The 109,890-nt window shown below is 62.0% G+C and carries 111 protein-coding genes and 2 tRNA genes (2 of these 113 only partly in view); 54 read left to right on the forward strand and 59 right to left on the reverse strand.

Going from position 1 to position 109,890, the window contains the following annotated elements:
• The 3 genes in view from fdhF to AC1PUL_RS20040 are tightly spaced (each overlapping or abutting the next) and all read left to right on the forward strand, a layout consistent with a single transcriptional unit that may run on beyond the window.
• Window positions 1-1,087, forward strand: the final stretch of a protein-coding gene (gene fdhF / locus AC1PUL_RS20030) for a formate dehydrogenase subunit alpha (protein ID WP_480465760.1). It extends 1,796 nt beyond the left edge of the window; 1,087 of the gene's 2,883 nt are visible here — the last part of the coding sequence; its start codon lies beyond the left edge, outside the window; it ends in the stop codon at window positions 1,085-1,087.
• Complete coding sequence (gene fdhD, locus AC1PUL_RS20035) at window positions 1,084-1,914, forward strand: formate dehydrogenase accessory sulfurtransferase FdhD (protein WP_480465761.1); 831 nt, start codon at window positions 1,084-1,086, stop codon at window positions 1,912-1,914. The genes fdhF and fdhD overlap by 4 nt, the downstream gene beginning before the upstream one ends.
• On the forward strand, window positions 1,907-2,152 hold the full coding sequence (locus AC1PUL_RS20040; RefSeq protein WP_480465762.1) for a formate dehydrogenase subunit delta: 246 nt from the start codon (window positions 1,907-1,909) through the stop codon (window positions 2,150-2,152). Before fdhD ends, AC1PUL_RS20040 begins: the two co-directional genes overlap by 8 nt.
• Before the next feature lie 8 nt (window positions 2,153-2,160).
• On the opposite strand, the gene AC1PUL_RS20045 is transcribed toward AC1PUL_RS20040, so the two are convergent.
• From AC1PUL_RS20045 to rocF, 4 genes are all read right to left on the reverse strand, one after another.
• Window positions 2,161-3,006 carry an asparaginase domain-containing protein gene (locus AC1PUL_RS20045; protein WP_480465763.1) on the reverse strand — a complete coding sequence of 282 codons (846 nt, stop codon included), beginning with the start codon at window positions 3,004-3,006 and terminating at the stop codon, window positions 2,161-2,163.
• A gap of 127 nt (window positions 3,007-3,133) precedes the next feature.
• On the reverse strand, window positions 3,134-3,610 hold the full coding sequence (locus tag AC1PUL_RS20050; RefSeq protein ID WP_185809231.1) for a chemotaxis protein CheW: 477 nt from the start codon (window positions 3,608-3,610) through the stop codon (window positions 3,134-3,136).
• Complete coding sequence (locus AC1PUL_RS20055; protein ID WP_480468645.1) at window positions 3,610-5,394, reverse strand: methyl-accepting chemotaxis protein; 1,785 nt, start codon at window positions 5,392-5,394, stop codon at window positions 3,610-3,612. Before AC1PUL_RS20055 ends, AC1PUL_RS20050 begins: the two co-directional genes overlap by 1 nt.
• A 213-nt stretch (window positions 5,395-5,607) precedes the next feature.
• Complete coding sequence (rocF, locus tag AC1PUL_RS20060; RefSeq protein ID WP_480465764.1) at window positions 5,608-6,543, reverse strand: arginase; 936 nt, start codon at window positions 6,541-6,543, stop codon at window positions 5,608-5,610.
• A 124-nt stretch (window positions 6,544-6,667) separates the two neighbouring features.
• Between rocF and AC1PUL_RS20065 the strand changes: the two genes are divergently transcribed.
• The gene (locus tag AC1PUL_RS20065) at window positions 6,668-7,093 is read left to right on the forward strand and encodes an Lrp/AsnC family transcriptional regulator (protein ID WP_185809234.1); all 426 of its coding nucleotides are present in this window, start codon (window positions 6,668-6,670) and stop codon (window positions 7,091-7,093) included.
• Between the two features lie 17 nt (window positions 7,094-7,110).
• Here the strand turns inward: AC1PUL_RS20065 and AC1PUL_RS20070 are convergent, their stop codons facing one another.
• From AC1PUL_RS20070 to AC1PUL_RS20080, 3 genes are all read right to left on the reverse strand, one after another.
• Window positions 7,111-11,274, reverse strand: coding sequence for a translocation/assembly module TamB domain-containing protein (locus AC1PUL_RS20070; RefSeq protein WP_480465765.1), 4,164 nt, complete (start codon window positions 11,272-11,274; stop codon window positions 7,111-7,113).
• Between the two features lie 24 nt (window positions 11,275-11,298).
• Window positions 11,299-13,233, reverse strand: a complete 1,935-nt coding sequence (locus tag AC1PUL_RS20075; RefSeq protein ID WP_480465766.1) for an autotransporter assembly complex protein TamA — start codon at window positions 13,231-13,233, stop codon at window positions 11,299-11,301.
• A gap of 148 nt (window positions 13,234-13,381) precedes the next feature.
• On the reverse strand, window positions 13,382-13,645 hold the full coding sequence (locus tag AC1PUL_RS20080) for a YMGG-like glycine zipper-containing protein (protein ID WP_480465767.1): 264 nt from the start codon (window positions 13,643-13,645) through the stop codon (window positions 13,382-13,384).
• A gap of 319 nt (window positions 13,646-13,964) precedes the next feature.
• Between AC1PUL_RS20080 and AC1PUL_RS20085 the strand changes: the two genes are divergently transcribed.
• From AC1PUL_RS20085 to hemA, 4 genes are all read left to right on the forward strand, one after another.
• Window positions 13,965-14,453 carry a (2Fe-2S)-binding protein gene (locus AC1PUL_RS20085; protein ID WP_054149870.1) on the forward strand — a complete coding sequence of 163 codons (489 nt, stop codon included), beginning with the start codon at window positions 13,965-13,967 and terminating at the stop codon, window positions 14,451-14,453.
• 118 nt (window positions 14,454-14,571) lie between these two features.
• On the forward strand, window positions 14,572-16,938 hold the full coding sequence (locus AC1PUL_RS20090) for a xanthine dehydrogenase family protein molybdopterin-binding subunit (RefSeq protein ID WP_480465768.1): 2,367 nt from the start codon (window positions 14,572-14,574) through the stop codon (window positions 16,936-16,938).
• 14 nt (window positions 16,939-16,952) lie between these two features.
• Complete coding sequence (locus AC1PUL_RS20095) at window positions 16,953-17,753, forward strand: FAD binding domain-containing protein (protein WP_480465769.1); 801 nt, start codon at window positions 16,953-16,955, stop codon at window positions 17,751-17,753.
• Between the two features lie 221 nt (window positions 17,754-17,974).
• On the forward strand, window positions 17,975-19,189 hold the full coding sequence (gene hemA / locus AC1PUL_RS20100; RefSeq protein ID WP_480465770.1) for a 5-aminolevulinate synthase: 1,215 nt from the start codon (window positions 17,975-17,977) through the stop codon (window positions 19,187-19,189).
• A gap of 102 nt (window positions 19,190-19,291) precedes the next feature.
• Here the strand turns inward: hemA and AC1PUL_RS20105 are convergent, their stop codons facing one another.
• A complete protein-coding gene (locus AC1PUL_RS20105; RefSeq protein ID WP_480465771.1) occupies window positions 19,292-19,858 on the reverse strand; it encodes a leucine-rich repeat domain-containing protein in 567 nt (188 codons plus the stop codon).
• A 267-nt stretch (window positions 19,859-20,125) separates the two neighbouring features.
• Entirely contained in the window at window positions 20,126-21,325 is a 1,200-nt protein-coding gene (gene dxr / locus AC1PUL_RS20110) for a 1-deoxy-D-xylulose-5-phosphate reductoisomerase (protein ID WP_480465772.1), read from the reverse strand.
• A 107-nt stretch (window positions 21,326-21,432) separates the two neighbouring features.
• Between dxr and AC1PUL_RS20115 the strand changes: the two genes are divergently transcribed.
• Window positions 21,433-23,280: a heavy metal translocating P-type ATPase gene (locus AC1PUL_RS20115; protein WP_480465773.1), complete on the forward strand. Its 1,848-nt coding sequence runs from the start codon at window positions 21,433-21,435 to the stop codon at window positions 23,278-23,280.
• Window positions 23,281-23,288: 8 nt separating this feature from the next.
• On the opposite strand, the gene AC1PUL_RS20120 is transcribed toward AC1PUL_RS20115, so the two are convergent.
• A complete protein-coding gene (locus tag AC1PUL_RS20120; protein WP_480465774.1) occupies window positions 23,289-24,032 on the reverse strand; it encodes a BON domain-containing protein in 744 nt (247 codons plus the stop codon).
• A gap of 164 nt (window positions 24,033-24,196) precedes the next feature.
• On the opposite strand from AC1PUL_RS20120, the gene AC1PUL_RS20125 reads away from it, so the two are divergent.
• Complete coding sequence (locus tag AC1PUL_RS20125; RefSeq protein WP_480465775.1) at window positions 24,197-24,697, forward strand: YciE/YciF ferroxidase family protein; 501 nt, start codon at window positions 24,197-24,199, stop codon at window positions 24,695-24,697.
• A gap of 81 nt (window positions 24,698-24,778) precedes the next feature.
• Here AC1PUL_RS20125 and AC1PUL_RS20130 read toward each other — a convergent pair whose 3' ends face one another.
• From AC1PUL_RS20130 to AC1PUL_RS20140, 3 genes are all read right to left on the reverse strand, one after another.
• Window positions 24,779-25,858 carry a DNA topoisomerase IB gene (locus AC1PUL_RS20130; protein ID WP_480465776.1) on the reverse strand — a complete coding sequence of 360 codons (1,080 nt, stop codon included), beginning with the start codon at window positions 25,856-25,858 and terminating at the stop codon, window positions 24,779-24,781.
• Complete coding sequence (locus AC1PUL_RS20135) at window positions 25,855-26,382, reverse strand: sigma-70 family RNA polymerase sigma factor (RefSeq protein ID WP_480465777.1); 528 nt, start codon at window positions 26,380-26,382, stop codon at window positions 25,855-25,857. Before AC1PUL_RS20135 ends, AC1PUL_RS20130 begins: the two co-directional genes overlap by 4 nt.
• A gap of 99 nt (window positions 26,383-26,481) precedes the next feature.
• Complete coding sequence (locus tag AC1PUL_RS20140) at window positions 26,482-26,745, reverse strand: hypothetical protein (protein WP_480465778.1); 264 nt, start codon at window positions 26,743-26,745, stop codon at window positions 26,482-26,484.
• A gap of 152 nt (window positions 26,746-26,897) precedes the next feature.
• On the opposite strand from AC1PUL_RS20140, the gene AC1PUL_RS20145 reads away from it, so the two are divergent.
• The 3 genes from AC1PUL_RS20145 (at window position 26,898) to AC1PUL_RS20155 (ending at window position 27,792) form a co-directional block, all read left to right on the forward strand.
• Complete coding sequence (locus AC1PUL_RS20145; protein ID WP_480465779.1) at window positions 26,898-27,230, forward strand: hypothetical protein; 333 nt, start codon at window positions 26,898-26,900, stop codon at window positions 27,228-27,230.
• Window positions 27,231-27,340: 110 nt separating this feature from the next.
• Window positions 27,341-27,529 (forward strand): hypothetical protein, encoded by a 189-nt coding sequence (locus AC1PUL_RS20150; RefSeq protein ID WP_480465780.1) that lies wholly within the window; start codon window positions 27,341-27,343, stop codon window positions 27,527-27,529.
• Window positions 27,530-27,603: 74 nt separating this feature from the next.
• Complete coding sequence (locus AC1PUL_RS20155; RefSeq protein ID WP_480465781.1) at window positions 27,604-27,792, forward strand: hypothetical protein; 189 nt, start codon at window positions 27,604-27,606, stop codon at window positions 27,790-27,792.
• A gap of 21 nt (window positions 27,793-27,813) precedes the next feature.
• Here AC1PUL_RS20155 and AC1PUL_RS20160 read toward each other — a convergent pair whose 3' ends face one another.
• The 3 genes from AC1PUL_RS20160 to AC1PUL_RS20170 form a co-directional block, all read right to left on the reverse strand.
• Window positions 27,814-28,041, reverse strand: a complete 228-nt coding sequence (locus AC1PUL_RS20160; RefSeq protein WP_480465782.1) for a hypothetical protein — start codon at window positions 28,039-28,041, stop codon at window positions 27,814-27,816.
• Window positions 28,042-28,173: 132 nt separating this feature from the next.
• Window positions 28,174-28,250 (reverse strand) — tRNA-Arg (locus AC1PUL_RS20165).
• 67 nt (window positions 28,251-28,317) lie between these two features.
• The gene (locus tag AC1PUL_RS20170) at window positions 28,318-29,481 is read right to left on the reverse strand and encodes a M20 aminoacylase family protein (RefSeq protein ID WP_480465783.1); all 1,164 of its coding nucleotides are present in this window, start codon (window positions 29,479-29,481) and stop codon (window positions 28,318-28,320) included.
• 189 nt (window positions 29,482-29,670) lie between these two features.
• On the opposite strand from AC1PUL_RS20170, the gene AC1PUL_RS20175 reads away from it, so the two are divergent.
• Window positions 29,671-30,759 carry a serine hydrolase gene (locus AC1PUL_RS20175; RefSeq protein ID WP_480468646.1) on the forward strand — a complete coding sequence of 363 codons (1,089 nt, stop codon included), beginning with the start codon at window positions 29,671-29,673 and terminating at the stop codon, window positions 30,757-30,759.
• Between the two features lie 8 nt (window positions 30,760-30,767).
• Entirely contained in the window at window positions 30,768-31,925 is a 1,158-nt protein-coding gene (locus AC1PUL_RS20180) for a CobW family GTP-binding protein (protein WP_480465784.1), read from the forward strand.
• Here the strand turns inward: AC1PUL_RS20180 and AC1PUL_RS20185 are convergent.
• From AC1PUL_RS20185 to AC1PUL_RS20205, 5 genes are all read right to left on the reverse strand, one after another.
• Window positions 31,922-32,164: a sulfurtransferase TusA family protein gene (locus tag AC1PUL_RS20185; RefSeq protein ID WP_480465785.1), complete on the reverse strand. Its 243-nt coding sequence runs from the start codon at window positions 32,162-32,164 to the stop codon at window positions 31,922-31,924. The genes AC1PUL_RS20180 and AC1PUL_RS20185 overlap by 4 nt on opposite strands.
• A gap of 4 nt (window positions 32,165-32,168) precedes the next feature.
• The gene (locus AC1PUL_RS20190) at window positions 32,169-33,419 is read right to left on the reverse strand and encodes a L,D-transpeptidase family protein (protein WP_480465786.1); all 1,251 of its coding nucleotides are present in this window, start codon (window positions 33,417-33,419) and stop codon (window positions 32,169-32,171) included.
• 180 nt (window positions 33,420-33,599) lie between these two features.
• Entirely contained in the window at window positions 33,600-34,553 is a 954-nt protein-coding gene (locus AC1PUL_RS20195) for an acetyl-CoA carboxylase carboxyltransferase subunit alpha (protein WP_480465787.1), read from the reverse strand.
• A 62-nt stretch (window positions 34,554-34,615) separates the two neighbouring features.
• Window positions 34,616-35,557, reverse strand: a complete 942-nt coding sequence (gene xerD, locus AC1PUL_RS20200) for a site-specific tyrosine recombinase XerD (protein ID WP_480465788.1) — start codon at window positions 35,555-35,557, stop codon at window positions 34,616-34,618.
• 13 nt (window positions 35,558-35,570) lie between these two features.
• A complete protein-coding gene (locus AC1PUL_RS20205) occupies window positions 35,571-35,723 on the reverse strand; it encodes a hypothetical protein (protein WP_480465789.1) in 153 nt (50 codons plus the stop codon).
• A gap of 144 nt (window positions 35,724-35,867) precedes the next feature.
• On the opposite strand from AC1PUL_RS20205, the gene AC1PUL_RS20210 reads away from it, so the two are divergent.
• Genes AC1PUL_RS20210 through AC1PUL_RS20220 form a run of 3 tightly spaced genes read left to right on the forward strand, consistent with a single transcriptional unit; the run spans window position 35,868 to window position 38,883 of the window.
• Window positions 35,868-36,458 (forward strand): shikimate kinase, encoded by a 591-nt coding sequence (locus AC1PUL_RS20210; RefSeq protein WP_480465790.1) that lies wholly within the window; start codon window positions 35,868-35,870, stop codon window positions 36,456-36,458.
• Complete coding sequence (gene aroB, locus AC1PUL_RS20215; protein ID WP_480465791.1) at window positions 36,455-37,582, forward strand: 3-dehydroquinate synthase; 1,128 nt, start codon at window positions 36,455-36,457, stop codon at window positions 37,580-37,582. Before AC1PUL_RS20210 ends, aroB begins: the two co-directional genes overlap by 4 nt.
• A complete protein-coding gene (locus AC1PUL_RS20220) occupies window positions 37,579-38,883 on the forward strand; it encodes an HlyC/CorC family transporter (RefSeq protein ID WP_480465792.1) in 1,305 nt (434 codons plus the stop codon). The genes aroB and AC1PUL_RS20220 overlap by 4 nt, the downstream gene beginning before the upstream one ends.
• 12 nt (window positions 38,884-38,895) lie before the next feature.
• Here AC1PUL_RS20220 and AC1PUL_RS20225 read toward each other — a convergent pair whose 3' ends face one another.
• Window positions 38,896-39,177 (reverse strand): BolA family protein, encoded by a 282-nt coding sequence (locus AC1PUL_RS20225; protein ID WP_298460679.1) that lies wholly within the window; start codon window positions 39,175-39,177, stop codon window positions 38,896-38,898.
• Between the two features lie 102 nt (window positions 39,178-39,279).
• Between AC1PUL_RS20225 and AC1PUL_RS20230 the strand changes: the two genes are divergently transcribed.
• Genes AC1PUL_RS20230 through AC1PUL_RS20245 form a run of 4 tightly spaced genes read left to right on the forward strand, consistent with a single transcriptional unit; the run spans window position 39,280 to window position 43,889 of the window.
• A complete protein-coding gene (locus tag AC1PUL_RS20230) occupies window positions 39,280-39,906 on the forward strand; it encodes a DnaJ domain-containing protein (protein ID WP_298460677.1) in 627 nt (208 codons plus the stop codon).
• 58 nt (window positions 39,907-39,964) lie between these two features.
• A complete protein-coding gene (gene cobS, locus AC1PUL_RS20235; RefSeq protein ID WP_185809266.1) occupies window positions 39,965-40,957 on the forward strand; it encodes a cobaltochelatase subunit CobS in 993 nt (330 codons plus the stop codon).
• A 12-nt stretch (window positions 40,958-40,969) separates the two neighbouring features.
• A complete protein-coding gene (gene cobT / locus AC1PUL_RS20240; RefSeq protein ID WP_480465793.1) occupies window positions 40,970-42,865 on the forward strand; it encodes a cobaltochelatase subunit CobT in 1,896 nt (631 codons plus the stop codon).
• The gene (locus AC1PUL_RS20245) at window positions 42,858-43,889 is read left to right on the forward strand and encodes an esterase-like activity of phytase family protein (RefSeq protein WP_480465794.1); all 1,032 of its coding nucleotides are present in this window, start codon (window positions 42,858-42,860) and stop codon (window positions 43,887-43,889) included. The genes cobT and AC1PUL_RS20245 overlap by 8 nt, the downstream gene beginning before the upstream one ends.
• A gap of 344 nt (window positions 43,890-44,233) precedes the next feature.
• On the opposite strand, the gene AC1PUL_RS20250 is transcribed toward AC1PUL_RS20245, so the two are convergent.
• Entirely contained in the window at window positions 44,234-44,872 is a 639-nt protein-coding gene (locus AC1PUL_RS20250) for a queuosine precursor transporter (protein WP_480465795.1), read from the reverse strand.
• A 150-nt stretch (window positions 44,873-45,022) separates the two neighbouring features.
• Window positions 45,023-45,307 carry a 50S ribosomal protein L28 gene (gene rpmB, locus AC1PUL_RS20255; RefSeq protein ID WP_480465796.1) on the reverse strand — a complete coding sequence of 95 codons (285 nt, stop codon included), beginning with the start codon at window positions 45,305-45,307 and terminating at the stop codon, window positions 45,023-45,025.
• A gap of 242 nt (window positions 45,308-45,549) precedes the next feature.
• Between rpmB and AC1PUL_RS20260 the strand changes: the two genes are divergently transcribed.
• The 3 genes from AC1PUL_RS20260 to AC1PUL_RS20270 are packed head-to-tail and all read left to right on the forward strand — an operon-like array spanning window position 45,550 to window position 47,888.
• Window positions 45,550-46,311: a DUF3108 domain-containing protein gene (locus AC1PUL_RS20260; protein ID WP_480465797.1), complete on the forward strand. Its 762-nt coding sequence runs from the start codon at window positions 45,550-45,552 to the stop codon at window positions 46,309-46,311.
• Between the two features lie 33 nt (window positions 46,312-46,344).
• Entirely contained in the window at window positions 46,345-47,223 is an 879-nt protein-coding gene (gene yddG, locus AC1PUL_RS20265; RefSeq protein WP_480465798.1) for an aromatic amino acid exporter YddG, read from the forward strand.
• A gap of 11 nt (window positions 47,224-47,234) precedes the next feature.
• Window positions 47,235-47,888, forward strand: a complete 654-nt coding sequence (locus tag AC1PUL_RS20270) for a lysoplasmalogenase family protein (protein ID WP_480465799.1) — start codon at window positions 47,235-47,237, stop codon at window positions 47,886-47,888.
• Window positions 47,889-47,895: 7 nt separating this feature from the next.
• On the opposite strand, the gene AC1PUL_RS20275 is transcribed toward AC1PUL_RS20270, so the two are convergent.
• The gene (locus AC1PUL_RS20275) at window positions 47,896-48,318 is read right to left on the reverse strand and encodes a cupin domain-containing protein (RefSeq protein ID WP_480465800.1); all 423 of its coding nucleotides are present in this window, start codon (window positions 48,316-48,318) and stop codon (window positions 47,896-47,898) included.
• Window positions 48,318-49,088, reverse strand: coding sequence for a hydroxyacylglutathione hydrolase (gene gloB / locus AC1PUL_RS20280; protein WP_480465801.1), 771 nt, complete (start codon window positions 49,086-49,088; stop codon window positions 48,318-48,320). Before gloB ends, AC1PUL_RS20275 begins: the two co-directional genes overlap by 1 nt.
• Window positions 49,089-49,178: 90 nt before the next feature.
• On the opposite strand from gloB, the gene AC1PUL_RS20285 reads away from it, so the two are divergent.
• The 3 genes from AC1PUL_RS20285 to AC1PUL_RS20295 all read left to right on the forward strand — a co-directional run bounded on the left by AC1PUL_RS20285 (window position 49,179) and on the right by AC1PUL_RS20295 (window position 52,090).
• Window positions 49,179-49,931: a class I SAM-dependent methyltransferase gene (locus AC1PUL_RS20285; RefSeq protein ID WP_298460660.1), complete on the forward strand. Its 753-nt coding sequence runs from the start codon at window positions 49,179-49,181 to the stop codon at window positions 49,929-49,931.
• Between the two features lie 132 nt (window positions 49,932-50,063).
• Entirely contained in the window at window positions 50,064-51,167 is a 1,104-nt protein-coding gene (locus AC1PUL_RS20290; RefSeq protein WP_480465802.1) for a pyridoxal phosphate-dependent aminotransferase, read from the forward strand.
• Window positions 51,167-52,090 carry a prephenate/arogenate dehydrogenase family protein gene (locus AC1PUL_RS20295; protein WP_480465803.1) on the forward strand — a complete coding sequence of 308 codons (924 nt, stop codon included), beginning with the start codon at window positions 51,167-51,169 and terminating at the stop codon, window positions 52,088-52,090. The genes AC1PUL_RS20290 and AC1PUL_RS20295 overlap by 1 nt, the downstream gene beginning before the upstream one ends.
• Window positions 52,091-52,108: 18 nt before the next feature.
• On the opposite strand, the gene AC1PUL_RS20300 is transcribed toward AC1PUL_RS20295, so the two are convergent.
• A complete protein-coding gene (locus AC1PUL_RS20300; protein WP_480465804.1) occupies window positions 52,109-53,119 on the reverse strand; it encodes a DUF2125 domain-containing protein in 1,011 nt (336 codons plus the stop codon).
• 50 nt (window positions 53,120-53,169) lie between these two features.
• Between AC1PUL_RS20300 and AC1PUL_RS20305 the strand changes: the two genes are divergently transcribed.
• Window positions 53,170-53,697 (forward strand): gamma-glutamylcyclotransferase, encoded by a 528-nt coding sequence (locus AC1PUL_RS20305; RefSeq protein ID WP_480465805.1) that lies wholly within the window; start codon window positions 53,170-53,172, stop codon window positions 53,695-53,697.
• A gap of 27 nt (window positions 53,698-53,724) precedes the next feature.
• On the opposite strand, the gene AC1PUL_RS20310 is transcribed toward AC1PUL_RS20305, so the two are convergent.
• From AC1PUL_RS20310 to ftsE, 4 genes are all read right to left on the reverse strand, one after another.
• Window positions 53,725-54,507 (reverse strand): lysophospholipid acyltransferase family protein, encoded by a 783-nt coding sequence (locus AC1PUL_RS20310; protein WP_480465806.1) that lies wholly within the window; start codon window positions 54,505-54,507, stop codon window positions 53,725-53,727.
• An 81-nt stretch (window positions 54,508-54,588) separates the two neighbouring features.
• Complete coding sequence (locus AC1PUL_RS20315) at window positions 54,589-55,314, reverse strand: YdcF family protein (RefSeq protein ID WP_480465807.1); 726 nt, start codon at window positions 55,312-55,314, stop codon at window positions 54,589-54,591.
• 76 nt (window positions 55,315-55,390) lie between these two features.
• On the reverse strand, window positions 55,391-56,401 hold the full coding sequence (locus AC1PUL_RS20320; protein ID WP_480465808.1) for a cell division protein FtsX: 1,011 nt from the start codon (window positions 56,399-56,401) through the stop codon (window positions 55,391-55,393).
• The gene (ftsE, locus tag AC1PUL_RS20325) at window positions 56,394-57,053 is read right to left on the reverse strand and encodes a cell division ATP-binding protein FtsE (protein WP_102020914.1); all 660 of its coding nucleotides are present in this window, start codon (window positions 57,051-57,053) and stop codon (window positions 56,394-56,396) included. Before ftsE ends, AC1PUL_RS20320 begins: the two co-directional genes overlap by 8 nt.
• 199 nt (window positions 57,054-57,252) lie before the next feature.
• Between ftsE and AC1PUL_RS20330 the strand changes: the two genes are divergently transcribed.
• The 3 genes from AC1PUL_RS20330 to AC1PUL_RS20340 all read left to right on the forward strand — a co-directional run bounded on the left by AC1PUL_RS20330 (window position 57,253) and on the right by AC1PUL_RS20340 (window position 59,040).
• On the forward strand, window positions 57,253-57,906 hold the full coding sequence (locus AC1PUL_RS20330) for a hypothetical protein (protein WP_480465809.1): 654 nt from the start codon (window positions 57,253-57,255) through the stop codon (window positions 57,904-57,906).
• An 82-nt stretch (window positions 57,907-57,988) separates the two neighbouring features.
• A complete protein-coding gene (gene hpt / locus AC1PUL_RS20335) occupies window positions 57,989-58,531 on the forward strand; it encodes a hypoxanthine phosphoribosyltransferase (protein WP_298460640.1) in 543 nt (180 codons plus the stop codon).
• A 149-nt stretch (window positions 58,532-58,680) separates the two neighbouring features.
• Window positions 58,681-59,040 carry a response regulator gene (locus AC1PUL_RS20340; protein ID WP_480465810.1) on the forward strand — a complete coding sequence of 120 codons (360 nt, stop codon included), beginning with the start codon at window positions 58,681-58,683 and terminating at the stop codon, window positions 59,038-59,040.
• 75 nt (window positions 59,041-59,115) lie between these two features.
• Here AC1PUL_RS20340 and AC1PUL_RS20345 read toward each other — a convergent pair whose 3' ends face one another.
• The 4 genes from AC1PUL_RS20345 to argH form a co-directional block, all read right to left on the reverse strand.
• Window positions 59,116-61,776 carry a TIGR02302 family protein gene (locus tag AC1PUL_RS20345; RefSeq protein ID WP_480465811.1) on the reverse strand — a complete coding sequence of 887 codons (2,661 nt, stop codon included), beginning with the start codon at window positions 61,774-61,776 and terminating at the stop codon, window positions 59,116-59,118.
• A 134-nt stretch (window positions 61,777-61,910) separates the two neighbouring features.
• Entirely contained in the window at window positions 61,911-63,179 is a 1,269-nt protein-coding gene (lysA, locus tag AC1PUL_RS20350) for a diaminopimelate decarboxylase (RefSeq protein WP_480465812.1), read from the reverse strand.
• A gap of 13 nt (window positions 63,180-63,192) precedes the next feature.
• The gene (gene lptM / locus AC1PUL_RS20355) at window positions 63,193-63,381 is read right to left on the reverse strand and encodes an LPS translocon maturation chaperone LptM (protein ID WP_480465813.1); all 189 of its coding nucleotides are present in this window, start codon (window positions 63,379-63,381) and stop codon (window positions 63,193-63,195) included.
• 109 nt (window positions 63,382-63,490) lie between these two features.
• Window positions 63,491-64,894: an argininosuccinate lyase gene (argH, locus tag AC1PUL_RS20360; protein WP_480465814.1), complete on the reverse strand. Its 1,404-nt coding sequence runs from the start codon at window positions 64,892-64,894 to the stop codon at window positions 63,491-63,493.
• A gap of 24 nt (window positions 64,895-64,918) precedes the next feature.
• Here argH and tlpA point away from each other — a divergent pair, with 24 nt between their 5' ends.
• Window positions 64,919-65,587, forward strand: coding sequence for a thiol:disulfide interchange protein TlpA (gene tlpA, locus AC1PUL_RS20365; protein WP_480465815.1), 669 nt, complete (start codon window positions 64,919-64,921; stop codon window positions 65,585-65,587).
• A 9-nt stretch (window positions 65,588-65,596) separates the two neighbouring features.
• Here the strand turns inward: tlpA and AC1PUL_RS20370 are convergent, their stop codons facing one another.
• From AC1PUL_RS20370 to AC1PUL_RS20425, 12 genes are all read right to left on the reverse strand, one after another.
• Window positions 65,597-67,132 (reverse strand): EAL domain-containing protein, encoded by a 1,536-nt coding sequence (locus AC1PUL_RS20370; protein WP_480465816.1) that lies wholly within the window; start codon window positions 67,130-67,132, stop codon window positions 65,597-65,599.
• Between the two features lie 138 nt (window positions 67,133-67,270).
• The gene (locus AC1PUL_RS20375) at window positions 67,271-68,293 is read right to left on the reverse strand and encodes a sulfate/molybdate ABC transporter ATP-binding protein (RefSeq protein ID WP_480465817.1); all 1,023 of its coding nucleotides are present in this window, start codon (window positions 68,291-68,293) and stop codon (window positions 67,271-67,273) included.
• Window positions 68,290-69,186 (reverse strand): sulfate ABC transporter permease subunit CysW, encoded by an 897-nt coding sequence (cysW, locus tag AC1PUL_RS20380; RefSeq protein ID WP_480465818.1) that lies wholly within the window; start codon window positions 69,184-69,186, stop codon window positions 68,290-68,292. Before cysW ends, AC1PUL_RS20375 begins: the two co-directional genes overlap by 4 nt.
• 3 nt (window positions 69,187-69,189) lie before the next feature.
• The gene (gene cysT, locus AC1PUL_RS20385) at window positions 69,190-70,011 is read right to left on the reverse strand and encodes a sulfate ABC transporter permease subunit CysT (protein ID WP_480465819.1); all 822 of its coding nucleotides are present in this window, start codon (window positions 70,009-70,011) and stop codon (window positions 69,190-69,192) included.
• A 67-nt stretch (window positions 70,012-70,078) separates the two neighbouring features.
• Window positions 70,079-71,062: a thiosulfate ABC transporter substrate-binding protein CysP gene (gene cysP / locus AC1PUL_RS20390; RefSeq protein ID WP_480465820.1), complete on the reverse strand. Its 984-nt coding sequence runs from the start codon at window positions 71,060-71,062 to the stop codon at window positions 70,079-70,081.
• A 143-nt stretch (window positions 71,063-71,205) separates the two neighbouring features.
• The gene (locus AC1PUL_RS20395; protein WP_185809295.1) at window positions 71,206-72,087 is read right to left on the reverse strand and encodes a 3-hydroxybutyryl-CoA dehydrogenase; all 882 of its coding nucleotides are present in this window, start codon (window positions 72,085-72,087) and stop codon (window positions 71,206-71,208) included.
• 140 nt (window positions 72,088-72,227) lie between these two features.
• Complete coding sequence (locus AC1PUL_RS20400; protein ID WP_480465821.1) at window positions 72,228-73,157, reverse strand: electron transfer flavoprotein subunit alpha/FixB family protein; 930 nt, start codon at window positions 73,155-73,157, stop codon at window positions 72,228-72,230.
• 25 nt (window positions 73,158-73,182) lie between these two features.
• A complete protein-coding gene (locus AC1PUL_RS20405) occupies window positions 73,183-73,932 on the reverse strand; it encodes an electron transfer flavoprotein subunit beta/FixA family protein (protein WP_480465822.1) in 750 nt (249 codons plus the stop codon).
• A 174-nt stretch (window positions 73,933-74,106) separates the two neighbouring features.
• Window positions 74,107-74,964 carry a rhomboid family intramembrane serine protease gene (locus AC1PUL_RS20410; RefSeq protein WP_480465823.1) on the reverse strand — a complete coding sequence of 286 codons (858 nt, stop codon included), beginning with the start codon at window positions 74,962-74,964 and terminating at the stop codon, window positions 74,107-74,109.
• 1,319 nt (window positions 74,965-76,283) lie between these two features.
• A complete protein-coding gene (locus AC1PUL_RS20415; RefSeq protein WP_480465824.1) occupies window positions 76,284-76,862 on the reverse strand; it encodes a cob(I)yrinic acid a,c-diamide adenosyltransferase in 579 nt (192 codons plus the stop codon).
• Between the two features lie 3 nt (window positions 76,863-76,865).
• Window positions 76,866-77,063 carry a twin transmembrane helix small protein gene (locus AC1PUL_RS20420; RefSeq protein WP_298460608.1) on the reverse strand — a complete coding sequence of 66 codons (198 nt, stop codon included), beginning with the start codon at window positions 77,061-77,063 and terminating at the stop codon, window positions 76,866-76,868.
• A gap of 30 nt (window positions 77,064-77,093) precedes the next feature.
• The gene (locus AC1PUL_RS20425; protein ID WP_480465825.1) at window positions 77,094-77,918 is read right to left on the reverse strand and encodes an SDR family oxidoreductase; all 825 of its coding nucleotides are present in this window, start codon (window positions 77,916-77,918) and stop codon (window positions 77,094-77,096) included.
• Window positions 77,919-78,010: 92 nt separating this feature from the next.
• On the opposite strand from AC1PUL_RS20425, the gene AC1PUL_RS20430 reads away from it, so the two are divergent.
• The gene (locus AC1PUL_RS20430; protein ID WP_298460604.1) at window positions 78,011-78,904 is read left to right on the forward strand and encodes a YihY/virulence factor BrkB family protein; all 894 of its coding nucleotides are present in this window, start codon (window positions 78,011-78,013) and stop codon (window positions 78,902-78,904) included.
• Here AC1PUL_RS20430 and gluQRS read toward each other — a convergent pair.
• Complete coding sequence (gluQRS, locus tag AC1PUL_RS20435) at window positions 78,875-79,771, reverse strand: tRNA glutamyl-Q(34) synthetase GluQRS (protein WP_480465826.1); 897 nt, start codon at window positions 79,769-79,771, stop codon at window positions 78,875-78,877. The genes AC1PUL_RS20430 and gluQRS overlap by 30 nt on opposite strands.
• Before the next feature lie 44 nt (window positions 79,772-79,815).
• Between gluQRS and AC1PUL_RS20440 the strand changes: the two genes are divergently transcribed.
• Both AC1PUL_RS20440 and AC1PUL_RS20445 read left to right on the forward strand, forming a co-directional pair.
• Window positions 79,816-80,460: a DNA-3-methyladenine glycosylase family protein gene (locus tag AC1PUL_RS20440; RefSeq protein ID WP_480465827.1), complete on the forward strand. Its 645-nt coding sequence runs from the start codon at window positions 79,816-79,818 to the stop codon at window positions 80,458-80,460.
• A 106-nt stretch (window positions 80,461-80,566) separates the two neighbouring features.
• Window positions 80,567-81,124: an HNH endonuclease gene (locus tag AC1PUL_RS20445; RefSeq protein ID WP_185809304.1), complete on the forward strand. Its 558-nt coding sequence runs from the start codon at window positions 80,567-80,569 to the stop codon at window positions 81,122-81,124.
• A 51-nt stretch (window positions 81,125-81,175) separates the two neighbouring features.
• Here the strand turns inward: AC1PUL_RS20445 and AC1PUL_RS20450 are convergent, their stop codons facing one another.
• The 4 genes from AC1PUL_RS20450 to AC1PUL_RS20465 all read right to left on the reverse strand — a co-directional run bounded on the left by AC1PUL_RS20450 (window position 81,176) and on the right by AC1PUL_RS20465 (window position 83,318).
• The gene (locus tag AC1PUL_RS20450) at window positions 81,176-81,688 is read right to left on the reverse strand and encodes a disulfide bond formation protein B (RefSeq protein ID WP_480465828.1); all 513 of its coding nucleotides are present in this window, start codon (window positions 81,686-81,688) and stop codon (window positions 81,176-81,178) included.
• Window positions 81,689-82,002: 314 nt separating this feature from the next.
• Entirely contained in the window at window positions 82,003-82,659 is a 657-nt protein-coding gene (locus AC1PUL_RS20455) for a nucleotidyl transferase AbiEii/AbiGii toxin family protein (RefSeq protein ID WP_480465829.1), read from the reverse strand.
• A complete protein-coding gene (locus tag AC1PUL_RS20460; RefSeq protein WP_480465830.1) occupies window positions 82,656-82,919 on the reverse strand; it encodes a hypothetical protein in 264 nt (87 codons plus the stop codon). Before AC1PUL_RS20460 ends, AC1PUL_RS20455 begins: the two co-directional genes overlap by 4 nt.
• 314 nt (window positions 82,920-83,233) lie before the next feature.
• Window positions 83,234-83,318: transfer RNA gene (locus AC1PUL_RS20465), tRNA-Leu, on the reverse strand.
• Between the two features lie 241 nt (window positions 83,319-83,559).
• Here AC1PUL_RS20465 and AC1PUL_RS20470 point away from each other — a divergent pair.
• Complete coding sequence (locus tag AC1PUL_RS20470; protein WP_480465831.1) at window positions 83,560-84,036, forward strand: hypothetical protein; 477 nt, start codon at window positions 83,560-83,562, stop codon at window positions 84,034-84,036.
• 192 nt (window positions 84,037-84,228) lie between these two features.
• Window positions 84,229-85,863, forward strand: a complete 1,635-nt coding sequence (locus tag AC1PUL_RS20475; protein ID WP_480465832.1) for an AMP-binding protein — start codon at window positions 84,229-84,231, stop codon at window positions 85,861-85,863.
• Window positions 85,864-85,892: 29 nt separating this feature from the next.
• On the opposite strand, the gene AC1PUL_RS20480 is transcribed toward AC1PUL_RS20475, so the two are convergent.
• The 4 genes from AC1PUL_RS20480 to secA all read right to left on the reverse strand — a co-directional run bounded on the left by AC1PUL_RS20480 (window position 85,893) and on the right by secA (window position 92,619).
• Window positions 85,893-87,164 (reverse strand): GNAT family N-acetyltransferase, encoded by a 1,272-nt coding sequence (locus AC1PUL_RS20480; RefSeq protein WP_480465833.1) that lies wholly within the window; start codon window positions 87,162-87,164, stop codon window positions 85,893-85,895.
• A complete protein-coding gene (locus AC1PUL_RS20485) occupies window positions 87,161-88,555 on the reverse strand; it encodes an oligosaccharide flippase family protein (protein ID WP_480465834.1) in 1,395 nt (464 codons plus the stop codon). The genes AC1PUL_RS20480 and AC1PUL_RS20485 overlap by 4 nt, the downstream gene beginning before the upstream one ends.
• Before the next feature lie 60 nt (window positions 88,556-88,615).
• Window positions 88,616-89,821: an acyltransferase family protein gene (locus tag AC1PUL_RS20490; RefSeq protein WP_480465835.1), complete on the reverse strand. Its 1,206-nt coding sequence runs from the start codon at window positions 89,819-89,821 to the stop codon at window positions 88,616-88,618.
• 101 nt (window positions 89,822-89,922) lie between these two features.
• Window positions 89,923-92,619 carry a preprotein translocase subunit SecA gene (gene secA / locus AC1PUL_RS20495; RefSeq protein ID WP_480465836.1) on the reverse strand — a complete coding sequence of 899 codons (2,697 nt, stop codon included), beginning with the start codon at window positions 92,617-92,619 and terminating at the stop codon, window positions 89,923-89,925.
• Between the two features lie 245 nt (window positions 92,620-92,864).
• On the opposite strand from secA, the gene AC1PUL_RS20500 reads away from it, so the two are divergent.
• The 6 genes from AC1PUL_RS20500 to AC1PUL_RS20525 all read left to right on the forward strand — a co-directional run bounded on the left by AC1PUL_RS20500 (window position 92,865) and on the right by AC1PUL_RS20525 (window position 96,867).
• The gene (locus tag AC1PUL_RS20500) at window positions 92,865-93,716 is read left to right on the forward strand and encodes a peptidylprolyl isomerase (protein WP_480465837.1); all 852 of its coding nucleotides are present in this window, start codon (window positions 92,865-92,867) and stop codon (window positions 93,714-93,716) included.
• Window positions 93,717-93,781: 65 nt separating this feature from the next.
• Window positions 93,782-95,023, forward strand: coding sequence for a bifunctional glutamate N-acetyltransferase/amino-acid acetyltransferase ArgJ (argJ, locus tag AC1PUL_RS20505; RefSeq protein ID WP_480465838.1), 1,242 nt, complete (start codon window positions 93,782-93,784; stop codon window positions 95,021-95,023).
• Window positions 95,004-95,804: a GNAT family N-acetyltransferase gene (locus tag AC1PUL_RS20510; protein ID WP_480465839.1), complete on the forward strand. Its 801-nt coding sequence runs from the start codon at window positions 95,004-95,006 to the stop codon at window positions 95,802-95,804. The genes argJ and AC1PUL_RS20510 overlap by 20 nt, the downstream gene beginning before the upstream one ends.
• Entirely contained in the window at window positions 95,804-96,217 is a 414-nt protein-coding gene (gene mutT / locus AC1PUL_RS20515; protein ID WP_480465840.1) for an 8-oxo-dGTP diphosphatase MutT, read from the forward strand. Before AC1PUL_RS20510 ends, mutT begins: the two co-directional genes overlap by 1 nt.
• A 98-nt stretch (window positions 96,218-96,315) precedes the next feature.
• Complete coding sequence (locus AC1PUL_RS20520; RefSeq protein ID WP_480465841.1) at window positions 96,316-96,636, forward strand: hypothetical protein; 321 nt, start codon at window positions 96,316-96,318, stop codon at window positions 96,634-96,636.
• 57 nt (window positions 96,637-96,693) lie between these two features.
• Window positions 96,694-96,867 carry a Flp family type IVb pilin gene (locus AC1PUL_RS20525; protein WP_480465842.1) on the forward strand — a complete coding sequence of 58 codons (174 nt, stop codon included), beginning with the start codon at window positions 96,694-96,696 and terminating at the stop codon, window positions 96,865-96,867.
• Window positions 96,868-96,875: 8 nt separating this feature from the next.
• Here AC1PUL_RS20525 and AC1PUL_RS20530 read toward each other — a convergent pair whose 3' ends face one another.
• Window positions 96,876-97,763 carry a methyltransferase domain-containing protein gene (locus AC1PUL_RS20530; RefSeq protein ID WP_480465843.1) on the reverse strand — a complete coding sequence of 296 codons (888 nt, stop codon included), beginning with the start codon at window positions 97,761-97,763 and terminating at the stop codon, window positions 96,876-96,878.
• 69 nt (window positions 97,764-97,832) lie between these two features.
• Here AC1PUL_RS20530 and AC1PUL_RS20535 point away from each other — a divergent pair, with 69 nt between their 5' ends.
• From AC1PUL_RS20535 to AC1PUL_RS20550, 4 genes are read left to right on the forward strand one after another with little or no spacing between them, the layout of a single operon-like run.
• Entirely contained in the window at window positions 97,833-98,609 is a 777-nt protein-coding gene (locus tag AC1PUL_RS20535) for a ComF family protein (protein ID WP_480465844.1), read from the forward strand.
• A 46-nt stretch (window positions 98,610-98,655) separates the two neighbouring features.
• The gene (gene grxC, locus AC1PUL_RS20540; protein WP_480465845.1) at window positions 98,656-98,910 is read left to right on the forward strand and encodes a glutaredoxin 3; all 255 of its coding nucleotides are present in this window, start codon (window positions 98,656-98,658) and stop codon (window positions 98,908-98,910) included.
• A gap of 13 nt (window positions 98,911-98,923) precedes the next feature.
• Entirely contained in the window at window positions 98,924-99,781 is an 858-nt protein-coding gene (locus AC1PUL_RS20545) for a carbon-nitrogen hydrolase family protein (protein ID WP_480465846.1), read from the forward strand.
• Complete coding sequence (locus tag AC1PUL_RS20550; RefSeq protein WP_480465847.1) at window positions 99,778-100,206, forward strand: DUF1178 family protein; 429 nt, start codon at window positions 99,778-99,780, stop codon at window positions 100,204-100,206. Before AC1PUL_RS20545 ends, AC1PUL_RS20550 begins: the two co-directional genes overlap by 4 nt.
• Window positions 100,207-100,229: 23 nt before the next feature.
• On the opposite strand, the gene AC1PUL_RS20555 is transcribed toward AC1PUL_RS20550, so the two are convergent.
• Window positions 100,230-100,781, reverse strand: coding sequence for a DUF924 family protein (locus tag AC1PUL_RS20555; protein ID WP_480465848.1), 552 nt, complete (start codon window positions 100,779-100,781; stop codon window positions 100,230-100,232).
• Window positions 100,778-101,533 (reverse strand): bifunctional 2-polyprenyl-6-hydroxyphenol methylase/3-demethylubiquinol 3-O-methyltransferase UbiG, encoded by a 756-nt coding sequence (gene ubiG / locus AC1PUL_RS20560; protein WP_480465849.1) that lies wholly within the window; start codon window positions 101,531-101,533, stop codon window positions 100,778-100,780. The genes AC1PUL_RS20555 and ubiG overlap by 4 nt, the downstream gene beginning before the upstream one ends.
• 560 nt (window positions 101,534-102,093) lie before the next feature.
• Here ubiG and AC1PUL_RS20565 point away from each other — a divergent pair.
• From AC1PUL_RS20565 to clpB, 6 genes are all read left to right on the forward strand, one after another.
• A complete protein-coding gene (locus tag AC1PUL_RS20565; RefSeq protein ID WP_298460541.1) occupies window positions 102,094-103,368 on the forward strand; it encodes an aspartate kinase in 1,275 nt (424 codons plus the stop codon).
• Window positions 103,369-103,454: 86 nt separating this feature from the next.
• The gene (gene ptsP / locus AC1PUL_RS20570; protein WP_480465850.1) at window positions 103,455-105,722 is read left to right on the forward strand and encodes a phosphoenolpyruvate--protein phosphotransferase; all 2,268 of its coding nucleotides are present in this window, start codon (window positions 103,455-103,457) and stop codon (window positions 105,720-105,722) included.
• Between the two features lie 40 nt (window positions 105,723-105,762).
• Window positions 105,763-106,842, forward strand: a complete 1,080-nt coding sequence (gene prfA / locus AC1PUL_RS20575) for a peptide chain release factor 1 (RefSeq protein WP_480465851.1) — start codon at window positions 105,763-105,765, stop codon at window positions 106,840-106,842.
• Entirely contained in the window at window positions 106,839-107,714 is an 876-nt protein-coding gene (prmC, locus tag AC1PUL_RS20580; RefSeq protein WP_480465852.1) for a peptide chain release factor N(5)-glutamine methyltransferase, read from the forward strand. Before prfA ends, prmC begins: the two co-directional genes overlap by 4 nt.
• A gap of 331 nt (window positions 107,715-108,045) precedes the next feature.
• Entirely contained in the window at window positions 108,046-108,798 is a 753-nt protein-coding gene (locus AC1PUL_RS20585) for a DUF4167 domain-containing protein (RefSeq protein WP_480465853.1), read from the forward strand.
• 207 nt (window positions 108,799-109,005) lie between these two features.
• Window positions 109,006-109,890 carry the beginning of an ATP-dependent chaperone ClpB gene (gene clpB / locus AC1PUL_RS20590; protein WP_480465854.1) on the forward strand. It continues 1,719 nt past the right edge of the window, so only the first 885 of its 2,604 coding nucleotides appear in the window; the start codon lies at window positions 109,006-109,008; its stop codon lies beyond the right edge, outside the window.

The raw sequence follows: 109,890 nt of genomic DNA on the forward strand, positions 1-109,890 counted from the left end.
CCCGCATGAACTGCCCGGCTATCGCCATGTGTCCGACGATGCGACGCGCGAGACCTTCGAAAAGCTCTGGGGTGTCGAACTCAGCAACGAGCCGGGCCTGCGCATCCCGAACATGCTCGATGCCGCCGTCGATGGCACGTTCAAGGGCATCTATATCCAAGGCGAAGACATCCTGCAGTCCGACCCCGATACCAAGCATGTCTCGGCTGGTCTCGCTGCCATGGAATGCGTCGTCGTGCACGACCTCTTCCTCAACGAGACGGCCAACTACGCGCATGTCTTCCTGCCGGGTTCGACCTTCTTGGAAAAGGACGGGACCTTCACCAATGCCGAGCGCCGCATCAATCGCGTGCGCAAGGTGATGAGCCCGAAGAACGGTTATGCCGACTGGGAAGTGACGCAGAAGCTCGCCCAGGCCATGGGCCTAACCTGGAACTACACGCATCCGTCTCAGATCATGGACGAGATCGCTGCGACGACCCCGAGCTTTGCCGGCGTCTCCTACGACTATCTGGAAAAGATGGGCTCGGTGCAGTGGCCCTGCAACGAGAAATTCCCGGTTGGATCGCCGATCATGCATGTCGACGGCTTCGTGCGTGGCAAGGGCAAGTTCATCCGCACGGAATATGTGCCGACGGACGAGCGCACGGGTCCACGCTTCCCGCTGCTTTTGACCACCGGTCGCGTTCTCTCGCAATACAATGTCGGGGCGCAGACGCGGCGGACGGAAAACAGTGTCTGGCATGAGGAAGACCGGCTGGAGATCCATCCGCATGATGCCGAACAGCGCGGTGTCAAGGACGGTGACTGGATCAAGCTTGCCAGCCGTTCCGGCGACACCACGCTCCGCGCCCTGATCACCGATCGTGTGGCCCCGGGCGTGGTCTATACGACCTTCCACCATCCGAACACGCAGGCTAATGTCATCACGACCGACTTCTCCGACTGGGCGACCAATTGCCCGGAATACAAGGTGACCGCCGTGCAGGTCTCGTCGTCCAACGGTCCGACCGAGTGGCAGGAGGAGTATGAGGAGCTGAGCCGCCGTTCGCGGCGCATTGCCGGAAAACTGGAAGCGGCGGAATGAGCGATCTGATCGGCGCCACGGCACGGATTGTCGGCGGGCTGAAGGCGAGCCACGGGCGCGTCTCCAGCAGCAGCCGGCTCGTGCCCGAGGAGGTGCCGATCGCCTTTTCCTATGCGGGGTCCACCCATGCTGTGATGATGGCGACCCCGGATGATCTCGAAGACTTCGCGGTGGGTTTTTCGCTCGCCGAGGGCATCATCGAGGGGGCGGAGGATGTGCTTGCCATCGACGCTATCGAGGCGGGCGCGGGCATTGATGTCCAGGTCACGCTGAGGGAGATGACGGCTGAAGCGCTGATCGCGCGACGTCGGCGCATGGCCGGGCCTGTTGGCTGCGGTCTCTGTGGCATCGAATCGATCGAGCAGGCGAACCGTGCTGTGAAGCCGGTTGATGCTGAGGGTTTCAGTCTGTCCGCCCGTGATGTTGCCCGGGCCATGGCGCAGCTGACGGCGCGGCAGGATCTGAACCGCCAGACACGCGCCGTCCATGCAGCCGGCTTCTACAGTCTAACAGACGGGCTTGTCGCGATCCGCGAAGATGTCGGCCGCCACAATGCGCTCGACAAGCTCGTTGGTGCCGTCGTCATCGGCGGTTGGGAATCAGCCCAGGGTGCGGTGGTGGTGACGAGCCGGCTTTCCGTCGAGATGGTGCAGAAGACGGCAGCGCTTGGGGCGCCTGTACTGATTGCCATTTCCGCGCCGACAGCGCTTGCCATCCGTACCGCCGCGCAGGCCGGGATCACCTTGATTGGCATTGCGCGCGACGAGGATTTCGAGATTTTCACCCGGCCCGACCGGGTGGCCGAGGGAGTACCGCTGCATGTCTGAAACCGGCACCGACGCCAAGCTGATCCGCATGGCCAATCAGATCGCCACCTTCTTTGCCTCTCAGCCGGAGGCCGAGCGGGTAGAGGGCGTTGCCGCGCATATCAACAAGTTCTGGGAGCCGCGCATGCGTCGGCGTTTCCACGAACTGGTCGAGGACGAGGCTGAAGGCTTTCTGCCGCTGGTGATTGCTGCGTCGGCGAAAATCCGCCGCCCGGAGCCGATTGCCGCCGCGACCTGAGCAGCCGGTCAGTTGAGCCAGAGATGAATGAGGGCGGCTTCCGGTGTCTCGGTGCCGCCGTTTTCTATGCCCGTGCTCCAGAGGCCTGCCCCAGCTGCATAGGCGCCGGGTGACAGGCCGCCGGCTTCACACTGGCTTACCGCCCGCAGCCGCTTTCCACTCTTCACCGCGTCGGCCAGAACCGTCAGCAGGTTCGCATCGTTCATCGCAGTCCCCGCGCCGAAGATCCGCAGCACCGCACCGTCGAGCTTTGCCAGCATGGCCTTGACGGCCTCTGCGGGAATGCCCGGCGACAGCGTGAGGATCGCAAGCTTGCGGTCCTCGAAGGTTCGATGCTTTGGCGTGCCCGGTCTCACCTGCGGTTGCGAGCGGAAGGCGTCTGCTTCGTGGCTGTGATGTTTGATGAGGCCATCGGCGGAGAGAATCTTGCCGGCAAAGGCCAGCTGGACGCCGGGCTCCGTACCCATCGCAGCCGAGATGGCGAGATCGAGATTGCCTTCGGCATCACCTTTATGCCCGAGCGGTAGCATGGAGCCGCAGAGGATGACGCGTCTGGCCTCACCCGCAAGGGGTTGGCTGAGTGCTGCGCCGGTAAAGGCCATGGTGTCGGTGCCGTGGGTGATGATGACAGCCGCGTCGGGGTGACTGCGGATCGTCGCCAGCATGCGGTTCCAGTGGGCAGGGCCGACATCGGCGCTGTCGAGGAGGGGATCGAAAACGTGGGCGATGAGTTCCGTGCCCTGCGGCAGGCGTTTGATGATCGCCTCTTCCACCAATCCCTTACGGGGTGCCAGGCCTTCCGGCGTCTCTGCCATGCCGATCGTTCCCCCCGTGTGGATCAAGAGCAGCTTCATGGTCTTCCTCCCAGACTTTTTGGGGTCTGGTAGGCCAGCTGCGCGCCAAGATCAACCATAAGCGTCAACGCGAAAGGGCAGCGCCTTGCAGCGCTGCCCTTTCGAAAGGGACAGATTTGTCGCCGGATCAGGCGGCCATGTCTTCCAGGTCGCTGCCCTTGAACATCTTGGCGAGGTTCAGGAAGCAGATCATGCCGTTCTCGTTGGCGATGATGCCCTCCGAGAAGGTCTTGTCGAAGGAGGCCGAGACTTCCGGAACCGGCTGGACCTGGCTCGACGGGATTGTCAGGATGTCCGAAACGCGGTCGACCAGCATGCCGATGACCATGTTGTGGACTTCGGCAACGACGATGGCCGAACGTTCATTGGCAACAGTGCTCTTCATGCCGAGCTTGTAGGCGAGATCGATGATCGGGATGACTGAACCACGCAGGTTCATCACGCCGATGACATCCGCCGGCGCATGCGGGATCGGCGTGGACGGAGCCCAGCCGCGGATTTCGCGGATCGTGGTGGTCTTTACGCAGAACTCCTGATCATGAAGCCGGAAGGCGATGATCTCGAGGGTCTCACTGCCGAAGCTGGTGGAGCTGATAGTTGCCATTAGAAATCTTCCCAACCTTCCTGTACCTTGGCGGCGGCTGCGCCACCTGTGGCGCGAGCGACACTCGCCATGAGTTTGCGTGCCGGTGATGCAACAGGTGAAGCATCGGGACGCGCTTCCATGACTTTATGCGAAGAGTGTTGCCCAATTCTAAACTGCGCCACCAGTTCGCGCAGAGATGCCGCCTGTTTTGCGAGGCTGTGGCTCGCCGCTGTCGATTCTTCCACCATGGCGGCGTTCTGCTGGGTGTTCTGATCCATGGCGTTGACCGCCTTGTTGATCTCATTCAGGCCCGTCGACTGTTCGCGGGACGCTTCGACGATGGCCACGACATTGGTGTTGATGTCTTTGACCTCGGCGACGATCTTCTCAAGTGCCTTGCCTGTCTCGCCCACCAGTTGAACGCCGGCCTTGACCTGATCAGAAGACGTATTGATGAGAGCCTTAATCTCCTTTGCAGCGGTCGCCGAGCGTTGCGCGAGTTCACGCACTTCCTGAGCGACCACGGCAAAGCCCTTGCCGGCTTCACCCGCGCGAGCCGCTTCGACCCCTGCGTTCAAGGCCAGCAGGTTGGTCTGGAAGGCGATGTCATCGATGACTCCGATGATATTGGAGATTTCCTTCGAGGAGTTCTCGATCTGCCCCATCGCCTCGATGGCGTTCTTGACCACGAGCCCCGAGCGCTCGGCACCGTCCTTGGTGCGGGCCACCAACTGGCCTGCCTCGTTGGCTCGCTTGGAGCTGTCGGCAACGGTCTGCGTGATCTGCTCCAGCGCTGCCGCCGTCTCCTCGACGGCTGCGGCTTGCTGTTCGGTGCGCTTGGCGAGATTGTCGGAGGCTTCGCGGATCTGCGAGGAGCCAGAGGCAATCGCGTCTGTGTTGTGGCTGACATTTTGCATGGCCGCAGCGACCCGAGCCATGGCGGCATTGAAGTCGGTCCGGATCTGTTCGAGCGACGGGATGAACGGCTTGTCGATCATCGCGGTCAGATCGCCATTGGCGAGCGCCGTCAGGCCTTTGGCGATGTCATCGACGGCGTTGACGCGTCCGGTGATGTCGGTCGCATATTTCACCACCTTGAAGACACGGCCGCTGGCATCGAAGATCGGGTTATAGGAGGCCTGGATCCAGACGACCTTGCCGCCCTTACCGATGCGCTTGAACTCTTGCGAGACGAATTGCCCGGAGGCGAGCGTTTTCCAGAAATCGCGATAGGCCTCTGTGCGCGTGTAATCAGGCTCGCAGAACATTGAATGGTGCTTGCCGGTGATTTCGCCTAGCGTATAGCCGAGGGTCGACAGGAAGTTTTCGTTGGCCGTCAGGATTTCGCCGGTCGGCGTGAATTCGATCGTCGCCTGAACGCGGGAGATCGCCTCGAGCTTGCCGTTGTCTTCGGCGGATTTGAGCTTCGCCGCCGTAATATCGGTTGCGAATTTGACGATCTTCCAGAGCTTGCCGTTCTTGAAGACCGGGTTATAGGAGGCCTGAATCCAGATTTCGCTGCCGTCCTTTCTCAAGCGCTTGTATTCGCGGCTTTCGAACTGACCGCGATTGAGCATGGCCCAGAACTCGCGATAGTCTGCGGTTGCTGTATAGGCCGGATCACAAAAGATGCGGTGATGCTTGCCCTTGATTTCCGCCAGGCTATAGCCCAACGCACGACAGAAGTTCTCGTTTGCCGTGATAATCGTGCCATCAAGATGAAACTCGATGACTGCCTGTGACTTGCTCAAGGCATCAAGAACCGACTTCGATTCAAGTCCAGGAAACGTTATTAACCCCATGTCAATGCCCCCCGCTAACTGCGCACCAGCTGATGGTGCAGGTGAGGCGAATAATAGCCTTCCGATATTAAGCAATGGTCAATGTCTAAGATAATTGACACTTAAAATAGTCCAAAAGTGTCTACTTCAGCCACTTTCTCGAGGTCGAAATTGATCAAAGACAATTTTGGCGCGGTGTATTTTTCAACAGTCTATACTTGCCTATGGTTGTGCTCAGCCTCCTCGTGTCGGCCGATCGAGGATACGCCTGCCGAAGAGGCTTGCGGCCAGTTCGACCATGACACGTGCGCTACGGCCACGGTCGTCGAGAAACGGGTTCAGTTCAACGAGGTCGAGTGAGGAGACGAGCCCGCTGTCGTGCAGCAGCTCCATGATCAGATGCGCTTCGCGGAAGGTGGCGCCTCCCGGCACGGTCGTCCCGACACCCGGTGCGACATCCGGATCGAGGAAATCGACGTCAAGGCTCACATGCAGGAGCGCATTTGCCTCGCGCACATCAGCCAGGATGCGTTTGACAATGCTGCCCATGCCCTCTTCGTCGATCGCGCGCATGTCGTAGACGTTAACGGCGTTTTCCGTAATCAGGCGGCGCTCTTCCTCGTCCACGGAGCGGATGCCGACCTGGTAGACATGGCTCGGATCAACGAAGGGGCGATCGGCAGGCAGGATCGGTGCAAACTCTGCCTTGCCGCAGAAGAAGGCGACCGGCATGCCGTGGATATTGCCCGAGGGCGATGTCTCCGGGGCATTGAAGTCGGAATGGGCGTCGAGCCAGAGAACGTAAAGCGGGCGGCCCGCTTCGGCCGCATAGCGGGCCATGCCGGAGACGCTGCCCATGGACAGACTGTGGTCGCCACCCAGCAGGATCGGCACGGCGCCACCAGCGGCGGCTCCGTAGGTCGCTGCTTCGATCGCGCGGGTGAAGGCGCCGACGACGGGCAGATGCTTGGCGCGCTCCATCTCCTGGAGATCGCTGGCAGGTGCCGGGCGCAGGTCACCACGATCTTCGACCTCATAGCCAAGCTCGCGCATGGCGGACGCAATGCCGGCGATGCGATAGGCCGCCGGTCCCATGGCGCAACCACCCCGGCCGGAACCTTCCTCGAGCGGTACGCCGATCAGTGCCACGGTCTTCTGCTGCTTGTGCATGGGTCGTCCTCGTTTAATGCCGTGTTTCCATGATCGGGCAAAGTGACGTTGTCAAAAAGATGGAACTTCGTCACAAAGCGCTATACTTTGCGCAAATCGCAACCAGCATGTGACAGTTTGCAAGATGGATGATCTCGACCGCCATATCCTGGGCGCGCTGCGCCAGAACGCGCGTCTGCCCGTGGCCTCGCTTGCTGCGATGACCGGTGCGTCGCGTGCGACGATTTCCGCGCGCATCGATCGGCTGGTGGCAAACGGGACGATCGCTGCTTTCACCATCCTGACCGGTAGCGAGATCCAGCCCACGGGTGTCCGGGCGATCATCATGATCGAGGTCGTCGGCAAGTTTGCGGATCGGGTAGCGCATCAGCTACGCGGCATGCCGCAGGTCCGCTCGCTGCACAGCACCAACGGCAAGTGGGATTTCATTGCGGAGTTGGAGGAACGGGATCTCGCAAGCTTCGACGAGACCCTGCGCCGCATCCGGTTGATCGAGGGGATCAACTTCACCGAATCCAACATCCTGCTGAAGACCAGCAAAGTCACCTGAGCCGAACTCTCTCCGGCTCAGTATTCCTTCTCGTAGAAGATGCCGCCACCGGCGCCGGAACCGCCGGCTTCGCCCTTCAGCTTCAGGCCCCGGCCGATGTCGAGGTTGATCGTCGCCTTGGCGCCGCCGCTGCCGCTTTGTTGCAACTCGATATAGGTCCGGTCGTTCAGATATTTGCCCGCGCTGATGCTCGTTCCACCGGTCTCGTCGGTCGACACGTCGAGATCGTCTATGCCGAGGGTACTGCGCAGCGACTGGAACAGCGATGAACCGCGTCCGCCGGCAAGTTGGGCTGCCGCATCAGCAAGCTGGGCGATCTGCAGGGGCGACAAACGCGACAGGGACTGCCCGAAGATCAACTGGGCAAGGATTTCATCCTGCGGCAGAGCCGGGGTCGAGGAGAAGGTCACCTCCGGATTGCTGGCGAGCCCCGTCAGGCGGATGACGATCGTGGCATCCCCGGATGTCGTGGTCGCCTCAAGATCCAACAGCGGCACGAGGTCACCGCCGAAGGTGATCGTCGCACGGGTGATGTTCAGCCGCTTGGTCAGGATCTGCATGCGGCCACGTCTCAGCTCAAAGGCGCCGGAGACAGCGGGTGCCGCGGCCGTTCCCGTCAGGGTGATCGTGCCGCCAAGCTCTGCATCGATGCCGCGGCCGCGAATGAAGGTCTGCGACGGTGAGGCGATGGTAAGGTTGAGCGCGATGGGCGCACTGGAGGCGCGTCCTTCTGCCGGCTTTTGATCGCGCTGCTGCCGCAGGATTGCGGGCGGCGCATGCTTGTGTTCGATGTCGAGTGCCTGAAGGCTGGCCGGTCGGCTCTCCTGGAGGGTAATCGAGGTGCGAGACAGGTTGATCGTGCCGCCCAGCGTCGGTCCGTTCAGCAATTGGCCTGTCAAAGTCAGCGTGCCGCTCGCCGTACTGGTAACCGTATTGCCGTCCACATAGGCGGTTTCGTCGAGATTGATCGTCAGGTCAGCCGGCAGGCCGGGATTGGCGAGGTCGATCGTACCGCGCGCGGAAACCTGGCCGCCGGTTGCCAGATTGCCGGTGAGGCTGCCGATTTCGGCGCGTGTTCCGGTCAGATTGATGGTGGTGGCGATCTGCTCGATGGCGAGATTTCTGCGGACATCGACGATGCGGGCGCCCGAGGTCGAGACGGTGCCGGTGATCCTCGGTGCGCTGCCGGTGCCGGCGATCGTCAGGTTGACGCTGGCATTGCCCTCGGCGACGAAACCCTGGGCACCCACCTGGCCATTGGCCGCCGAAAGCGGCACGTCACCCTGGACGCGGATGTCGAGGTCTGGCCCGTTCTCAAGGGAGACTCGTCCGCCCGCCGTCAGGCCGATGCCGCCACCGCTGATGCGGCTGTCGAGCGTGAGGCTCTGGTTCTCGAAACGGCCGGTTGCCGTGATGCCAAGAGGGGCAAGACCGGCGCTGCGCATCGGCGCGATCGCTGCTCCCTGCCAGTCGAGACTGTAGTCGGCCACCGGTGCAGCGGTCGTGCCGCTGATGCGCACCGTCCCGGAGATGGTACCCTCGGGTGCAATGGTCGGAGCCAAGGCTGACGCAAGCGAGGCGGGCAATTCCCTGATGTCGGCGGAGAGATCAAGCGTGTCGGCGACCGTACCGGACAAAGCCACGCGGCCCAAGCCCGCAGAGATGACGGTTTCGTCGATCGAGATTGCGCCGTTCCGCATCCGGATCGCCGTCGGTGATGCCAGAGCGAGTGCGATGCCGCGCGGGGCAGCGCTCAGTTCATCGATTGCGACGCTCAAGCCCTCTGTGCCCTCACGCAGTATGCCGCGCAAAACCACCGGGGCATTGTCGTAACGGCCGGTCAAATTGAAATTCGTGTCCGCGTCGGATCGGGTGAAGGCAAGCGCCACCGTCTCCAGCCGGTTTTCGCCAGAGGCAATGCTGGCCGCTCGCACGGTGCCTTCGGCTGCGAGAGCTGCGGCGTCGGAAATCCGCATATCGACGCTCGGTTCGGCGATCGTCAGCGCATCCCTGCTGATTGCGGAACCTGTTGCCTGGACGTCCGCAGCGATCCGGCCATCGCGCGAATTCAGCTGGATGTCCCCTCTCAGATCGCCGCTGAGCGTCTGGCCGGCAAGTGCCGCAAGCAGGCTCAGGTCCGGAAAATCGAAGGTGATATCGCCACTCGGCAGGAGGTCCTGGCCGAGATCGAGTGTGCCTTTCAGTCGGTTCGGACCGATTGCGAGATCCAGAGCATCAACCCCTGTCCGACCCCTGGCGCTCACCACTTCGGCCTTGGCATCGAGCGGCTTTCCGTCGATCTGGCCACTGGCCGTGAGATTGGCGCTGGGTGCCTCGCGGCTTGCGACGCCGTCAAGCTGCAGTTTGAAATTCTCGATCTGGTAGCCGGCTGCCTGTCCCTCCTCGACGGCCAGATTGACGGTCGCGTCGATGGCATCGAGAGGGCCGGAGGCGGAGATGTTGAAGGAGGCAGGGGCCTCGATGCGATCAACGAAAAGGCCGATATCGCGCAGTCGCCCGGTCAGATCGCTTGCGATCATGCCCTCCTGATCCAGCGCGAGGGAGCCTTCGGCCTGAGCGATGTCACTGGTCAGGATGATGTCCCGCAGCGCGACGGCGCGGGGCGCCACGAAATCCACACGAGCCGAGAGGTCGACCGGCGCTTGGAGCCGGCTAGAGAGTGCGGGCGGCAGTATCTCGGGCTCGGCCCGCACCGCCAGTTGGCCAGTGAACTCGTTGTCGGGAAGGGAGTACTGGCCAGAGCCCTGCAGATTGAGGCCGTTGCTGTCGAAGACCAGTTGCTCGAAGGTGATCGCCTGTGCCGTTAGGGTCAGGGGGGTTGTCAGCGCCAGCGGAGCTTTTAGATAGGGACGAATGGCTTCATCACGGATATCGGTGCCTTGCACCGAGACCGCGACGTTGACCGGGCCGGCCCGGTTTGTCAGGTCGAAGCCCTCACTGTCGGCGGAGAGCGACACATCGGTAAAGCTGCCCTGTGACACGCTGAGTTCAGCCAGATCGGCACGGGCCGACAGCCTTGCTGCGGCCGCCTGGCCATTGATGGCAAGCTCAAGGCTCCTAAACTTCATGCCGCCCGTGAAGTCCGGCGATTGCGAGGTCAGGCCGATCGGCTCGCCGGTCGCGCGGGCCGTCAGCCGGATATCGTTCTCACCCTTCGGATTGTAGCGGCCGGCTGCGCTGACATCGGCAGAGGCGGTCGTGAACCGGCCCCTCTCGATTTCCACCGATCCGTCCGCGCCCATCTGCGCGGCGAGGTCGATGGCAGTTTCGCCGGAAAACACATCCCGTAGTTCCGGTGGAACAAGGCCTGCAAAGGCACCGCCGCCCCTGGCCGTCAGAGCGCGAACGCCATCCGTGCCGAGCTTGTGGGTGACGTCGACGGTGATCGTTCGCTCGCCGTTCAGGGATGCCATGACCTCGCCTGCCCAATCATCGAGGGGGCCGTCACCATCCACCTTGATTGCAATCGCCGGCTGGCCGGGAATTTGCAACTGCTGCCCGAGAAGACCGGCTGGGGGCTCCTGATAATCCAGATTGATACGCAGCTGGTTGTCGTTCGGGGCGTAGAGCAGGTCGACGACCGCGTTGTTGCCGGGGTCGTCCCGTCGGCTTGCCGTCAGCCGGCTCGCGATGGTTTCGCCGACGATGGTGAGCGAGCCCTGGGCGGAGAGCGCAAGGTCGCGCTCGACAAGGGCTGCACCGATCTCGATTTGAGGCAGGTCGATGGTTGCCACGTCGATTTCGACGGGCAGCGAGAAGGGTTCGTCCGTTTCGGGCTCAGGCTCGGCGGAGGGAAGAGGGGCGCGTTCAAGGGTCACGCGTTCAGCCGAGATGCGCTCGGCGGTGAAGCGCTTGCGGATCAGGTCGCGTGGCGTCCAGTCAAGGGCGAGGTTGTCGATCGTTGCATAGATGCCCTGGCTGTCGGCCACGGTAATGCGCTCGACGGAGAAGGCGCTGCTCAGCAACGGGCCGGTGCCGCTCAGGGTGATCTGGCGGTTGTCGGTCGAGACAAGGGCTGCAATCCGGTCAGCAAGGAACTGGCTGCCGGTGCGCGAGAAGCCGCCGACGAGAATGACCACGACGAAGAGGGCGATCATCGCCGCGACCAGGCCGCCCAGCAGGCGGGCCGTCCAGGTCAGGATGCGCTTCAACCAGATCATGCTCACTGTCGTCCTGTCTTGCGGTCAGAAGCTCTGGCCGATGCCGGCATAGATGGCATAGCGGCTGCCGCCATCATAAGGATCCAGAGGGACCGCTACATCGAGCCTGAGAGGCCCAAAAGGCGTCATGTAGCGCAGGCCCAGCCCTGCACCCATCTTGATGTCATTGAAATTGGGCACAGTGGTGTCCGTGACGGTGCCGATGTCGAGAAAGGGCACGATGCCGATCGTATCCGTCACATTGATACGCGCCTCGAGATTGGCGGTCACATAGGAGCGGCCGCCGGTGCCGGCTCCCCCTGCGGTTCTCGGCGTGATCTCCTGGAACGAATAGCCACGCACCGAACCGCCGCCGCCGGCGAAGAAACGCCGTGTCGCCGGGATCGCCGAAAGATCGCCGCCACCGACAAGCGTACCGGCATTCAGCCGGCCTGCGAGCACGAAGCGGTCCTCCTCGCCGAAGCCGAGATAGGCGGAGATCGATCCTTCGAGGGAGGTGAAGAAGGTCTGGCCGAAGAAGTCGTAACTCGGCGTCAGCGCGATGGTGCCGTAATGGCCTTCGGTGGCGTTCAGGCGGTTGTCGCGGGTGTCCCTGATATAGCCGAGCGGCACACCGAAGGTCAGGTATTCGTTGCCTCTGCCGAAGGCGTCGTCGATGTTGTCGTAAGCGAGCGATGCGCCGGCGTTGACCGTGTCGGTGTCGGTCAGTTCGTAGGAATAGGCGACTTTTCCCGTCACGGTCGCCGCATCGTAATAGTCGGTCTCGAGCGTGCTGCCCTTGATACTGGCTTCCAGCGTTCCCGAGGGCACGAAGGCGCCCGGCTTGATGAAGGTCATCCCGGCCGTATAGTCGAGCGAGGAAACGTCGGAGACGTCCTTCAGTTCTCCGAGGCCGCGCACCGAGCCTTCGATCCTCAGCGATTCCGCCTCGCCGAACAGGTTGCGGTGGCCCCAGTAGCCCTCGATGCCGCCGCCGTCGAGCGAGGAATAGCTCGCGCCGATGCCGAAGTAGCGATGCTTGCCTTCCGACACGACAATGCCGATCGGCAGGGATCCCGCCGGATCGAGCTCGTCTGCCTCGTTGATGGTGACTGAAGAGAAGACGCCGAGGGTTCGCAGTCGCTCGCCGGCCTTGCGCAATTGCTCCGGCGAATAGGTCTGGCCGGGTCTGAGCCGGGAGTAATACTCGACAAAAGCCGGATCGACCGCGCGGGCGCCCTTGACGGTGACCGCACCGAGCGGTGCGACAGGGCCTGCCTCGACCGCGATGGTCAGATCGACCGTATTGGTCTCGTGGTCGGCGACGACCTCGCGGCGGGTCACTTCAGTCAGCGGCCGGCCTTCCTGCTTCAGCCGCTCGGCGATCTGTTCGGCCGCGCGCAGGATCACCAGAGATCCGGCATTTTCACCCGGTGCCAGATCGAATTCGGCGGGGTCGAGCCGTGCCGCATCGCCCTCGAGCGTCACGGCGCCGAGCGTGAAGGTTGGCCCGGGCTTGACGCTGATTGCTACAGGCACAGGTCGCGACCGGTCGAAGACCGGGTTCGGCGGCAGACTGTCGATGTCCTTTCCGTCGATGGTCACCGTGACGATGCCGCCATAGAGGGCGTTTTCGTAGAGCGTCGCAATCAGGCGATCGCGATCGTCGCGCGCCTTGATGACGAGACCGAGATCGCCGGAGACCGGCTTTTCCTCATCGGCCAGCAAAAGCGATGTGCGCTGCAGGGATTTCTTCAGGGCGCGGTCGGCGTCCCCGGTGTCGAGGGTGATGGTGTAATCAACAGGGTCAATGACATCGCGATCGGCTTCGTCACTGCCAAACAGGCGAATGCCGAACAGCTCGAAAGCATTGGCCTGCGAGGTGAAAGCGAAACATAGGGGGCTCGCGACGGTGAGGATGAGCCCGAGCCGGAACGCATGACTAAATTTCGGCAATGTCCATCCACTTGGTCTCGGCATGTCGCTATCATCGCGATCCGTTGGGCGCTCCCCCGCTTGCCCGACAACTTAGGCGGAAATGCATGAAGACGCATACCCCCTTTTTGAGCGATCACGAAAAAAGGCGGGAAGGTTGCCCTCCCGCCTGTCTTGTTTGCGGCAAATGTCCTTAGTAGCTGCGCGGGCAGGCGTCGATGTAACGGTTGCCGTAGCGGTCGCGATAGTAGCACTGGCCCGGCTGTTCCGAGACACGGCCGATCACGGCGCCCGCAACGCCACCGATGGCAGCACCGACGGCTGCACCACGGACGTTGCCGGTCGCAATGCCGCCGATGATCGCGCCGGAGGCAGCGCCGATCGATGCGCCGCGTTCGGTCTGGGTGCAGCCTGCGGCCGTAAGGCCGACCAGCATCAGCACAAGAGCTTTCTTCATCTTCATCTCTCCAAGTTCCACGCGCCCGGTCCAGCCGGTCTTGTTTTAACAGTTCGCCCCGCCGCTCGAACTCTTGCCATGCGGCTTCAGGCTTTCATGAGCATAGCCTTGACCGGCGGAAAGTCCATGGTCGCGGCTCACACCCTCACAGGTGGTTCCATTGCATGAGGCATCGAAGATGAACCCAGGATTTACAGGCGGTTCGATGCTGCAATGCGGCACACAAAATTTTCGTTTGCGACGTTCTGGACGGTTGCACATGTCACATAAAACTCCCACCATGCCTCGCGTGTCCGGGAGAGACACGAGGAGGAACAACATGGCTAAAGTGACGCTGACGGTGAATGGCCGGACAGTGAGCGGGGAGTGCGAGGATCGCACCCTGCTCGTGCATTTCATTCGCGAGAAACTTGGTCTGACGGGAACGCATGTGGGTTGCGACACCACCCAGTGCGGCACCTGCGTCGTGCATATGGACGGCAAGTCGATCAAGAGCTGTTCGATCCTGGCCGTTCAGGCCTCGGGATCGTCGATCACGACGATCGAGGGCCTCTCTTCCGGCGGCGAACTGCACCCCGTGCAGGCTGCCTTCAAGGAGCATCACGGCCTGCAATGCGGCTTCTGCACGCCGGGCATGGTGATGACCGCGCTCGACATGATCTGTCGTCACAACGGTGCGCTCGACGAGGCCACCGTCCGCCACGAGCTCGAAGGCAATATCTGCCGCTGCACGGGCTACCACAACATCGTCAAGGCCGTTCTCTCGGCCAATGAAGCGATGACCGCCGGCCGCCAGGCCGCCGAGTGACGTCCAAGCGAATAGGGAATAGCGAGTAGCGAATAGCTCGTCGCGCCGCGACGTCATGTGAACGCACTCAGCCCTCTATTCGCCATTCGCTATTCGCTCACTTCTGGAGGAGAAGACAATGGGTGTTGAAGGAATCGGCGCGCGAGTGGCGCGCAAGGAAGACAAGCGTTTCCTAACCGGCAAGGGTCGCTATACCGACGACATGGTCGTCCCCGGCATGAAATATGCCTATTTCGTCCGTTCGCCCTACGCACATGCAAAGATCAAGTCGATCGATGTCGCGGCGGCCAAGGCTATGCCTGGCGTCATCGACGTTCTCGATGGCAAGCAGCTGCTGGCCGACGGTATCGGCAATCTGATCTGCGGCTGGATGATCCATTCCAAGGACGGCACGCCGATGAAGATGGGCGCCTGGCGTCCCCTCGCGCATGAAACCGTGCGCTATGTCGGGGACGCAGTCGCAATCGTCATCGCCGACAGCATCGGCGAGGCGCGCGATGCCTCGGAGGCCGTTGTGGTCGAGTATCAAGAGCTGCCGGTCGTCACCGGCGCGGTCGATGCGCTGAAATCAGGCGCGCCGCAGCTTCATCCGGAAGCGCCCGGCAACCTGATCTTCGACTGGGAGATCGGCGACAGCGCTGCAGCAGACGCTGCGATCGCCAGTGCCGCGCATGTCACCGAGATCGAGATCTTCAACAATCGCCTGTCGCCGAACCCGATGGAACCGCGCGCCACGCTCGGCATCTACGACACGGCAGAAGATCATTTCACCTGCTATACGACGTCGCAGAACCCGCATGTTGCGCGTTTGGTGATGAGCGCCTTCTACAATGTCGCGCCCGAGCACAAGCTGCGGGTGATCGCGCCGGATGTCGGCGGTGGCTTCGGCTCGAAGATCTACATCTATCCGGAAGAGGTCGTCTGTCTCTGGGCCTCGAAGAAGACTGGCGTGCCGGTCAAATGGACCTCCGACCGCACCGAGGCCTTCCTCACCGACGCCCATGGCCGCGACCATGTGTCGAAGGTCAAGATGGCCTTCGACAAGGACCACAAGATTATCGGTCTGAAGGTCGACACCATCGCCAATCTCGGCGCCTATATGTCGCTCTTCTCGTCCTCGGTTCCGACCTATCTCTATGCGACGCTGCTGTCAGGCCAGTATGCGATCCCGGCGATCCACGCCAATGTGCGCACCGTCTATACCAACACCGTTCCGGTCGATGCCTATCGCGGGGCCGGTCGTCCTGAGGCGACATATCTCCTGGAACGCACCGTCGAAACCGCCGCCCGTGAACTCGGCATCTCGCCGGCGGAACTGCGCCGCAAGAACTTCGTGCGGACCTTCCCGTACCAGACGCCCGTGATCATGTGCTACGACGCGGGCGACTACGACGCCTCGCTGGAGGCTGCGATGTCTGCCGCCGACTGGAACGGCTTTCCTGCTCGCAAGGCAGAAGCGGCGCGTCGCGGCAAGCTGCGCGGCATCGGCATGAGCTGCTATATCGAGGCTTGCGGCATTGCGCCGTCGGCGGCGGTCGGTTCGCTTGGTGCCGGTGTCGGCTTGTGGGAATCGGCTGAAGTCCGCGTCAACGCAGTCGGCACGGTCGAGGTGCTCACTGGCTCGCACAGCCATGGCCAGGGTCACGAAACGACGTTCGCACAGCTCGTTGCCGAGCGGCTCGGCGTGCCGATCGACAATGTTTCGATCGTCCATGGCGACACCGACAAAGTGCAGATGGGCATGGGCACCTATGGCTCGCGTTCCGGAGCTGTCGGCATGTCGGCCATCGTCAAGGCGCTCGACAAGGTCGAGGCGAAAGCCAAGAAGATCGCGGCGCACCTGATGGAAGCCGACGAAAGCGACATCGTCATCGAGAATGGCGAGCTGAAGGTCGCGGGTACCGACAAGTCGGTTCCGTGGTTCCAGGTGGCACTTGCCGCCTATACCGCCCACAACCTGCCGTCCGGCATGGAGCCGGGTCTGAAGGAAGGCGCCTTCTACGACCCGTCCAACTTTACCTTCCCGGCCGGCTGCTACATCGCGGAAGTCGAGGTCGATCCGGAAACCGGCAAGACCGACATCATCCAGTTCGTGGCTGCCGACGACTTCGGCAACATCATCAATCCGATGATCGTCGAGGGTCAGGTGCATGGCGGCATCGCGCAGGGCATCGGTCAGGCACTGCTCGAGGGCGTGCATTACGATCCGCAGACCGGCCAGCTTCTGACCGCAAGCTATATGGATTATGCCATGCCGCGCGCCGACGATTTGCCGTCTTTCAACGTCTCGCACCAGAACACGCCTTGCCCGGGCAATCCGCTTGGGATCAAAGGCTGCGGCGAGGCCGGCGCCATCGGTTCGCCGCCGGCGCTGATCAATGCGATCACCGATGCGATCGGCAACAACAACCTCAACATGCCGGCGACGCCGCTTGCCGTCTGGAATGCTATCCAGGCCAATGCGACCCGTCAGGCCGCCGAATAAGGGAGGACAGGACCATGCAGCTCTATTCAACCAGCTACCATCGTGCCTCCTCCATCGAAGAGGCCGGTAAACTGCTCGGCGGCACCGAGGACGGCAAATTCATCGCCGGTGGGCAGACGCTGATTGCGGCGCTCAAGCAGCGTCTCGCCCAGCCGTCTGACCTCATCGATCTCCGGCATATCGATGCCCTCAAGGGCATCAAGGTGGAAGGGCGCCGCGTGACGATCGGTGCAGCCGTCACCCATGCGGAGGTCGCCTCTTCCTCGGCCATCCGCGCGGTCTGCCCGGCAATTTGCCATCTCGCCTCGATGATCGGCGATCCACATGTCCGCCACCTGGGCACGATCGGCGGATCGGTGGCCAATGACGATCCGGCTGCGGACTATCCGTCGGCCGTGCTCGGCCTTGGCGCAACCGTCGTCACCAATGCCCGCGAGATCGCAGCCGACGACTTCTTCGTCGGCCTCTTCGAAACGGCACTGGCCGATGACGAGATCATCACGGCAATTCGATTCGATGCGCCGGAGCGGGCGGGTTATGCCAAGTTCGCCAATCCGGCGTCGCGCTATGCCATGACCGGTGCCTTCGTCTCCAAAGGGGCGGGTGGCGTTCGTGTCGCGGTCACCGGTGCCGGTTCGTCGGGCGTCTTCCGCCATGCCGGGCTTGAGGCCGCGCTCTCGGCGAACTGGTCGCCGGATGCCGTCAGCGGGGTCGAGATTGATCCGTCGGAGCTGATGTCGGATCTGCATTGCACGGCGGAATACCGGGCCAATCTGATCCGGGTGATGGCGAAGCGGGCCGTTCAGGCTTCGTGACGCCATCCAGATCCCCAGGCTTCAGGAGAAGGGCGGCTGTGGCCGTCCTTTTTCGCTGAGTTTGACGCAGATCAAGTTTGCTCCGGCACAATCCGTTAGGATCTATGTGTAAGGGTTCTAATGTTCGCGCCATTTGTCGCAGTTTAGAATGAATTTACAAAACCGGGCTTGACCCCGGCGACGTAGAGACACAAAAGAGTGTCGTAGACTGGAGTTTAGGCATGGATTTCGAGGCGTTTTTCAAGGATCAGCTCGCGGGGCTTCACGAGGAAGGCCGGTACCGCGTCTTCGCTGATTTGGAACGCCAGCGCGGCAATTTTCCGCGTGCGACCCGCTACACCGAGAACGGCACTCAGGAAGTCACCGTCTGGTGCTCCAATGACTATCTCGGCATGGGGCAGAACCAGTTCGTCATCGATGCCATGAAACAGGCGATCGACGACTGTGGCGCCGGTGCCGGTGGCACCCGGAATATCTCCGGCACCAATCATTACCATGTCCTGCTCGAGCGCGAGCTTGCCGGCCTTCACAACAAGGAATCGGCGCTGATCTTCACCTCGGGTTATATCTCGAACTGGGCGACGCTCGGTACGCTCGGCGCCAAGATCCCGGGCCTGATCATCTTCTCCGACGCCCTGAACCACGCGTCGATGATCGAAGGCATTCGCCATTCCAAGGCAGAGCGCGTCATCTGGAAGCACAACGACGTCAAGGATCTGGAAGCGAAGCTCTCCGCTGCCGATCCGAAGGCGCCGAAGCTGATCGCGTTCGAAAGCGTCTATTCGATGGATGGCGATATCGCGCCGATCAAGGAAATCTGTGATCTCGCCGACAAGTATGGCGCGATGACCTATCTCGACGAAGTCCATGCCGTCGGCATGTATGGCGCGCATGGCGGCGGTATTGCCGAACGCGAAGGCCTGATGGATCGCCTGACGATCATCGAAGGCACGCTTGGCAAGGCCTTCGGCGTGATGGGTGGCTATATCGCTGCCTCGACCGCGCTTTGCGATTTCGTCCGCTCGTTTGCATCCGGCTTCATCTTCACGACGGCTCTGCCGCCGGCGCTCGCCGCCGGTGCGGTCGCCTCGATCCGCCATCTGAAGACCAGCCAGGTCGAGCGTTTCGCCCATCAGGAGCGCGTGCGCCGCCTGCGCTCCATGCTCGACAAGGCCGGCATTCCGCATATGCCGAACCCGAGCCATATCGTGCCAGTCATGGTCGGCGATGCCGCCAAGTGCAAGTGGATCTCCGACCTGCTTCTCGACAACTGTTCCATCTATGTGCAGCCGATCAACTATCCGACGGTACCGAAAAAGACCGAACGGCTGCGCATCACCCCGACGCCCCTGCATTCCGATGCCGATCTTGAACATCTCGTAGGCTCGCTGCACCAGCTCTGGTCGCGCTGCGCTCTGGCGCGTGCGGTGGCGTGATCGGTTCGGTGGGACACAGCTCACGGCAAATTCCGAAAATGAGGGTAAGCCCATATCGAAGAGTTGCGTCGAAGCGTTAGTATTTGTGTTCTGTCTCGATAGTTAGGATTTACGCGACAACTCGCGATAACGCTTAGTGTGAATTGATAAGCGACCACCGTCGCAATCGGGGCAGCACGGCCTCGTTCCCTTACCAGTCAACATTGCTTTTGGCTTGCCGCAGGCTTCACATGTCAATATGGCCGGGTTGGCGTCGTAGACGACGCCACCTTTCCACGGGAATTCAACGTTAGGCTGCTGCGCCTCAAAACGCGCGAACTGATCCCAAGAGAAGTTGTTCGATACGAAAAGGCGTTCGAGGTGGTCCAACCCGTACAGAGGCGTCAGCAGACCATCTTTGCTCGTACCGGCGAATACCAGATTCTCAATTGCGCGGGTGCTAGCCAGTGGTAGAAGCGTGTCGATCTTGATCGTCCCCGAAAAGGACGGCCAAATCGTCAAATTTCGTAATTCTTTGAGAGGTTGTATTCCCTCCAAGGTGCTTAGCCGATCACATGAATACATCCAGAGCGACTTTAGCTTGGGAAATCGCTCTGCGAGCCCGTAGAGAGAGGTGAGCTTGCGACACTCCACGAGGTAAATGGAAGTAACGTGGTCGACTTTGCCCATGCGGCAGAAATCCACTAGCGGTGCATCTTCGATACACCAGCTCATTTCATTTGGAGCAGGTAGGCGCTCAATCTTCTTCACTGACCGATGCAAGCCGCCCTGATCCTGACGAAGGACGTCTAGAGTCTCAAGCACTGTCTCGAAATGTTTCAATTTTTATTCAACCAGATGCCTGTGAGAGCGGCAGATACGAGTATAGTCCAATCAGATCAACGATGTGACTTTACGCTGAGTGAAGCACTATACCATATCTCCGACCATCGTCGGTTAATGTGAGGTTCCGTTGCTATCGCGCCTATCTATCACCTCAGCCGCCTTGCGCCTCGCCTCGCGATCCGCCGCATAGACGTCGGCAATCGTATCAGCGGGCACGCCCTCGACCATCGCGTCCATCACCGTCTCGACCACGTCGGCCATGTCGAGGAAGCGGATCTTGTCTTCGACGAAGGCGTTGAAGGCGGTTTCTTCGGCGGCGTTGAGGATGGCGCCCTGCAATCCGCCGCGTTCGAGCGCCGTGCGGGCAAGCCGCAGGGCCGGGAAGCGCGTTTCGTCGGGTGCCTCGAAATCGAGCCGTGCGAGCTTGGCAAAGTCGAGCCTGTCGACATTCAGCGCCGGGCGCTTCGGATAGGTCAGGGCATAGCCAATGGCGGTGCGCATATCCGGCACGCCGAGCTGGGCGATGATGGAGCCGTCGGTGTAGCCGACCATCGAATGAATGATCGATTGGGGATGGACGACGACCTCGATCTGATCAGGGCGGACATCGAAGAGGTGTTTTGCCTCGATCATCTCCAGCGCCTTGTTGAACATCGAGGCGCTGCCGACGGAGATCTTCAGGCCCATCGACCAGTTGGGATGGGTGCGGGCCGTCTGCACCGTGACATTGGCCATCTGCTCGCGTGTGTGGGTGCGGAAGGGGCCGCCGGACGCGGTGAGCACGATGCGCTCGAGCGCATGCCGCTGGTCGGCTTCCAGGCACTGGAAGATTGCCGAGTGCTCACTGTCGACGGGGATCAGCCGTCCGCCGCCCTTCCTTACAGCATCGACGAAGAGATGGCCGGCGGAGACGAGGCATTCCTTGTTGGCAAGCGCGATGTCGGCGCCGCGTGCTGCGGCTTTCAGCGTCGGAGCGAGGCCTGCTGTGCCGACAATGGCTGCCATGACCCAGCCGGCCTCCATGTCGGCGGCCTCTTCCAGCCCGCTTGCGCCGGCTGCGACATCCGTGCCGGAGCCTGCCAGCAGGTCCTTCAGCGTCCTATACTGGCTTTCGTCGGCGGTAACGGCAAGTTTCGCGCCCGTGCGGCGGGCCTGTTCGGCGAGCAGGTCGAGACTGCCGTTGCCGGTCAGCGCCATGACCTCGAAGCTGTCGCGGCCGCCGAGCTGCGCGATGACGTCGAGCGTGTTGACGCCGATCGAGCCGGTCGAGCCAAGGACTGAAAGGCGGCGGGGCCGGGCACTGTCGATCATGCTGCTTACGTCCGATTGCTTCATGCTCAGAAGGCTCTACAAGGGAAAGCGAAGAGCAGCAAGAGACGTCGCTTTCGACCTTTCGCCAGTGCCTTGGGAATGAGATGATGCCGGACTTTCTGCAGCCGACACGATTGCGTGAGAGCCTGCCCGTCCTGCTCGCGACGCTTGCCTTCCTCTGTCTTGCCGGGGGCGGGGTGCTGTTCCTCGCCGCCCGTCCCGAACAGGCCGCACTGATCTGGCTGGTCGGGGCCGGTTCCGTGCTTATCGTCCTCGTCCTCGATATCCTGCGGGCGCTCCTCAACGGCCGGATGGGCGTCGATGCCATCGCAGCTCTGTCGATTGGCGTTGGCCTGGCCCTTGGGGAAAACCTCGCTGCCGCCATCGTCGCCGTGATGTATGCCGGCGGCCAGTTGCTCGAAAGCTTCGCGGAAGGGCGGGCGCGCCGCGACATGACGGCCCTGCTCGGTCGAGTCTCGCGCACGGCCATGCGCTATCGCGGCGAGACCTTGGAAAGCGTGCCGATCGAGGCGCTCAAGCCGCAGGACCGGATCCTGGTGCGCAAGGGCGAGGTCGTGCCGGTCGACGGGCGTCTGCTGGCCGCAACGGCCGTCCTCGATCTCTCGGCGCTGACAGGGGAATCGCTGCCCGTGCCCATCCAGATGGGCCATGAAGTGCCGAGCGGCTGCAGCGTGCTGGGTGATGCCTTCGACCTTCTGGTGCTGCGCGCTTCGAAAGAAAGCACCTATGCTGGTATCGTTCGCCTCGTCGAACAGGCACAGGCCAGCCGCGCGCCGATGGCGCGTCTGGCGGATCGTTATGCCCTCGTCTTCCTCGGCATCACGCTGCTTCTGGCCGGCGGCGCCTGGTGGTGGAGCGGCGAGGCGACGCGGGCGCTGGCCGTGCTTGTTGTCGCCACCCCCTGTCCGTTGATTCTTGCCGTGCCTGTCGCCGTCATTGCCGGCATGTCGCGCGCCGCCTCGCATGGCGTGCTGGTCAAGACGGCGGGAGCGCTTGAGGCGCTGGCTGCGGTCACCACCGTGGTCGTCGACAAGACCGGGACCGTGACCTCCGCACGGCCGGAAGTGTCGGAGGTCCGGCCGCAACCGGGCTTCACCTCCGATCAGGTGCTGGCACTGGCCGCCTCGCTCGATCAGGCCTCCGGCCATGTCGCGGCAGAAGCGCTGGTGCGCGCCGCCACCGCGCGGGGCCTTGGCCTCATCCTGCCGCAGGGTGTCATCGAAGAGGCGGGGCGGGGGCTTTCCGGCCTGGTCGGCGGCGTCAAGGTGGTGCTCGGCGGCAGTGGTTATGTCCGCTCGCAGCTGCTGGCCGACGAAGACTTTGCCCGAGCCGACATCGACAACGGCACGGCGGTGGTCGCTGTCGGCATCGATGGACGGGCGGCCGGCCTCATTCTCCTGTCCGATCCGCTGCGCCAGGATGCCGGTGATACGATCAGTGCTTTTAGGGCCGGCGGGGTGCGCCGCATCGTCATGGCTTCCGGGGACCGCACCGATGTGGCGGAAAAGGCCTCGGCCAGTCTCGGCCTCGATGCCGTCGCAGGCGACCTCGCGCCGGAAGGCAAGGTTGAGCTCATCCGCCGGGAGCGCGCTTCTGGCGTGGTGATGATGGTGGGAGACGGGGTCAATGATGCCCCGGCGCTGGCGCTGGCCGATGTCGGGGTAGCGATCGGTGCGCGGGGTTCGGCGGCCTCGTCGGAAGCGGCGGATGTGGTGCTGCTGGCGGATGATCTGTCACGTCTGCCGCTTGCCTGTGGCATCGCGAGGAGGTCCCGCAATATCGCTCGGCAAAGTGCGGTTGCCGGGCTTGTGCTCTCGGGCGGCGCCATGGTGCTGGCCGCCTTCGGGTATCTCACACCGGTTCAGGGCGCCCTGTTGCAGGAGGTGATCGACGTTGCGGTCATCCTCAATGCCTTGCGCGCGCTCAGGGCTTGAAGCAGGCCTCAGGCCTGCGTCATCACGCTGCCTTCGCCAGAAATCCGGACACGCAGATTGTTCTGCACATGGGTAACACCGCTGACGCGATCGGCGCAGTCTTCCGCCCGCCGCTTTTCCCAGCGGTCGGTCACATGGCCGGACAAGGTGACCTCCGCGTCCTTCACCGTGACTTCGATATCCGAGGCATCGACTGCCGGATCATCGGCCAGCCGGTCGTTGACGTCTTCGAGGATGCGGGCGTCCGAGCGGCGGTAGCCTTTCGGACCCTTGCCACGGTGGCTGTCCATCTCGCGGCGGCGGGCAGCCTCTTCGTCGCCAAACCAGGATGCGACCTCGTCGCTTGCCCGGTCAACAAAGCCGCGCTCCTCGTCCTGGTCGCGGTGGGTGCGGCCATAACCGCCCCGGTAGGAGGGATTGTCAGAGGGGTAATAGCCGCGCCCGGCGCCACGGGCATAGCCCCTGGTCTCGTCGCCATAGCCACGATCACCGAGATCCCCGGCATAGCCGAGATCGTCGGTCGTCCAGTCGGAGCGGCCCATGCGGGGATAACGTGAGCCGCTCGCGCCATAACCGCCATCCATGCCGAAGTCTCGCTGGCGTTCGGCGGTGTAGCGGTCGGCGTCCGGCCGGTTCTCGCCATAGCCGCGCACGAAGCCGCTTTCACCCGGCGCGTAATCTCCCGTAGGACCACGGCGGGTATTGTGGTTGCGACCGAAGTCGGCATCCCAATTGTCGTTGCGATTGACCATCGTTTCCTCCTTTGGATTGGGGAGGGTGACGCGCGACGCCACCTTGGAAACTAACCGTCGGCCGCCATCGATCGTTCCGGATAAAGCGCAAAATTCCCTTCGGAACAAACCATCATCGCACCGGTTCTTCTCTGGCCATAACCGATAACCGAGGAGATACCGACATGGCCACCAAGACACTGGAAGAGCTCTTCCACGAGACCCTCAAGGACATCTATTACGCGGAGCGCAAGATCCTGAAGGCCCTGCCGAAAATGGCCCGAGGCGCCCAGGACGAGAAGCTGAAGGCCGCCTTCCTGCAGCACAAGGAAGAGACAGAGGGCCAGGTCGAGCGCCTGCAGCAGGTGTTCGAAATCATCGGCAAGCGCCCGCGGGCCAAAACCTGCCCCGCCATCGATGGCATCGTCGAAGAGGGGGAGGAGATCATGGAAGAGTTCAAGGGCTCGCCCGCGCTTGACGCCGGCCTGCTGGCAGCCGCCCAGGCCGTTGAGCACTACGAGATCAGCCGCTACGGCACGCTTCGCGCCTGGGCTCAGCAGCTCGGTTATCAGGATGCCGTCAAGCTTCTCGACGAGACGCTGGCTGAAGAGTCCAAGACCGACGAGGCGTTGACCATGCTCGCTGAAAAAGCCGTCAATGCTGCAGCCCAGAAGAAGGCAGCCTGACGCGCATCGCCGCGCACAAATGAAGGGGTCGGGATTTCCCGGCCCCTTTTCTGCGTTCGATTCTTTGCGATTTCCCCGCGCTCAGGCTTTAGTGGCGTAGTGCCCCTTCAGGAGTGCCATGAGACGGTTTTCGTCAGCGCGCAAAAGGGCGCGTTCCGGCGCGGCCAGCACGACGGCGCGCACGGCGTCGAGATCGGTGGCCTTGTCGGCCAGGTCGAGAATGGCGGGATGCACATAGCTTGACCGGCAGATCGTCGGTGTGTTGTGCAGTCGATCAGAGGCGACCTGGCACATTTGCCGGATTGTCGGACGCTCCGATGCCTCAATGCATCTCCAGGCTTCTGCGAAGGCGGCAACGGAGCCGCCCCAGGTCCGAAAGGTTTTGCCCGAGAGCCGCATCTGGGTGATTTCGCCGAGATAGGTGTTGAGCCTGCCGGAATCGATCCGATGCAGGTGCCCATCCTGGTCGCGCCAGGAAAACAGGTCCCGGCCAGGCAGGTCGGCAATCTCTTCAAGGATTTTCTGCAGTTTCGGATGGCGGAGCTTTCGCCGCACCCGCTTGCCGCCTTTGGCCAGAAAGCTCAGTCGGATGCCGTCGGGTTCGAAGGTCAGATGACGTTTCTGCAGCGTTGTTGCACCATAGGTCCTGTTTTCCTCCGCATAGGCGCGGTTGCCGACGCGCATATAGGTCACGTCGAGCAGGCTGATCAGGGCCGACAGCAGGAAGTAGCTCGAATCGGCATGCTCCGCGATATCGCGGGCGATCCGGCGGCGGATGGCGGGAAGGGCCTCACCGAAGGCGATCAGGTCGTCGAACTTGCGGGTGCTGCGCCAGGCGGCCCAGTCGTGATGATAGCGGTATTGCTTGCGACCGCGCGCGTCGTAGCCGGTGGCTTGCAGATGGCTGCGCGGCTCAAGGCTGATCCAAACCCGCTCATAAGCGGGCGGTAGTGCCAGTTTGCGGATACGGGCGAGAACCTTGGGATCGCCAACGGTCGTGCCGTCAGGAAGATGATAGGAAAAGCCCTTCCCTCGACGGCGCCGGGCAATGCCGGGTGCTGTATCCGTGCCGTAGATCAGGCCGATCTCCTCAAGTTCGGCGGCATCGTCTGGTAGGGCTGCCTGGCCAATCGGGGGATCATCCTCTGCGCTGCGTGTCATCCGACAGGACTGTCCGTTCCATTCTCACCGAGCTCGCGCCGGAGTTGCTGGCGGGCGCGGCTGAGGCGGCTTTTGACGGTGCCCACGGCGCAGCCGCAGATTTCGGCTGCGTCCTCGTAACGTTCGCCCAGCATCACGATCAGCACCAGCATTTCTCGGTGATGCTCTGGGAGACGATTGAGTGCCCGCCGCACCTCGTCAGCCTGCACCGTCCATTCCTGACTGGCTTCGGTCGTCAGCCGTGCAGTGATCGCATCCGGCAGGCCCACAGTCTCACGGCTGCTCTTCTTGAAGCGGGTGCAGAAGGTGTTGCGCATGATCGTGAACAGCCAGGACTTCAACCGCGTTCCCGGCTCGAACTTGTCGAGATTGGCGAGCGCCTTGGTCAGGGTCTCCTGCACAAGATCATCAGCCTCTTCCGGCTTCTGGCAGAAGGTCCGCGCAAAGGCACGCAATGCCGGTATCAACTCGATCACGTCAGACTGTGCGGCAAGCTCGGCTCTATGGGTCGTCAAGATCGCCATCCTCCGATGTCTGGGGTGCCAGGACACAACGACGCGAGAACGTCTGTCCTATGGCTTGGTTCCCGAAAATGTGAACGGTCGGCGAAACCGCGTTTGCTGTCAGCTTCGGCTTACGAACTTGTTGAAGCGGCTTGTCTTGCCGCCTTCGGTCATATCCTGGCAGAGGAAAGCAAGGTCACTCTTCTCGAAGATCTGAAAGAACTCCTGCCATTCGACCACCTCAAGCCTCTCGTCCGGCTCACCAAAATCGACGCGCAATATCCCGTCGGCACCGCTGTCGCGAAGGCGAGACGGGGTCCCTTTACGCTCCTCGATCCATCGGCGAATTTCCTCATGGTCGGTCGTTTGGCGCGCACTGCTCATTCTTGCCTCGCTGGTGTTCTTTCTCCTCCAGACCCGTTTGTGGAACGCCCTTCGGGCCCGCTGGTTCCGGGCGGCACGGCTTTTTCAGACGGAACCCGGAGGCCTCCCGGAGGTTTCGTTTTCCCGGACAATCGGAAAGCGAGAGCAAAATCATGACGCATGTGCAGAATGCCGACGGCCAAGGACAGCTGCTGATCGGTGGCCGCCTTTCACCCGTCGCCTATCACGTGACGGTTGATCGCAAGGGAGATCGCTTTGCCGCGAGCGTGGAAGTCCAGGCGCCGCGCGACTGGTTGATCCGGCAGGGCTTCAAGAGATCCGCTACACTTGTTCTTGCTTCCGGAGACCGCGCCGCGATCGGGCATGATGGGCAGCTCGACGTATCCGAGAGCATCAGTGTCGTGCTGCAAACCGGTCCGCTTCACTATGACGATCGTGAGACGCTGGTCCAAGCTTTCCCCGAGGTGGAAGGTGGGGCGGGCTGACCTAAAGCGCGCCGAATTCTCGGTGTGGCTGATCCGAAGTCGAATCAGGGGCGTACAGAAAACGACGCCAAGCCAAACCTGTCAGCAAAGCCCTCAAGCGGGAGGTTCCCATGGACAACGAAAATATCTCATTGCAGGAACCGCGGCGGGACAGGACGGGCGGTATAGTCCGTGACAAACTGGACTTGTTGATGATGGAGATGCGCAAGGAAGACGTACCTTCGCATCTCATCAAGCTGGCGGAAGAGCTCCAGTCCGCTCTGGATGAAAAGACAGAAAGTGCCAAGACACCGACCTGATCTGTCTCGGAACCTTCGGTGCTTCGACGGGTTCCACCATGACATCCTTGTCACGTGTCATGAAAGGGTCAGCCATGATCAATTTCTTTTGGTTATTCGTCGTCTTGGTGGGGCCGGTGTCGCTCGGCGGAGCAATATTTTTCGCCATCATGCGGCAAAGGCGTTTGAGCGGACGTGAGCGCCTCAATCAGGACGCAGCGACGCGCGAGCTCTATGAAAAGGATGAGCGGGCCGATACACGTCCTTACGGCGGACGCCGTTGATCATCAGCCCCTGCTCGCAATTTAGAGAAAACTCCCGTTGTTGGGGTCATAGCGTTTGCCGTTGGCGATGCTCGCAAGTTCCACAAGTTCGTCTTCGTCGCGAATGCCGCTCTTCACCAGATAGCTGACGAAGGCTTCCGCGTTTTCCTGAACATGCTTGTCGGCACGCGTGCGGCCGTAGAGTCGCCGCACCGTGCGTTCGACAATCGCATTTTCTTCACTGGTCTTGCCCGGGGGTCTTGGTGCCATAGCATATCCCTCCGTTTGAGGCCGACGCAAAAATTTGAGTAAACACCCGTCGGCGTGGCATGGAACCATCATGCCTTATAACAATCGGAACGCAACCCTAGATTCGCAAGGGCGAAATATAAGCGGAATGAATGGTGATCCCGACGCGATTCGAACGCGTGACCCTCAGATTAGGAATCTGATGCTCTATCCTGCTGAGCTACGGGACCACTTCCTCCTCCATACAAAAGCACAGGCTGCAAGCCAAGCGGTTTTGCATGGGGATGATGGGCTTGGTCAGCGCGGCAATCGCTGCTCCGCCAGGCGAACCCAATAGGAAATCCCGGCGGCCATCGCCTCATCGTTGAAGTCATAAGCCGGATTGTGCAGGCCGGCACTGTCGCCATTGCCGATCAGGATATAGGCGCCTGGGCGGGCCTGCAGCATGAAGGCAAAATCTTCGCCGGCCATGGTCGGATCGACCTCGGTATCGACCTTGTCCGCGCCCACCACCTCGATCGCCGCACGCGCGGCGTGATCTGTCTCTGCGGGATGATTGACGGTCACTGGGCAGGCGCGTTCGTAATCGTAGTCGATCGAGGCCCCATGGGCTGCCGCTATGCCTGCGGCCAGTTCGCCGATCCGGCGTTCTGCAAGGTCGCGCACCTGTTCGTCGAGTGACCGGACGGTTCCGGAGATGAAGGCCTCTTCCGGAATGATGTTGTGGGTCGTCCCGGCGTGAAATTGGGTGACGGACACGACGACGGAACGCAGCGGATTGGCATTGCGCGAGGCGATCGTCTGCAGGGCGTTGACGATCTGCGCTCCGATTACGATCGTGTCTGCCGTATTATGCGGCTCTGCCGCATGGCCGCCTCGACCGGTGATCTTCAGGGAAAACTTGTCGGGGGCAGCCATGATGCCGCCTTTGCGAATGGCAAAACTGCCGACCGGACTGCCCGGCATGTTGTGCATGCCGTAGATTTCCTCGATGCCGAAGCGCTCCATCAGGCCGTCTTCGACCATGGCCAGCGCTCCGCGTCCGCCTTCTTCCGCCGGCTGGAAGACCACCGCCACGCGACCAGAAAAGTTGCGCGTCTCAGCCAGGTATTTTGCCGCGCCGAGCAGCATGGCCGTGTGACCGTCATGCCCACAGGCATGCATGCGGCCCGGAATTGTCGAGGCCCAGGGTTTTCCGGTGATCTCGTCAAGCGGCAGGGCGTCCATATCGGCGCGAAGGCCGATGGTGCGACCTTCGCCGCCAGATCCCTTGATGATCCCAACGACGCCGGTGCGACCGAGCCCGGTCACGACTTCATCGACGCCGAATTCCCGCAGCTTCTCTGCTACGAAGGCTGCGGTGTTTTCGACATCATAGAGGATTTCCGGATTGGCATGCAGATGGCGGCGCCATTCGGTGGCTTCCGATTGAAGTTCGGAAGCTCTGTTTAGAAGAGGCATTCTCTCGTCCTGCGTTCATTCTTGATCACGTTCATGCGTATCACGTGATTGTCGGCATGAATGTGCGCCTTTCAATTGACGTATTCAATGGGCTTTGCCATTCCTTCGCTACATAAGAGATCGCCGTCGCTTGGCGAGAGTGACCAGCCGAACAAGAGGATCGAACTCGTGTTGACGAAGCGTCCCCCGATGTTGTCCGTAAAGCGGGCTGTCTGCCGACTGGCGGTTGCCGTGTCCTTGACGGCGCTTGTGCTGCCGGGAATGGCGGCGGCCAATCCCATGATGGTGGTTGATGTCGGCAGTGGTCGGGTGATTGCCCACCAGGAAGCTTTCCGCAAATGGTATCCGGCTTCGCTCACCAAACTGATGACCGCCTATACGACCTTCCGTTCGATGCGGGCCGGGGAGCTATCGCCCGAAACCGTCGTCGTGATGAGCAAGCATGCGGCAGACCAGCCGGCGAGCAAGATGTGGTTCAAGCCGGGCTCCAAGCTGACGCTGGACAGCGCGATCAAGCTTCTCATCATCAAGTCCGCCAATGATGTGGCTGTCGCGATGGCAGAGACCATCAGCGGCAGCGAGGCCGCTTTCGTGCAGCGCATGAACCAGGAGGCTCAGCGCCTCGGCATGACCTCGACCCGTTTCGTCAATCCGAACGGCCTGCCGGGCAAGGGCCAGTATACGACGGCGCGCGACATGGCGATCCTGGCCACCGCGATCCGTCGTGAGTTTCCGGAATATGCCGGTTACTTCGCGCTCGAAGGTGTGACGACGGGCAAGAAGGACTATCCGAACTTCAACCTTCTGGTCGGCCGTTTCCCGGGTGCCGATGGCATGAAGACGGGCTATGTCTGCGCGTCGGGCTTCAACCAGGTGTCGTCTGCCACGCGCAATGGCCGCACCGTGATCTCCGTCGTGCTTGGCTCCGACAGCCTTGGCGCCCGCGCCGATCTTTCTGCCGAGCTGCTGCAGAAGGGGCTGACGACAACGGTGGCCGGCAACCGTCTAGAACAGCTTCAGCCCTATGGCGAAGGTCAGGATCAGGTGACCGACATCAGCGCCGAGATCTGCAATCCGCAGGCCCGCAAGATCCGCAGCGAAGGCCGCGATGAAGCGGGTCGCATGAAGCTTCTCTCGCCCTATATCCGCGAGATGGGTCGTCCGCCGAAAATGAGCTTTGCCGGCCTGATCCCCGGCAGCGAACCGGTCGAAACCAAGAAGGCAGGCCCTGGCGAGATCGCCAACGTGCCGATCCCCAGGCCGCGTCCCACCTTCTGAGTTCAGCCATGACCCAAAACCGCATTCCCGTCTCCATCCTCACCGGCTTTCTCGGTGCGGGCAAATCGACGATTCTCAACCGGCTCCTCAAGGATCCGGCGATGAAGGACGCTGCCGTCATCATCAACGAGTTCGGCGAGGTCGGGATCGACCATCTCCTGGTCGAAGCTTCCAATGATGCCGTGGTCGAGCTGTCCGACGGTTGCCTCTGCTGCACCGTGCGCGGCGAGTTGGTCGATACGCTGGCCGAACTGATCGACGGCATGCAGACCGGCAAGATCAAGTCGCTGTCGCGGGTGGTTATAGAGACCACAGGGCTTGCCGATCCGGCACCCGTCATGCAGTCGGTGATGGGGCATCCGGCGATTGCCCAGCATTTCGATCTCGACGGCGTCGTGACGGTCGTCGATGCGGTCAACGGCATGTCGACCATCGATACCTATCCAGAAGCCTACAAGCAGGTTGCGGTGGCCGACCGGCTGATCCTGACCAAGAAGACGCTGGCCGATGCCACGGCGATCTTGGAACTCACCGAGCGTCTGCGGGCGCTTAATCCGCGTGCGCCGATCACCGATGGTGATGCGCCGGATGCGGGTTCGGCCGCGATGCTGGTCAACGGGCTCTACGATCCCGCAAGCAAGATTGCCGATGTCGATCGCTGGCTGAAGGACGAGATGGCGGCGGCGGACGATCATCACGACCATGGCCACGACCACCACCACGGTCATCATCACCACGCCCACTCTCATGGGCATGGCCATCATCACCACCATGATGTGAACCGGCACGGCACGTCGATCCGGTCCTATTCGATCCTGCATGACGAGCCGATCGATCCGATGGCGATCAACATGTTCGTCGATCTCCTGCGCTCGACCCATGGCGAAAAGCTCTTGAGGATGAAGGCCATCGTCGCGCTGACCGACCGTCCGGACAGGCCGCTGGTGCTGCATGGCGTGCAGTCGATCTTCCATCCGCCGGTGCGCCTGCCGGCCTGGCCCGAGGGCTCGGATCGCAAGACGCGGCTGGTGCTGATCACCCGGGATCTGTCGGAGAGCTATGTGCGGGACCTGTTTGGTGCCTTCACCGGCAAGGTCTCCATCGATCGCCCGGATCGGGCTGCCATGATGGACAACCCGCTGTCGATCCCTGGCTTCAAGTTCTAGCCGGACTGTGTTGCACCCTTGCGGATATGAAAGCGGTGCCCGTCTTCCAAACGCTCCTGCGCCAGCAATTCGTGGCCGTCTTCATGGCATAAATGCGGGATGTCGATGCCCGCAAGCGGATCTGTCGTTTCCACGATCAGTTCGTCGCCGGCCTGCATGTCGGCCATCCGCCGGCGGGTCTTCAAAACGGGAAGGGGGCATTTCAGCCCCCTCAGATCATAGGTCGGCGTTCCGGCCATGCCCTTACCAGAGCTTCCAGAAGGGCTTCTTCTCTTCTGCCGCAGGAGCGGCCTGCGCCGTCTGGGGGGCAAGCGGGTTCGGCTGCGGCACGGGAACGGCAGCGGTGGTCTGTGCCGTGGCCGGGGCTGCCGTTGTGGCTGCTGCCGTTGTGGCCGGCTGTGCAGCCTGGGTCTGCGGATCGCCGTTCGGATTGGTCGCCATCTGGTTGACGGCGGCGGTGCCGGTTGCGGCCGCAAGCTTTGCCGGATCGACTTCGTCCAGGTCGAGCAGCCTGCCCGCCTTCAGTGCCGAGCCTGTCGGCGCGAAGGCGAGGTCATGGGCGCGCGACTTGCGCAGGTCGGCGACCAGCGCCTTGCGCTCGGCTTCCGTCGGATCATACCAGATCTTGCCGTCATACTTCTTCAGCGCCTTGGCATAGGCGGCATCATAGGCTTCGTTGAAGCCATTGAGCGCGACCGAAAGGGCCGGCGGCGTGCTCATCGGCGGGCAGGCGCCCTGCGGGTTGAAGCTCGAGCCTTCCGGGATCGACTGGTTGAAGACATATTTCTTCTCGCAGACATTGACCACCGGCGGGCGCTTGGTGATCTCGAAATGATCGTAGCCGACCTTTAGCGTCTCCCAGAAATCGAAATGCGGGCTGTGGCGGTGACGCGCCATGTTTTCCGCGGTCATGCGGAAGGGGAAGGCCTGCAGCTGGATCGCCTGCTGGCCGCCCTTGAAGGCGTCGCGCGCAAAGGCGTAGATCTCCAGCATCTGGGCATCGGTCATCGAGTAGCAGCCCGAAGACGAGCAGGCGCCGTGGATCATCAGATGCGTGCCGGTGCGGCCGTTGGCGCGGTCGAACTGGTTCGGAAAACCCGTGTTGATCGCCAGGAAATACTTGGAGTTCGGGTTCAGGTGATAAGGTGTGAGCGGATAGAAGCCCTCCGGTGCCTGTCGGTCGCCCTCCTTGATCTTCGGACCCAGGCGGCCGGACCAGGCGCAGATGTCGTATTCCACGACCTTGTCGAAGCGCCCGTTGGTCTTCGCCTTCCAGACCTCCAGGATGCCCTCTTCCTTGAAGATGCGGATCATGATCGGCGAGGTGCGATCCATGCCCTTCTTCCGGATTTCGGAAAGCAGGCGGGGAGGTAGCGGCTGCTCGACCTTGTTGGCAACGCGCGGCGTATCATAGGCCGCGCTTTCCAATGTGTCATTGCAGCCGGCAAGGGCGGCGGCGAAAATCAGAACCAGGGCCGTCGATGTCAAGCGCATGCGCGAACGCTCTTTCCAGGAACACATGTTGTGGCTCAGAACGAGCCGGTCATGCGTAGTTTAGAACTGCTTTCTTCACAAATTATAAACCAATGACCGCCGAATCTGCCATTCGTACCCCGCCGCTAGCCCTGCAAAGCGGCGGAGTGATGGCAAATTGCCGCAGCAATTGCCGAAACCTCAGAGATTGCGGCCAATATCGAGGAATTTCTGACGACGGTCGGCGCGCAGCTTGTCGCCCGGCATTGGTGTCAGTTCCGCAAGCGCGCCGGCGATCATATCGCCGGTCATGCCGATGACGCGATCAGGGGCGCGGTGCGCACCGCCGACGGGTTCCGGGATGATGGCGTCGATGATGCCGAGAGCCTTAAGATCCTCCGCCGTGATCTTCATATTCGTCGCGGCTTCCTTGGCGCGGGTCGAGTCGCGCCAGAGGATGGATGCCGCGCCCTCAGGTGAGATCACCGAATAGATCGCATGTTCCAGCATGTAGACGCGGTTGCCGGTGGCAATCGCGATCGCGCCGCCGGAGCCGCCTTCGCCGATGACGACGGAGACCATCGGCACCTTCAGCGACAGGCACATCTCGGTGGAGCGGGCAATCGCTTCCGCCTGGCCGCGTTCTTCCGCACCCACGCCCGGATAGGCGCCGGCCGTGTCGATCAGCGAAATCACCGGCAGGCCGAAACGGTCGGCCATTTCCATCACGCGGATCGCCTTGCGGTAGCCTTCCGGACGCGGGCTGCCGAAGTTGTGCTTGATGCGCGACTTGGTGTCGTTGCCCTTTTCCTGGCCGATGACCGCGACCGGCTGGCCGCGGAAGCGGGCGAGGCCGGCCTGGATGGCGGCGTCTTCGCCGAACTTTCGGTCACCGGCGATCGGCGTGAATTCGGTGAAAAGCGCTTCGGCGTAATCGACAAAATGCGGACGCTGCGGATGGCGCGCGACCTGCGTCTTCTGCCAGGCGTTGAGCTTCGAATAGATCTCCACCATCGCCTCATCGACGCGGCTTTCCAGCCGACTGATCTCTTCCGAGGTGTCGATGCTCTCGTCCTCTTCCGCGATCTTCTTCAGTTCGCGGATCTTGGCCTCGAGGTCGGAGATGGGCTTTTCGAAGTCGAGATAGTTGTGCATGAACTCCGTTCCGATCGTTCGTTCCTGGCGCTCACCGCCCGCAGGAACCGGCTTAGCCGGTCCTAATCGGGGTTTTTGGCCTGTTTTGCAAGGGGGTGATGCGTATGCACCAATTGCTGCAGGCGCTCGTCGAGCACATGCGTATAGATTTGTGTCGTTGAAATGTCGCTGTGACCCAGCAGTTCCTGCACCGCGCGAAGGTCTGCCCCATTGCCCAGAAGATGGCTGGCGAAGGCGTGCCTAAGCACATGCGGAGATACGGCATTCGCGGATAAACCGGCCCTTACGGCCAAATCCTTCAGCTCGCGTGCAAAGACCTGGCGAGGGACATGACCCTCCTTGCTCGCGGCCGGAAACAGGAAAGGGCTGTCCGCCTGGGCAGGGTCCGCCCCCCGAATTTCACCGTATCGGGCCAGCGCCTCGATGGCCGTGCGTGACAACGGCACCAGCCGCTCCTTGTTGCCCTTGCCGCGCACCAGCAGGAAGCGGCCTTCCTGGGTGAGCACTTTTACGGGCAGGGAGACGAGTTCACTGACGCGCATGCCCGTCGCATAGAGAAGTTCGATAAGGGCAAGCCGGCGGATACGTGCTGGCTGCTCTGGTCCTTCGAGGTTTGCTTCCGCCTCGGCAAGCGCCAACAGTCGAGTGACATCCTCGACCGTCAGAACCTTGGGCAGAGACCGTGCTTTCTTCGGGGCGTCGAGGATCGCGGTCGGATCGTCGCCCCGCAGGCCTTCGGCGTAGAGGAACTTGTAGAACTGGCGCATGGCCGACAGTCGTCTGGCCTGGGAGGTCGGCTGGAAACCTCTGCGGGCGAGATCGGAAAGATAGGCGGCGAGATCCTCGCGTGTTGCAGCCCCAAGGTTCACCTTGCGGCCTGAGAGAAAGTCCGAGAGGTCGTCGAGGTCGCGCTCGTAGGAGGCGAGCGTATTGACGGCTGCCCCTCGCTCCGCGCTCAGCATTTCCAGAAAGGCTTCAACACGGGCCCGGCTCAGATCCGACATGTGCTCTTTCCCGCTATTCTTCGACCGGGTTGATGCGCTCTGAAGGAATGCGCACCGTCACGTCCCGTTCCCTTGGCTCGACAAACACGACGAATGACCACATCGCGGCGTAGACCATGCCGACGAGGGTCCCGCAGATGAACAGGAAGCGAAACAGAGTAGGCATGGTCGATCCTCGGCCGGTTCTGGCAATAGATAAGTCGAAACACGGAGTTTACCAAGGCCGGGAGAGGCCTTGCGGAAATGCCGCCATGGCTTGACGCTAGCCCTCTATATGTCAATAGGTCATGAAACAGTCGTGAACAGGCCGATGACCGAAACGATCCTCAACCTTGCTCCCAGTCTGGGCGAGCGCGCCAAGGTGGCGCTCGGCAAACGCAATCTCGTTCTCGTCGGTCTCATGGGCGCCGGCAAGTCGGCGATCGGTCGCATCGTCGCCCAGCAACTCGGCCTGCCTTTCATCGATACCGACACGGAAATCGAGCGCGTTTCACGCATGTCGATCTCCGAGCTTTTCGCCACCTATGGCGAGGATGAGTTTCGCGCCCTTGAAACGCGGGTGATCAAGCGCTTGTTGCGCACCGGCCCTCGTGTGGTCTCCACCGGTGGCGGCGCCTTCATCAACGAAAACACCCGCAGGCAAATCGAGCGGGGCGGTCTTTCGGTCTGGCTCAGTGCCGATCTCGACGTGCTCTGGGAACGGGTCAACAAGCGGGATCACCGGCCGCTTCTGAAGACCGAAAATCCGAAGCAGACGCTGAAGGATCTGATGGACAAGCGCTATCCGATCTATGCGCTGGCGGACATTACCGTCCGGTCCCGCGACGTGCGCAAGGAAGTGATCGCCAACGAGGTTCTGACCTCGGTGATCGAACATATCGGCAAGGACAAGACGCAATGACAAAGGTCGAGACCCTGGAACGCCTGGTGCATGTGCCGCTGGGCGAGCGCTCCTATGACATCCTCATCGGCCCCGGCCTGATGGCGCGCGCCGGCGGTGAGGTCACGAGCCGTATCAAGGGCCGTCGTGCCGCGATCGTCACCGACGAGAATGTCGGCGCGCGGTATCTCGACGGGTTGATGGACAGTCTGCAGACGGATGGCATCGAGGCAGTCTCGGTCACGCTGCCGGCCGGCGAGAAGACCAAGAGCTTCGATTATCTCACCAAGGTCTGCGACGTGCTGCTCGAAGCCCGCATCGAGCGCAACGACACGGTGATTGCGCTCGGTGGCGGGGTCATCGGCGATCTCACCGGTTTTGCGGCCGGTATCGTGCGGCGCGGTGTGCGCTTTGTGCAGATCCCGACATCGCTGCTCTCACAGGTCGATAGCTCCGTCGGCGGCAAGACCGGCATCAATGCCCGCCAGGGCAAGAACCTCGTCGGGATCTTCAATCAGCCGGATCTGGTGCTGGCCGATACCGACGTGCTCGACACGCTGTCGGAGCGAGAATTCCGCGCCGGCTATGCGGAAGTGGCAAAATACGGCCTGATCGACAAGCCAGACTTTTTTGAATGGCTGGAGACGAACTGGCGCGAGGTGTTTGCGGGCGGTGCGGCCCGTATCGAAGCGATCGCCGTCTCCTGTCAGGCTAAGGCCGACGTGGTCGTCGCCGACGAGCGGGAGAACGGCCGTCGTGCTCTGCTCAACCTCGGCCACACCTTCGGGCATGCGCTGGAAGCCGCCACCCAATATGACAGCAGCCGACTGGTTCATGGCGAGGGTGTCTCCATCGGCATGGTGCTTGCGCATCGCTTCTCGGCGCGCATGAACCTGGCAAGCCCGGATCTCGCTGATCGTGTTGAGGCGCATCTGAAGGCCGTTGGCCTGCCGACCCGCATGGATCAGATCCCCGGCGGGCTGCCGCCGACCGAGGTGCTGATGGATGCCATCGCGCAGGACAAGAAGGTGAAAAGCGGCAAGCTCACCTTCATCCTCACTCGTGGTCTCGGCCAGTCCTTCGTCGCAGACGATGTGCCGGCATCCGAAGTGCAGCGTTTCATTGAGGAGATGCGTCCATCATGATCGAGCAAATCCTGGCGAGCCTCGCGGACTACTGGCTCACTCTCCTTGCCATTCTTGGCCTGATCTGTGCCTCGGCCTTCTTCTCAGGTTCGGAAACGGCGCTGACCGCAACCTCGCGGGCACGCATGCACACGCTGGAGGTTAATGGCGACGATCGCGCTGGCATCGTCAATACGCTGATCGAACGCAGGGACCGGCTGATCGGGGCGCTGTTGATCGGCAACAACCTCGTCAACATCCTCGCATCGTCGCTGACCACCAGCCTGTTCCTCGGTCTCTTCGGCGATTCCGGTGTCGCCATCGCCACGCTGTTGATGACCGTCCTGCTCGTGATCTTCTCGGAAGTGCTGCCGAAGAGCTGGGCGATCTCCGCGCCGGAGCGTTTCGCCCTCTTCGTCGCCCCGTTAGTGCGTCCGTTCGTGGCCGTGGTCGGCCCGCTTTCCAGCCTCGTCAACTGGATCGTTCGCAAGCTGCTTGGCATTTTCGGCGTGTCGATATCGGGCGAAGCTTCGATGTTTTCGGCCCATGAGGAGCTGCGCGGCGCCGTGGCGTTGCTGCATCGAGAAGGCTCGGTGGTGAAAGCCGACCGTGACCGGCTGGGTGGTGTCCTCGACCTCGGCGAACTCGAAGTCTCCGACATCATGATCCACCGCACCGCCATGCGGGCCGTCAATGCGGACGAGCCGCCGGAAGTGGCGATCCGCAATATCCTGGAAAGCCCCTATACCCGCATGCCCGTCTGGCGGGGCGCGACCGACAACATCATCGGTGTCATCCATGCCAAGGATCTGATCCGGGCGCTGGCCGAGCCGAATGTCGAGCCGCAGGACATCGACATCGTCAAGATCGCCCAGAAGCCGTGGTTCGTGCCTGATACCACCAACCTCAAGGATCAGCTCAACGCCTTCTTGCGGCGCAAGACCCACTTCGCCGTTGTCGTCGATGAGTATGGCGAGGTGCAGGGTGTGGTGACGCTCGAGGACATTCTCGAGGAAATCGTCGGTGACATCTCTGACGAGCACGATCTCGAGATCCAGGGTGTGCGCCAGGACAGCGACGGGTCGATCGTCGTCGATGGTGGCGTGCCGATCCGTGATCTCAACCGGGCGATGGACTGGCAGCTGCCGGACGAGGAAGCCACCACGATTGCCGGTCTGGTCATCCACGAATCGAAATCGATCCCCGAAGAGCGTCAGGCCTTCACCTTCTACGGCAAGCGTTTCATCGTCCTGAAGCGCGAGAAGAACCGCATCACACGTCTGCGCATCCGGCCGATCGACGCCGCTGAGCCGGCGGAATGATCGGATCTGTGTTTACCAGCGTGTGGGCTCGCCCGGGGCGGCGGGCTCGATCGCCAGCGCATGCAGCCCTGCATCGAGTTCCGGCTTCAGCAGGTCGGTCACGGCACGGTGGCGTGCAAGGCGGGTCATTCCCTCGAAGGCTGCTGCCACGATGCGAACACGCATATGTGTTTCGCCGGTGCCGGTGATATCTGGCTGATGGCCGGCATGGTGGTGACTTTCGTCGATCACGACGAGCCTTTCGGGGCTGAAAGCCTCGGTCAGGCGGGTCTCGATCCGGCTCTTCACCGACATGGTCTGCCTCTTTCTGCTGCTTCGCAAAAAGCCCCACAAAGCGCGTAACAAACCGGTTTGTCAATTCTTGTTCGCCCCCATCGCACGCCCCATAATTACGAGATGAAACTCGACTCGAAATATTTCGATCGGATCCGCACCCGGCGAAAGCGGGAGGCCGAGCCCGAGCAATCCAAACCTGTGTGTCAGTGGGACGGCTGCGAAAAGCCGGGGGTCCATCGCGCGCCGGTGGGACGTCATGCCGAGGGCCAGTTCTTCCTGTTCTGCTTCGAGCACGTGAAGGACTACAACAAGGGCTACAACTATTTCTCCGGCCTCTCCGACACGGAGATCGCACGCTACCAGAAGGAGGCGATCACCGGTCATCGCCCCACCTGGACGGTCGGCGTCAACAAGGCGGCGAAAGCAAGCCCGCTTCACTCCACCATGCGCTCCGGTTCGGCTGCGTCACAGGCGCGCATCAAGGACCCCTTCGGCTTCGTCCAGCAGGGGCGCGGCGGGGCTCCGCGCTATCAGGCGGCGGACCGGAAACTCAAGACGCTGGAGGCGAAAGCGCTTGATACGCTTGGACTTACCGTCAGCTCCACGCCCACCGACATCAAGACCCGCTACAAGGAGCTTGTAAAAAAACACCATCCGGATGCAAATGGCGGAGACAGGGCCTCTGAAGAGCGTTTTCGCGCTGTCATTGAAGCCTACAAATTGTTAAAGCAGGCCGGTTTCTGTTAATCCGAACATAGAGCAGCGACAAAGACGGCCGGACGGCACCGCCTGGCAGGGAGACATGATGAGCAAAATTGAATTGGATATCGCCAACCTGCCCGACACCACCGTTTCGGTCCGCGAGGTCTTCGGCATCGATACGGACATTCGTGTGCCGGCCTATTCCAAGGGCGATGCCTATGTGCCGGATCTCGATCCGGACTATCTCTTTGACCGCGAAACCACGCTCGCCATTCTCGCAGGCTTTGCGCATAACCGCCGCGTCATGGTCTCCGGCTTCCACGGAACCGGCAAGTCGACCCATATCGAGCAGGTCGCAGCCCGCCTCAACTGGCCCTGCGTGCGCGTCAACCTCGACAGCCATGTCAGCCGTATCGATCTCGTCGGCAAGGACGCCATCGTTCTGAAGGACGGCAAGCAGATCACTGAATTCAAGGACGGCATCCTGCCCTGGGCCTACCAGCACAATGTTGCACTCGTCTTCGACGAATATGATGCCGGCCGTCCGGACGTGATGTTCGTCATCCAGCGCGTTCTGGAAAGCTCTGGCCGCCTGACGCTTCTCGACCAGAGCCGCGTCATCCGTCCTCACCCCGCCTTCCGCCTGTTCGCGACTGCCAACACCGTCGGCCTCGGCGATACGACCGGCCTCTATCACGGCACGCAGCAGATCAACCAGGCGCAGATGGACCGTTGGTCGATCGTCACGACGCTGAACTATCTGCCGCATGACAAGGAAGTCGACATCGTCTCGGCCAAGGTGAAGAGCTTTGGCTCGACCGCCGAGGGTCGTGACACCGTTTCGCGCATGGTCCGCCTCGCTGATCTTACGCGTGCTGCCTTCGTCAATGGCGATCTGTCGACCGTCATGAGCCCGCGTACCGTCATCACCTGGGCCGAAAATGCCGAGATCTTCGGCGATGTCGCCTTCGCCTTCCGGGTCACCTTCCTCAACAAGTGCGACGAACTGGAGCGCACGCTGGTGGCCGAGCAGTATCAGCGCGCCTTCGGCGTGGAACTCAAGGAAAGTGCGGCCAATATCGTACTCGGCGCATAAGGACTGACAAGCATGGCAGGGCGCGGCGACAATTCGAAGGCCAAGGCCGGCGGCGGGGTGGACATGGAGCCGATGCGCCGTGCGATCACCGGCTGCGTGCGCTCGATCGCGGGCGATCCGCAGGTCGAGGTCGCCTTTGCCAATGAGCGTCCGGGGCTTGCCGGTGAGCGGATCCGCCTGCCGGAGATCTCCAAGCGCCCGACCGCCCACGAACTCGCCGTGACCCGCGGTCTTGGCGACAGTATGGCGTTGAGGCTCGCCTGCCACGACCAGAAGATCCATGCGAGCATGGCACCGCAGGGTGCCGATGCGCGCGCCATCTTCGATGCGGTCGAGCAGGCGCGTGTGGAATTGCTCGGCTCGCTGCGCATGCCAGGCGTTGCCTCCAACATCCAGTCGATGAACACCGAGAAATATGCGAAAGCCAATTTCTCGACCATCAGCCGGCAGGAAGATGCGCCGATCGGCGAAGCCGTCGCCATGCTGGTGCGCGAAAAGCTGACCGGCCAGAAGGCGCCGGAAACCGCCGGCAAGGTGCTCGATCTCTGGCGTCCTTTCATCGAGGACAAGGCCGGTGCCGACCTCGACAATCTTGCCAATGTCATCGAAGACCAGCAGGCCTTCTCCCGGGTGATCCGCCACATGCTGTCGGCCATGGAAATGGCCGAGGACATGGGCGACGACCAGGAGCAGAGCGAAGACGAGCAGTCCACCGACGAGGAGCAGCCGCGCAGCGGCGAGCAGGACCAGGAGACCTCCGAAGAAGAGGCCGGCCAGGATTCCGCACCTGCAGAGGAAAGCGAAGCCTCGCAGGAACAGCTCGACGACGGCGAGATGGACGGTGCCGAGATCTCCGAAGAGGAGATGTCGGACGAGGGTGACGACGACAGCGAAACACCCGGCGAGATGCGTCGTCCGGCAACGCCCTTCGACGATTTCAACGAGAAGGTCGACTACAAGATCTTCACCCAGGAATTCGACGAGGAAATCACCGCCGAAGAGCTCTGCGACGAAGCCGAGCTCGACCGGCTGCGCGCCTTCCTCGACAAGCAGCTCGCCCATCTGCAGGGTGCCGTCGGTCGGCTTGCCAACCGCCTGCAGCGCCGCCTCATGGCGCAGCAGAATCGCTCCTGGGAATTCGATCTGGAAGAGGGGTACCTCGATCCGGCGCGTCTCACCCGCCTGATCATCGACCCGATGCAGCCGCTCTCCTTCAAGAAGGAGAAGGACACCAAGTTCCGCGATACCGTCGTGACGCTGGTCATCGACAATTCCGGCTCGATGCGCGGTCGCCCGATCACGGTTGCCGCCTCCTGCGCCGACATCCTTGCCCGCACGCTTGAACGCTGTGGCGTCAAGGTCGAGATCCTCGGCTTCACCACCAAGGCCTGGAAGGGCGGGCAGGGCCGTGAAAAGTGGCTCGCCAGTGGCAAGCCGCCGGCACCCGGTCGCCTCAACGATCTGCGCCATATCATCTACAAGTCTGCAGATGCGCCGTGGCGCCGGGCGCGCCGCAATCTCGGCCTGATGATGCGCGAGGGCTTGCTCAAGGAAAACATCGACGGCGAGGCGCTGATGTGGGCGCATAACCGCCTGATCGGCCGCCGCGAGCAGCGCAAGATCCTGATGATGATCTCGGACGGTGCGCCGGTCGACGATTCGACACTGTCGGTGAACCCAGGCAACTATCTCGAGCGGCATCTGCGTGCCGTCATCGACCAGATCGAGACGCGTTCGCCGGTCGAACTGCTGGCGATCGGCATCGGCCACGACGTCACGCGCTATTATCGCCGCGCCGTCACCATCGTCGATGCCGACGAACTGGCAGGCGCCATGACCGAGCAGCTCGCCTCGCTATTCGAGGAGCAGCCCTCCGGTGGCTCGGGTCGGACCCGCCTGCGTGCCTGAGCGGTCCACCTATCGGCGTCATCTTGGCCTGAGCGTCGCGCTCGTCGGCCTGCTTGCGCTCTCCGCCTGTACGCCGGCGACCATTCCTCCCGGACAGACGCTGTCCATCCCGGTCGAAAGCGACGTGATTGCGGAGCTTGGCGGCAATCCGACGCTCGCACCCGGCCTCACTTTCCTCGGCGGCATCGAGCTCTCCTCGTCCGAGCCGCTCTTCGGCGCCTTTTCTTCGGTCCGTTTCCTCGACGGCCAGCGCTTCATCGGCGTGTTCGACACGGGCTACTGGATCGAGGGGCATATTGCCCGCGATGCCGAGGGACGGCTTGCCGGCGTCGAAGCCGTGAAGCTTGCGCCGCTCCTCGATGCCTCCGGACGCGAAAGCCCGAGCAAGTTCTTCGCCGATGCGGAAAGTCTGGCGCTTGACGGTGATCGGGCTCTGGTCGGCTTCGAACAGCGTCATCGGGTGGTTGCCTATGCGCCTGTCAGCGATCTCGGCAAGGCCGTGCCGTCACAGCCGATCGCCTTCCCCTTCGATCTCGATGTCCTGCGCAGCAATGGCGGCTTCGAGGCGCTGGTCATGGCACCTGCCGACAGTGCGCTCCAAGGCGCGCTCGTGGCGATCTCCGAAAAGAGCTTCGACGAGAACGGCAACATCCATGCGGCAATCGTCGGCGGCCCGCTTGCGGGGGCCTTCAGCGTCCGCCCGCTTGATGAGTTCGACATCACCGATGCGACTTTCCTGCCCGCTGGCGATCTCCTGCTGCTCGAGCGTCGCTTCACCATTGCCAGGGGTGTCGGCATGCGCTTGCGCCGCATCGACGGAGCAAGCCTTAAAGCCGGTGCGGTGGTCGATGGCGAGATCCTGTTCGAGGCCAATTACCGCTCGCAGATCGACAACATGGAAGGCATCGACGCCATCCCCGAGCCGGACGGTTCCGTCCGTCTGATCGTCGTCTCCGATGACAATCATTCGATCCTGCAGCGAACCCTGATGCTGGAATTCCGGCTCGCCGCGCCGCAGACCTGATACCAAGTGTCGATGATAGGAACCGATAGCATGGCTTCTTGCGGGTCTCTGGCTAGGCGCGGCGCGCCGGGCGATGCTGTCGCATCGGCCAAGCGGCGCAACAACGCCAGGGGCCTGCAACAAGCCACCTTTGGTCGGCTTCCCGCCCGTTCTGGCGTCGTCGAGCTCCTTGACCGATGCGGCAGCATCGCTCTTCGGACCTCTCCTAGCCAGAAAGGGCGGTCGAGCCGATCCTATGGGTTCCTATCATCGACACTTGGTATGACACCCAAAAAGGCCGCAAACGCGAAACAGCCCCGGTTTCCCGAGGCTGCAGTCGTCTTTCCGTTCTGATCTCGGCCTGATCAGGCCGTGCGCGACGCGGTCGGCATCGGGCGCACCACACTCATCAGCGCGCCATAAGGCAGAAGCATGATCACACCGATCAGCATCTTCACGCCGAAGTCGGCGATCGCCCAGGAGATCCAGCGGGGCGCTTCTGCGCTCATCACGCCCAGGATCGGCGCGGCAGCAATGGCGAAATCGTCGTTCGGGCCAATGAAGCCGAAGGTTGGAGCGAAGCACAGCGAAAAGAAGATCGTCGTATCGAGCGCTGAACCCAGCAGTGAGCCGATCAGCGGTGCCTTCCACCAGGACTGCTGGCGCAGCCTGTTGAAGACGGAGATGTCGAGAAGCTGGCCGACCAGGAAGGCCGTGCCCGAGGCAACGGCGATGCGCGGGGTGGCAAGCAGGATCGACAGGAGAACGCCGGCGATGAAGCCGACCAGAACCACGCGGCGGGCCGCCTGCGGGCCGAACTGCCGGTTGGTCAGGTCGGTGACAAGGAAGGCGATCGGATAGGTGAAGGCGCCGAAGGTCAGGAGGTCGGCGAGATTGATGCCTGCCAGCATGCCGTTGACCGGGTACTGGACCAGGAAGTTCGAGGCGACCACGACGGTCGTCATCAGCAGGCTGTAGATAAGGAAATAGCGCTTGTTCAGCATTTTTTTATCCTGGGTGATGCCACCAGTTGGAGGAACGATACTATGTGCTGGAGGTGCATCGGGGCATCTGCCCGCCATGCTCACCTCAAACGAAAAGGCTTGCCCGGAGATCCGGCCAAGCCTTCCGAATGTCTAGTCCGTTGCTTGCGATTAGGCAGCAGACTTCTTGACGATCTGGCGGCGCAGCAGACGAGCGCGCATGCTCAGTTCGTTTTCCGAAGCCTTCAGAAGGAAGGCATCGAGACCACCGCGATGCTCAACGGAGCGCAGGGCAGCAGCCGAAACGCGCAGACGGAAACGCTGGTTCAGAGCGTCCGAGATCAGCGTGACGTCGCAGAGGTTCGGCAGGAACCGGCGCTTGGTCTTGTTGTTCGCGTGGCTGACGTTGTTGCCCGTCTGGACGCCCTTGCCGGTCAATTCGCAACTGCGGGACATGGTACACCTATTGTTTTTCTAGGCCATCGCATCGCTCCCGGCCAAATGCCGGCGAGGCAATCCAACAGCGTCTGATTGGAAAGTTGCGGTTCTATAGTCAGTGAGAACCGGCGCGTCAAGCCAAACCTTGGATTTTCCGGGCGGCCAGGACGGTCTAGGATATTTTCTTGCCACAGTCCACGGCGACACTGCATTCTCCATCGTGCCAGATTTCCGGCACCAACCTCTCAGGAGACGGCGTCTTGCGTTCCACAGGCCTTGCCCTTGCCTTCGTCGCCCTCATGCCCCTGGCCGCCGGAGCCACGGATTACCGATACGATACGAGTTATAGTGTTGCTCTCGGTATTCTGCCGATCGCCAGGATGACCTTCCAGACGGAAGTGGCTGCCGATCGCTACACGATTTCCGGTCAGTTCCATTCCTCCGGGCTCGTCGATATTGTGCGTGAAGTCGCAGCCGAGAGCACCGTCACCGGAACGCTGGCCGGCGGTCGCATGCAGCCCCAGCGTTACGCTCTGGATTACAAGAGTGGCAAACGGCAGCACACATACGAGGTGCTTTTCGCCGGTGGCAATGTCGTTGAGACAAAGGTCACGCCGGAGCGGCCGAAGCCGGATACCTGGGTGCCGGTCCAGCCCGCCGATCTGAAATCCGTGCTTGACCCGATCGGCGCCCTTTTGATTCCGGGTGACGCCGATGTGTGTGGCCAGACGCTGCCCGTCTATGACGGCGAAAGCCGCATGGATCTAGTTCTGTCCCCGAACCGCTCCGAAACGTTCTCGGCGGGCAATGCCGAAGGCGATGCCATCGTCTGTTCGGTGCGCTACGTGCCGAAGTCCGGATATCGCAAGGGGCGCAAGGATATCGAGTATCTGAAGTCGGTGACCGGAATGGAGATCTGGTTTGCCAAGACTGCGACGCTGCAGCTATATGCTCCTGTCTATGCGAAGATCCCGACGCGCTACGGGACGGTGCATGTGACCGCAGAAAAATTCGACGGATAGTGTTTGCGGGCATGCCCCGCATCAGGGGATTTCATGAAGACCAAGGCAACGCTGATCGGGTTCACCGCGATCCTGATGTGGTCCTTCCTCGCGCTGATGACGGCTGCGTCCGGCACCATGCCTCCCTTCCAGCTTTCAGCCATCACTTTTGCGATCGGCAGTCTGCCCGGCATTCTCCTGTTCATTGCCCGCCCCGAGCGGCTGAAGCAGCTGCGCCAGCCGCCGAAGGTCTGGCTTGCCGGTGTCGGCGGGCTGTTCGGCTATCACTTTCTCTACTTCACGGCCCTTCGCAACGCACCGGCTGTCGAGGCGGGCCTCATCGCCTATCTCTGGCCGCTCTTGATCGTCGTCGGCTCGGCGCTTCTGCCGGGTGAAAATCTCCGCTGGCATCATATCGTCGGTGCGCTTTGCGGTCTTGCCGGTACTGCGCTGATCGTCGGCAAGAACGGTTTCGCCTTCGATCCGGCCTATAGTCTCGGCTATTTCACCGCCTTCCTCTGCGCATTTACCTGGGCGGCCTATTCGCTGGTCAGCCGCAAGTTCGAGACGGTCTCGACCGATGTGGTGACCGGCTTCTGCCTCGCCACATCCATCCTGTCCTTCGTCTGCCACCTGGCGCTCGAAACCACCGTCTGGCCGGAGACCACCTCGCAATGGGCGGCCGTGATCGGGCTCGGACTTCTGCCTGTCGGGCTCGCCTTTTATGTCTGGGACTATGGCGTGAAGAATGGCGACATCCAGATTCTCGGCGCCTCCAGCTATGCGGCGCCGCTTTTGTCGACCCTGATTCTGATCATTTTTGGGTTTGGCGAGCTCAGCGTCAGAATTGGCCTGGCATGCCTGCTGATCACCGGTGGCGCTGTGCTCGCTGCTCGCGATATGGTCTTCCGAAACAAGCAACGGGCGACCTGACGGGAGATTGAATGACTGCTGCGACCGGTATCCTCTGGCTCTCGGTCGCGCTCGGTACCAGTTACCTCTGGATCCTGCCGCGGCAGAAGACCGTTTTCCGGGCTATCTGGAAGACGCTGCCCGTGCTGTTGCTGGCTCTTTACGCCTTCCTTTTCGGCGCCCATCCCCTTCTTGTCGTTGCGCTCGTTCTGGGCGCGCTGGGGGACTGGTCGCTGGCTTTCGAGGGAGATCGTGCGTTTGTCGGCGGGGTTGCCGCCTTCCTTTCCGCCCATGTCGCCTATGTAGCCCTGCTGCTGACCATGGCGGAATCCGAGATCGCTCTGGCTGAAACCTGGCGACTGGTCGCTGGCGCGCTTGTTGCGCTCCTGACGCTGGCCGTACTTGTTCGAATCTGGAAACCCGCCGGGCGACTGGCGCTGCCGATCGGCGTCTATGTTTTCCTGTTCATGGTGCTCGTCTGGCTGACGCTCGGCCTTCACAATCCGCTCGTCTTCATTGGAGCAACGCTATTCATCGTCTCCGATATCGTACTGACGATCCGGAAATACTGGACAGGGCCAGGTCATCCGATCGATGGCGCCGCTGCCTATTTCGTCTGGATCACTTATTTTGCGGCTCAGGTCATCCTGACCCTGACCCTGACCCTGACCCTCAGCGAAGCCTGACCCTTCCTCAACGTCCCGGTGCCCATCCGGGCGGAGCCATCTCGAAGACCGAGAAGTCGAAGCCGGGAGCCACGGTGCAGCCAACGAGGGTGAAATCACCGAGGCTTTCGGCTGCCTGCCATTCATCCGCGTCGATGATTGCCTGAGGTCTCTGACCGGATGCCAGATCTAGGCCCAGCACGACTGTCTCTTGCGTGACGCCGTCCTTGGAGCGATGCAGAGCGAGCGGTGCGCCGGCATAATAGTGCCAGGCCTCCGACGCATCTTTGACCTTGTGCCAATGAGAGCGTTCGCCGGCCTGCAGCAAATAGTAGATCGCCGTGGAATGGCCGCGCGGGCCGCCTTGTTCATCCCGGAAGGTCTGCACATACCAGCCGCCCTCGGGATGGCGCTGCATGCCGAGGGTCTCGATGATGTCCTTTGCCTGCATCAGAAGCTGTCCTTGCGCTTGCGAATCTCGGCGAAGACCTCTTCGTTCGCCACGTCCTTCATACCAAGCGTGCGGCGGATGTCGGGATCGCCGGCGCGCAGAAAGGGGTTGGTCTCCTTCTCCAGCCCGATCGTCGTCGGAATGGTAAAGTCGCCGCGCTTGCGCTGCATCTCGATCAGCTCCACGCGCGACTTCAGGCGGCTGTTCTCAGGATCGATGGTCAGCGCAAACCGCGCATTCGACAACGTGTATTCATGGCCGAAATAGACGATCGTCTCGTCGGGTAGGGCGGCCAGCTTCTGCAGTGAATGCCACATATCCATGGCCGAGCGCTCGAACAGGCGGCCGCAGCCCAGCGCAAACAGCGTGTCGGCGGCAAAGAGCAGCATGTCCTCAGGCAGGTGGTAGCAAATATGGCCTGCGGTGTGGCCCGGCGTCTCGATGACCCGTACCGGCCGGTTGCCGAAGGTGAATTCGTCGCCATCGCCGACGGTCCGGTCGATGCCGGGAATGGCTGCCGCCTCATTGCGGGGACCGATGATCTCGCAGCCGTATTTCTCCTTCAGCGCCAGATTGGCTTCGACATGGTCGCCATGATGGTGGGTGGTGAAGATATGGGTGATCGTCCAGCCGCGCTTCTCCGCCGCCTTGACGATCGGATCGAGTTCCGGCGCATCGATCGATGCCGTCTGACCGGTCTCCGGGCAATGGAGAAGTACGCCGAAGTTGTCACTTCGGCAGAGGAATACTTCGATCTGCAGTGATTTCATTGTTGGTCCGCTTTTTATGTCCCGCCTCGTTGTCGCGAATGTAGCCCCTCGCGGCTTGAACTCCAAGGATCGGCTGCTAACAATAAGTTCATGCATGTCGATATCGTCGATCTGAGGCAGTTCTATTACACGATGCTCGGTCGCGTGGCCGAGCAGTCGATTGCTCTGGCTCTTTCTTCCGTCTGGGCCCGCCTGCCACAGGAACGGCTGGTGGGGATCGGTTACTGCATTCCCTTTCTCGAACGCTTCCGCGCCGATACGGAGCGGACCATGGCTTTCATGCCGGCGGGGCAGGGTGCCGTGAACTGGCCAGTCGGTGAACCCTCGGCCACCGCGCTGGTCTTCGACGAGGAACTGCCGCTGCCCGACAGCTCGGTCGACCGGGTGCTGATGGTGCATTCGCTGGAATTTGCCGAAAACCCGCGCGAGACCTTGAAAGAGATCTGGCGGGTGCTTGCCCCGGGCGGACGACTGGTCATCGTCGTGCCGAACCGGCGTGGTGTGTGGGCGCGCATGGAGCATACGCCCTTCGGCTCCGGCCGGCCCTATTCGCGCAGCCAGCTGACGCTGTTGTTGCGGGAGACCAATTTCACCCCCGGCGCCTCGGCGGAAGCGCTGTTCTTCCCGCCGTCGAAAATCCGGGCGATCCTGCGGCTGCGGCGCGGTTTTGAGCGTCTCGGGCGCATCCTCTGGCCCGCCTTTTCCGGCGTCATCGTCGTCGAGGCGCAGAAGCGGCTCTATCAGGGGCTGCCGGTCGCCTCGCGTGCCTCACGCCGTGTCTTTGCGCCGGTGCTCGCCCCCCAGGGGGTTCCCACCACTCGAAACCTGCCGCCCAAACTCTGATCCCAATGTTGGCATGGCCGCTGCCGCGACAGGCTGCGGCGCTCGCCCGCCTCGACAAACGCAGGTTTCCGCAGTAATCCCAAGGCCATGCCTATGGGCGGCCTCTTGCCGCCTCTGTTCGGAACGAGCCTCATGAACGCCTCGATAAAGCCGGTACCCCGACCCGGGGTCATGGAGATCGCCGCCTATGTTCCGGGCAGGGAGCATGCGGGCGGTGTCGCACGCGTCTACAAGCTCTCCTCCAACGAGACACCGCTTGGTCCAAGCCCCAGGGCTACCGAAGCCTTTCAGGCTGCTGCCGGCAAGCTCGAGCTCTATCCCGACGGGCAGGCACGGGTGCTGCGCGATGCGATCGCCGAGGTGCACGGGCTGAACGCCGCCAACATCCTCTGCGGCAATGGTTCGGGCGAACTCTTGTCGCTGCTCGCCAATATCTATCTCGGTCCCGGCGACGAGGCCGTCATCACCGAGCATGGCTTCCTGCTCTACCGCATCCAGATCCTTGCGGCCGGCGGCACGCCGGTCACGGTTCCAGAGCGCGATCGGCGGGTCGATGTCGATGCGATCCTCGGCGCCATCACCGAGCGGACGAAGATCGTCTTCCTCACCAATCCCGGCAATCCGACGGGCACCTATGTGCCCTATGCGGATATCGCGCGCCTGCAGGCCGCCTTGCCACCGCATGTCATTCTCGTGCTCGATGCGGCCTATGCCGAATATGTCCGCCGCAACGATTACGAAGCCGGCATCGCGCTCGTCTCGGCCAACCGCAATGTCGTGATGACCCGCACCTTCGCCAAGGTTTACGGGCTTGCGGCGCTGCGCATCGGCTGGATCTACGGCCCCTTGGAGATCATCGATGCGATGAACCGGGTGCGCGGGCCGTTCAACATCAACACACCGGCGCTTTTCGCTGGCGCTGCGGCGATGCGCGATCAGGCGCATGTGGCGAAAGCCGTTGAGCACAATCAGGTCTGGCTTGCGCGTGTCTCGGAGGCGCTTGCAGCAATTGGCCTTGAGGTCACGCCGTCGGTCACCAATTTCATCCTGATCCACTTCCCCGACCGGGACGGAAAGCGCGCGGCCGATGCCGATCTCTTCCTGACTTCGCGCGGCTTCGTCTTGCGCGCCGTCGCGTCCTATGGTTTTCCCAATGCACTCCGCATGACGATCGGCAGCGAGGACGCCAATACCGGCGTGATCGCTGTCCTCACCGAATTCATGGAACGCACGTGATGTCTGAAATCCTGTTCAACCGCATCGCTCTGATCGGCATCGGCCTCATCGGCTCGTCGATCGCCCGCGACGTCAAGAAGCTCGGCCTGGCGAAGGATGTGGTCATCTCGACCCGCAGCCTCGACACGCTGAAGCGGGCGGAGGAACTGGAGCTCGGCACGGCCTATGTCGCTTCGGCTGCCGAGGCGGTCAAGGATGCCGACCTCGTCATCGTGTCCGTGCCGGTCGGTGCCTCTGAGGCGGTCGCCCAGCAGATCGCGCCGAACCTGAAACCCGGCGCCATCGTCACCGATGTCGGCTCGACCAAGGCTTCCGTCATCGCGCAGATGGCGCCGCATATGCCCGAAGGCGTGCATTTCATCCCCGGCCACCCGCTGGCGGGAACGGAAAAATCCGGCCCGGATGCCGGTTTTGCCGGTCTGTTCAAGGGCCGTTGGTGCATCTTCACCCCGCTCGAAGGCACGGATAGCCAAGCGCTTTCCCGTCTGCGTGGGTTCTGGGAGGCGCTCGGCTCGCGTTGCGACGAGATGGATCCGCAGCACCACGACAAGGTGCTCGCCATCGTCTCGCATCTGCCGCATATCATCGCCTACAACATCGTCGGCACGGCCGACGATCTGGAGACGGTCACGGAATCGGAAGTGATCAAGTATTCCGCCTCGGGCTTCCGCGATTTCACGCGTCTCGCGGCTTCCGATCCGACCATGTGGCGGGATGTCTGCCTGCACAACAAGGATGCGATCCTGGAAATGCTGGCGCGCTTTTCGGAAGACCTCGCCTATCTGCAGCGGGCGATCCGCTGGGGCGAGGGCGACAAGCTGTTCGAGCTGTTCTCGCGCACCCGCACCATTCGCCGCTCGATCGTGCAGGCCGGCCAGGATGTCGACGTGCCGGACTTCGGCCGTCACGCGCTCGACAAATGACCGTTCCCCGTCGCTTCTTCAGAGCGGCGGGATCTGGCCGAGCGGGATGAAACCGAGCATGGCCACGCCGTTTTCGATGCTAATCTCGGCTTCGCTGTCATCGCGACCGAAAGCGAGCGCTCGCAGCACATTGGCAACATTGTCGATCATGTCGGCCTGCTCGGGATAAGCCGTCTTCATGGCATCCCGCCAGGCGCCGATCTGCTCGATTTCCACCTTGATCCGACCGGAAACCAGTCCGTCGTCACCCACCTGGAAGGGGCCTGTGAGCGTCAGCACCCGGCCTTCGCCGAGATCGATGACCATGCGGCGGATCTCGCCCTTCGTACCGTAGAGCTTCTGCTCCTGCGCCACGCGCGGATCCAACAGGCCGCCCTTGTCGGCAAAGGTGGCGTCAAGGCTTGCGGAAATCGGCGGCAGGGCGATCCTGTTGCCGTCGAGCGAGACCGAGACGTCGCGCACCAGCGTCGCATAGTCGAGATTGCCTTCGTTCTGGCGGACATGCGACTGGGCGCTCGGGGCCGTCACCTGCAATTGCAGGCTAGAGACCGTTGAGGTCACCGTCGCATTCAGGCCTTCCATGACCAGCGAACTGCGCGAAAGGCCCGACAGGCCGATGCGGAAGCTCGACTGCATGTTGGTCCAGTCCAGCGCCGTGTTGAGGCCAAGCGCCGAGCGGATTTCTGCGGGTCCGTCCATCTCCCAGACGATATGGCCGGGATTGTAGATCTGGGCGGCTGCGCGCACGGGGCCGAAGGAGGCCGCGACACCCTGGAAATGATCGTCGAAGGCCAGTCCCGAGCAATTGAGGCGGAAGCGGAAGGGATAGCCGCCCATCGTCGCGTCCTCGCAGGTTGCCGTGATTCCGGCCGGATTTCCGCCGCCGAAGAAGGCCAGAATGCGCTTCTTCAGAAATTCCGCAGCGAAATACCACCCGACGCTATAGACAGCGATGACGAGGACGATCAAAACGCCGAGCCGAACAACCTTGCGGCTGATCGTGCTTTCGGGCGCGGTCGACATGGCCATGGGATGCTCCTCGTTGCGGTCACTTCACGTGTTTTGGATTGGCGTGGGATATGGACGAATTTTGGGTCTTTGGCTACGGCTCGCTGATGTGGAACCCCGGGTTTCCCTATGAGGAACGGGTGCTTGCCCGTCTCGGCGGTTATCGTCGATCACTCTGCGTGCGCTCCTATGTCCATCGTGGCACCGAGGAGCGGCCGGGTCTCGTGCTTGGCCTTGACCGCGGCGGCTCCTGCAAGGGCGTTGCTTTCCGTGTCCTTCCCTCCGACTGGCAGTCGACCGTCGACTATCTGCGCGAACGCGAGCTTGTCACCAGCGTCTATCTCGAACGGCAGGTCCGCACGACACTGGCCGACGGTCGCACCGTCCGGGCGCTCACCTACGTCATCGACCGGGCCCATCCACAATATGCGGGCGCCATCACGGTCGAGGAAGCGGCGCGGATCGTCGAAAGCGCCGTTGGCCGCTCGGGACCCAATCCCGTCTATGTCGCAAACACCGTTTCCCACATGCGCGAACTCGGTATCCGCGACCACTGGCTCGAAAGCGTTGCAGCCGCCATTGCGGTCGATCCGGCCTGAGGCCGGACCCTTCCTCGCCAAATGCGCTCAGAGCGCTCCGAGTTCCTTCAGCCGGTTGACGGCTGTCGGCGGCAGGGGCAGATGCGGGTTTTCCTTGGCCGTCTTCACCAGAAGCTCGTCGCTGACTGCTTCCAGCTGCGTCATCAATGTCTCGTGGAAAACATCCGGATCGAGGCCCGGTTGAATCGGTGGCAGGATGCGTACGGTGAAATGGCCGGGAAAGCGCAGGAACTTGCGGCGCGGCCAGAACAGGCCGGGATGCATGGCGACCGGCACGACCGGGACATTGATGTCGCGGTACAGGCGGGCGATGCCGTATTTGTAGTCCGGGGGCGCGCCCGGCGGACGGCGCGTGCCTTCGGGATAGATGATCAGCTGACGGCCATTGGCCATTTCCATCTTGGTGCGCTCGATCACCTGGGCCATCACCTTGCCCTTGGCGCCGCGATTGACCGGGATCATCCGCTGCTTGGCGACATACCAGCCGAAGATCGGGATCCACATCAGCTCGCGCTTGAGGATGTAGACCGGATCGTCCAGCCAGGGCAGCAGCGCGTAGGTGTCCCAGAAGGACTGATGCTTCGGCGCCAGAATGTAGCCGCCTTCGGGAATGTTCTCGAGCCCCTCGACGGTGAAGGTCGTGCCGACGATCTTTTCCATCAGCCAGTGGTTCGCGCGCGCCCAATCCTTCGGCACGAAGAAAGCCTTCTTGCGGGGCAGCAGGAAGTAGATCGGAAACAGCACGATCATCCGGATGATCATGTTGGCATAGAAGGCGGTGTTGAAGATGACGGAACGCAAGGCAATCATGATGTGGGGCTCTCGAGGGCGGGCGAAGACGTGCTTAGAGGAAAAGTCCCGTGAGCAAAAGCGCTCACATGCGCTGAAGCGTCAGGAGCTGCGGCCAGATTCGGTGATTTCGCCTTCCGGACGCAGGCCCTGATCCCGGCTCCAGCCTGTCAGGCCCCTGAGATAGGCGATGACGGTCTTGCCATATTCGGCGAGCATGGTGCGCATCGCGTCCGGCTCGCTGTACCAGGCGCGGGTTTTCAGATCCGCATTCACCACGGGGTAGCCGATGAACTGCGTGTCCGGATCGCTGCGGCGAAGTTCCATCAGGCTGCGGGCAAGATGGTAGTTGCTGGTGACGACGAGAACGGACTTGTAGCCCTTGTCACGGATCCAGATCGCCGTCTCGTTGGCATTGCCGATCGTGTCGATGGCGCCGTAACCGATGTCGACGCAGCATGCGAAAAGGTCGGGTGAGGTGCGTGTGGTCTTGCGGATCTGGCTTGCCGTGGTTGCCGGGTTGACGCCCGAAATCAGCAGGCGCTCGCCATAGCCACGCTTCAAAAGATCGATCGCCTGTTCGATGCGCTGGTATCCACCCGTGAGAACGACGATCGCATCGGCCTTCGCCGTCTCGGGCGGACGCATGCTGGTGACCGAATCAGCAAAGATCAAAAAGCCGGCGACGAGCACAGCAATGCAGAGGATGACCACCATGCCGCCATAGCGCAAAGCCCTGCGAATCAAGCCGTTTCGCGCAAACAGGCCGCCGCCCGAACGGGGCCGGCCGCCGTCACGCAACGGTTGATTTGGCGTCATGCGATCCATGCTCATTGCCCGTGAATAGCCGGGATTTCTCACAGCGAACAGGCGGCTTTAAGGCAAGTCAACATACGAGATTTCGTCAGTCGTCCAGCAGGCCATCGGTGCGGGCCGGATCGGAGCGGATCAGATCGATTTCGTAAATCGTGCGCATGACCGTAATTCGCGCGGTGATCGTGGTCAAAAGCGCGATGACGATCATGGTGGCGAAGATGCCGAGATAGCCGCCCCAGCCGATCGTGAAGGTGCCGAACAAGGCGGTTGCCTGATCGCTTTCAGGCGTCGCGAGCGAACGGCTCTGCCAGAAGCTGGCCAGTGCGAAGAATGATGCCGCCAGAAAGCCGCCGACGGCTGCACCCTTGAGACTGATCTTCAGGAAGTGCTTCTGGAATTCCTGGGCGACGAAGTTGCCTTCTGCCCCGACAAAATGCAGCACCTCGATGATGTGGCGATTGCCCGACAGTGCGCCGCGTGTCGCAAAGACCACCGTCAGCACCATCGCGGTGAAAACCAGGATCAGAATGCCGGAGCCGATCAGCACTGTGGTTCTGGCCATCTGCACCAGCCGATCGACCCAGGTTCGATGGTCGTCGAGGAAGGCCTGCGGCACCTCCTCCTTCAGAAGGGCGCGCATGGCCTCGAAATCGGGCGGATTGGTCTCGTCGATCGTGATGACGATCAGCCGGGGTACTGGCAGGTCTTCGAGGTTCAAGCCCGTTCCAAGCCAGGGTTCGAGCAGACGGGCGGTGGCGCTGTCGTCCATGATCTGGCCATCGCGGGTCCCGACAAAGGTCAGCGCCAGATCGCGGGCCTTGACGAGGGCCGCACCCATGTCGAGACCGTCCTCCGGCTTGATCTGGATGGTGATTTCGCGGGAGATCTGGCTCTGCCAGCCGGCGGCCGTGGCGCGTACCATGGAGACCGCACCGAGCGTCAGACAGGCGAGAAAGGCCATGATGGCGATCACCACCATCAGGGCATTGCCCTGAATGTTGGAGGGCGGCAGGATCGGTGCTGTTGGCCGTACCGTCATTTCGACGCGGCGCTTTTTCTGTCCAGGGTTCTGATTCGCGTTCTGGGGGATCTCATTCATAGATGTCGAGCCGCCCGTCGGTGAGGATCATCCGGCGCGCATCCACCTGGTCCATCAGCGCCAGATCATGGGTGGCAATCACCACTGCCGTGCCGAGACGGTTCAATTCCAGGAACAGGCTCAGCAGGCGGCGGGCCATCGGCGGATCGACATTGCCCGTCGGCTCGTCGGCGAGCAGGATTTCCGGCCGGTCGATCAGGGCGCGGGCAATCGCCACACGCTGCTTCTCGCCGCCCGAGAGCACCGGCGGCAGCACGTTGATGCGTTCGCCGAGGCCCACCCATTTCAAGAGTTCGATGACGTCCTGCCGGTAGGTCTGCTCGGCCTTGCCACGCACCCTGAGCGGCAGTGCCACGTTCTCGTAGGTGGTCAGATGGTCGAGCAGGCGAAAATCCTGGAAGACGATGCCGACGCGTCGGCGCAGCATCGGCAGCTCGCTTCGAGGGATGCTGGTGATGTCGCGGCCGAAGCTGCGGATCAGTCCACGCGTCGGCTGCAGCGACATGAACAGCAGACGCAGCAGCGTGGTCTTGCCGGCGCCGGACGGGCCGGTCAGGAACTGGAAGGATCCCTTCGGCAGGTCGAAGGTCAGGTCGCGGAGGATCTCCGGTCCCATCCCATAGCGCAGGCCGACATTTTCGAAATGGATCAAAGGGGGCCCAGTCTGACGTGTCCGAGGTCTGGGGCTCGTAAACGAAGATCGTCAACGGCCGGTAAACATGCTCCGGGACCCGAGGCTTTTGAGCCCGTCTTTCCGAAGCATTAACCATTTGAATTTACGTCTGGAGAGGATTCGTTTCAACCGCCGAGTTTCGGGGTATCCGATTTTGGCTGTGCGAAAGGTGCGCATCATGAGCGCTTTCCGTTATCAGAAGCAGGCTCCCGCTGCAGACCTCGATCTCCTGCCGCCCGATCGTGCCCGCAGGCGGATCGAGCCGCTCAACCAGCGTGCTGTCCGCGCCGATGTCGTCGACGCGCAATTCGTGACGGTTCGCGAGACCGCAAAGCCTGCGTTGCGTCCGGCCGGTGCGCCAGCCTCCCAGCCCTCATCGTCCGGCCTCACCCAGGGCATGCGCCGGCTCGTCGATGCGATCGAGGCACGGCTGCAGCGGCTCTCCGATGTCGCCTTTTCGCTTCTGGTTGCGATCGCTTTCGTGACGATCTTCTCCGTTGCCGGACAGCTGGTGTTCGGCGGTGACGAACATCCGGAAATTGCCGCCAAGCCGCTCGATTTCACCCATGTGAACCTGACTGCCCAGGACCGCAACGGCATGCGCGTGCTGCTTCTCAATGCGATTGTCGAAAATCGCACGGCGCGGGAAATCTCGCTACCGAAGCTTCGCGCCGATCTTCTGATCGACGGGCAGGTGATCGCCAGCACCTATATCGAGCCGCCTGCCGACAGTCTCGATGGCGGCGAAAGCCGCGGGATCGTCACCCGCCTCCAGCATCCTGGTGGAAAAATGCCGGAAGTCCGGCTTTCCTTCGAAGAGGCGGGTGCCTAAGCCACTGCCGGTGTGCTAAGGGCCTTGCCTTTCCGGCACATCGCCGGCCAAGGACCTGAGGTCGATCAGCAAGGAGTTTCCCATGCCCGTTGTTCGCGGAAAGAACATCGAACCGCTCTTTACCGCCGAACAGATCCGGCAGCGCAATCTGGAGCTTGCCCAGGACATCATGAAGGGTCCGTGCGACGATCTTCTGGTCATATCGGTGCTCAAGGGCTCCTTCATCTTCGCCGCCGACCTCATTCGTGCGTTGCATGACGTGGGTCTCGCCCCCGAAGTCGAATTCATCACCCTGTCCAGCTATGGCACAGGCACGGTTTCGCAGGGCGTGAAGATCATCAAGGACATCGACAGCGACGTGAAGGGGCGCAATATCCTCCTGATCGACGATATCTTGGAGTCCGGTCGGACCCTGCTTTTCGCCAAGGAACTGATGTATGAGCGCGGTGCGGCAAACGTCACGATCGCCGTTCTTCTCGACAAGAAAGTGAAGCGAAAAGAAAAGTTTGAGGCCGATTATGTCGGTTTCGAATGCCCCGACTATTTCGTCGTCGGTTACGGCATGGACGTGGCCTATGCCTTCCGCGAACTGCCCTTCGTCGGTGTCGTCACGGGCGACGCATAGGCCGTTCCAGAAGGGAACATCTGACCATCCGACGGCAGTGAGCTGTTAACCATCGCGCCGGACTGCGGGTCCGGCGTTTACCACTCGACAAGGAAGATCTGGTGATTTGCCTCTCGCAAGGCTCAACAGCGCGAGAGTGGAATTCAACCATGGCGAGAATCCTGATCACCGAAGACGAAGACTCGCTGCGCTCCTTCGTTGCCCGGGCGCTTCGCCTCGACGGCCACGAGACGCATGAGGCGGCCGATGGGGCCGAAGGTCTCGAAAAGCTCTCCGAAGGCGCCTTCGACCTGCTGCTGTCCGATATCCGCATGCCGGTCATGGACGGCATCGAACTTGCGCACCGCGCCCATTCCGAATTCCCCGACATGAAGATCCTGCTGATGACCGGCTATGCCGAGCAGCGCGAGCGTGCCGACGACCTCTCGGCCAAGATCGTTGATGTTGTCTCCAAGCCCTTTGCCCTGCCGGATATCCGCAAGGCGGTGGCTTTGGCGCTGGCCAGCTGAGACCTCACTCCTATCGCTGAACAAACAAACGCCCGCTGACGCGGGCGTTTTCTGTTGTGCACAACCGCTGGAGCCTTACTGGATATCCAGCAACCGCTCCAGATATTGCCGCTCGATCTCGGGGCTGGAATTCTCGCCGAGCTTCTCACGGATCGCCTCCAGGATTTCGCGGGCGCGCTGGACGTCGATTTCGTCGGGCACCTTGACCTGCTCGCCGAAATCCGGGCCGCTGGTGGCGCGCGGACGACCCAGCGGGTCGCGACCGTCCTGGTTGCCCTGACCCTGACCCATCTGCGGTCCCTGGCCGTCCTGGCCCTGCTGCGCCTGCATCATCTGGTTCATCATGTCGCGAGCACCCTGGCGCAGGGCCTCCATGGCGCGACCCTGGCCCTGCACGGCCCGATCACCTTCGCCCTGGCCCAGCGCTTCGCCGGCGCCCTGCATTTCCTGTTGCGCCTCGCCAAAGCCCGGGCCCGGCTCCATGCCCATGCCTCTCAGGCCCTCCTGCAGTTCACCCAGCTGCTGGCCCAGCTGTTCCTGCTGTTCGCGCAGTTGGCGCAGCGCCTCGCGCAGCTGTTCGGCCGTCATGCCGTCGAGGTTCTGCTGGCCCTGTTGGCCTTGTTGTCCCTGTTGACCTTGCTCGCCCTGTTGCTGCTGACCCTCGGCACCCTCTTCGCCCTGCTGCGGGTCGCCGCGCTGCATGCGGTCGCGCAGCGCCTGATCGAGCCGGAAGGTCTCGTCCATCAGCCGCTGCTGCTCCTGCATGATCTCGCCGAGCCTGTCGATCTGGCGGCGTGCCTCGCTGTTCTGCTGCTGCTGGCCCTGCTGCGGGCGACCGGCCTGGAGGTTGTTCATCATCCGCTGCAGCTCGGACAAGAGCTGCTGCGCCTGGTCGCGATTGCCGGAACGCGCGAGGTTTTCCAGCTGGTCGAGCAGATTGTCGAGATCCTGCTGACGCAACATGTTCTGTGCGTTCTGCTGCTGCTCTCCGCCCTGCTGGTTCTGCATGCGTTCGGCGAGCTGCTGGAGAAATTCCTGCATGGCCGAGCGCAGTTCCGCCATCAGCCGCTGGATTTCTTCATCGCTTGCGCCGTTTTCCAGCGCATCCGACAGTGCCTGCTGGGCATCGCGCAGCCGGCGCTCGGCGAGCGACAGGTCACCATCCTCGATACCAAGCGCAATCTCCCAGAGATAGTCGGCCGTATCCTTCAGCTGCTCCTCGCCCTCCGCCATGTTCATGCGCGAGCGGGCGCTTTCGATGGCGATGAAGTTGCCGAGATCCGGGATCGTCTCGTCTGGACGGATCACCAGGGCTTCGTTGAGCTCGATCGCCTTCGGCATCTGGCGGGTATCGAGGGCAAACACCTTGCGCTGCTCGGCCACGGCTGCTGCCAGAGGGTCGCTGAAGTTGCGGCCGGGCAGTTGCATTTCAATCGGCTCGCTGCGGCCGGTCTGGCCGGCGCCGTCGGTCGCGACCAGCGTGATCCTGACCATCTGGCCGGCGAGCGGATGTTCGGTGATGTTGCGGCTGGCGACACCCTTGGTGTCGCGCGCATTGTGGCGCGGCAGGTCGAGCTTGTAGTCGGGATGCGGATAAAGCGGTGTCGCACCCGGCTGTTCCTCCAGCGGCACGATCTCGGCATGGGCCTTCTGCAGGCCGTAATCGTCCTTGGCGGTGAAGGCGATTTCGAGTGCGCCGTTGATCGCGCGGCGCGGCACACCGTCAAAGGCGATCTCCGGCGCCCTGTCGGGGGTGACACCGATCGTCCAGGTGCGGTCCGCGACGCGCAGTTCACCGGCCTCGTCCAGCTCCAGTTCGTGGGTGCGCGCCACCATCGGCGCATTGGCCGCTGCGGGCGTCGCAACCGGGTCCGGTTGTGCCCCCGCCGTGTTGGCCGCTGCCGCCTGCGGGCGCGACGGGTCGTCCTTCTCGGCGACGTCGAGTACGGCGCCGTCCGACTGCTTGACGAAGAGAACCTTCTCGTCCGACGGCCCGCCGCTGATGCGTACGGTGACCTTGGATTTCTGCGGCACGGTCACGCCGGCTGCGTCCTGGGTGCCGAGGCCCGAAAGGAAGACCGGTGGCTGGCCTGTATAGCCGGGTGGCGTGATCCAGGCGTCGATGCGGATCGCCGGCGCCTCGCTTTCCGGCACATGCTGGCGGAAGGCATCGGCAATCGAGCCTGCCCCGTTGGAGCCGGAATAAGCGAGCGCCGTGACGAAGAGCAGGGCCGGTACGGCGCGCAGCGCGTAACGGTCGTAGCGGGCGATGTCGGGCTGCGGCAGGCCGGCGTCGAGCGCTGCGATGCGCTCGGCCATGCGCCGCTGGTGTTCCTGCCAGAGCGCCCGGGCAAAGGGTGTGTCTGCCGCGATCTGGTCGTCCTGCACCGCCACCGGCTGATGGTCGAGCCCGTTGCGCTCCTCAAGCAGCCTGTCGGCTTCGGAGATGCTCGGCAGACGAACTTTGAAGAAGGGCAGGAAGGAGGCGACGAAGGCAAAGACGAGGACGAAGACGATCGCCAGGCGAACGAGATCGGGTACTTCGCGGTATATGCCGAACCAGGCAAGCGAGACGAAGAGCGCGGCAATCCCGAGTATCGGCAGGAAGAGCGGCAGCAGACGCTCGGCAAACAGCACGGAGCGGGCGAGCACACGTTTCACGCCCACGCGGCGCGCGAGCTTCGGGTCGTCCTTGAAGGCGCCTTTCCTGTGGCCGGCCGGGCGGGAAGAGCTCATCCGTCTGGTCTCCGAGAGCGCCGCGCGTCAGACACGGCTGATTGTTCTCGAAGATAGCAGTCTTTGTGGCGAAGACGAGGGCGGCAGAGAAAAGGCGGGAGTTTTTCCCGCCTCATCGCCGAATTGTGAATGGATCAGGCCAGCCAGTCGGGCACGCTGTCGAGCGCGATCAGGTCGTCATAGGTCGGACGGGGGCGAATCACGTGGAACTCGTTGCCGTTCACCAGCACCTCCGGCACCAGCCGGCGGGTGTTGTAGGTGCCGGCCTGCACCGCGCCATAGGCACCGGCCGAGCCAACCGCGATCAGGTCGCCGGGCTTGGGCATGGCCATCTCGCGGTCGAGCGCCAGATAGTCGCCGGTCTCGCAGACGGGACCCACGACATCGGCCTTGATGCGCGGGGCATTCGCCGCCGAAATCACCACCGGCCTGATCTCGTGATAGGCCTCGTAGAGCGTCGGGCGGATCAGGTCGTTCATCGCGCCGTCGACGATGACGAAGGTCTTGTCGCCGCCGTCCTTCACATAGATCACCTCGGTCACCAGGATGCCGGCATTGCCGACAATCAGGCGGCCGGGTTCGGTGACGATGCGGCAGTTTAGGCCGGAGAGCTGGTCCTTGACGATCTTCGCATAGGCATCCGGCTCGGGCGGCGGATTGTTGTCGTCCTTGTAAGGAATGCCGAGGCCGCCGCCGACATCGACGTGATCGATCTGATGGCCGTCGCTTCTCAGCGTCTTGACGAGTTCACGCAGCAGACGGAAGGCGTCTTCGAAGGGCTGCAGATCGGTGATCTGGCTGCCGATATGCATGTCGATGCCGGAGACCTTGATGCCTTCCAGCGTCGCTGCTCGAGCATAGACGGCGCGCGCGCGCTCGTAGGAAATGCCGAACTTGTTTTCCTTCTTGCCGGTCGAGATCTTGGCATGGGTCTTGGCATCCACGTCAGGATTGATGCGGAAGGAGACATGCGCCTTTTTGCCGGCCTTGATGGCTCGCTGGTTCAGGACTTCTAGCTCCGGCTCGCTCTCGACGTTGAAGCAGTAGATGCCGGCCTCGAGCGCGAGATCCATCTCGCTCGGCGTCTTGCCGACGCCGGAGAACATGATCCGCTCTGCCGGGATGCCGGCAGCCAGTGCGCGGCGGAGTTCGCCTTCCGAGACCACGTCAACGCCTGCGCCGAGGCGGCCCAGCGTCTTCAGCACGGCCTGGTTGGAATTGGCTTTCATCGCGTAGCAGACGAGGGCATCAACACCGTCGAAGGCCTTGGAAAAGACCTTGTAGTGACGCTCCAGCGTCGCTGTCGAATAGCAGTAGAAGGGTGTGCCGACAGCCTCGGCAATTGCGGGGATCGCCACGCCTTCGGCGTAGAGAACGCCGTCGCGATACTCGAAATGGTTCACGGATTAAGCCCTGTCAAAGAAGCGGATCGAGGAGGAAGGGGCTGTCCGGGGTCCTCTGGACCTCGACGCCACGCTTGTTCTGCTGGTCAACCGGTGTGCTCGGCGGATCGAGCTCGCCCTTGCGGCCGCAGGCGGACAGCGCCAGCGCGGTGGCCAGCACCAGAGAGAGCGTGAGTGTCGTGCGTTTCAGCGAATTCACCATGACCCGGTCCAAAGAAATATCGTTGTGCTAGCCTGTACAGAAAAAAGGGGCGCTTGTGCACCCCTGATCTCGTGATGAACGGCATGCGTTGCCGTGATCGGTTGTCCTTTCAGTTGCGTGCCCGCCACCAGGCGATCTGTTTCCTGACTTCCGAGGGTGCCGTGCCGCCAAAGCTCTTGCGGCTGGCCACGGAGGCTTCCACTGTCAGCACGTTGAAGACATCGGCGGTGATGGCCGCATTGATGCTCTGCAGCTCTTCGAGCGAAAGCTCGGCGAGATCGCAACCCTTCTTCTCGGCCATGGCAACGGCATTGCCCGTGACATGGTGGGCGTCGCGGAAGGGAAGGCCGGCTTCGCGCACCAGCCAGTCGGCGAGATCGGTCGCGGTCGAATAACCGGAGCCGGCAGCCGCCTTCATCTTGTCGGTGCGGATGGTCATGTCGGTGACCATGCCGGTCATCGCGGCAATCGCCAGTTCCAGGCTTTCGGCGGCGTCGAAGACCTGTTCCTTGTCTTCCTGCATGTCCTTGGAATAGGCGAGCGGCAGGCCCTTCATGACGGTCAGGAGCGCGATCAGCGAGCCGTTGATGCGGCCGGTCTTGGCGCGCACGAGTTCGGCGGCATCCGGGTTCTTCTTCTGCGGCATGATCGAGGAGCCGGTGGAGAAGGCATCCGACAGGCGGATGAAGCCGAATTGCGGCGTCGACCAGATGACGATCTCTTCGGCCAGCCGCGACAGGTGCACGGCGGCAATCGAGGCGATCGAAAGGAATTCGAGCGCGAAATCGCGGTCGGAGACGGTGTCGATCGAGTTACGGGTCGGCTCGCGGAAACCGAGCGCCTTTGCCGTCATGTGACGGTCGATCGGGTATCCGGTGCCGGCAAGGGCTGCCGCCCCGATCGGGCTTTCGTCCAGGTGTTCGATGGCATGGCGGACGCGCTGGCGGTCACGGCCAAACATCTCGACATAGGCCATGCAATGATGCCCGAAAGTCACCGGCTGGGCCGTCTGGAGATGGGTGAAGCCAGGCATCACGGTGTCGGCATGCTCTTCGGCCCGGTCGAGGAATGCCGCAATCAGGCCGGAAAGGGCAGCTTCCGTCTTCTGCAGCTCTTCCTTCACCCAGAGGCGGAAATCGAGCGCCACCTGATCGTTGCGCGAGCGCGCGGTGTGCAGACGGCCGGCGGCCGGGCCGATCAGTTCGGCAAGGCGTGCCTCGACATTCATGTGAATGTCTTCGAGCTTGCGCGAGAAGACGAACTGGCCGCTTTCGATCTCTAACAGGATCGTGTCCAGGCCGTGAAGGATCTTGTCTTTATCTTCGGCCGAGATGATGCCTTGGTGCGCCAGCATGGTCGCATGCGCCTTTGAGCCGCGGATATCCTGGGCGTAAAGCTTCTTGTCGAAACCGATGGAGGCATTTATCTCCTCCATGATGGCCGACGGCCCGGAGGCGAAGCGACCGCCCCACATCTGGTTGGAGGATTTGGTGTCCTTGATGTCCTCGGCCATGGAATGCCCGTCCTGGAGAATGACATGACAGAAAAGAAACCCGCGGGTCTCTTCCCCACCAAGCTGGTTGCAATTGCGGCGGTCGCCGGCATCGTCGCCGGCGCGGCTGCGGTATACGTGAGAGAGACCACATCTGGCAATGCCGTGGAGACGGCGGATGCCAGCCAATGCGAGGGTTCTGTCGCTCAGGCGGAGGCCTTGAAGCCTTATCTCAAGGGCGAGGTCGCGGCGATGATCCCGGTCAGCGAGCCCAAGCTCATCCAGGGGCTCAATTTCCAGGACAAGGCCGGCACGCCGATGACCATGGCCAACTTCGCCGACAAGACGGTGCTGATCAATCTCTGGGCCACCTGGTGCGTGCCCTGCCGTGAGGAAATGCCGGCCCTCAACAATCTGCAGAAGGCCGCCGGCGGTGAGGCTTTCCAGGTGCTCGCCATCAACATCGATACCGGCGATGTCGAGAAGCCGCAGACCTTCCTTGAGGAGACCGGTGTCGATGCACTCGGTCTCTACCGCGACGCCTCTATGGGTGTCTTCAACCAGCTGAAGCGCGAGGGGCTTGCCTTCGGTCTGCCGGTCACCCTGCTCGTTGACGGCAAGGGCTGTCTGCTCGGCAGCATGAATGGCCCGGCCGTCTGGGACGGAGCGGATGCCAAGGCATTGGTGGTGGCTGCGGCGACCCAGCAGCGATAAACGGATCGTTTAAGCTGCCAGGGATGCGGCCATCGGGCTGTGCTCGACCCTGGCAATCAGTTCACTGGCCGACAGAGGTTTCGCAAAGAGATAGCCCTGCCCCTCGCGAATTCCGAGGTCCAGAAGCTTCTGACGCTGTTCCTCTGTCTCGATCCCCTCGGCGACGACGTCCATGCCGAACTTGCTTGCGAGCGAGATGAGCGCTTCTACGAGCACGCTGGACTTGCGGTCGAGCGCCACGCCATCGACGAAGTATTTGTCGATCTTGAGGTAATGCGCCTGAAGAGCGTGCAAGGAGGACAAGCCGTTGTGGCCCGTACCGGCGTCATCCAATGCAATCCGCACGCCGAAATCCGCCAGGTCTCGAGATGCCCTGAGTGCCGCCTGGATGTCGGTGATCGGCTGGCGTTCGGTGATCTCGATGACCAATTGCTTTGGATTCAAGCGGGTCTGGGCCACCTTCGCAGCCAATGTCAGGACAAACCCAGGCTCTATCAACTGATCCGGGGTCACGTTGAAGGAAAGCTTGAGAGCCTCGTTGCGTCGTAGCATGTCGCTGATATCGGAGCCGGCCTTGTCGAGGAGCGCCAGGGTCAGTCCATTGATCCGACCGCTGCCCTCGGCCAGTGGAATGAAAACGGCGGGCGATATGCTGCTGCCGTCCGGCTTCGTCCAGCGCGCCAGCATTTCGAAGCCGGTCATCTTGCCGCTCTCAAGGCAGAAAAGCGGCTGGTAGACGGGATGAATATGGCCTCGGGCCAGCGCTTCATCCAGTTCCTGCAGGGGTGTACGCGGACGCATCAGGCCCCTCGCACCAAGATAACCCAATCCCAACGAAATAAGGCCCGCGATTGCGATGATGTCGGCGCCGAAAGTGTTGCTGCGAGATGCCACGGCGTTCTCGTCGAGCATCAGCCTGACATGGATCGGGTAGCGTTCGGACGCCGTTCCGAACTCGCTGTAATCTGCATCCGGGGCTTTCGCACCCTCTGGCGCATAATTCGAGACCACTCGTTGGTCGCTCAGCATCATTTCCAGATGCGCATGGTCACGCAGCTCTCCGGGCAGGATATCGAAGAGCAGACCGTCCGTTGCGAGAAAAGCTGCGAGGTTGCCATCTTCGCTGGTCCAGCGGACCATCAGGCCTTTCCATTCGGCAGCATCAATGGGGGCAAGTTCATAGGCGGGATTGATGGCCGCTACGGGTTTTAAGGAGGACAGGGCATCCCGAAACATGTCTTCATGCGCGTTATCCGCCCAGCATACTCCTTTCGCCGAAGCGACACGGATTTCCCGGATCGAGACGGACCGGAAGGCGATGTCTTCGATTGCTTTGCTAACCGCAGGCGAGCAGCCATAGGGGCCCTGAGCCCCCAGCTCTCCCATGCTGATGACGGCGAGATCGATCTGCCGCTCAAGGCGGATCACCGCAGCCTGCAAGATGTCGTTGAGTTGCTGGCGGTTCGCCTGGGCGACCAGGGATTGCGCGATAAGCCAGAGAGAGCCCGCGACCAAAGCCGCAAGCCCGATTGACGCTGCGGCCAATCTCAATCGATCTCTCATCGTCTCGCTGTTACCCATGAGGGTAAATCTTGGCAATCAAACCTTAAGATTGCCTCAAGGCCTCGATTACGCTGGGTCTGTCTCCTGAGACTCCGGGGACTGAGCTGGCGGTCTATCGCATTACAGCGCGTAGACGCGGGGTCGCAGGATCTCGATGAATCCCTGATCGCCCTTCTTTTTGGCGAAGTCGGGGGAAACGTCGAACTCGACGGTGGTGTCCCCGGCTGTCCTGGCGAGCACTCGACGCGAGCCCGGCCGATCCAGAACCCGCTGGATCGTTGCCGCCACACCTTTCGATGCGTCTTCGCTCCATGTCACGTCCGTCGGACGAAACAGAAGTTCCGCCGGCCCGTCCTTCAGGCCGTCTGCCGCATAGGTCATGTTGCCGACGGTCGCCTTCCCATTCGAGACGGTTGCCTTCAGGGCATTGGTGTCGCCGAGGAAACGCATGACGAAGGCATTGACCGGATGACGGCAGACCTCTTCGGGCGTTCCCTGCTGGACGATCTTGCCCTTGTCGAGGATCACCACCCGATCGGCGAGATCCAGCGCCTCTTCCTGGTCGTGGGTGACGAAGAGTGTGGTGATGCCGAGTTCGTCATGGATCGAGCGCAGCCAGCGGCGCAGGTCGCGACGGACATTGGCGTCAAGAGCGCCAAAGGGCTCGTCGAGCAAGAGCACGCGCGGATCGACGGCAAGCGCACGGGCGAGCGCCACGCGCTGCCGCTGACCGCCAGAGATCTGGCCGGGAAAACGTTCGCCCAGGCCTGAAAGCTGAACCAGCGACAAGAGCTCCTCGACGCGACGGTCGATGTCGGCGCTGGAGCGCTTGACCTTCGACACCTTCATGCCGAAGGCGATGTTTTCGGGCACCGTCATATGCGGGAAAAGCGCATAATGCTGAAAAACGAAGCCGACGCCGCGATCGCGGACGGGAATATCGGTCGCATCTTCCTCGCCGAAATGGATATGTCCACCATCTGCAAATTCGAGGCCGGCGACCATGCGCAGGATCGTCGTCTTGCCGGAGCCGGAAGGCCCGAGCAGCGCCACGAGTTCGCCGCTCTGGATATCGAGGGAGACGCCATGGACGGCGCGGAAGGTTTCGAAGGTCTTGACGACGCTGTCGAGGCGAATGTTCACGAGGGTACCTCCGAGGAATTCTGTGTGCCGGCCAGCGTCTGCGGGCGGTTGCGGCGCCCGGCGCCCTGGCGTTCCAGCAGGACCTTGGCCACCAGCGTGACGAGCGCGAGCGTCGCCAGGATCGAGGCGGCGGCGAAGGCGCCGACGGCGTTGTAGTCGTGGTAGAGCAGCTCGATGTGCAGCGGTAGCGTATTGGTCTGGCCGCGAATATTGCCTGACACCACCGAGACGGCACCGAACTCACCCATGACGCGGGCATTGCATAGCACCACGCCATAGAGCAGCGCCCATTTGATGTTGGGCAAGGTGATCGAGAAGAAGGTACGCCAGCCGCTGGCGCCCAGAGAGGTGGCAGCCTCTTCGAGGTCCCGTCCCTGGGCCTGCATCAGCGGGATCAGTTCGCGCGCCACGAAGGGGGCGGTGACGAACATCGAGGCGAGCACGATGCCCGGCAGGGCAAACATGATCTTCAGTTCCATGCTGTCCAGCGCCGGACCAAACAGGCCCTGCAGACCATAGACGAACAGGTAGGAGACCCCGGCTACGATCGGCGAGACCGAGAAGGGGATCTCGATCAGGATCGTGAGCAGGCGTTTGCCACGGAAGTCGTGCTTGGTGATAGCCCAGGCGGCCGCGACGCCAAAGATGGTGTTCAAGGGCACCGCGATCAGGGCCGTGATGACCGTCAGGGTGATCGCATGTCGGGTATCCGGATCGGCGATGCTGTCCAGGAAGAAGGGCAGGCCGCGAGAGAAAGCCTGTTCAGCGATGACAGCCAGCGGCGCCACGATGAAGAGCAGCACCATGACCAGCACCGCCGCAATCAGGCTCCATTTGAAGATTGGCGCGTCACCGACGCGGGGTGGTCTGCGGCCTTTCGTGATCTGGCTCATGGGTCAGCCTTTCACCGTGTAGCGCAGGGCGCGGGCCTGAAGATAATTGGTGACCGCCAGCATGACGAAGGCGGCGATCAGCATAACGGAGGCAATCGCGGCAGAGGCCGGATAGTCGTATTCCTCAAGCCGGATGAAGGCGAGCAGTGCCGTGATCTCGGTCGAGAAGGGCTGGTTGCCGGCAATGAAGATGATTGCCCCGAATTCGCCCAGGCTGCGGGCAAAGGCCAGCGACGTGCCGGCAAGCAGGGCCGGCGTCAAAAGCGGCAGCATCACCCGGCGGAAAATGCCCCAGTCGGTCGAGCCCAGCGTCTGGCCGGCCTCTTCGAGCGCCGGATCGAGCTCTTCCAGGACGGGCTGGACCGTGCGGACAATGAAGGGAATGCTGGTGAAGGCCATGGCGACCATGATGCCGAGCGGCGTATAGGCGACCTTGATGCCGATTTCGGCGAGGGCCGAGCCGAACCAGCCGTTCGAGGCAAAGAGCGTTGTCAACGCGATGCCGGCGACCGCTGTCGGCAGGGCAAAGGGCAGATCGACGAGCGCATCGACGATGCGGCGACCGGGAAAGCGGTAACGTACCAGCACCCAGGCCAGCGCCAGGCCGAAGACGAGATTGAACAGTGTGGCAACGAGCGCCGAGCCGATCGTGACGCCATAACTCGCCAGCGCACGCTCCGAAGAGACGATGCGCCAGTAGTCGAGGGGGCCGAGGCTCGCGGCCTTGAAGACCAGCGCCATCAGCGGCAGTAGAATGATGATCGCCGCATAGACCAGGGTTATCCCGAGGGATAGTCGCAGGCCCGGCAAGACACGCCGTTTCAAGTCTGTGATCCTTTCACGCCAAGACCGGCGGGTGGTCCGCCGGCCTGTCTTTCATCAACGCACTGCCTTAGCGGCTGCCATAGATTCCGTCGAGGATGCCGCCTTCGGCGAAGTGTTCTTCGGAAACCTTGGCCCAACCACCGAAGACGTCTTCGACGGTCACCAGGCGGATGTCCGGGAACTGGGCCTTGTATTCGGCAGCAACCTTTTCGTCATGGACGCGGTGACCAAAGTCGGCAGCGATCTTCTGACCTTCCGGCGAGTAGAGGAAGTCGAGATACTTCTTCGCCAGATCCTGGCTGCCCTTTTCATTTGCCACCTTGTCGACAACCGCGACCGGGAACTCGGCGAGCAGGCTCACCGACGGCACGACCTGCTGGAACTTGTCGGAGCCGTATTGCTTTTCGATCGCCTTGGTTTCAGCCTCGAAGGTGATGATGACATCGCCGATTTCGCGCTCGACGAAGGTGGTCGTGGCGGCGCGGCCACCGGTGTCGAAGACCGGTACGTTGTCGAAGATCTTGTCGACGAATTCCTTCACCTTCGCCTCATCGCCGGCGAACTTTTCCTTCGCGTAAGCCGTGGCGGCCAGATAGGTGTAGCGGGCATTGCCCGAGGTCTTCGGGTTCGGGAAGATCACCTGGACGTCGTCACGGGCGAGATCGTCCCAGTCCTTGATGCCCTTCGGATTGCCGGCGCGCACCAGGAAGGACGGGAAGGAATAGAAAGGCGAAGCATTGTTGGGGAATTCTCCCTGCCAGCCCTCTTCGATGAAGCCGTTCTTGACCAGGAAATCCACGTCGATCACTTGGTTGAAGGTGACGACGTCGGCTTCCAGACCTTCAACGATGGCGCGGGCCTGACGCGAAGTGCCGCCATGCGACTGGTCGACGGTGACGCCGGGATTGGCCTTCACAAAGGCTTCGTTCTGGGCGGCAAAGATCTCGCGGGCGATATCGTAGGAAGCGTTGAGCAGCTTGTCGGCGGCGCTTGCAGAAACCGGCAGGGACAGGGCGGCGAGGGCTGCGCTGACAAGGAGGAGGCGTTTCATGGATGTTTGCTCCGGGATGCGGGGGATCTCTAATTGCCCTGCAAATTAGAGGGTCGGCCCTCCTCTTCCGAGGAATGGCCGACCAATGATTACCCGGAGGGGCAAAAATCTTTTCGCCGGATCGTGCCGGATCGAAATGTCCGTCAGCGGGTCGGGACCGGCACCTCGCCGCGATAGTCGTAGAAACCGCGGCCGGACTTGCGACCCAGCCAGCCGGCCTCAACATATTTCACCAGAAGCGGGCAGGGGCGGTACTTCGAGTCCGCCAGTCCGTCATGCAGGACCTGCATGATCGAGAGGCAGGTGTCGAGACCGATGAAATCGGCCAGCTGCAGCGGGCCCATCGGATGGTTGGCGCCGAGCTTCATCGCCGTGTCGATCGCCTCGACCGAACCGACGCCTTCATAAAGCGTGTAGATCGCCTCGTTGATCATCGGAAGCAAGATGCGGTTGACGATGAAGGCCGGGAAGTCCTCGGCCACCGTGATCGTCTTGTCGAGCGAGGAGACGAATTCCTTGGCCGTGGTGAAGGTCGTCTCCTCGGTTGCTATGCCGCGCACGAGTTCGACCAGCTTCATCACCGGGACCGGGTTCATGAAGTGGATGCCCATGAAACGCTCCGGCCGGTCGGTGGCGGAGGCCAGACGGGTGATCGATAGCGAGGAGGTGTTGGTCGCCAGCAGCGCCTCGGGCTTCAGCACCGGGCAAAGTGTTGCAAAGATCTTGCGCTTGACCTGCTCGTCCTCGGTCGCGGCCTCGATCACGAGATCCGACGGGGCGAGGTCGTTGATGTCGGCGGAGCCTGAAATCAGGGCGAGCGCCTGCTTGCGCTGCTCGTCGGTGATCTTGCCGTTGGTCACCTGGCGGGCAAGGTTGCCGTTGATTGTGGCCAGCCCCGCTTCGATCCTCTCCTTGGAGAGATCGTAGATCGTGACCTTGTAGCCGGCGGCGGCGGAGACCTGGGCAATGCCGCAGCCCATCTGGCCGGCACCCACCACACCCACATTGCTGATCTTGTCCGTCATCGTCTTGCTCCTCACCCGTTCCAGTCTTCACGCACGAAAATGGCACCCAAGAAAATGCCGGACCCGCTTGCGCGGACCCGGCTGATTGATAGACCGCCAAGGGTCCTTTGACCAGTCCTTTCGCAACTGCGAAATGACGCTCAGAGCGCCTTTTCGAGCTCCGGCAGGGCTTCAAAGATGTCGGCAACCAGGCCATAGTCGGCGACCTGGAAGATCGGTGCTTCCTCGTCCTTGTTGATCGCGACGATGACCTTCGAGTCCTTCATGCCGGCGAGATGCTGGATCGCGCCCGAGATGCCGCAGGCGATGTAAAGCTGCGGTGCGACCACCTTGCCGGTCTGACCAACCTGCCAGTCGTTCGGGGCATAACCGGCGTCAACAGCCGCGCGCGAGGCGCCAACGGCGGCACCGAGCTTGTCGGCCACGGGCAGGATGACTTCCTGGAACTTTTCCGAGGAGCCGAGGGCACGACCACCGGAGATGATGATCTTGGCCGAGGCCAGTTCCGGACGGTCGGACGACGACAGCGCATCGGAGACATGGCTGGAAACACCGGGATTGGCAGCCGCTGCGATGGTCTCGACAGAGGCCGAGCCACCTTCACCGGCAGCGGCGAAGGAGGCGGTACGCACCGTGATGACTCGTCTGGCGTCGGTCGACTGCACGGTCTGGATGGCGTTGCCGGCATAGATCGGACGCTTGAAGGTGTCGGCCGAGACGACTTCGATGATTTCCGAAACCTGCATCACGTCGAGCAGGGCGGCCACGCGCGGCGCGACGTTCTTGCCGACCGAGGTCGCTGCGGCGATGATGGTGTCGTAAGAGCCGGCGAGCGAGACGATGAGGGCCGCCAGCGGCTCGGCCAGATTGTTGGCGAGCGAAGCGTCGTCGGCGAGCAGCACCTTGGAGACGCCCGAGAGCTTGGCAGCGGCATCAGCGGCGGCCTTTGCGCCGGAGCCGGCGACCAGCACATGCACGTCGCCACCGATCTTGGCAGCAGCCGTCAGGGCCTTCGCGGTCTGTTCGGAGACGGTCGCGTTGTCGTGTTCTGCGAGAAGAAGAATAGCCATTTTACGTTTCTCCTGTCCGTTCCGCTTACAATACGCCAGCTTCGTTCTTGAGCTTGTCGACCAGTTCGGCGACGCTCTTCACCTTGATGCCCGCCTTGCGGCCACCCGGCTCCTCGGTCTTGAGAACCTTCAGGCGCGGGGCAACGTCGACGCCGAAGTCGGCCGGAGCCTTCTTGTCGAGCGGCTTCTTCTTCGCCTTCATGATGTTCGGCAACGAGGCATAACGCGGCTCGTTCAGGCGCAGGTCGGTGGTGACGATCGCCGGGAGCTTGACGTCGATGGTCTGCAGACCGCCGTCGACTTCGCGGGTCACGGTCGCCTTGTCGGCACCGAGCTCGAGCTTGGAGGCAAACGTCGCCTGGCCCCAGCCAAGCAGCGCCGCTAGCATCTGGCCGGTCTGGTTTGAATCGTCGTCGATCGCCTGCTTGCCGACGATGACGAGACCCGGAGCCTCAGCCTCGACCACGCCCTTCAGGAGCTTGGCAACGGCGAGCGGTTCGACGGTTTCCTCGGTCTCGATCAGGATGCCGCGGTCGGCGCCCATGGCGAGTGCGGTGCGGATGGTCTCCTCGGCCTTGGCCGGGCCGATCGAAACGACGACCACTTCCTCGGCCTTGCCGGCTTCCTTGAGCCTCAGGGCCTCCTCGACGGAGATCTCGTCGAAGGGGTTCATGGACATCTTGACGTTGGCGAGCTCTACGCCGGAACCATCAGGCTTGACGCGGATCTTGACGTTGTAATCCACAACCCGCTTGACTGGGACGAGTATCTTCATGGGTTCCTCTCTTCAAATCTTCCGCCGGAAAATGCGCTCTGATGCGCTCCGCCGTTTGTCGATTGGCGACATCGATACGCATTTTTTCCCCAAACACAACGATCGATGCCGTTTGGCCGACAGCAATAATTTACGTTGACGTTCACGTCAATAGATCGCATCCGCGACCAGTTGTCATCGTCCCCAGTGGGTGACCTTGCGGATGGGCTGTTGCGCCGGGGCTTGCGGCTCTGTCGGACCGTCGGCGTCTCCGTCGTCGGCCGAGCTCGCGGCGGGCCTCTGTCCCCAGGGACCGAGCCGCGCGACATCGACGGAGGCGGCTTCATGCTCGACTGCGCGCGGTGTGACAATCGCGCGGTCAAAGAGGGGGACACCGGGACGTCGCAAAAAGAGCACCAGGATCGCACCGGCCAGAATGCCGCCGACATGGGCGCCCCAGGAGACATTGCTGTCGCCGTCGATGACCAGCATGACGAATTGCTGGCCGACCCAGAAGAGAAGCGGAATGAAGGCCGGCAGCGGCAGGGGAAATCGCATGAAGACCAGCACCCAGACGCGCACCTTGGGATGCAGCATCAGATAGGCAGCGACTACGCCGGATACGGCGCCCGATGCCCCGATCAGCGGCGCTTTGCTGGCCGGCAGGACCAGCCCATGCACCAGCGCGCCGGCGGCGGCACAGACAAGATAGAAGACCAGGAACTTGAAGTGTCCCATGGCGTCTTCGACATTGTCGCCGAAGACCCAGAGGAAGAGCATGTTGGAGCCCAGATGCAGCCAGCTGCCATGCAGGAAGGAATAGGTGATGTAAGTCGCGCTTTCCGGCACCAGCACCAGTCTCGGATCGAGTTCCGCAATGTTAAAGGCGACAGCAGGGATGAAGCCCATGCCATAGACCCCGATCTCGTAGAGCGCATCGGGCGCCAGCGTCGCCAGCGCATGGGTCACGACATTGGCGAGGATGAGCCCCAGCGTCACATATTGCTTGCGGATGTGCTTTAGCGCGTTTCGGTCATGCAGCGGAATGAACATCGCGCCTCGTCGGGTTGGCCGGGTTGGTTGGGTGGATGCTAGCGCAGGTTGGGATGCGGGGACAGGGGGGAAGGCCGCGAGGTATGCGGCGGTTCCGCCTCCCCCCATGCGGGGGAGGACAGAAAATCGAAGGCTTAGGCGAGCGCAAGCCGCCTAAACTTCCGATTTTCCCGGAGAGGGGCGGGGTTTCGTTGGCGAACACCTTACCGAGCCCCTCTCTTGCGATTTCAGATGTTTAGGCGGCTTGCGCTCGCCTAACTCATCGAAATCGCGTTCTCCCCCGCAAGGGGGGAGATAGGCGTCGCGCGAGCCCCTCATCCTGAGGTGCCCGACTGCGTCGGGCCTCGAAGGATGAGGGATATCCGTCAAGCCACGAACTCAGCCTTTTCCGAAAAAAGGGGGACGAAATCCAAAAATCCCCCAACGAAATCAACAAAACAAAGTTTTTTCATCCCCGCCCATTTTTCCCGCCTTACCCTAATCCCCGTCCCGCCCTCGGATACACCTGACGATGCGATGTCAGGCGAGGCGGGGCCGGCGCCGGGGTGGCGTGCTCTCGCAGGCACAAATCCCCGGCCCGCTGCAACGGTCTCCCTCCGGACGAAGGGCTTGACGAGGGTGATGGGGTCGGATGCCCCAGAACCTGGATACCCTGATCGGAAGGACGTGCCTCAGAGGCACACAGACAAGGCGCCCGCGCTGTCGCGAACATCCAGACAGCGGGGCGAATAAAACGGCGGGGATGAGGACCGAAGGTCGCAAATGACCAGGGCCCCATCCCCCGGGCGAGGGTCCCGGTCGGAATGGTGCACCATCCGGCGGGAACCTCCCGGGCCACCGGCCAGGCTCTGGCAGACATTCCGCAAGGAGGACTCGGCCAAAGCCGGACCCGCGCCCGGTCGACGTTGGGACACCCGTCCCAGCGCCCGTCGCCGCCTTGCCAGAGAGACGCATGCAGCGGGAATAGACGCCGAACGAGGCGCCGGAAGGAGCCACATAAACTACTTAGACAGGTTGCTTCTGGCGCCTCGTCCGAGACAAGTTTGACTCACCCGGAGGGAGATGATCCCGACCGGCGGCGAAGCATGCGGCGGCCTATCTCCCCCCTTGCGGGGGAGAAAGCGAAATCGAGGAATTGGCCCGATCAGGGCCAAACCTCAGATTTCGCAAGAGGGGGGCTCGGTGAGGTAAGTGCCCACGGAATCGGGCCCCTCTCTTGGAAAATCTGAAGTTTAGGCGGCTTGCGCGGACCTCAAGCCTTCGATTTTCCGTTCTCCCCCTCAAGGGGGGAGATAGGCCACCCCGCGCTATCGGGTTCCCTACCTGTTCTTCCCCGGCACCCACAAGATATCCGCCTTGCCGCCATCATTCGCGTGCCGTGCCGCCACGAACAGAAAATCCGACAGCCGGTTCACATATTTCAGCGCCGGCGCGCCGACTTCCTCGCCGTCGAAGCGCGACAGTTCGACCATGATGCGCTCGGCGCGGCGAGCCGTGGTGCGGGCCAAGTGCAGATAGGCGGCCGCCGGCGTGCCGCCCGGCAGGATGAAGGATTTCAGCGGGTCGAGATCGGCGTTCAGCTGGTCGATTTCCTTCTCGATCCGGTCGACCTGGGCCTCGATGACGCGCAGCGGCTCGTAGGACAAGACTTCGCCGGTCTCGGGGGCGGCGAGATCGGCGCCGAGGTCGAACAGGTCGTTCTGGATGCGCATCAGCATGGCATCGAGCTCGGGCATCTCGGCCGTATGCAGCCGGGCAATGCCGATCGCCGAATTGGTTTCGTCGATCGTGCCATAGGCATCGACGCGCAGATCGTGCTTCAGCCGCCGTGGGCCGGTAACGAGTGCGGTCGTGCCGTCATCGCCGGTGCGGGTGTAGATCTTGTTGAGCTTGACCATGGTTTAGCGTCCCCCGCCGGTGAGCCAGAGTGTGAGCATGATCAGCGCAATCGCGATTGCCTGAAGCACGATACGTGCCTGCATCAGCTTGTTCGAGGTATTGCCGCTCCCGCCTTTCAACATGTTGAACAGGCCCCTGACGAGGACAAGGGCGACAAGCCCCATGACGATGATGGCGAGGACATAGGTGAATGTGGACATAACGTGGGATGAGCCTTTGTTCGTCGCCGGTCAGTCCAGCGAGCGCATCAGTCGATAGAAGAGGTCGGCCGGCAGCCAGCGCTTGATCAGGGCCCCCTGTTTTGCCGGCTTGGTCACAAGATAATGTGGGCGGGCGCGGCGGGCGGTCAAGGCGTGCACCAGGACTTTGTAGACGGCGTCCGGCCCGAGCTTGTGGCGGTTGACCGGCCCGGTGCCCTCAAGCCGCGCCAGCTGCCGGCGGTAATCCTCGGCATGCACGGAGTTTTCCAGATCGATCGCCTGGCGGATGTGGTGGAGCGCATTGGCGGTGAAGCGGCTTTCGATCGGGCCGGGCTCTATCAGGCTCACCTGCACGCCCGATCCCTCAAGTTCCATCCTCAGCGTCAGCGAAAGGCCTTCCAGCGCGAATTTCGACGCCGTATAGGCGCCGCGCCAGCGATAGGGCACAATGCCGAGGATCGAGGAGCATTGCACGATCCGTCCTTCGCCTTGCGTCCGCATCGCCGGGATCACCCGGCGCGTCAGGTCGTGCCAGCCGAAAAGATTGGTCTCGAACTGGGCGCGCAGCGCCTCCGTCGGCAGATCTTCCACCGCGCCCGCCTGCCCATAGGCACCGTTGTTGAAGAGGGCATCGAGCCGGCCACCAGTCCGCTCGAAGACGGTCGCCACCACCCTCTCGATGCTTGCGGGATCGGTGTAATCCATCAGAAGGGCTTCGATGCCCTTGGCCTCAAGCGGGGCGAGATCTTCTGCCTTGCGCACCGTGGCAAAAACCCGCCAGCCATCGCGTTTCAGGGCCTCGGCGCAGTAGGCGCCGATGCCGGAGGAACAACCGGTGACGATGATGCTCTTCACGGGGAAAACCTCGTTCTTCCTTTGCAAATGCCGATCGGTTTCCCATATTCGGCCCCAGCCTGCAATGTACCCCGCGTTCTCAAGGAGACTGGATGCCGACTTTCCTGCGTATGCTCTACAAGGTCGGTTATGACGCGTTCTGGCACTTCACCGAGGACGACGGCTGGGCCATGGCGAGCCATGTGGCGCTGTCGGCCATTCTTGCGCTCTTCCCCTTCCTGATTTTCGGCACGGCGCTTGCGAGTTTCCTTGGCGCCGACCAGTTTGCCGAAACGGCTGTGCATCTGATCTTCGACACCTGGCCGGAGACCATCGCCAAGCCCCTGTCCGACCAGGTGGTGCAGGTGTTGACCATTCCGCGCGGCGGGCTGCTCACGATCTCGGTGCTGGCGGCAGCTTACTTCGCCTCGAATGGCGTGGAGGCGCTCAGGGTCTCGCTCAACCGCGCCTACCGGGTGCCGGAAACGCGGCCGTGGTACATCACCCGCCTGCTCAGCCTCGGCTTCGTGCTGGCGGCCGTCGTGGTGCTGGCGGCAATCAGCGCGCTTCTGGTCGCCGTGCCCGTGGCGCTGGCCTATGCCGAAAAGCTCTTCCCCTTCCTCAAGGATTTTCTGGCCACGGTGGCGAACTGGCGCGTTTATGGCACGGTTGCCTTCCTCATCGTGGCCTTGGTGGTGTTCCACCTCGGACTGCCGGCCGGGCGGCGCCGGCTGATCGACGTGTTGCCGGGCGTCATGCTGACGCTCGCCCTCTGGCTGATCGGCGCCCTGCTTTTCGGCTACTACCTCGCTTCGTTTGCCAATTACGCCGCGACCTATGCCGGTCTTGCCTCGATCATGATCGTGCTGGTCTTCCTCTACATGGTCGGCGCGATCTTCATCATCGGGGCGGAATTCAATGCGGCGCTTATGAAGTTCCGCGTGGTGCCGGTGAAGGGTGCTCCGGAGGGCGGGATTTCAAATCCCGACCATGGCGCGAATATCTGACGGCGTTTTTCCCTCGGCTCGCAGCGCCGACAGCGCCGTGTCGCAAAGGCTTTTCGACAGCTTGCGTCCGTCCGGCCCCAGGACAAGACGGTGGTGGTGGTAGACGGGTTGCGGCAGGCCGAGCAGGGTCTGCAGCAGGCGGTGGACCGAAGTGGCGTGGAAGAGGTCGAGACCGCGCACGACATGGGTCACCCCCTGAGCGGCATCGTCGACCGTGACGGCAAGATGATAGCTTGAGGGCGCGTCCGAACGCCAGAGCACGACATCGCCCCAGGCGGCCGGATCGGCTGGCATTTCGCCTTGCGGGCCGTCGCCGGTTTCCTGCCAGGTGAGGGGGGCACCGACAACGCGCAGCGCCTTGTCGATGTCGAGCCGCCAGGCATGGCGCTCGGCGGTTGCCAGTTTCTCGCTCCTTTCGGCCTCTCCGAGCGACCGTTCTTCCGTTGGGTAAAGCGGCGCCCCATCCGGATCGCGGGGCCAGAGGCCGCCCTCCCGCTCGAAGGCTGAGACGCGGGCCTTCACCTCACCGCGGGTGAGAAAGGCGGGATAGACGAGGCCCATGGCCTGCAGACGGTCAAGGGCTTCACGGTACAGCGCAAAATGCTCCGACTGGCGGCGGACAGGCCGTTCGAAGGGGATGCCGAGCCAGGTGAGATCGTCGACGACGGCCTGTTCGAGTTCAGGCGTGCAACGGGTGAGATCGATGTCCTCGATGCGCAGCAGCAGGCGCCCGCCGATGTTTTCGGCCATCTTGGCATTCAACAGGGCCGAGAGCGCATGGCCGAGATGCAGCCTTCCATTGGGGCTCGGCGCAAAACGAAAGACTTGGGCATCGTGGCTTGCGGTTTGACGAGGACGTTCGGTCATGCTTTTCCTTCGCATGAGAGTGGCATGAGGAAAAGGGGACGGGTTTGACGACGATCCGATGCGAGGAAGATCTCGCTGCGGGGCTTTCCCTTTTGCTTCAGCGCGATCCTCGGCTCTGTCCGATCGCCGAGGCTTGCCAGCCCCTGCCGCTTCGACTTTCCGCACCCGGTTTTGCCGGGCTTGCCTCGATCATCGTCTCGCAGATGGTGTCGCGGGCCAGTGCCGATGCCATCTGGCGGCGGATGACGGCGGTCTTGGGAAACCGGCCGCTGGCAGAGGATTATCTGGCGCTTGGCCCTGAGCTGATCGGTACCTTCGGCCTGTCGCGCGGCAAGGCCCAGGCGCTTGAAGAGGCCGCCAAGGCCGATCTCGGTGGTCCTTTCCGGCTCGACGAACTGGCGGAGATGCCGGCCGAGGCGGCGATCGCGACACTCACGGGTCTGAAGGGCATCGGCCCCTGGACCGCCGAGGTCTATCTGATGTTTTGCGGTGGCCATCCGGACATTTTCCCGGTCGGCGATGTGGCGCTCCGGATCTCCGTGGGCGACGTGTTTTTCGCCGGCGAGCGGCCCGCGCCAGAGCTTGTGGCCGAACTTGCCGAGGCCTGGGCGCCGGTCCGATCGGTCGCCTCGCGGCTGTTCTGGGCGCATTATGCGCGGATCACGGGCCGCACCGCGTTGCCCCGTTGAGGGTCCGTTGAGACGTCGCGACGCAGGTCAAAGATTCAGGCTTCACAATGCTGTAACAACGGACCTAATATAGAAGGGCAGATGCCGAATCGATCAGGAGTACCCCTTGACGATTGCAGTTTCTCCCCAGGCCCTGCCGGCGCTCGTCCTGAATGCCGACTACCGGCCACTGAGTTATTATCCCTTGTCGCTCTGGTCCTGGCAGGACGCGATCAAGGCAGTTTTCCTCGACCGTGTGAACATCATCGCCGAGTACGAACACTCCGTCTGCTCGCCGAGTTTTACGATGCGTTTGCCGAGTGTCGTCAGCCTCAAGACCTATGTTCAGCCGACCCGGAATCCGGCCTTCACCCGCTTCAATGTCTTCCTGCGCGACAAGTTCGAATGCCAGTATTGTGGTTCGCCCGAAGACCTGACCTTCGACCACGTCATCCCGCGTGCCCATGGCGGCGAGACGACCTGGGAGAATGTCGTGGCCGCTTGCTCACCGTGTAATCTCCGCAAGGGATCGAAGCTTCCCAAGCAGGCCGGCATGCATCCGCATCAGGCGCCCTATCGGCCAACCGTGCAGGATCTGCACAACAATGGCCGGCTCTTCCCGCCGAACTACCTGCATGAAAGCTGGATGGACTATCTCTACTGGGATACCGAACTGCAGCCGTAACCGCAGCGCCTCCCATCTTGGCGGTACGCCTTCGCACAGCCTCCCGCCGCTTCAGACGCTTGGCTTTCGCAGCGCGCCCCAGAGCGCGATGGCGGCAAGGGCGGCACTCGTCAGCACGTTCCAGCCGGCAAAGGACAGTCCCAGCACGCGCAAGGTCGCTTCGGTGCAGGAGGGCGCCTTGGTGGCATTGAGGGCTTCGAGAACGTTGACGGGCGTATCGCCGCCGGTGGCGCCGATCGTGCAGGTCGACGGGCCTTCCCAGAACTTCCACTCGACGCCTGAATGGTAGATGCCTAGCCCCATGCCGACGAGCATCAGGATGGCAACCGCGATCAGCAGCGTCTTCGTGACGACAGGGGGGAGGCGGAAGACGGCGGAGAGCACGGCAAGGAAGCCGACGCCAATGCCGATGTAATAGGGATTGCGCTGCATCAGGCAGAGCGCGCAGGGGATATAGCCGCCGATATGCTCGAAGCCAAGTGCCGAGCCGACGACGATCGCCATGCCGAAGGTGACGAGAACGGCCGCTGCGCGGTCGGGATGACGGTTGAGGATTGCGAGCATCTGCTATGGCCTGCGACTGGTTTCATCGGCGCCGGCCAAAAGCCGGACAAGGCCGGGTTCTATTGCGTTTGCGAAGGTGTGTAAATGCGCAGAGCCTTGTCATGCCGGCGCACGACTGTGTGAGCGATTGACGAATGGCAAGTCTGGGAGGTGAGTGGTGCCCCATGCCAATATTGCTCGCGTCACGGATCTTATTGAATTGTCGTTTGCTCTTAAGCTCTAGCCTCGTGCCAGCGTCTTGAGCGGGGTTGCTCCCGCTCTCTCGGCGCGCCAATTGGGAACGTGTTTTGGAGGTAAATTATTGGCTTTAAATGTTATTCCCCATGCGCAGCCAGCGCGGCCGCTAATATCGCCTGGCACTCTCCGATCGCAGTTTCTTTGAGGGGCTCGAATTTCGGCTTGATCTGAAGGTCCGCGATCACGCTCAAGACAAATTCAGGATTGGCATTGCTGAGTGTATCGGCAGCTATGCTGGTCTTCTTCGGGTGTTTTGAAAGTGCTTTGATTATGTCTTCCCGGTGTGTCGTGCAGCCGGCTGCCGCAATGTCGAAGACATCGCGAGCGGCAATGCTGTCGCCCCGATGATACACCTTCTTTGCGACAATCTCCGCGACGGTTTCCAGCTTTATCGGGCGACCGTGGATCTCAAGGGTCTGTGTGGGACGCTCGGTCAAGGGCGCGCATGCAATGAAATCGATCTCGCCCAGTGCATCGAAAGAAATTTTCAAAAATCGAGTGCCATCACCCTCGTAACCTGAAGGCATGATGTCAAAGGCGAAGTTCTGTTTTGCTGGGTCTAGATATCCCAGATATTGCGGATCATCGACAAAAAGGTCGATGTCATTGCTGTGACGATGATCGATCTGTAGCATCATGGCCGTGCCGCCGCCAAAGGTCCAGTCATCGCCAATTGTAGATTGGTCGATCAGATTGCGAGCAATGCCTAGTAGAGTTTCCCAAGGGGGAATCATGCAGTCAGTTTGCTCTTCATTCCCGACCATGCGTCGAAGAATTGAGTGGCCGTTTTCAACGTCGCTACGGATATGCCGTGGGCCTTTGCAAATTCGAGTTGCAGCTTTGGTGATACGTCGTAGAAAAACGACGACATAGGACCTGCTGCTGTCTTGCTCTGCGACGGTTCAAGGATCATCTGCACAAGCGTCATGGCGTCCAGCTTATTGCTGTACGGTGCGTTCACGGTGCTCAGCACGAGTGAATCAATCCGCGACACCTCGATCTCCGGTCATACCCACGATTGGAAATTGTAGAGTTTTTCTACATCTATTAGACGCCGTCGTCAAACAAACGGTGCAACGCCACCATGATTCCGCTTACTTACAGTTGCTGTAACTGTCGATCATGCATGCTGTCTCTGGCTGTCTTGATTGAGACGTGCCGGATCTTCGAGATGATTTGCATGCAGCGACGCTTCAAAGTCGAAAGTGATCTTTCGATGCTTCCACACGATCTCTAGGCATAGGTTCGACCAACTTGGAACCGTGTGTGCCAGTTAGCTTTAGGCCCATATTTCTTCCAGGAGGTCAGTGGTGCCCCATGCCGGAATCGAACCAGCACTCCTTTCGGAACTCGATTTTGAGTCGAGCGCGTCTACCAGTTCCGCCAATGGGGCACGGTCTGGACAAGCGCGGCTTACCATGGGCTGCGTTGCGCTTGCAAGAGGTTCGGGTCACCGTTTCTGTGCAGGGCGCCGTCCAGAGGCGCCCATGGGATCGGCAGGGGAGAGTGTCGGTGCCAGGCGAGTTGAAGCGGCTTTGATGGAATGCTAGTGAGCGACGGGCGAACATGCGCCCGTCATGCGGGTTGCTCCGCAATGAGAGTGCCCGAGGTCAAGTTTACGGAGAGCAGGACAGATGACATCCACCGGCAAGAGGATCCGTATCGCTCAACCCGTGAAACAGGTGGTCGTGGATGCCGCCCTGTTGCCGAAGGTGGTGGCACAGCCGACGGCGGGCAAGCGCAAGGTCCAGAATGCGGTGCCAGCCGTCGCCAGTTCCGCCGATGGCAAGACCAAAGTGAACATCGTTGCGCCGGTTGCCCCACAGGTCGCGGCCATGCGGCAGAAGATGAAGCAGCAGTCGGTCGAGCAGCACGTGGCGCGCGTCGATGCGGCAATCGAGGCCGGTACTCTTTCAGCTGCAGATGCAAAGGCCCTGGTGCTTGCATTCGCCGTAAAGCGTCTTGGTCAGAAGGAAACGGCCGAGAAATGGTACCGTAGCCAGAAACTCGATGTTTTTGGTGGCCGGACACCGGCGCAAATGGTGCGGGCCGGTGAGCTCAAGGCGCTTCTCGCGGTGATTCGCGCCGAGGCTTCTGGCGCGGAGCGCTGACATTTCGTAAAGTGTGCCTCCGGCTTCGCTCCTGGAGAATACCTTCGGGCCACCGATCGTTCAGACTGTACCGGCCGAGCCTCATTGCTCGTGTGCTCCGTTTGCAGCGCGTTTACGGTCATCGCAGCCGATCATTGTGCGCTTGCGAGATGAATGTTAGCAGAGACAGCATGACGATCCGGAAACTCAGCCATGCTGCTTGAGCCGCGCGACACATTCGAGGCACTTCGCCGTGATTTTCGTTGGGCCATTCCCACCGATTTTAATATCGGGCGCGTGGTGGCTGACGACTGGGCAGCGAAAGCGCCAGAGCAGGTCTGCCTGGAGCATTTTTCCCCGGATGGCCACCATCTTTCGATGACCTATGCCGAGCTTGCTGCTCAGTCTTCGGCCCTGGCGCATGGCTTGACCGATCTTGGTGTCGTCAGGGGGGACCGGGTGGCGTTGCTCCTACCGCAATGCTTCGAAACAGTGATTGCCCATGTGGCGATCTACAAGATGGGTGCGATCGCGCTGCCTCTGGCGCTGCTCTTCGGCGAAGAGGCGCTGGAGTATCGGCTGCGGGATGCGGGCGCACGGGTCGTGGTGACCAACGGCTTCGGCCTGCAACGTCTGAAGGCGATTAAGGCGCGTCTGCCAGCGCTTCAGGCGGTGATTTCGATCGATGGCCCGGGACCTGATGTGGCCGGCTTCCGCGCCCTGATCGACGGCAGACCCGGCCAGTTCGACATCGTTGACAGCGGACCGGATACCCCGGCGCTGATGATCTACACGTCGGGGACGACGGGGCCGCCGAAGGGCGCACTGCATGGCCACAGGGTGCTTGCGGGGCATATTCCGGGTTTCCAGCTGGCGCATGACTATCTGCCGCAGCCACAGGACAAGGTGTGGACGCCCTCCGACTGGGCCTGGGCGGGCGGGCTCTTGAATGCGCTGCTTCCGGCGCTGATGCTGGGCGTTCCGGTCGTCTCGTCGCCGGCCCAGAAATTCGACCCGCATATGGCCTTTCGGATCATGGCCGAGATGAAGGTGCGCAATGCCTTTATCCCGCCGACGGCGCTCAGGCTCCTGAAAGCCGTCAAGAACCCGCGACAGACCTATGATCTCGTTCTGCGCAGCATAGGATCTGCTGGAGAATCGCTCGGGCGCGAGACCTATGAATGGGTGAAGTCGGCGCTCGGCATCGTGCCGAACGAATTCTATGGCCAGACGGAATGCAATTTCGTGCTGTCATCGGCGGCTCATCTCGGGGTGAGCAAGGGCGGCTTCATCGGCAAGCCGGTGCCGGGACATCAGGTGGCGATCATCGATGCCGAAGGTCGGGAGGTGCCTGTCGGCGAGACGGGGCAGGTGGCAATCCGGCGGCCGGACCCGGTGATGTTCCTCGGCTACTGGAACAATGACAAAGCCACTGAAGACAAATTTGTCGGCGACTGGATGAAGACAGGCGATCTCGGACGCCAGGACGCGGAGGGCTATGTGCAGTTCTTCGGCCGAGACGATGACGTGATCACCTCGTCCGGCTACCGTATCGGGCCGGCGGAAATCGAGGATTGCCTGATCGGGCATCCGGCAGTGCGGCTTGCGGCTGTCATCGGCAAGCCGGATCCGCTTCGGACCGAGATCGTCAAGGCCTTCGTCGTTTTGCAGGACGGCTTTGCCGGTCAGCCCGGACTTGTGGCCGAGATCCGCGACTGGGTGAAAAACCGCCTGTCGATGCACGAATATCCGCGCGAGGTGGAATTCGTCACGGAGCTGCCGCTGACGACGAGCGGCAAGGTCATCCGACGGCTGTTGCGGGATCAGGAAATCGCGAAGGCGAGCTGAGCCTGCCTGGTCGACCTGTCGACCCGCCCTCAGGCCCCAAAGCGGCGGTTCAGGACCTTGTCGCGCAGAATGCGGGCGATGTTCCGGGTGTTGCGATACATGTGCAGCTGCGCGCCGACCTGACGGACATCGCGGTCGGCATTCGGCTTGAGGCCGACGACAAGTGTGCCCATCGCCTCGCGTTCCTTCCAGAAGCGGCTCATGATCGGGTGATCCGGCACGGCGCAGCTGTCGGTGCGCTCGATATTGGCGTCGTCGAGGTGCCATTCGGTCAGATCGGCCATCAGCAGTTTGCCGGGCGAGAAGCGGGCATAGGTCTCGTCATAGGCCGTCTTCCAGGTATAGGCCTCGCCGGCCATGATGAAGACGACCATGGAGGCAATCGCGCGGCCATCGAGGTCGAGCGTGTGGATACGCACGGCATCGGCCTCGGCGAGATTGGTGATCGCTTCGCGCGCAAAGGCGGCACGCAGGCGGTCGTTGACCATGGCGGAACGCTTTTGTCCCTTCCAACCGCTCGCTTCGAGCGCCAGGAATTCTTCCATCCTGACCCGGATCTCTTCCGGCTGGCGCGCGACGTTGTATGTGACCGATCCCTGTTCCGACAACAGCCTGAACTGGCGGCGCATTTCGCGCAAATGGCCCTTGCTGAGCGTCGACTGCAGATAGGAGGGGCCGTCCTCATAGCTCTGCAACATGGGCCGTTCATATTCGTTGGTCACTGTTAGCGGCAGGTCGCGGGACAGCGCCACAGCGCGGGCGAGCTGGGCGAAACGGCCTTCGAGCCGTAGGTCCGGGATGGCAAGCACCGTTGGCAGGCGTGCTTCCGGGCGAGCGAGGGCATCAAGCATATTGTCGATTGTTTCGGCCGCCCCTTCGGCATCCACGAGGGGCGTGCCGAGTGGACCGAACGGATTGGCCCAGACCCTGATAATCGAGGGTCCGATGGAAAAGCCCGGCTTCTCGATCGAAAAGGGGAACAGCAGGCGAAGGCGTGAGCGCCGCTCGTCCTCGTCGCGGATGACGGCGAAGCGCACCTGGCGTTCCTCCAGCCTCGGCATGGCCGGTGCGAGAAAACGCGGTGCGAAGAAGACATTGGTCTCCATCACGCGATAGGTCAGATATTCGAGCTCGTCCTGCAGCTCGTAGCCCATCTGGCTTGGATAGATGCTCAGCCGGCGGCCCGGGCGGCCGATGGTGACTTCGGTTTCCGCCACCGGTTTGGTGCGAGCGCCGGCGAGACTTCCAACAAGCCGGTTGGCGCCGCTGTTCATGCTCTCGTTGTAGATATTGTCGGTCATGGGCGGACGACCTCCGTGGGGGGCGTCAGGGCATGGGGATCGGCGAAGGCAAAGACGACTATCCCGAGCGCGCGTCGCACCGCGATATGCAAAAGTAGAGCTTCGACGGCCATGGCGGTCGCCGTCGCGGTGGCGGCACCGGCGAGACCCCACATGGGGATGAGCGTCAGATTAAGGGCGATGTTGCAGCCGAGGGCGACTGCGTAGACGGCGACGCAGAGCTGCTGGCGACCTGCCATCGTCAGGAGCATTTCTGCGGGGCCGACAAGGGCTTTCGCCATGTTGCCGGCAAACAGGATCACCATCAGCATATAGCCTGCCGTGAAGGCAGCGCCGAAGAGGCCGAGCAGGAATTGCCCGAGCATGAGGACGACAGCTCCTACGGCCAGCGACGGCCAGAAACTCCATCGGGCCGCAGTGCCCGCAAAGGCTGCAAGACCGTGGCGGTCACCTTCTGCCATCAGGCCTGAAAAACGGGGCGTGGCGCCCGCTTTCACGGCGAAGAAGACGAACTGCACCAGCGCCATGGTCTTGGCGGCGGCGAAGTAAACGGCGACCTGATCCGGCGTCAGATAAAGGCCGACGACGATGACATCCGAATTGGTGAGGAGAAATCCGAAACCTTCGATGAAGAAGATCGGCAGGGCGACCTTGATCCAGGCACGGAAGTTTATTGTCCGTGCGCCTTTGTCGTAACGATGCAGCAGACGGCGATCGACCAGGAGGAATTGTCCGAGTGTCGTGAGATAGGTGGCGGCCAGCGCGGCCTTCATGGCCGTGACGGCTGTGGCGGGCGCGCCCGCATTCACAGCGATCAGCATGAAGACCAGGATCAGCGTGGGGCGGATGATGTAGGTCGGGCTCAGGCCCAGGACAGCCCAGCGATTGGCGCGAGCCGTTCCGTCGAGCACGTCACCCAGCGCGATCATCGGCAGGGCAAAGACGGCGAGGAAGAGCGGCACGAGATAATAGGTCTCAATGCTGTTGCCAAACACGTGCAGGGCGGACATGCCGACCAGGGCGAGGATGCTGGCACTCGTCATGGCAAAGAGACGTGCGGTAGACGTCAGGCCTCGGATCTCTGCTTCCGCCTTATCGAGGTCGTATTGCGGCAGGAAGCGGATGACGGCGGTATGAAAGCCAAGGCAGGAGAAATTGCCGGCGAGAACGACGAGAACCCAGACGAAGACGAAGATGCCGTATTCGAACTCGCCCATCAACCGGGCCTGAATGATCTGCGAAACGAAGGCGATGGCGGCGCTGACGACGCGTATGGCAAAGGCAATCGCGGCCATGCGCTGGGCGCGGGCCGTGTCGTCTTCCGCACGGAGCGCGCGCACGAGGCGCGGGCCTGCGGGCAACCATTTTTCCGCTGCTTCCAGAACAGTCATCGGTACGGACGCAATACTTTCGCTGTGTCGGATGTCGTTATCAGTGATGACAGATCAGGGTTAACGAAGTGTGGTGGCCGGGCTCTGCGGCTGGTTGGTATTCCCGGATTTCCCCGACATCGGAATGCCGTTGAAGAGGAAAAGCGCAAGCGGTGAACGGCGGATCAGACGGTGGGTGCCGTAGGACAGAACGACCGTCGCCAGGCAGACGAGCAGGAACTCCAGGGCCGGGGGCCAGGTCACCAGAAAGAACAGTGTCGATAGGCCAATGACCAGGGGATGGTGCAGAAGGTAAATGCTGAAGGAGGCATCGACAATACGATCGACGCTGGCATTCGGGCGGTTCCAGAAGCGCTGGGCAATGCCGATTACCACAAGGCTCATCATCAGGGCCGCCGCGGCATCTACGGCGTTGTAGGCGATGCCGAGAGCCTGTGCGTCGCGACCGCGCAGCAGGGAGGCAAGCACTGCAGCTGTCACAGCAGACGCGGGCAGCGCCCAGCCCTTTTGCCAGACAAGCAGGCTGCGGAGATCCGGGGCGGACCTCAGGACAACGCCAACGAAGAAAAAAGGCAGGTAACGCAAATAGGGATCGACGCCATGGCCGAGGAGATATGGAAGGACCCCCTCGCTCTTCAGCAGACCGTCGTGGGAAAGATAGACCAAGACTTCCCAGGCCGCGATCACAAGAATGAGGATGACAAGTGCCAGCTGTGCGTTCCCGATCCAGGCTGCATGGATGCGCCTGAGGGGCGATGCCAGGCGGCCTTTGCTTGCCTGGGGCAACAGCATGACGAGCAAGAGGCTGTAGAAGAGCAGAGCTGGCAGGAACCAGAGATGCGCGATCCAGCTGAAGCTGGGGTGGATCACATCTTCAGCCGCTTGATGCAGCGCTGTTGTCATCGGGATGGTGCCGGCGACTGCGGCGTTGAGGTCGATGAGGGCCACCTGGATCGGGGCCAACAGCACGATCGCTGTCAGGAAAGGGATGCCGAGACGGGTGAAACGTCCCTTGAGCCATGGTCCAGGTGATCGCCGCTCAAGCATCAAGGCGGCGAAGTAGCCGGCGACGATGAAGAAGGCCGGCATGCGAAATGTCACGAGTACGCCGCTCAGGAAGGTCAGCAGCTCGCTCTGGTCGGGCGACTGGATATCCCAGATCACCCTCGAGTTGTAGACCATGGCGGCATGATATGGGATGCCGAGAAGCATCAGGAAGGCGCGCAGCGAATCCCAATGATGTTCCCGTGACTGCCCCGCTGACATCATGTCCTCCAAAGGAAAGGGGAACCGGGCCGGTGGGCTCGGTTCCCCTGATAACTTGGAGGGTAATTCAGAAAGGTTGAAAAAGCTTCAAACCCTAACGATCACGTTTCCAGCGCGCCGTGGCAGTGCTTGTACTTCTTGCCGGAGCCGCAGGGGCAGGGCTCGTTGCGACCGACTGCGCCCCAGGACTTCGGATCCAGAGGGTTGCGCTCGCTGGCCTGCACGACTGAGCCTTCGCCGACATCATCCTCGCCAGTGGTGGCGTCGATGTGGCGTGCCTGCATCGGGGGCGGGGTCGGGGCAGGTGGGGCTTCACGGACCAGTTCGACGCGCGACATCTGGGTGGTCACGGCATCGCGCAGGTTGGCGAGCAGGGCCTGGAAGAGTTCGAAGGCTTCGGCCTTGTATTCCTGCAGCGGATCGCGCTGGGCATAGCCACGGAAACCGACGACCGAGCGCAGGTGGTCGAGGTTGACGATGTGCTCGCGCCAGAGGTTGTCGATGGTTTGCAGCACGACGGAGCGTTCGACATAGGCCATCAGCTCGGGGCCGAAGCGCTCGGCCTTGTCGGCATAGGCCTTGTCGGCGGCTTCCATAATGCGGTTATAGATGTCGTCCTCGGCAATGCCTTCTTCGGCCGCCCATGCATCGACCGGTAGATCGAGGTTGAGGGTCGTTGCGACCTTCTGCTTCAGACCTGCGACATCCCATTGCTCGACGTAAGCCGTTTCCGGGATATGGATGCCGACCATGGTCTCGATGACTTCGTGACGCATATCGGTGACTGTCGACGACACGTCCTTTGCATCCATCAGCTCGATGCGCTGTTCGAAGATCACCTTGCGCTGGTCGTTGATGACATCGTCGTACTTCAAAAGGTTCTTGCGGATATCGAAGTTGCGGGCTTCGACCTTCTTCTGGGCACGCTCCAGAGCCTTGTTGATCCATGGATGGACGATAGCCTCGCCTTCCTTGAGACCCAGCTTCTGCAGCATTCCGTCCATGCGGTCGGAGCCGAAGATGCGCATCAGGTCGTCCTGGAGCGAGAGGTAGAATTTCGAGCGGCCAGGGTCGCCCTGACGGCCGGAACGGCCGCGCAGCTGGTTGTCGATGCGGCGGCTCTCATGGCGCTCGGTGGCGATGACATAGAGGCCACCGGCTTCCAACGCCTTCTGCTTGAGGGCGGCGATTTCCGCCTTGATGGCTTCGGCCCTGGCATCGCGTTCCGGACCCGGCTCCATCTCGGCCAGTTCGTGGTCGAGGCGCATTTCGAGGTTACCGCCGAGCTGGATGTCGGTACCGCGGCCTGCCATGTTGGTGGCGATCGTGACTGCACCGGGAACACCGGCCTGGGAGACGATATAGGCTTCCTGCTCGTGATAGCGGGCGTTCAGAACCTTGAAGTCCTTGAAGCCGGACTGGCTCAGCATGTTGGCGAGCAGTTCGGACTTTTCGATCGAGGTGGTGCCGACGAGAACCGGCTGGTTGCGCTCGTTGGCGGCCTTGATCTCTTCAATGATCGCCTTGAACTTTTCCTCGACGGTCCGGTAGACCTCGTCGTCCTCGTCGATACGCTTGATCGGCAGGTTGGTCGGGACTTCGAGCACGTCGAGGCCGTAGATGTTGGAGAATTCTTCCGCTTCGGTTGCAGCCGTACCGGTCATGCCGGCGAGCTTCTTGTACATGCGGAAGTAGTTCTGGAAGGTGATCGAGGCCAGCGTCTGGTTCTCGGGCTGGATCTGCACCTTTTCCTTGGCTTCGAGTGCCTGGTGCTGGCCTTCCGAGTAACGACGGCCCGGCATCATGCGGCCGGTGAATTCGTCGATGATGACGATCTCGCCGTTGCGGACGATGTAGTCCTTGTCGCGCTGGAAGAGCTTGTGGGCCTTCAGCGCGTTGTTGATGTGGTGCACGATCGCGACGTTCTCGACGTCGTAGAGGCTCTCGCCCTTGAGGAGGCCGGCCTCGCGCAGCAGGTTTTCCAGCTTCTCGGTGCCGACTTCGGAGAAGTTGGCCGAGCGCTGCTTTTCGTCGATCTCGTAGTCTTCTTCCGACAGGAGCGGGATGAAGGCGTCGATCGTGTTGTAGAGGTCGGAGCGGTCGTCGAGCGGGCCGGAGATGATCAGCGGCGTGCGGGCTTCGTCGACCAGGATCGAGTCCACTTCGTCGACGATCGCGAAGTTGTGACCGCGCTGGACCATCTGTGCGCGCTCGTATTTCATGTTGTCGCGCAGATAGTCGAAGCCGAGTTCGTTGTTGGTCGCATAGGTGATGTCGCAGGCATAGGCTGCGCGACGCTCGTCGTCCGACAGGCCGTGCACGATGACGCCCGTGGTGAGGCCGAGGAAGCCGTACATCTTGGACATCGTGGCAGCGTCGCGGCGGGCGAGGTAGTCGTTGACGGTGACGACGTGCACACCTTTGCCGGCCAGCGCGTTCAGATAGACGGCGAGCGTGGCCACCAGCGTCTTGCCTTCGCCGGTCTTCATTTCGGCGATAGCATTGTCGTTGAGGATCATGCCGCCGATCAACTGTACGTCAAAAGGACGCATGCCGAGCGCGCGGCGCGCGCCTTCGCGGGCGACAGCGAAGGCGGGAACCAGAATGTCATCGAGGGTCTTGCCGGCTGCCAGTTCTGCCCGGAACTCGGCCGTCTTGGCGGCGAGCTGTTCGTCGGTCAGCGCCTTCACTTTTTCTTCAAGGGCGCCGATCTGAGCCACGCGCGGGTTATAGGATTTGACGCGACGGTCGTTCGACGAGCCAAAGATTTTGCGCGCAAGTCCACCAAGACTGACCATATCGATGGTCCTTTCTGACCTTCGTCATATCGTTTACGTACCGCTCGAACCACTATTAGCGCGGCCGAATAGGCACAATGCGTCCTGAAACTACTCTGGACGCGAGGTTGCGTGACAGATAAGAGGGGGGTCGAATGATGTCAACGGCGCAGGCTGGTGCCAAATCCCCTCGGTCGCTGGGCATCTGACAATCTTTTGCCCGATTCGAACGGTCTTCAAACGGTTCACCATCCGAAAGGTCTTTCATGCTTCGCCTTAACAAACTCGTGCTTGCCGCCTGCGTTTCCCTCTCGGCTCTGACCGGTGCGGCCTTCGCCCAGGACGCAACCGTGGTCGCCAAGGTCGGTGATCTCGAAATCACCCAGTCCGAACTCGATCTCGCGATCGCAAACCTCGATCCGCAGCTGGCCCAGCTTCCGGAAGAACAGAAGAAGGTTGCTGCACTTTCCGGTGCGATTGACGTGAAGCTGCTGGCCGCCAATGCAACGGCTGCCGGCCTGCAGGACGATCCGGAATACAAGCGCCGCATGGCCTTCATCGCCGAGCGCGAGCTGCACAATGCCTTCTTCAAGAAGAATGTCGTCGATGCCGTGACCCCGGAAGAGGTCAAGGCCCGCTATGACCAGGAGGTTGCAGCGCTTCCGAAGCAGGAAGAAGTGCGTGCCCGCCACATTCTGGTGAAGACCGAGGAAGAGGCCAAGCAGATCATCGCCGATCTCGATGCCGGCAAGGACTTCATCGAAATCGCCAAGGAAAAGTCGACCGATCCGAACAAGACGGAAGGTGGCGACCTCGGCTATTTCACCAAGGGCCGGATGGTTCCGGAATTCGAAGAAGCCGCTTTTGCCCTCGAGAAGGGAGCCTATACCAAGATCCCGGTGCAGACGCAGTTCGGCTTCCACGTCATCCGTCTGGAAGACAAGCGCGATGCGCCTCCGCCGGCTTTCGAAGCCGTCGAGCAGCAGGTGCGCCAGCTCGTCATGCGCGACAAGTATCTCGCGCTGATTGAAAAGGCGAAGACCGAACAGAAGATCGAGATCGTCGACGAAGCTCTGCGCAAGGGCTACGAAGAAGCCAACAAGCCAGAGCAGCAGTAAGCTGTTAGAAATCGTTGTTTTATCCAAGGCCCGCAGTTTGCGGGCCTTCCATTACGGGCCTTGCCATGTCTTCCAGCATTTCTCCCCTCGCTCCGAAAACCTATGCCGAGATGCCTGCCATTCGCGGCGTGCGCATGGCGACTGCCGCTGCGGGCATCAAGTACAAGAACCGCACCGACGTGTTGCTGATGGCTTTCGACAAGCCGGCTGCGGTCGCAGGTGTCTTCACCAAGTCGAAGTGCCCGTCGGCTCCGGTTGATTTTTGCAGGCAGAATCTTTCGCATGGCGTGGCGCGCGGCGTGGTGGTGAATTCCGGCAATGCCAATGCCTTTACCGGCGTCAAGGGCAAGGCCGCGACCGCTTTGACCGCGAAGTCGGCGGCCGCCGCTCTGTGCTGCGGTGAAAACGAGATCTATCTGGCGTCCACCGGTGTCATCGGTGAGCCGTTGGATGCGACCAAGTTTTCCGGCGTGCTGGATCAGATGGCGAAGGACGCGACCGGTGATTTCTGGTTCGAGGCCGCCAAGGCGATCATGACCACGGATACCTATCCGAAGGTCGCGACCCGTAGCGCAAAGATCGATGGCGTGACTGTCACGATCAACGGGATCGCCAAGGGTGCCGGCATGATCGCGCCTGATATGGCGACGATGCTCTCCTTCGTGGTGACGGATGCGGATATCGCGCCAGCGGCGCTTCAGGGCCTCCTGTCGGCGGGTGTTGAGCCGAGCTTCAATGCGATCACTGTTGATAGCGACACGTCGACCTCCGATACGCTGATGCTGTTTGCGACCGGTGCTGCTTCTGCCGATGGTCAGGCAAAGGTCGAGCGGGCGGACGATGCGCGCCTCGGCGATTTCCGGCTGGCGCTCAACGACCTGCTCAAGGATCTGGCGCTGCAGGTGGTTCGCGACGGGGAAGGTGCGCGCAAGATAGTGGAGATCACCGTCAAGGGTGCCGAGAACGATCTCGCGGCGAAGAAGATTGCGATGTCGATCGCGAATTCGCCGCTGGTGAAGACCGCTGTTGCCGGCGAGGACGCCAATTGGGGCCGCATCGTCATGGCGGTTGGCAAGTCCGGCGAAATGGCCGATCGCGACCGGCTGGCAATCTGGTTCGGCGATGTGCGCGTAGCTGTGAATGGCGAGCGCGACCCGGATTATTCCGAGGCGGCGACGACGGCCGTGATGGAGCGGGAGGATATTCCGGTGACCGTTGATATCGGTCTCGGCTCCGGCACCGCGACGGTGTGGACCTGCGATCTGACGAAGGAATATGTCGCCATCAATGGCGACTATCGGAGCTGATGCCCGAATGCATGCCATGGTAAGTGATCCCAACCTGCCGCTCGTTCGGCGTCTCGAAGCGGTCGGTTTTCGGGCCTGGCCGGCGAGTAATGTCGTCTATGACGGCAGCTGGCAGGTTCGTCTGACCCCTGGACATCCCGGAAAACGGCTCAACTGTGTGGTTCCGCTCGATCCGTCCGATAGCCGTGATATTGCGGGGCGGCTGGACAAGGCCAACAAACGTTTCGAGGCACAAGGCAGGCCCCTTCTGGTTCGTCAGACGCCGCTTTCTCCGCGGCCTCTGGTCGAGTTTCTGGATGCTGACGGTTGGGAGCGTTTCGACGAGGTCGTGACGATGACCGCCGATCTCCAGCGAATGAGCTTCCCCGATACGCTCGATCATCTTCCGACCCAGGATATCGGCCGCTATGTCGACGCGGATCTGGTCGTGCATGGCAGCGACCCGGGTTTGAAAACCGGGCTGTCCGAGATCGTGAACAACATCAAGCCGCCTTCGGGCCTTTTTGTCATTGAGGATGCGGTTAAGGGACCGCTTGCAACCGCGCTTTGCGTCCAAGACAACGATCTTGCCGGCATCATGTCGCTGGCCGTGCGACCCGATCACCGTCGTCAAGGGCTGGGCATAGAGATCCTGAGCTCTGCCCTGCGCTGGGCGCGTGTGCGCGGCGCCCGAACTGCATGGCTGCAGGTGGTTGCCGACAACAGAGAAGCGATGGCGCTCTACAGCAAGATGGGTTTTGAAGAGGCCTATCGTTATGCCTATTGGCGAAAGGCGGCCTGATGAGCGACGTGAAGAAGCCGATCCTGTTGGTTGCAGCCTGTGCGCTGGTGGATGCGGATAATCGAATCCTTCTGGCACAACGTCCCGAGGGAAAGTCGCTTGCGGGGCTTTGGGAGTTCCCCGGCGGCAAGGTTGAGGTCGGGGAAACGCCTGAGGAGACGTTGGTGCGCGAGCTTGAGGAAGAGCTGGGCATCCAAACCAAGGTCGCCTGCCTCGCGCCGCTGACCTTTGCCAGCCATACCTATGAGACATTCCATCTGCTGATGCCGCTTTATGTTTGCCGTCGTTACGAGGGCATTCCGCAAGGTCGGGAAGGGCAGGCGATCAAGTGGGTGAAGGCCAAGGCGTTGCGTGACTATCCGATGCCGCCGGCCGATGAACCTCTCATTCCCATTCTTCAGGATCTTCTGTGACGGGCCGCCAATTGTCTTGGCGTCGTTAATCAAAAGTTTATACCCCTGACAGCAATATACGCTCTGTTCATGCGTCGGATACGTGTGTGGAGCGTAACATGGTAAACGAGGATTTCTGGAAAGCCGCGCGGTCCAGAGAGCGGTCGTCGATCAAGACAGGCAGGACCGGGGTTCTGAATATCGCATTGCTGTTTGGCACAGCTGCGATCGCGCTTTCGCTCGTACTCACCCCTATGCTCGCCTCCAAAGCCGACCGGAAGACGCTGGCCTTTCAGCCAGACGAATTCGACATGATCACCACCGGTTCAATCCCGAAAGACGATAGCGGCAAGCGGTATACCATCCGCCGCAGCGTTCTTCAGGAAACGCCGGGATCCGTCTGCATCATCGATGGCTACGGTTCCGGCCAGGCTTGCTAACATTTAATCAGCCGGGGCGGGGGCAACCATCTCGGATCCATACTCTCAGGAGCGAGAATGCGTCTTTTTTGTAAGCTGATGTCCGACCGCACCGGCGCTACCGCCATAGAGTATGGTCTCATTGCCGCCATCCTGAGTGTCGCACTGATCAGCGGGTTTGGGGCCTTGAGCGGATCGATTCAAAATGTGTTCGATACCGTGTCTACTACCATTACAGACGCCTGGAGCTAACGGCGTCCCTACGTTTGGGATGGAGCTGATTTTGTTGGATCGAGTGCGTCGGCTAGGCGCATCTTCGCAGAACCCGGCTTGAGGGGTTTCTGCTGGCTCTCATGAGGTGCCCATCCCGATAGGAAGATGATCGAAAAGGTAGCGCGTATCCGGCCATCGGGATCCGAGAAGCGTTCGGCATAAAGTTCGGCTGCCCTGAGGAAGAAGCGCCGGGAGACCGGGCGGCGGCTGCGTCCCAGAAGCGGATTTGCCATGCCCATGGACTTCAGGTCTCGCATCAGCGCCAAGATGTGATCGTAGCGGACCGTGAAGCTCTCCTCGTCGATGACGGGGAGCGCGAAGCCTGCGCGCTGAAGGAGCGACCCGACATCGCGGATGTCGGCGAAGGGCACGACGCGCGGGCTTGCGCCGCCATAAATCTCCGTCTCTGCCGCGAGCAGCACCTCACGCAATTCGGCCAGCGTGCCGGCGCCTGGGATGGCGGCGAGGAGAAGCCCGTCAGGTTTCAGGGCGCGGCGCATCTGGATCAGCATGCCCGGCGTGTCGTTGGTCAGATGCAGCGACAGCGGCGAAAGGATCAGGTTCACCGATTGCGGCGCAAGCGGCACACTTTCGTAATTCGAGGTGATGACCGGCTCGCCGTCCTCGCCGAAGCCAGCGTCGGTTTCGATCCTTGTCAGGCGCTCGATCTTGCCGGTTGCCATGGCGGCGCGCGCTACCAGCCCTGGCCCGCCGAAGAGTTCGGCTGCGTAATCGAAGTGGCGCTGAACGATGGCGAGCCTGTCTGCCAGCTCTCGGGCGGTCAGTTCCAGTAGGAAATCGGATCCGGGGGCGTTGCGGGCAAGGGCGCGGGCGCGATTGCGGGCGATCAGGGCTTCGTCGAAAAGCTCGTTCATGCGGATTTCCTGGGTTCCGGCCTTGTTTGCGGCATTGGCCGAACGCCGCTTGCGGCGTAAAGTCGATGCATGTGGGCTCATGTAGTGCAGAAAAGCGTATCCGTCAGCCGGCATCACGCCGGATCGGTGCTGCGTGGGCTCTTTCATCTCGTCTATCCGCCCGCCTGCGCCCATTGTCATCAGCGGGTTGCCGCCCATCAGGCGCTGTGCGCACGGTGCTGGGGCGAGCTGAGGTTCATCGAGAAGCCCTATTGCCCGGTTCTCGGACTGCCCTTTGCGCATGATCCCGGTGAGGGCATGCTCTCGCCACAGGCGATCGCCCATCCGCCGGTCTTCGATCGTCTGCGTTCCGTTGCGCTGCATGAAGGCGTGGCCCGGCATCTGGTGCATGACCTCAAGTATCGCGACCGTGTGGATCTGGCGCCGATGATGGCAGGCTGGATGCTGCGTGCTGCCTTTACGGAAATTGCCGACTGCGATGCCATCGTCTGCGTGCCGCTGCACCGGATGCGGATGTTTCGGCGCATGTTCAACCAATCGGCAGAGCTGGCGCGGCATGTGGCGCATCAGTCGGGCAAACCGTTCCTGGCCCATGCCCTTGTCCGGCGTAAGCGCACACAGCAGCAGGTCGGCCTCACGGCAAACCAGCGGTCACTGAATGTGCGCGGCGCCTTCCAGGTGCTGGAGGGGGCGGAGCCCCTCGTCTTCGGCAAACGGCTCGTGCTGGTCGATGACGTCTACACTACGGGAGCAACGGTCAGTGCAGCGACGACTGCCCTCAAAAAAGCAGGGGCAGCGGATGTCACTGTTTTGACCTTTGCAAGGGCTCTCGCCGGGCCTATATGAGAGGTCCAATCCCTTGTCCTCCCGACGCTTTCCGGTGGAGACCCTCATGGCTGAAGTCACGATCTATACACGGCAATTCTGCGGCTATTGCGCGAGCGCAAAAGCGCTGCTCGACAAGAAGGGTGTGACCTATGTCGAGCACGATGCGACAGGCAAGCCGGATTTGCGTGAGGAAATGATGGCCAAGTCAGGCCGCAACACCTTCCCGCAGATATTCATCGGCAGCCAGCATGTCGGTGGATGTGACGATCTGCATGCGCTTGACCGGGCCGGCAAGCTCGATCCGCTTCTCGCACGTTAAGGAAAGACTGGTCATGGTGTTCAAGGCTGCTGCCGTCCAGATGTGCTCCGGGGTCGATCCGGAGAAGAATGCCGAGGCGATGGCGCGGCTGGTGCGCGAGGCTGCCCGGCGTGGCGCGATCTACGTGCAGACGCCGGAGATGACCGGGGCCGTGCAGAAGGACCGCGCCGGCCTTGCGGCCGTGCTGCGCGACGAGGAGACGGATCTGATAGTCAAAAAGGCGTCCGAGCTCGCCAAGGAGCTTGGCATTCATCTGCATGTCGGCTCGACGGCTATCAAGCTGGCCGATGGCAAGATCGCCAACCGCGCCTTCCTGTTCGGACCCGATGGCCACAAAATCACCTCCTACGACAAGATCCATATGTTCGATGTCGATCTCGACAATGGCGAGAGCTGGCGCGAGAGCGCGGTTTATCGCCCCGGTGAGCGTGCCGTGGTCGCGGATCTGCCCTTCGGAAAGCTCGGCTTCGGCGTGTGCTACGACGTGCGCTTCCCGCATCTATTCCGAGCGGAAGCCATGGCGGGTGCGGAGATCCTGACGACGCCGGCGGCGTTCACCAAACAGACCGGCGAGGCGCATTGGGAAATCCTGCTGCGGGCGCGTGCGATCGAGAACGGGGCCTATGTCATTTCTGCCGCGCAGGCGGGCGTGCATGAGGACGGCCGCGAGACCTTTGGTCATTCGATGATCATTGGCCCCTGGGGCAAGGTGCTGGCCTCTGCCGGTGGGACGGGCGAGGACGTGGTCGTGGCCGAGATCGACCTCGAGGCGGTGAAGGCCTGCCGGGCGAAGATCCCGAACCTCAAGAACGGGCGCGACTTTGCTCTCGACATTGCGCCCGTGCTCGCCAAGGGAGGCGTCACGGTTTGATCCGCTACTCCCTCAGTTGCGACAAGGCCCATGAATTCGAGGGCTGGTTCTCGGAAAGCGCCGATTTCGATTGGCAGAAAGCGTCAGGTTTCCTGACTTGCCCGGTTTGCGGATCACCCGAGATTTCCAAGGTGCTGATGGCGCCGGCCGTTTCGACGGCGCGCCAGAAGGAGGAAACTCAGGCGCTCGCCGTTTCGGACGCGCAGAAACAGGCCTTTGTGAAACTCAAGGAAGCAATCCGCGAGATCCGCGCGAGCAGCGAGGATGTCGGCGAGAAGTTTCCCGAGGAAGCCCGCAAGATCCATTACGGCGAGGCGGAAGCCCGCGGGATCATCGGCCAGGCTTCACCCGTCGAAGTAAAATCGCTGATCGAAGAGGGCATCGAGATCGCGCCGCTGCCGGTGCTGCCGGATGATGTGAATTGACGGGCGGTGGCCCGTCTTGACCGTCAACCCTTGAAGCCGTCGGCGTCGAGATAGGCCTGTTCTTCCGCCGTCGTTTCGCGCCCTAGGGCTGCGTTGCGATGGGGGAAGCGGCCGAAGCGCTCGATCAGCTCAAGATGCAGGATCGCCCATTTCAGGGGCTCGGGGTCGCCGGTTTCGTCCCGGTGCTTTTCGAACAGTGAAACGCTGTAGCGCTGGTCCCCAATATCCTCCGAATGCTCGAAGGGCAGGTAGAAGAAGGGGCGCAGGATAGGCTCGACCTCTTTGTCGAAGCCTTTGGCGAGCGCCCGTCGGGCCGTGGCGCGAGCGAGCGGGTCGGTGGCGTAGGAATGGCCGCTGCCGCGGAAGAGATTGCGTGGGAACTGGTCGAGCAGGAGAAGCAAAGCGAGCGTGCCCTCCGGCGTCTGTTCCCAGTCCGAGAGTGCGCAACACGAGGCCTTGAAATGCAGGTCGGCATAGTCGGCCTCGATCTCGGCATCGAGGGCTTCGTTGCGCGAGAACCAGGAGCCCGGCCCGTGGCGCAGCCAGCACTCGATGACGGCCTCGGGGGAACTCATGCTGTCTGGCCCGGACGGCTTGCCAGCATCATGTAGTTCACGTCGATATCGGCGGACAGATTCCACTGGTTCTGCAGCGGATTGAAGAAGACGCCCTTTGTCTCCAGGATCTGCATTCCGTTGGCAGCCAGCGGACGCTCGATTTCTTCCGGGCGCACGAGCTTTTCATATTGATGGGTGCCGCGCGGCAGCCAGCGCAAGACATATTCGGCGCCGACGATGGCAAGTGCCGCCGCCTTCAGGGTGCGGTTGATGGTGGAGACCAGCATCAGGCCGCCCGGACGGACCATGGAGGCGCAGGTGGAGAGGAAATAATCGACATCGGCGACGTGTTCGACCACTTCCATGTTGAGCACGATATCGAAGGTTTCGCCTTGAGCGGCAAGCGCTTCAGCGGTCACAGCACGGTAATCGACGTCCACGCCGCTCTGGGCGGAATGGGTCATGGCAATCTTGATGTTCTTTTCGGATGCGTCTGCGCCCAAAACGTTTGCGCCCATGCGGGCAACGGGCTCCGACAGAAGGCCACCGCCGCAGCCGATGTCGAGGACCCGCAGGCCTTCCAGCGGGCGGGCGCTCTTTGCGTCGCGACCGTAGTGCTCGATCACCTTCTCGCGGATATAGGCCAGGCGCACCGGATTGATCTTGTGCAGCGGCTTGAACTTGCCCGTCGGGTCCCACCACTCCGCCGCCATCGCGGAAAAGCGGTCGACTTCAGACTGATCGATGGTGGTGCGTGCCTCTGCACTCATGACGGAACCTCCTGCGGCGCTTGGCCATGAAGTCGTTCCGATGGGCGCCAAAGTCAAGTGTGGACGACGCCGCAGGGCCTGCTTTGCCGATGCCCTTTGTCCACTGGTTTGCCCAAAGGCTGCCAATCTGTATGGAGTTTATCGGTTGTCGCTCCCGTCTATCTGAAAGGGCGGCCGTCTCAGTCCACTCGGGAGGGCGACTTCATCTGTTGCTGGAGTGGAAATGGCTCAGGCAGGGTTGGGTTTGTGCCAATCGCAACAAACCCCGTTCCGTAACGTCCGCCAGCCCAAGCCCCTCGAAAGCCATCGTTTCGCGATGGATCGGGCATGTCCCATGGCCCGAGCTAGAGAGGCAACGCCGGCTCTGGCTGGGGATCAGGCCTTGGGCCGGGCAAAACAGCGGTAAAAATGCTCCGGCCACAGTACCGTTTGGGGCCCAAGTGACCGTTGCGCCCCTTGCCCAGATAGACTAAAAGCCCCCGCAACCTGAGGCTTTCCGCCCAGGCCGGTGTTTCTGTGCCGGGGTCTCGGCGTCTTTCAAGGGCATACGGTTTAAGTCTATGGCTCGCATCGTCATGAAGTTCGGCGGTACATCCGTCGCCAATCTGGAACGCATCTATAACGTCGCGCGCCATGTGAAACGCGAAGTCGATGCGGGTCACGAAGTGGCCGTCGTCGTGTCGGCCATGTCCGGCAAGACGAACGAGCTGGTCGACTGGGTGCAGAACATGCCCAAGGTCGCCGGTGCCGCTTCGCCGTTTTACGATGCGCGTGAATACGATGCCGTCGTGGCTTCCGGCGAACAGGTGACATCCGGCCTGCTGGCCATTGCGCTGCAGTCGATGGGCATCAATGCCCGCTCCTGGCAGGGCTGGCAGATCCCGATCAAGACCGACAACGCGCATGGCGCTGCCCGCATCCAGGAGATCGACGGCACCGAGATCATCCGCCGTATGGGCGAGGGCCAGGTCGCCGTCGTCGCCGGCTTCCAGGGCATCGGTCCGGACAACCGCATCGCGACGCTCGGACGTGGTGGCTCGGATACGTCTGCCGTGGCGATTGCCGCTGGCGTCAAGGCCGACCGTTGCGACATCTATACCGACGTCGATGGCGTCTATACGACCGACCCGCGCATCGAGCCGAAGGCACGCCGCCTGAAGAAGATCGCTTTCGAGGAAATGCTTGAAATGGCCTCGCTCGGCGCCAAGGTGCTGCAGGTTCGCTCAGTCGAACTCGCCATGGTGCACAAGGTCCGCACCTTCGTGCGCTCCAGCTTTGAAGATCCCGATGCGCCGGGCATGGGTGATCTGATGAACCCGCCCGGTACATTGATTTGCGACGAGGAAGAGATCGTGGAACAGGAAGTCGTCACCGGTATTGCCTATGCCAAGGATGAAGCCCAGATTTCGCTGCGCCGTCTGGCCGACCGGCCGGGCGTGTCTGCTGCGATCTTCGGGCCGCTGGCCGAGTCGCACATCAATGTCGACATGATCGTCCAGAACATCTCCGAAGATGGTTCGAAGACCGACATGACCTTCACGGTCCCTTCGGGCGATGTGGACAAGGCGCTGGCTGTTCTTGGCGACAACAAGGACAAGATCGGTTTCGACGTAGTGCAGAGCGAAAAGGGCCTGGTCAAGGTTTCCGTGATCGGTATCGGCATGCGCAGCCATGCCGGCGTTGCCGCGACCGCCTTCAAGGCGCTGGCCGAGAAGGGCATCAACATCAAGGCAATCACGACCTCCGAGATCAAGATCTCGATCCTGATCGACGGTCCGTATGCAGAGCTCGCGGTTCGGACTTTGCATTCCTGCTACGGTCTGGATAAGAATTGATTCCTGAGAGCGGACCCACGTGACCCGACCCCTGAAAAGGTAAGGGTAACAATCCGCTGACCAATGGGAAGTGGAGCAAAATCGGGATGAGAGACCTTTCTGCGGGTCCCCGCGTCCTCCTCAAGCGGCTGCGCGAACTGATGGCGGAGCCGCTTGAGCCGCAGGAGCGACTTGATCGGATCGTTCGCCAGATTGCGAACAACATGGTCGCAGAGGTGTGCTCCGTCTATGTGTTGCGCTCAGACGGCGTTCTCGAGCTTTACGCGACCGAAGGTCTGAACAAGGACGCGGTCCACCTCGCCCAGCTGAAGATGGGCCAGGGTCTCGTCGGTACGATCGCCGCCTCTGCCCAGTCGCTCAATCTCTCGGATGCCCAGGCGCATCCGGCCTTCCGCTACCTGCCGGAAACCGGCGAAGAGATCTACCACTCCTTCCTTGGCGTGCCGATCCTGCGTGCCGGGCGAAGCCTCGGCGTTCTCGTCGTGCAGAACAAGGCGCAGCGCAACTATCGCGAGGACGAGCTCGAAGCGCTCGAGACGACCGCGATGGTGCTTGCAGAGATGATCGCCACCGGCGAGCTCAAGAAGATCACCCGGCCGGGTCTCGAACTCGACCTGACACGCCCCGTCTCGATCGAGGGCGACAGCTATTCCGAGGGCATCGGCCTCGGCTATGTCGTGCTGCACGAGCCGCGCATCGTCGTTACCAATTTGCTCAACGAAGACAGCGAGACGGAAATCCGCCGTCTCGCCGATGCGCTGGGTTCGCTGCGCATATCGATCGACGACATGCTGTCTCGGCGTGAAGTCTCGATGGAAGGCGAGCACCGCGACGTGCTCGAAACCTACCGCATGTTTGCCCATGACCAGGGCTGGGTGCGGCGCATGGAAGAGGCGATCCACAACGGCCTCACCGCGGAAGCGGCCGTCGAGAAGGTGCAGAGTGACACCAAGGCGCGCATGATGCGCCTGACGGACCCCTATCTGCGCGAGCGGATGCACGACTTCGACGATCTGGCGAACCGCTTGCTGCGCCAGCTGACCGGCTTTTCGCCGCACAGTGCGGCCGAAGGTTTCCCGAACGACGCGATCGTTTTCGCCCGTGCCATGGGGGCGGCCGAGCTGCTCGATTATCCCCGTGCCAACCTGCGCGGCCTCGTGCTCGAAGAAGGCGCCGTCACCAGCCACGTGGTGATCGTCGCGCGCGCCATGGGCATAGCCGTCGTCGGTCAGGCGGCGGGTGCGGTGGCGCTGGCGGAAAACGGCGATCCCGTGATCATCGACGGTGACGACGGCAAGGTGCATGTGCGCCCGGTTGCCGATCTGCAGCGGGCCTATGAAGAAAAGGTCAAGCTGCGGGCCAAGCGGCAGGAACAGTTCCGGGCGCTGCGCGATGTCGAGCCGGTCACCAAGGACGGACACCGCATCAAGCTGCAGATGAATGCCGGCCTGTTGGTCGACCTGCCGCAACTTGCCGATTCCGGTGCCGATGGCATCGGACTGTTCCGCACTGAATTGCAGTTCATGATCTCCTCGACCATGCCGAAGGGCGAGGAACAGGAGAGCTTCTATCGCAATGTGCTGAAGCAGGCGGCCGGTCGTCCGGTGACTTTCCGCACGCTTGATATCGGCGGTGACAAGGTCGTTCCTTATTTCCGGAGCCAGGAAGAGGAAAACCCCGCGCTTGGCTGGCGGGCGATCCGCCTGTCGCTTGATCGACCAGGGCTTTTGCGCACCCAGCTGCGTGCGCTGCTGAAGGCCGCTTCCGGCGCAGAGCTCAAGATGATGCTGCCGATGGTGACCGAAGTTTCGGAGATCCGTCAGGTGCGCGAGCTGATGCAGAAGGAGATCCAGCATATCTCCAAGTTCGGTCATCAACTGCCGAAGAAGCTGCAGTTCGGGGCGATGCTGGAAGTGCCGGCCCTGCTGTGGCAGCTCGACGAGCTGATGGACGAGGTGGATTTCGTCTCCGTCGGCTCGAACGACCTGTTCCAGTTTGCCATGGCGGTGGATCGCGGCAATGCCCGGGTCTCGGATCGTTTCGACGTGCTAGGGCGGCCGTTCCTCCGTATCCTCAGGGATATCGTCAGGGCTTCGGAGCGCAACAAGACGCCCGTGACGCTGTGTGGAGAGATGGCTTCGAAGCCGCTTTCGGCCATGGCACTGCTCGGGATCGGCTTCCGTTCGATCTCGATGTCGCCGACCTCTATCGGTCCGGTGAAGGCGATGCTGCTCGGGCTCGATATCGGTCGACTGTCCGAGGTTCTCACGGCCGCGCTTGACGACGACACCCCCGGCGTGTCAGTGCGCGACCTGCTCATCCGCCATGCGGAAGAGCACAATATCCCCGTCTGACTTTGACGACTGATTTTGGCGAGAAGACCTGGAGTAAAGGGTGGCGAAGCTTCCTGTCGAGAAAATGCGCGAACTCGAACGCCGGTTCGGCGAAATCGAGGCGCGAATGTCGGCAGGACCGGCAGCCGATGTCTATGTGAAGCTTGCATCGGAGTATTCCGAACTCGAGCCGGTGGTGAAGAAGATCCGCGCCTATGAGTCCGCGACTGCCGAGGCTGCCGATCTGAAGGCCATGCTCTCCGACAAGACGACGGATCGCGAGATGCGCGATCTGGCGGAAATGGAGCTGCCGGATGTCGAAGGGCGGATCGAGGCGCTCGAAGGCGAGATCCAGATCCTGCTTTTGCCCAAGGATGCCGCCGACGAGAAGAGCGCGATCCTCGAAATCCGCGCCGGTACCGGCGGATCGGAAGCAGCCCTTTTTGCCGGTGATCTCTTCCGTATGTATGAGCGCTTTGCCTCGACCAAGGGCTGGAAGGTGGAGGTGCTTTCCGCCAGCGACGGGGAAGCGGGCGGCTACAAGGAAATCATCGCGACGATCAGCGGTCGGGGCGTGTTTTCGAAGCTGAAATTCGAATCCGGCGTGCACCGGGTCCAGCGCGTTCCCGAGACCGAAGCGAGCGGACGCATCCATACCTCTGCGGCGACCGTTGCGGTTCTCCCTGAGGCGGAGGAGATCGATATCGAGATCCGGCCCGAGGATATCCGCATCGACACCATGCGGTCGTCGGGCGCCGGTGGCCAGCACGTCAATACGACGGACTCGGCCGTTCGGATAACCCACCTGCCGACGGGACTGATCGTCACCTCCTCGGAAAAGTCGCAGCACCAGAATCGCGCCAAGGCCATGCAGGTTCTGCGCTCGCGGCTCTACGACATCGAGCGGCAACGCGCCGACAGCGAACGGTCTGCAAATCGCAAGAGCCAGGTTGGTTCGGGCGACCGTTCCGAGCGCATCCGGACCTATAACTTTCCACAGGGGCGCGTGACCGACCACCGGATCAACCTGACGCTCTACAAGCTCGACCGGATGATCGAGGGCGATCTCGACGAAATGCTGGATGCGCTGATTGCCGATTATCAGGCCGGCCAGCTCGCCCAGCTTGGCGAAGCCCAGTGACGGGGCCCGAGCATTCGGCGAAGTCTCTGATCGCCGAGGCGAGGCGGCGTTTCGACGCTGCGGGGTTGCCGGATGCGGCGATGGATGCGCGCGTGCTGATCTGCGGTCTTCTGGATCTCAGTCCCACGGCGCTTCTTGTGCAGGGTGACGAGCCCGTCACGGCGAAGAGCGCAGGTCGCGTGGAAGAGGCTATCATGCGACGGCTCAACCGCGAGCCGGTCCACCGCATCCTCGGGCGTCGTGACTTCTATGGCCTCGACCTGCTCATCTCGTCCGGCACGCTCGAACCTCGTCCGGACACGGAAGTCCTGGTTGACGTGATGCTGCCATATCTCAGGGCGATGGTCGCTGAGGATCGCAAGCCTTCTATCGTTGATCTTGGAACGGGAACCGGAGCGATCGCGCTCGCGTTGTTGATGGAGTGTCCGCAAGCGCGCGCCATCGGGATCGATATCTCGGAGGATGCTTTGGCCACTGCGGCGGCCAATGCGGAGCGGAATGGGCTTGCAGCGCGATTTACAACGCGCCTCGGCCCCTGGTTCGCCAACACGCCCGAACGTTTCGACATCATCGTTTCCAATCCACCTTATATCCGCAGTGATGTGGTCTCGGGGCTGGCGCCAGAGGTGACAAAATTCGACCCGATGGCCGCGCTGGACGGCGGTTCCGACGGGTTGGACGCCTATCGCGCAATTGCAGAGGAAGCGAAGACGCATATCGAGGGGCATGGCATTGTCGGCCTCGAGATCGGTTTCGATCAACGGATCGATGTGACGCAAGTTTTTGAAGATGCTGGTTTTTCTCTCATCGAGGCGCGCCAGGATCTCGGTGGCAATGACCGCGTTCTGATATTTTCGCAGAAGCTTGATTAGGCAGTTTGCTGCGGCTGCTAAGGATAATTACGGGAAACATAGAAAAAGGCTTGGTTTTCCGAATGAAGCGTAATAGTTTGCGGGGACGCAACGGGCGGCGGGGAAAGAACGAAGATTCGTTCGCGACTGGGCCGGCTTCGAAAAAGGTTCGCTGTCGAACTCTGCGAAGCACGACAGGACCGTTGCGTAACTCAGTAAACTCGACTTTCACCAGCGGCGAGCAAGGCGAGAGCGCGGTCTGTCGGCGGCGCGTGGATCCTTGGTCCGGTTCAACCAGAGCCAATCGCATTGCCCTTTATCAGCACAACAAAGACATTCAGGTGAAGCATCTATGAGGCCAGGACAGCAGAACAAGCGTGGTCGGGGGCGTAACAACAATGGCGGCGGTGGCGGCGGCGGTGGAAACAATTTCAACCGCAAGGGCCAGAACCCGCTGACCCGGACCTATGACAGCTCCGGCCCAGACGTGAAGATCCGTGGCACGGCCCAGCATATTGCCGAGAAGTATGCGGCGCTGGCGCGCGACGCGCAGAGTGCCGGCGACCGTGTCATGGCGGAAAACTATCTGCAGCACGCCGAGCACTACAACCGCATCATCGCAGCCGCCCAGTCGCAGATGCAGGAGCGCTTCCAGCGCGACGATCGCGATGGTGGCGATGATCGCCAGGATTACAGCGAGCGGGATGGCGAAGACTTCGACGGTTCGGATGACGCCGTCGTCCAGGCCAGCGAGCGTCCGCAGCAGCCGGCCCAGCAGCCGCAGCAGCATAATCGCCAGCAGCAGCATGAGCGCCGTCAGCGCGAACCGCGTGAACCGCGCGAGCCGCGTGAACATCAGCCCCAGCCGGTGATGGAAATCGCCGGCACGGGTCCGCAGCCCGTGATCGAGGACATGCCGGCGGAAGCCGCAGCCGCAGCCGCCGAGAGCCAGGCGGAAGCCGGGGGCGAGCGTCAGCCGCGTCGCCGCAACGCCGGCAATCGTCCGCGTCGCCAGCCGCGCCGCAGCGCTGCCGCAGACGAGGGTGATGGTGGAGATGCCGAAGCCGGCGAAGCGCCTGTGCTGGCCGAGGCCGCTTCGGAATGAGCTTTTCAGGCTCAATTTGACGAATGCAAAACTCCGGGCTTCGACCCGGAGTTTTTCGTTTATCTGCCTCTTTAAAGGGCAAAATTCCGCTCCCATATCTCGGTCAAGGGAGCGGTTTCCGCTCCGGGGTCCGCCGCTTTCGGGGGCCTCATCCTCAACATCCACTCTGCGCCGAATGCGGGCAGGGCGGGGAAACGGAGAGTGACGATGAATATCGAAAAATATTCCGAACGCGTGCGCGGTTTTCTGCAATCGGCGCAGACCTATGCCCTGTCGGAAGGGCACCAGCAATTCACGCCCGAACATGTGCTGAAGGTTCTGCTCGACGACGAGCAGGGCATGGCCTCGTCGCTGATCAGCCGCGCCGGCGGCGACGCGAAGGACGTGCGCATCGCCAATGATGCAGCGCTTGCCAAGCTGCCGAAGGTTTCCGGCGGCAATGGCCAGGTCTATCTCGCCCAGCCTCTGGCCAAGGTCTTCTCGACTGCCGAAGACGCCGCCAAGAAGGCGGGTGACAGCTTCGTCACCGTCGAGCGTCTGCTGCTGGCGCTTGCGATCGAGTCTTCCGCATCGACCTCGGCCTCGCTGAAGAAGGGCGGCGTGACCGCCAATGCGTTGAACCAGGTGATCAACGAGGTCCGCAAGGGCCGCACCGCCGATGGCGCCAATGCGGAAGCCGGCTTCGACGCCCTGAAAAAATATGCGCGCGATCTGACGGCGGAAGCCCGTGAAGGCAAGCTCGATCCGGTCATCGGCCGTGACGACGAAATTCGTCGGACTATCCAGGTGCTGTCGCGCCGGACGAAGAACAATCCGGTTCTGATCGGTGAGCCCGGCGTCGGCAAGACGGCGATCGCCGAGGGTCTGGCGCTGCGTATCATCAATGGCGATGTGCCGGAAAGCTTGAAGGACAAGAAGCTGATGGCGCTCGACATGGGCGCGCTGATTGCTGGTGCCAAGTATCGCGGCGAATTCGAGGAGCGGCTGAAGGCCGTGCTCAACGAGGTCCAGTCCGAAAACGGCGAGATCATCCTGTTCATCGACGAGATGCACACGCTTGTCGGCGCCGGCAAGGCCGATGGCGCCATGGAT

It is taken from the genome of Rhizobium sp. P43 (assembly GCF_056730705.1).

What these genes read in the sequence shown, in the direction of transcription:
- AC1PUL_RS20160 (WP_480465782.1), bottom strand. Translation starts at nt 28,041, where the DNA reads ATGGCACCAAGACCCCCGGGCAAGACCAGTGAAGAAAATGCGATTGTC.
- AC1PUL_RS20230 (WP_298460677.1), top strand. Translation starts at nt 39,280, where the DNA reads ATGAAACTCGACTCGAAATATTTCGATCGGATCCGCACCCGGCGAAAG.
- AC1PUL_RS20475 (WP_480465832.1), top strand. Translation starts at nt 84,229, where the DNA reads ATGCTGCTTGAGCCGCGCGACACATTCGAGGCACTTCGCCGTGATTTT.
- AC1PUL_RS20330 (WP_480465809.1), top strand. Translation starts at nt 57,253, where the DNA reads ATGAGCGCTTTCCGTTATCAGAAGCAGGCTCCCGCTGCAGACCTCGAT.
- hemA (WP_480465770.1), top strand. Translation starts at nt 17,975, where the DNA reads ATGGATTTCGAGGCGTTTTTCAAGGATCAGCTCGCGGGGCTTCACGAG.
- AC1PUL_RS20315 (WP_480465807.1), bottom strand. Translation starts at nt 55,314, where the DNA reads ATGGATCGCATGACGCCAAATCAACCGTTGCGTGACGGCGGCCGGCCC.
- AC1PUL_RS20145 (WP_480465779.1), top strand. Translation starts at nt 26,898, where the DNA reads ATGACGCATGTGCAGAATGCCGACGGCCAAGGACAGCTGCTGATCGGT.
- fdhD (WP_480465761.1), top strand. Translation starts at nt 1,084, where the DNA reads ATGAGCGATCTGATCGGCGCCACGGCACGGATTGTCGGCGGGCTGAAG.
- AC1PUL_RS20155 (WP_480465781.1), top strand. Translation starts at nt 27,604, where the DNA reads ATGATCAATTTCTTTTGGTTATTCGTCGTCTTGGTGGGGCCGGTGTCG.
- rocF (WP_480465764.1), bottom strand. Translation starts at nt 6,543, where the DNA reads ATGCACAAGCAGCAGAAGACCGTGGCACTGATCGGCGTACCGCTCGAG.
- argH (WP_480465814.1), bottom strand. Translation starts at nt 64,894, where the DNA reads ATGGCCGAGGACATCAAGGACACCAAATCCTCCAACCAGATGTGGGGC.
- AC1PUL_RS20420 (WP_298460608.1), bottom strand. Translation starts at nt 77,063, where the DNA reads ATGTCCACATTCACCTATGTCCTCGCCATCATCGTCATGGGGCTTGTC.
- AC1PUL_RS20470 (WP_480465831.1), top strand. Translation starts at nt 83,560, where the DNA reads ATGACATCCACCGGCAAGAGGATCCGTATCGCTCAACCCGTGAAACAG.
- AC1PUL_RS20080 (WP_480465767.1), bottom strand. Translation starts at nt 13,645, where the DNA reads ATGAAGAAAGCTCTTGTGCTGATGCTGGTCGGCCTTACGGCCGCAGGC.
- AC1PUL_RS20070 (WP_480465765.1), bottom strand. Translation starts at nt 11,274, where the DNA reads ATGATCTGGTTGAAGCGCATCCTGACCTGGACGGCCCGCCTGCTGGGC.
- AC1PUL_RS20225 (WP_298460679.1), bottom strand. Translation starts at nt 39,177, where the DNA reads ATGTCGGTGAAGAGCCGGATCGAGACCCGCCTGACCGAGGCTTTCAGC.
- AC1PUL_RS20530 (WP_480465843.1), bottom strand. Translation starts at nt 97,763, where the DNA reads ATGAACGAGCTTTTCGACGAAGCCCTGATCGCCCGCAATCGCGCCCGC.
- AC1PUL_RS20525 (WP_480465842.1), top strand. Translation starts at nt 96,694, where the DNA reads ATGCGTCTTTTTTGTAAGCTGATGTCCGACCGCACCGGCGCTACCGCC.
- AC1PUL_RS20205 (WP_480465789.1), bottom strand. Translation starts at nt 35,723, where the DNA reads ATGCCTACTCTGTTTCGCTTCCTGTTCATCTGCGGGACCCTCGTCGGC.
- AC1PUL_RS20050 (WP_185809231.1), bottom strand. Translation starts at nt 3,610, where the DNA reads ATGGCAACTATCAGCTCCACCAGCTTCGGCAGTGAGACCCTCGAGATC.
- AC1PUL_RS20400 (WP_480465821.1), bottom strand. Translation starts at nt 73,157, where the DNA reads ATGGCTATTCTTCTTCTCGCAGAACACGACAACGCGACCGTCTCCGAA.
- ubiG (WP_480465849.1), bottom strand. Translation starts at nt 101,533, where the DNA reads ATGAGTGCAGAGGCACGCACCACCATCGATCAGTCTGAAGTCGACCGC.
- AC1PUL_RS20040 (WP_480465762.1), top strand. Translation starts at nt 1,907, where the DNA reads ATGTCTGAAACCGGCACCGACGCCAAGCTGATCCGCATGGCCAATCAG.
- AC1PUL_RS20120 (WP_480465774.1), bottom strand. Translation starts at nt 24,032, where the DNA reads ATGGTCAATCGCAACGACAATTGGGATGCCGACTTCGGTCGCAACCAC.
- AC1PUL_RS20045 (WP_480465763.1), bottom strand. Translation starts at nt 3,006, where the DNA reads ATGAAGCTGCTCTTGATCCACACGGGGGGAACGATCGGCATGGCAGAG.
- AC1PUL_RS20295 (WP_480465803.1), top strand. Translation starts at nt 51,167, where the DNA reads ATGTCTGAAATCCTGTTCAACCGCATCGCTCTGATCGGCATCGGCCTC.
- xerD (WP_480465788.1), bottom strand. Translation starts at nt 35,557, where the DNA reads ATGTCGGATCTGAGCCGGGCCCGTGTTGAAGCCTTTCTGGAAATGCTG.
- mutT (WP_480465840.1), top strand. Translation starts at nt 95,804, where the DNA reads ATGAGCGACGTGAAGAAGCCGATCCTGTTGGTTGCAGCCTGTGCGCTG.
- AC1PUL_RS20140 (WP_480465778.1), bottom strand. Translation starts at nt 26,745, where the DNA reads ATGAGCAGTGCGCGCCAAACGACCGACCATGAGGAAATTCGCCGATGG.
- AC1PUL_RS20450 (WP_480465828.1), bottom strand. Translation starts at nt 81,688, where the DNA reads ATGCTCGCAATCCTCAACCGTCATCCCGACCGCGCAGCGGCCGTTCTC.
- AC1PUL_RS20115 (WP_480465773.1), top strand. Translation starts at nt 21,433, where the DNA reads ATGCCGGACTTTCTGCAGCCGACACGATTGCGTGAGAGCCTGCCCGTC.
- AC1PUL_RS20175 (WP_480468646.1), top strand. Translation starts at nt 29,671, where the DNA reads ATGTTGTCCGTAAAGCGGGCTGTCTGCCGACTGGCGGTTGCCGTGTCC.
- AC1PUL_RS20395 (WP_185809295.1), bottom strand. Translation starts at nt 72,087, where the DNA reads ATGACGGACAAGATCAGCAATGTGGGTGTGGTGGGTGCCGGCCAGATG.
- cysP (WP_480465820.1), bottom strand. Translation starts at nt 71,062, where the DNA reads ATGAAACGCCTCCTCCTTGTCAGCGCAGCCCTCGCCGCCCTGTCCCTG.
- AC1PUL_RS20340 (WP_480465810.1), top strand. Translation starts at nt 58,681, where the DNA reads ATGGCGAGAATCCTGATCACCGAAGACGAAGACTCGCTGCGCTCCTTC.
- secA (WP_480465836.1), bottom strand. Translation starts at nt 92,619, where the DNA reads ATGGTCAGTCTTGGTGGACTTGCGCGCAAAATCTTTGGCTCGTCGAAC.
- AC1PUL_RS20135 (WP_480465777.1), bottom strand. Translation starts at nt 26,382, where the DNA reads ATGGCGATCTTGACGACCCATAGAGCCGAGCTTGCCGCACAGTCTGAC.
- AC1PUL_RS20320 (WP_480465808.1), bottom strand. Translation starts at nt 56,401, where the DNA reads ATGAATGAGATCCCCCAGAACGCGAATCAGAACCCTGGACAGAAAAAG.
- AC1PUL_RS20500 (WP_480465837.1), top strand. Translation starts at nt 92,865, where the DNA reads ATGCTTCGCCTTAACAAACTCGTGCTTGCCGCCTGCGTTTCCCTCTCG.
- AC1PUL_RS20125 (WP_480465775.1), top strand. Translation starts at nt 24,197, where the DNA reads ATGGCCACCAAGACACTGGAAGAGCTCTTCCACGAGACCCTCAAGGAC.
- AC1PUL_RS20535 (WP_480465844.1), top strand. Translation starts at nt 97,833, where the DNA reads ATGTGGGCTCATGTAGTGCAGAAAAGCGTATCCGTCAGCCGGCATCAC.
- AC1PUL_RS20430 (WP_298460604.1), top strand. Translation starts at nt 78,011, where the DNA reads ATGCCGACTTTCCTGCGTATGCTCTACAAGGTCGGTTATGACGCGTTC.
- AC1PUL_RS20485 (WP_480465834.1), bottom strand. Translation starts at nt 88,555, where the DNA reads ATGACTGTTCTGGAAGCAGCGGAAAAATGGTTGCCCGCAGGCCCGCGC.
- grxC (WP_480465845.1), top strand. Translation starts at nt 98,656, where the DNA reads ATGGCTGAAGTCACGATCTATACACGGCAATTCTGCGGCTATTGCGCG.
- AC1PUL_RS20085 (WP_054149870.1), top strand. Translation starts at nt 13,965, where the DNA reads ATGGCTAAAGTGACGCTGACGGTGAATGGCCGGACAGTGAGCGGGGAG.
- lptM (WP_480465813.1), bottom strand. Translation starts at nt 63,381, where the DNA reads ATGGTGAATTCGCTGAAACGCACGACACTCACGCTCTCTCTGGTGCTG.
- AC1PUL_RS20555 (WP_480465848.1), bottom strand. Translation starts at nt 100,781, where the DNA reads ATGAGTTCCCCCGAGGCCGTCATCGAGTGCTGGCTGCGCCACGGGCCG.
- AC1PUL_RS20185 (WP_480465785.1), bottom strand. Translation starts at nt 32,164, where the DNA reads ATGGCCGGAACGCCGACCTATGATCTGAGGGGGCTGAAATGCCCCCTT.
- AC1PUL_RS20305 (WP_480465805.1), top strand. Translation starts at nt 53,170, where the DNA reads ATGGACGAATTTTGGGTCTTTGGCTACGGCTCGCTGATGTGGAACCCC.
- AC1PUL_RS20130 (WP_480465776.1), bottom strand. Translation starts at nt 25,858, where the DNA reads ATGACACGCAGCGCAGAGGATGATCCCCCGATTGGCCAGGCAGCCCTA.
- AC1PUL_RS20585 (WP_480465853.1), top strand. Translation starts at nt 108,046, where the DNA reads ATGAGGCCAGGACAGCAGAACAAGCGTGGTCGGGGGCGTAACAACAAT.
- AC1PUL_RS20210 (WP_480465790.1), top strand. Translation starts at nt 35,868, where the DNA reads ATGACCGAAACGATCCTCAACCTTGCTCCCAGTCTGGGCGAGCGCGCC.
- tlpA (WP_480465815.1), top strand. Translation starts at nt 64,919, where the DNA reads ATGACAGAAAAGAAACCCGCGGGTCTCTTCCCCACCAAGCTGGTTGCA.
- AC1PUL_RS20300 (WP_480465804.1), bottom strand. Translation starts at nt 53,119, where the DNA reads ATGGCCATGTCGACCGCGCCCGAAAGCACGATCAGCCGCAAGGTTGTT.
- AC1PUL_RS20345 (WP_480465811.1), bottom strand. Translation starts at nt 61,776, where the DNA reads ATGAGCTCTTCCCGCCCGGCCGGCCACAGGAAAGGCGCCTTCAAGGAC.
- argJ (WP_480465838.1), top strand. Translation starts at nt 93,782, where the DNA reads ATGTCTTCCAGCATTTCTCCCCTCGCTCCGAAAACCTATGCCGAGATG.
- AC1PUL_RS20310 (WP_480465806.1), bottom strand. Translation starts at nt 54,507, where the DNA reads ATGATTGCCTTGCGTTCCGTCATCTTCAACACCGCCTTCTATGCCAAC.
- yddG (WP_480465798.1), top strand. Translation starts at nt 46,345, where the DNA reads ATGAAGACCAAGGCAACGCTGATCGGGTTCACCGCGATCCTGATGTGG.
- AC1PUL_RS20195 (WP_480465787.1), bottom strand. Translation starts at nt 34,553, where the DNA reads ATGCACAACTATCTCGACTTCGAAAAGCCCATCTCCGACCTCGAGGCC.
- AC1PUL_RS20170 (WP_480465783.1), bottom strand. Translation starts at nt 29,481, where the DNA reads ATGCCTCTTCTAAACAGAGCTTCCGAACTTCAATCGGAAGCCACCGAA.
- AC1PUL_RS20250 (WP_480465795.1), bottom strand. Translation starts at nt 44,872, where the DNA reads ATGCTGAACAAGCGCTATTTCCTTATCTACAGCCTGCTGATGACGACC.
- gloB (WP_480465801.1), bottom strand. Translation starts at nt 49,088, where the DNA reads ATGAAATCACTGCAGATCGAAGTATTCCTCTGCCGAAGTGACAACTTC.
- rpmB (WP_480465796.1), bottom strand. Translation starts at nt 45,307, where the DNA reads ATGTCCCGCAGTTGCGAATTGACCGGCAAGGGCGTCCAGACGGGCAAC.
- AC1PUL_RS20150 (WP_480465780.1), top strand. Translation starts at nt 27,341, where the DNA reads ATGGACAACGAAAATATCTCATTGCAGGAACCGCGGCGGGACAGGACG.
- AC1PUL_RS20090 (WP_480465768.1), top strand. Translation starts at nt 14,572, where the DNA reads ATGGGTGTTGAAGGAATCGGCGCGCGAGTGGCGCGCAAGGAAGACAAG.
- AC1PUL_RS20285 (WP_298460660.1), top strand. Translation starts at nt 49,179, where the DNA reads ATGCATGTCGATATCGTCGATCTGAGGCAGTTCTATTACACGATGCTC.
- aroB (WP_480465791.1), top strand. Translation starts at nt 36,455, where the DNA reads ATGACAAAGGTCGAGACCCTGGAACGCCTGGTGCATGTGCCGCTGGGC.
- AC1PUL_RS20415 (WP_480465824.1), bottom strand. Translation starts at nt 76,862, where the DNA reads ATGGTCAAGCTCAACAAGATCTACACCCGCACCGGCGATGACGGCACG.
- AC1PUL_RS20220 (WP_480465792.1), top strand. Translation starts at nt 37,579, where the DNA reads ATGATCGAGCAAATCCTGGCGAGCCTCGCGGACTACTGGCTCACTCTC.
- AC1PUL_RS20270 (WP_480465799.1), top strand. Translation starts at nt 47,235, where the DNA reads ATGACTGCTGCGACCGGTATCCTCTGGCTCTCGGTCGCGCTCGGTACC.
- dxr (WP_480465772.1), bottom strand. Translation starts at nt 21,325, where the DNA reads ATGATCGACAGTGCCCGGCCCCGCCGCCTTTCAGTCCTTGGCTCGACC.
- ptsP (WP_480465850.1), top strand. Translation starts at nt 103,455, where the DNA reads ATGAGAGACCTTTCTGCGGGTCCCCGCGTCCTCCTCAAGCGGCTGCGC.
- AC1PUL_RS20180 (WP_480465784.1), top strand. Translation starts at nt 30,768, where the DNA reads ATGACCCAAAACCGCATTCCCGTCTCCATCCTCACCGGCTTTCTCGGT.
- AC1PUL_RS20065 (WP_185809234.1), top strand. Translation starts at nt 6,668, where the DNA reads ATGGATGATCTCGACCGCCATATCCTGGGCGCGCTGCGCCAGAACGCG.
- AC1PUL_RS20565 (WP_298460541.1), top strand. Translation starts at nt 102,094, where the DNA reads ATGGCTCGCATCGTCATGAAGTTCGGCGGTACATCCGTCGCCAATCTG.
- AC1PUL_RS20055 (WP_480468645.1), bottom strand. Translation starts at nt 5,394, where the DNA reads ATGGGGTTAATAACGTTTCCTGGACTTGAATCGAAGTCGGTTCTTGAT.
- cobT (WP_480465793.1), top strand. Translation starts at nt 40,970, where the DNA reads ATGGCAGGGCGCGGCGACAATTCGAAGGCCAAGGCCGGCGGCGGGGTG.
- AC1PUL_RS20095 (WP_480465769.1), top strand. Translation starts at nt 16,953, where the DNA reads ATGCAGCTCTATTCAACCAGCTACCATCGTGCCTCCTCCATCGAAGAG.
- AC1PUL_RS20510 (WP_480465839.1), top strand. Translation starts at nt 95,004, where the DNA reads ATGGCGACTATCGGAGCTGATGCCCGAATGCATGCCATGGTAAGTGAT.
- AC1PUL_RS20455 (WP_480465829.1), bottom strand. Translation starts at nt 82,659, where the DNA reads ATGATTCCCCCTTGGGAAACTCTACTAGGCATTGCTCGCAATCTGATC.
- AC1PUL_RS20190 (WP_480465786.1), bottom strand. Translation starts at nt 33,419, where the DNA reads ATGCGCTTGACATCGACGGCCCTGGTTCTGATTTTCGCCGCCGCCCTT.
- cysW (WP_480465818.1), bottom strand. Translation starts at nt 69,186, where the DNA reads ATGAGCCAGATCACGAAAGGCCGCAGACCACCCCGCGTCGGTGACGCG.
- AC1PUL_RS20520 (WP_480465841.1), top strand. Translation starts at nt 96,316, where the DNA reads ATGGTAAACGAGGATTTCTGGAAAGCCGCGCGGTCCAGAGAGCGGTCG.
- AC1PUL_RS20290 (WP_480465802.1), top strand. Translation starts at nt 50,064, where the DNA reads ATGAACGCCTCGATAAAGCCGGTACCCCGACCCGGGGTCATGGAGATC.
- AC1PUL_RS20410 (WP_480465823.1), bottom strand. Translation starts at nt 74,964, where the DNA reads ATGTTCATTCCGCTGCATGACCGAAACGCGCTAAAGCACATCCGCAAG.
- AC1PUL_RS20105 (WP_480465771.1), bottom strand. Translation starts at nt 19,858, where the DNA reads ATGGGCAAAGTCGACCACGTTACTTCCATTTACCTCGTGGAGTGTCGC.
- AC1PUL_RS20405 (WP_480465822.1), bottom strand. Translation starts at nt 73,932, where the DNA reads ATGAAGATACTCGTCCCAGTCAAGCGGGTTGTGGATTACAACGTCAAG.
- AC1PUL_RS20545 (WP_480465846.1), top strand. Translation starts at nt 98,924, where the DNA reads ATGGTGTTCAAGGCTGCTGCCGTCCAGATGTGCTCCGGGGTCGATCCG.
- AC1PUL_RS20275 (WP_480465800.1), bottom strand. Translation starts at nt 48,318, where the DNA reads ATGCAGGCAAAGGACATCATCGAGACCCTCGGCATGCAGCGCCATCCC.
- AC1PUL_RS20075 (WP_480465766.1), bottom strand. Translation starts at nt 13,233, where the DNA reads ATGCCGAGACCAAGTGGATGGACATTGCCGAAATTTAGTCATGCGTTC.
- AC1PUL_RS20480 (WP_480465833.1), bottom strand. Translation starts at nt 87,164, where the DNA reads ATGACCGACAATATCTACAACGAGAGCATGAACAGCGGCGCCAACCGG.
- hpt (WP_298460640.1), top strand. Translation starts at nt 57,989, where the DNA reads ATGCCCGTTGTTCGCGGAAAGAACATCGAACCGCTCTTTACCGCCGAA.
- AC1PUL_RS20490 (WP_480465835.1), bottom strand. Translation starts at nt 89,821, where the DNA reads ATGTCAGCGGGGCAGTCACGGGAACATCATTGGGATTCGCTGCGCGCC.
- cobS (WP_185809266.1), top strand. Translation starts at nt 39,965, where the DNA reads ATGAGCAAAATTGAATTGGATATCGCCAACCTGCCCGACACCACCGTT.
- gluQRS (WP_480465826.1), bottom strand. Translation starts at nt 79,771, where the DNA reads ATGACCGAACGTCCTCGTCAAACCGCAAGCCACGATGCCCAAGTCTTT.